The following is a 113,553-nucleotide window of genomic DNA, read 5'->3' as shown; positions in this document are numbered from 1 at the left end:
GCGCGGCGGCACATCGGGGTGGCGGAGCGGCGGGCCAGGCTGGCGCTGCGGCACCGGTTGGCGGGTCCGGCGCGCGCGGCGGGCCCCGAAGAGGTGGCGGACTCGCTGGTCGCCCTGCACGGGACCGATCCGGCGACGGTGTACCTGGCGGTGGGCGCGCGGCTGGCCGAACCCGGGAAGACCGTGGCCAGGCTGGAGCGGGCGCTGTACGAGGACCGCACGCTGGTGCGGATGCACGGGATGCGGCACACGGTGTTCGTGTTCCCCGCCGCGCTGACGGCCGTGGTGCACGCCTCGACGGGTCTCGCCGTCGCCGCGAAGGCGCGGGCCGGGCTGCTCGATCAGCTGGCGGAGGGCAGCGGGGGACGGCTGACGGAGGAGTGGCTGGCCGAGGTGGAGGCCGCCACGCTCGCCGCGCTGGCCCGGCGCGGGGAGGCCACTGTGGACGAACTCGTGGCCGACGAGCCGCGGTTGAGGGAGCGGTTCACCTACGGCGCGGGGCGCGGCTACGAGAGCGAGCAGACCGTGTCGTCCCGGCTGATGCGGGTCCTCGGGGTCGAGGGGCGGGTCGTGCGCGGGCGGCCGTTGGGCACGTGGACGTCGACCCGGTTCCGGTGGGCCGTCGCACCGCCGCATCCCGAACTGGCGCCGGCGAAGGCCCAGTCGGACCTGATGCGGCGCTGGCTGGCCGCGTGCGGTCCGGCCACGGAGGAGGACCTGAAGTGGTGGACGGGGTGGAAGGTCACCGACGTGCGCCGGGCGCTGGCGGCGGCGGGCGCGGCGGCCGTGTCGCTCGACGGCGGGGTGACGGGGTACGTCGCGGACGGTGACGCCGGGCCGGTGACCGGACCCGCGGAGCCCTGGGCCGCGCTGCTGCCCGGTCTCGACCCGACCGCCATGGGATGGCGGGACAGGGACTGGTTCCTGGCTCCGGACCTGCGGCCCGCCCTCTTCGACCGGAGCGGGAACGTGGGCCCGACGGTGTGGTGGAACGGGCAGGTGGTGGGGGGCTGGGCGCAGCGGCCCGACGGGGAGGTGGTGTGGCGGGTGCTGGACGCGACGGGGCTGGGCCGGGAGGGCCGTGAGGCCGTCGCCGCCGAGGCCGCGCGGCTGTCCGCGTGGGTGGGCGGGGTCCGGGTCACGCCCCGCTTCCGGACGCCGCTGGAGCGGGAGTTGACGGCGGGGTAGGTGTGCGTGCCAGACCCCGCTCGGGTCGGCCTGATCCAGACGACAGGCCCCAGGTCCTCGCCACCGGCTCCGGTCGCTGGTGGGGCTCCGTCCGGGCCGCGCTCCTCGCGGGCGGGCGGAGCCCCGGTGCGTCAGCGGGCGTACCTCATCAGCGCCCTGACCATGTGGCACGTGGTGTCGGACGGCGGGTGGACGCCGATGAGCGCGGCGGCGCTGTGGATCGTCTCGTTGCGGGCGTGGTCGGCCAGGTAGACGCCGGAGTCGAGCAGGGCGATCGCCAGGCGCATCGCCTTGAGCCGGCGGTTGTGCGTGACGTACCAGTCGCGGGGGCGTCCCGGCGGGAGCGGACGCTTCTCCACGGGCTCGTACGGCAGGTCGAGCGGGACCGCCCTGCGGGCGGTGGACTGGGTGGGCTTCGGCTTCAGTGCGGCAGCGGGCACGGGCATCCTCCTGTCGCGGTCAGGGCCTCGCCGGAACGTCCGGCGGCACCCTCGAACACTGCTTCTATTCTACCGCCCGGCACTGACAAAAGCCGCTGGCCACAAGGGCTTTGACCTGGGGTGTGACGCAGGTGGGAGGGGGTGTTCCGGGTACCGTGTGAGCATGGAGATCTGGATCAACCCGGCCTGTTCGAAGTGCCGCGGCGCCGTCGGCCTGCTCGACGCGGAGGGCGCCGACTACACCGTGCGCCGCTACCTGGAGGACGTGCCGACCGAGGACGAGATCAGGGACGTGCTGGAGCGGCTGGGGCTCGAACCGTGGGACATCACCCGCACCCAGGAGCCCGCCGCCAAGGAGCTCGGGCTCAAGGAGTGGGCGCGGGACGCCGGTTCGCGGGACCGCTGGATCACGGCGCTGTCCGAGCACCCGAAGCTGATCCAGCGGCCCATCATCACGGCGGACGACGGGACCGCGGTGGTGGCCCGTACGGAGGAGGCGGTACGCGACGCCCTGTCCCGCTGACCGCCCCCGGCGCCCGCCTCTGTGGCCCACGTCACTCCGGTGGTCTCCGTGACCGTTGAGTGACCTCGTTCGATATCTCGTACCTAGCGGCGTACGTTCCCCCGGACCCAGGAGGCGCGCATGTCGCGTAGGAGAACGCTCAGCACCCCGAAGAAGCTCGCCCTGCTGGCCGGCGCCGCCGCCGTGGCCGGAGGCGGGGCCTTCGCCCTGGCGGCCACGTCGAACGCGGCGCCCGTCCAGAACGCGAACTCGACGGTCTGCCAGGGGCTGGCCACGGCGGTCGGCAACAACCAGCGGTTCATCGACGCCCAACGGGCCGCCCCCGACGCCCAGTCGGAGGCCCGCATCGCCAACCGCGAGGCCGTCATCAAGGAGATCGGGCGCCAGCAGAAGGCGTCCGGCTGCGAGGTCGGGGAGTCGGCTCAGGACTCCCAGGCCACCGCGCCGGCCACCACCGCCCCCGCCGAGACGGCTCCCGGGGAGGCCGCGCCCGGCGCGGCGGCCCCCGGCGACGAGGCCGGCACCGGGGGCGGGGGCGCCGCCGCCGGTGAGCAGGTCTGCGCCGGTTCGACCGTCACGCTCTCCGGGGAGAACGGCGCACCGGCCGCGTCCAGCAACCAGTTCCCCGCCGGCACGAAGCTCCGGGTGACCAACCTGGACAACAACAAGTCCACGACCGTGGAGGTCACCTCGGTCTCGGGCAGCTGCGTGCTGTTGAACAACGCGGCGTTCGAGCAGGTCAGGGAGCCCGGCAAGTTCCTGATCCGCAAGGCCCGCATCGAACGCGTGGGCTGACCCCGCGGAGTCCGCTGCGGTGCCGTGGCCCTTCCGCGGGGCCGTGCACGCAAGCGGGCGCCGGGGTCACCGGAGCCGGTCCGCTTCCGTGCGGTGGGCATCGCCCGTCGTACGGAAGCGGACCGGCGGAGGGCCGCCGGAGCGCCGGCGCCGGACAGCCGCAGGCCGCCCTCCTCCCAACGCGGCGCCGGGCGGGCGGGCTAGGGCCTGTCGTTTGGATCAGGCCGGTGTCGCGGGGTCTGGCACGCACATCTGCGGCGTTGTCGTCGGTCGCCGACTCCCCCACTCTCGGCTCCGCTCGAGCGGGGGGACCCCCATCGCTTCGACTCCCTCCTCCGCCTTGCAGCTGCACGCACCAGACCCCGCTCGGGTCGGCCGGGACGAACCGTCCGTCACGGCCGACCTGATCCAAACGACAGGCCCTAGGCCGGAGCCGTCTCGCCGGCCCCCTCGACGCGGTCCGCGGCTCGCCCCCAAGGGCAACGGACCGCCCTGCCCGCCGCTCACCGGTCTCTCACCTGAGGGGTGACTCGCCCTGGCGGAGGGCCAGTTGCGCCTCGGCCTCGGCGAGGATCTCGGTCATCCGCACCCCGAACGCCAGGTCGCACGCGTGCGGCCGTCCGGTGCGCACCGACTCCACCAGCGCGTCCAGCGCCGCGTGAAACGAGCCGATCGCGTCCCCCCAGTCCGGCAGGGCGGCCGGTCCGTGCTCGCCCACGAGATCAACGCTCACCCCGGCGGCCCCCGGCGGCGCGCTCAGCCCGAGGGTCGCCGTGCTCGACGCACCGGACGCGTGCCGCAGGACCAGATGCGCGGTGTCCCGGGGTCCACGTGCCGCGGTCACCCCGGTCACCTCGCCGAGCACCGGGAGGAGCAGGGACAGCGCGTGGGGACCTACGTCCCACAGACCGCCCTTCTCCCGCCGCCAGGGCGACGCTGCGTACGGGCTGTCGCTGCCGTCCGCGAACAGCGAACCGAGCCAGCGCACATGGGCGGTGTACCAACCGCCCTCCGCCGCCCGGTCGTCGATCCAGGCGGCGGTTCCGGCGGCGAAGCGCAGCGTGCAGAACACCACGGACGCGACCCCGGCCCGCGCGGCGGCTCCGGCCGTGTCCCGGGCGGCGGCCACGTCCGTCGCCACCGGCTTGTCCAGGAGAAGGTGGCAGCCGGCCGCGGCGGCCCGCGCGGCGAGCGGTGCCTGGACGTCCGGCGGCAGGGCGAAGGCCGCGACGTCGCAGGAGGCGAGCAGTTCGTCGGCACCCGCTTCGCCGGTGTGAGCGGTCGTGCCGTGCGCCTCGGCCAGTGCCTTCGCGGCCTCGGGCCGCCTGGCCCACACTCCGGCGAACTCCACGCCGGCATGCGCGGCGATGGCGGGTGCCTGGGTGCGCTCGGCCCATGGGCCGGCGCCGAAGAGTCCGATACGCAGCTGATTCGAGGGGGTCGTCATGCGGGACAGTGTGCCCGGCGTCCGGCTGCCCGCACGCCGCCCTCCGGCGCGCTCCCGCACCGGGCGCTTCTCGTATACGAAAGAGCGCGAGCCCCGTCCGCCGGCGCGACAGACCCGCACCCGCCTGCTCGGACACGGGGTCGGGCGGATGGCCGGAGGCTAAAATCCGGGCACCACGGGGGGCGGCGCGGCTGGGCGGCGCCCGCGGCAGGTGAGCGGTAGGAGCAGACCGCATGACGCGCGTGTTCATAGCTTCCTCGACGGAGGGCCGGCCGTTCGCGCAGGCCGCGGCGGCCGTACTGGCACGGCAAGGGGTGGAACCGCTGCTGTGGTGGAGCCAGCAGTGCTTTCCGCCCGGGATGACGCTGCTCGACTCGCTGCTGCGGCTGCTCAACGAGGCGGACGGGGCGCTGATCATCGCCACGCCGGACGACCGGACCACGCGGCGCGGGGCGACGACGTACGCCCCCGCGAGCAACGTCCTTCTGGAGTACGGCCTGTTCACCGGGCGGCTGGGCCAGTCACGGGTGGCCATCGTGACCGTCGGCGATCCCGATCTGCCGTCGGACCTGGGCGGAGTCGTCCATCTGCGGCTGGGCTCGCCCGCCGCGTACCAGGACCCCTCGGTGTACGAGTCGGTGGAGATCGAGCCGAAGATCGTGCCGTGGCTGCGCACTCTGGACGCGGTGAGCAGCAACGGGGCGCGGATCGCGGGTCTGCTCACCCGTCTCGCCCCGCAGGCGAAACCGCGGGACCGGATACGGCTCAAGGCACGAGTGCTGTGCGACCAGCTGGACTCGCGTGCCTTCCCCAGGCTGCCCGAGGCGCAGGTCCTCGACATACTGCGGAGATACGCCCTGACCTACGGGCACGAGGAGCGGGTCGGGCACACGGTGAAAACGCCGGTCGCGGGCTATCTCGACCTGACACGCGTCACTCCGGAATCTCTTGACCAGCGGGTTCTGGCAGGCCATCTCGCCTATCATGTGGCCGAACTCGTCAACCGAAAGGCAATGCGGCCGACACTCCTCGCCGTTTCCAAGGTGGCGGCCACCGGAATTTTGGGTGCCGCGGCCGACTTGCTACCCTTCCCTGCGGTCTATGTGAGCCCGTACGGACCCAACCGCGACAACCCTGTCGAGGGTTTTTACGAGAAGGGCGATCGCGCCGTCCTGTTGCACGATGTGGCACTGAGTGGCCATCATCTGGTCGATTGCATGACCGCCCTCCGGTCCGCAGGCATCAATGCCCGACATATCGTTGCGCTCGCCGAACACGACGGTCGCAACGAGGCGCTCGACTCATTGCTCGAAGAAAACGGGATCATCATGCACACCGCCGTGAAGTTCTCTCCTGGCACCGGCCGCCACCCGCAGGCGGTCGAGACGATCCAGCCCCTGGGCATCCCCGGTGCACTGGAGCCGGAGCCGGGGACCACCTCGCAGTGCCTGTTGTGCGACGTGCTGGACGACGCCGAAGCCACGCCCTTCCGCGGCCTGTTCGGCCGGGACGAGCTGTCGTGCGAGCTGCTGGCCCAGGGCGACGGGTTCGTGGTCGTCGCCGATGTCGCCCCGCTGACCCGGGGACATGTGCTCATCGTCCCGGACGAACACGTCCTGTCGATGTCGGCCCTGCCGGCGGCCTCGCTGGAGACCCTCGACGTGCTGCGCCGGAGGGTCACGTCGGTCCTTCGCGACGGCTACGCGTCGGACGTCGTCGCATTCGAGCACGGAATGTGCGACCCGAATACGAGTTCCGCCTGCGGAATCGACCACGCCCATCTGCACGTCCTACCCCTGGAGCAGTCCGTCACCGGGAACTTCCGTGACCGATTCTCATGTCGGCGAATCGGATCCCTGTCCGATTTGCCGGAGGCCAACGAAGCGCGGCAGGAATACCTTCTGCTGATCGACCAGGAGGGCGCGCACCATTTCGCCGCGACCGACGTGTCGACGAGTCAGTACTTCCGCCGGATGATCGCCGACGCGACCGGTGAACTGCTGTGGAAATGGAACGACAAACTCCTGCTCGGCGACCGCGCGGAGACCCGCGGCCGGATTCTGGAACTGCACCGGGTCTTCGCCGCCCGGGGCTGAACGGACCCTCACCCGCCGCCGGACCGGGCCACCGGTCCGGCGTAACGTGGGGTTCACACTCGGGCAACGGCCGGGAAATCACGTATTGCGAAGCTGCGCGGCATACCGCTGCACCGCAAAGGATGAGGCCCCGTGACCTTCAAGGCTGAGTACATCTGGATCGACGGCACCGAGCCGACGGCCAAGCTCCGTTCGAAGACGAAGATACTGGCGGACTCCGAGAAGGGGGCCGAGCTGCCGATCTGGGGATTCGACGGGTCGAGCACCAACCAGGCGGAGGGCCACGCCTCGGACCGCGTACTCAAGCCGGTCGCCACGTACCCGGACCCGATCCGCGGCGGCGACGACGTCCTCGTCATGTGCGAGGTCCTCAACATCGACATGACGCCGCACGAGTCCAACACCCGCGCCGCGCTGGCCGAGGTGGCGGAGAAGTTCGCCGCGCAGGAGCCGATCTTCGGCATCGAGCAGGAGTACACCTTCTTCAAGGGCGCGCGCCCGCTCGGCTTCCCCGAGGGCGGGTTCCCGGCCGCGCAGGGCGGCTACTACTGCGGTGTCGGCTCGGACGAGATCTTCGGCCGTGACGTCGTCGAGGCGCACCTGGACAACTGCCTCAAGGCGGGCCTCGGCATCTCCGGCATCAACGCCGAGGTCATGCCCGGCCAGTGGGAGTTCCAGGTCGGCCCGCTGGCGCCGCTGGAGGTCTCCGACCAGCTGTGGGTGGCGCGCTGGCTGCTCTACCGCACCGCCGAGGACTTCGGCGTCTCCGCGACGCTGGACCCCAAGCCGGTGAAGGGCGACTGGAACGGCGCGGGCGCGCACACCAACTTCTCCACCAAGGCGATGCGCGAGGGCTACGACGCGATCATCACCGCGTGCGAGTCGCTGGGCGAGGGCTCGAAGCCGCTCGACCACGTGAAGAACTACGGCGCCGGCATCGACGACCGCCTGACGGGTCTGCACGAGACCGCCCCGTGGAACGAGTACAGCTACGGCGTCTCCAACCGCGGTGCCTCGGTCCGTATCCCGTGGCAGGTCGAGAAGGACGGCAAGGGCTACATCGAGGACCGGCGTCCGAACGCGAACGTCGACCCGTACGTGGTGACGCGCCTGCTCGTCGACACCTGCTGCTCCGCCCTGGAGAAGGCCGGCCAGGTCTGATCCCCCGCTTCCCGTGAAGGGGCGCCCGCAGGTCCGGCGGGCGCCCCTTCCGCGCGGGAGGGGCCGTATCGCGCCAAGGTCCGTATCACGTGCCGAGAAGGTCCGTACGGGATCTGCTCCGGACCGGGCTCATCTGCTTCAATGGGGCCATGGCCAGCTTCCAGAAGGACACCGCGACGGGTCGCCACGACCTGGAGCCGTTCTGGCCGTCCCGTCAGCACCACGACTTCGACCGGGTGTGTTGCCGCGCGATGAACGCGCGGGCCCTCTAAAGCCGTACACCCCGGCCTTCGGCCAGCGCGCACGACGTACGTCCGACGACAGCCGCGACCAAGAACTCGCCGCCGTCGCCGCCACACGACGACTCCTCGCGCGAAAGAGCTGACCTCTCATGGCGAACACCCGTTCCTTCTCCACCGCCGGCACCCTCACCGCCACCTCCCCGGGCAGCGCACGCCACCGGCTGCGCGCCGTCGACCGGGACGAGGTGGTCGACGTCGCCGACTTCCTGCCGCCGGGCGCCACCTGGCTGCCCGCTCCCCCGCACACCCTGCCGACGCTGCCGGGCCGCCCGCCGATGGTCGGCTACCTGGTCCTCGTCCCGGCCGACCAGCAGCCGCTGCTGCCGGTCGCCGTGCCGGACGCGCCCGAGCCGGAGGTCCTCGGCGACGACGGCGCCCAGCCCCTCGTCCGCGTCGACTCCGTGCAGCGCACCGCGCGGGTCGACGGGCGCGTCCTCGACCTGACGTACCTGGAGTTCGAGCTGCTCGCCCATCTCGTCGCGCACCCGCACCGGGTGCACACCCGCGACCAGTTGGTCACCACGGTGTGGGGCTACGGGCACGTGGGCGACGGCCGTACCGTCGACGTCCACATCGCCCGGCTGCGGCGCAAGCTCGGCGCGGAGCACCGCGAGGCGATCCAGACGGTGCGGCGGGTCGGGTACAAGTACGCCCCGCCGGCAGGGCGCTGACCGGGGATCTCCTGTCAGCAGATTCCCGTTCCGGCCGGCCGCCCCGTCGGGCAGAGTCGCCGGTATGAGGCTTCTGATGCTGGGCGGTACGGAGTTCGTGGGGCGCGCCGTCGTGGAGGCGGCGCTCGCGGCCGGCTGGGACGTGACGGTGTTCCACCGGGGCCGGGGGGAGGCTCCCTCGGGGGTGCGGACGCGGCACGGCGACCGCACCGCCCGGGACGGGCTCGCGGCACTCGCGGAGGGCGAGTGGGACGTCGTCGTCGACACCTGGTCGGCGGCGCCGCGGGCGGTGCGGGACGCGGCGCGGCTGCTGGCCGGCCGGGCCGGGCGGTACGTGTACGTGTCGAGCTGCTCGGTGTACGCGTGGGCACCGCCCGCCGGGTACACCGAGGACGCCCCGCTCGTGGCGGGCGCGTCGGCGGGCGCGGAGCAGAGCGACTACGCCCGGGACAAGCGGGGCGGCGAGCTGGCCGTGCTGGAGAGCTTCGGCGCTGAGCGCTCGGTGCTGGTGCGCAGCGGGCTGATCCTCGGGCCGTACGAGAACATCGGGCGGCTGCCGTGGTGGCTGAACCGGATGGCGCGCGGGGGCCCGGTGCTCGCGCCGGGTCCGCGTGACCTGCCGCTCCAGTACGTCGACGTCCGCGACCTCGCCGAGTGGATCGTGGGGGCGGCGGAGCGGGGGCTGAGCGGGGCGTACAACCTGGTCGCACCGGGCGGGCACACGACGACCGGCGGGCTCCTCGACGCGTGCGCGCGGGCCACCGGGGGACGCGCGGAGCTGCGGTGGACCGACCCCGCGGTGATCCTGGAGGCCGGTGTCGAGCCCTGGACGCAGCTGCCCGTGTGGGTGCCGCCGGGCAGCGACCTGCACGACGCGCTGCACGGGGCGGACGTGTCCCGCGCGCTCGCGACGGGGCTGCGGGCCCGTCCCGTCGAGGAGACGGTGGCCGACACGTGGAGCTGGCTCGTGCAGCTCGGGGGTGTCGCCCCGCAGCGGTCCGACCGGCCGGTGGTGGGCCTGGATCCCGCCGTGGAGGCGAAGCTGCTCGGGGGGTGAGCCGGGGGTGCACCCAGGTACACCCCCGGACGGGGTGGCCGGCCCAGTGACCGGTGGGCCGGGCTCCGGAAGACTGGGCGCATGGAGACGAGGCGGGCCGGAAGTGACGACGTCCGGGCGAGGGCACGTGAGGTTGCCGTGGCAGCGGCGCGGGGGCTGGTCCTCGCCGTGGCGGGGTTCGTCGCGGCGACCGTCCTGTTCGTGCTGACGGTCGTGTCGGTGGCGCTGGTGCCGGTCGGCGTCGGGATCGTCACCACGCCCTGGGTGCTGACCGGCGTCCGCGCGTTCGCCGGCCGGGAGCGCGAGCTCGCCGGACGCTGGTGCGGGGTGCGGATCCCCTCGGCGTACCGGCCGCTGCCGGCCGACGCCAACCCGTGGGGGCGGTGCTTCGGCATGCTCCGGGACCCGGCGACCTGGCGGGACCTGCGGTGGCTGCCGGTCCGGATGACGGCCGGGTTCGCGACCGCGCTGCTGCCGGCCGCGCTGCTGCTCTACCCGCTGGAGGGCTTCGCGCTGGCGCTGGGGCTGTGGCGGGTCTTCACGGACGGTACGCACACCGGCTGGTGGTACGGCTTCGTGCCGGTCTCCGGACAGGCGAGCGCCCTCGCGGCCGGGGCCCTCGGCGCCGTGCTCCTCCTCGCCGCGTACCGGCTCTGCCCCGCGCTGCTGCGGGTCCACTTCCTGTTCGCCCGGTCGGTGCTCTCCCCGAGTCAGGCCGAACTGGCCGAACGGGTAAGGGTGTTGACGGACAGCCGGCGGGACGCGGTGGACTCCTCGGCGGCCGAGCTGCGGCGGATCGAGCGGGACCTGCACGACGGCGCGCAGGCGCGGCTCGTCGCGATGGGCATGGACCTGGGGACCGTGGAGGCGCTGATCGAAAAGGACCCGGGCAGGGCGCGGGAGCTCCTCGCGCAGGCCCGCAGGTCCTCCGCGGACGCGCTCACGGAGCTGCGCGACCTGGTGCGGGGCATCCATCCGCCGGTGCTGGCCGAGCGCGGACTGGGCGACGCCGTACGGGCGTTGGCGCTGCGCCTGCCCCTCGAAGCGGAGGTCGGGGTCGACCTGGACGGCCGCCCGGACGCCCCCGTGGAGTCCGCCGCGTACTTCGCGGTGAGCGAGGTGCTCACCAACGCGGTCAAGCACTCCGGTGCCGGGCGGGTCTGGGTGGACGTCCGGCACGCGGCGGGCGTGCTGCGCATCGGCGTGACCGACGACGGCCGCGGCGGGGCGGTGGTCGGGGCCGGTTCCGGGCTGACCGGGGTGGAGCGGCGGCTCGGTACATTCGACGGCGTCCTGGCCGTCAGCAGCCCCGCGGGCGGTCCCACGATGGTGACCATGGAGATCCCGTGCGTGTTGTCCTAGCCGAGGACCTGTTCCTGCTGCGTGACGGACTGGTGAGGCTGCTGGAGGCCTACGACTTCGAGATCGCCGCGGCCGTGGAGAGCGGGCCCGAACTCAAGCGGGCCCTCGCCGAGTCGGACCCGGACATCGCCGTGGTCGACGTACGCCTGCCGCCCTCGCACACCGACGAGGGGCTGCAGTGCGCCCTGGAGGCACGCCGCAGGAGGCCGGGGCTGCCGGTGCTGGTCCTCTCCCAGCACGTGGAGCAGCTGTACGCACGGGAGTTGCTGGCCGACGGCACCGGCGGGGTCGGCTATCTGCTCAAGGACCGGGTGTTCGACGCGGAGCAGTTCATCGACGCGGTACGACGGGTCGCGGCGGGCGGCACCGCCATGGACCCGCAGGTCATCCAGCAGTTGCTGTCCCGGCGGAGCGCCACCGATCAGCCGCTCGGCCGGCTCACGCCCCGCGAGCGGGAGGTGCTGGAGCTGATGGCGCAAGGCCGCTCGAACGCGGCGATCGCGGGTCAGCTGGTGGTCACGGAGCGGGCGATCGCCAAGCACACGTCCAACATCTTCGCCAAGCTGCGCCTGGAGGTCTCGGACGACGACAACCGGCGCGTCCTCGCGGTGCTGGCGTACCTGGACCGGGGTCGCTGAGGCCCGGTCCGGGTACGCCACCGGCTCGTCTCCCGGCCCCCACTGAACATGGTTCAAACCTCTTCGGGGAGATCAACTCCCTTTGATTCGACGGCGTTTGGGGCGGATGGTGCCGGAATCGGCCACGGGGATTTCCAAGTTCTTCCGGGGTTCCTGAACGCCCCACCCGCCTCACCCGTATGGAACGGAGCCGCTTCACTCCTGTCGGGCGCCTCGCTGCCCCGCAAGGAAGTCAGAGGAGTTCCATGGGACGCAACACACGAAAACGCCGTTCACCGCTTGCCGTCCGCGCCATAGCCGCATCGGCGGCTCTGGCGATCGGTGGTGGCGGGCTGGTCTGGGCGAATTTCTACGCTTCCGCGCATGAGGAGAACTCGGCGCAGAACGACACCAAGGCCGCCGCCGCTCAGGTGGCAACCATCAAGTGCCCGGACGTCGGTCAGCAGTTGACCAAGGTTCCGTGGCGGGCCCGGTCCGGCGTCGACAGGGAGCTGGCGACCCTCGACAAGCAGATCACCGAGGCGTACGCCCGGCTCGCCGCCTCGCGCGACGCCGCGGCCAAGGACGCCAACTTCGTCCAGAACTCCATCCTCGGCCCGCTGAAGGACAAGCGGACCGCGACGATCGAACGGATCAAGATCGACTTCAGGCGGGTCGGCAGCACCGCGCCGAGCTCGCTGGACGGACTCGCCCCCTGCACGGGCGTACCGGCGGACCCGCCGGAGACCACCGACGGCCAGGCCGGCGACGGTCAGGACCAGAACGGGGACGGGCAGGCCGACGGCGGCCAGGACCAGAACGGCGACGGTCAGGACCAGGGCGACGGTGGCCAGGACCAGGGCGGCGGCGAGCAGGCCGGCAACGGCGGCCAGGCGGGCAACGGCCCGGTGGCGGCCGACTTCGTGGACATCACGAAGGTGCAGCCCAACGTGGCCCGCAAGCCCCGCACCCGCTCCGGCGGCTCGGCCGGCACCTTCACCAGCTCCTGCGGTGTGAACGCCAACAAGAAGTTCAACACCGACAACGTGATCGTGGCGCCCGGTGTCACCAACGGCGCCCACCACCTGCACGACTACGTCGGCAACCAGTCGAACGACGCCTTCGCCAACAACGACACGTTCGCCGCGGCCCAGACCAGCTGCGCGAACCCGGGCGACAAGTCGTCGTACTACTGGCCGGTGGTGCGTATCCAGAACGGTACGCAGGACTTCGACCAGAACAACGACGGCGGTGGCAAGGAAGGCAACGTCGGCCAGATCCAGCAGACCAAGCAGGCGTCGATCAAGTTCGTGGGCAACCCGCGGAGCAAGGTCGTCGCGATGCCGAAGTTCCTGCGGATCATCACCGGTGACGCGAAGACCACGACCAACGGTCTCGCCAACGCCAACGCCCACTGGAGCTGCACCGGCTTCGAGAACAAGGTGCAGCTGACCGAGCAGTACCCGATCTGCCCCGAGGGCAGCGACGTGGTCCGCTCGTTCTCCTTCCAGAGCTGCTGGGACGGACAGAACGTCGACAGCGCCAACCACCGTACGCACGTCGCGTTCGCCGACGCCCAGGGCAACTGCGCGAACGGCTTCAAGGCGATCCCGCAGCTGACGATGCGTCTGGTGTACGACGTGCCGGCGCCGACCATCGAGAACGGGCAGGTCAAGAACCCGTACGCGGTGGACGGCTTCCCCGAGCAGCTGCACAAGCCGAGCACCGACCACGACGACTTCATCAACGTCTTCGACGAGAAGCTGATGAACAAGATGGTCAACTGCATCAACACCGGCAGGAAGTGCAAGTGACCGGCTGAGCCGGTCCGCCCAAGAGGCCGGCGGTGGGATCCCCTCCCACCGCCGGCCTCCGGCGTATCTCCCCCTCGCCCGGGGGTGTTCCCCGGGGCCCCGTGAACCCGCGCGGTCAGCCGCTGTGGTGACCGGAGTGCGCGGTCTCGTCCCCCCCGCCACCACTGCCGCCCGAGTGGTGAGAGGCCCCCTCCTCCATGGTCCCGCCGAGCCGGCCGCGCAGCGCCGTGACCGTCCCCGGCTCCCCCACGGCGACCCACTTGCTGCCGACGAGGTACGAACCGCCGTAGTCCTTGGCCTCGTTGAGCCACTCGCGCTGGCCGCGGTCGGTGGCGAAGGTGGCGAGGATGAACTTGCCGTCGGTGTTCTTGCAGACGGCCTGGCGGATCTCGTCCGCGTCCGTCTGGATGTCCGGATCGCACTTCGCCTCGGAGGCCAGGTGCTCCAGGCTGCCGGTGGCCGTGGCCGGGACCTTGTCGTCCTCGGCGCCGGCGCCGCCCGACCCGCCGCAGCCGGTGAGCAGCAGCAGTGCCGCCACGGCCCCGGTCGCTCCGGCCGCGAGCCCCTCGCGCGTCACCCTCATACGTTCCTCCGGTCCCTTGCGGCGACCTGAACCCGTCGCCTCCGTACGCACCGTCGAGCACGGACGCCCGTCCGGTCAGCATGCCGCACCCGCCGGGACGGGAGGCACGCGGACGGACAGTCCGTCGCGACGCACGGTGCCGGGCGCGGCCGGTGCCACCGGCCTCGGGACCGCCCTCGGGGTGACGGTCCCGGCCCACGCCGCAGGGAGCCCCGGCACAGGGGCCCCGCCTTCGATACGGCTCCCGGCCGCTCCGCGCTCAACGGGCCCCGTCCGGAAAGCGCCGGGCGGTCCGGGCGACGGGCCCACGGGAGGCGCCGGACCCGGCGACGGAGGTGCGTGAGACACGTACGCGCGCGGCGGGACGGTGGATTCCCGGGTCCGGCGGCCGGAAGATCACGTGCCCGATGGTCCGCGCCGGGGCGCTTGTGCGAGGGTGAGTGGATGAACGACGACTGGGACAAGCGCGTGGCGGCGGCCTGGGCCACCTTCGACGACTACGACCAGGACCGGGCGGGCGAGTTCCGCGCGGTGATCGACGAACTCGTCGCCGAACTCCCGGAGGGCAGCCCCGTCGGCCTCTTCGAGCGGGCCTGCGCCTGGGACTCGACGGGCCACTCGGACCGGGCGGTCCCCCTGTACCAGGAGGCGCTGGCCGGCGGCCTCGACAGCCACCGGACCCGGCGCACGAAGATCCAACTCGCCAGCTCGCTGCGGAACATCGGGCAGGCGGAAGAGGGCGTCAATCTCCTCACCCCCGAACTGGTGGCCCCCTCCGACGAGTTGGACGACGCGGTGCGCGCCTGTCTGGCGCTCTGCCTCGCCGACCTCGGCCGGGAACGCGAGGGTCTCGCCCTGGTGCTCGGCGCCCTCGCCCCCCATCTGCCGTGCTATCAGCGGTCCATGGCGAACTACGCCCGGCTGCTGGTGGAACCGGGAGCGTAAAGCCCTGGTCCGCTTCCCGCGGGCCGAGGTGACCAACCGACGATTCGCTCGTTCTGCTGAACGTGCAGTCACAGGATGTAGCCCCGCGCCCCGCACCCGAACCGGCCGTCGACGTCGAGCAGGCCGAGGCCGCGCTCGTCGAGCACTACCCGCGGCTCGTCCGGCTCGCCTATCTGGTGCTGCCGCCGAGCCTCGGCCGCAACCGCCGGGTGCTCACGGCGCACGCCCTCACCCAGCGCGCCCTGCCGCGCGGACGGACCGCCGCCGCCGTGATCCCCGCCCAGGCGAGCGGCCGTGACAGCGACCCGGGTTACGCCGTCGTCCGCCTCCACGTGGTGCGCAGCGCCCTGGAGGCGGGCCTGCCGCTGAAGCGCCTCGCCTGGCCCAAGCGGGCACAACTGCCGCCGCTGCTCCCGCAGGTGTGGGGCCTGCGGCTCTTCCCGCGCTCCGGCGGCGCCGACGAACTCGCCTTGGACCAGCGGCTCTCCGGACTCACCGGACCGGCCCGCGCGGCCTTCGTCCTGCGCGCCCTGGAGCGCATGTCCGACACCGACGTGCGCGAGGTGCTGGAGGCGGCGGGCGTCAAGGAACCCGGCGCGGCGCTCATCGAGGCCGGCACCGTGACCGCCGGGGACGACCTGCTGCTCTCCCCCGAGTTCGACCCCTGCTCGCTGCACGCCCGACCCACCGACCTGATGCGGCGCAGGCAGCACCTGAAGGCCGCGCTCGCCGCCGCAGCGGCCGTCGCGGTGTGCGGCGCGCTGCTCGGTCTGCCCGGCGACGGCTGGGGTCCGGACGGGGCCGCCGCGCCCTCGTACGCGCAGAACCCCGCCGCCCAGGCCGCGCTCGATCCCGCGCAGGTGGTGAAGGTGCCGCCGACGGCCTGGCGTTCCTCCGCGCGCACCGACTTCTCGGTGTGGCCCGCGCGCGGGAACCTCACCCGGGACAGCGCGCTGCTGCGGCGCGCCCTCGCCGTGTGGGCGCGCCCCGGCGAGACCGTGCAGGTGTCCGCCACCCCGGGCACGCCCTCGGGCGCCCCGCCCGGCCCACCCCAGCTGCTGTACGCGGGAGACGTCGACTCCGCGCGCGTGGTGCTCCTCTACGACGGTCTGCGCATCGCCCGGTACGCCGAGCCGAAGAGCGCGACGAACGGCGCCGCCCTCGACTTCGCCCGGGTGGACGGCGCGACCGACGCCGAGTCGAGCGCGGTGGTCCTCGACCGGGCGGACGGCAACGTCCGCTATCTGACGGCTCCCTGGGTGCGCCGGGCCACCCAGCGGGACCTGCTGAAGCCGGCGGCGGCCCCGGTCGCCCTCGGGCTGTCGGCGGACGGCGTGACCGGGCCGCTGGCCAGCCCCGCGCAGCAGACCGGCACGTGCCGCTCCTGGAACACACTGCAACTGACGGGCGGCACCGGCGGTTCGCGCCCGCGCCTGCTGACCGACCTCGGCGAGCTCACCCCGGCGCACCTCACCGCGGGGCGGCCGTCCGCGCCGCGCGAGGCCTCGCCGCGCGGCTGGTCGGCGTACGCCTGCTCGCTCTCCTCGGTGCGCTCCATGGGCGTCCGGTCGGTGAACGCCTGGCAGTTCGCGCGCCAGCAGCTGCCCGACGCGAGCGGGGCCGCCGAGTGGGTGTGCACCCGGGCCGAGACCTGGCGGGGTGCGGATCCGCGCGTGCTGGCGCAGTTCCACACGCCGGGCGGACGCTTCGGGGCGGTCGCCGCGAAGGCGGAGAACGCGCCCGCCTGCGGCTCGCGCGACCCGCACGTTCTGGCGGGGGTGCTGTGGAAGTCGGCCGCGGGGTCCTGGTACCTGCTCGCCGCGGGCAGCGAGGACATGACGTCGGTCAGCGCGACCGGCGGAGTCCGCGGCACGGCCCAGGGCAACCTGCTCACCGTCCGCGCGAAGCAGGGGGCGCGGGCGGAGTTGACCGGCACGCTGGCCGACGGCGCGACGATCGACGGCCTGCGCTAGAGCCCGTTTGCCTTCGTCCCGGGCACCCCGCGGTCCCGGACGCCCCGCAGTCCCGGGCGCCCCACGTCCCGCTCCCCGGAGCACCCGCCGCCCCGCGGTCCGGGTACCCGCCGCCTCGGACGCCCCACCGCCCCGCGCCTCGGTGTCCCGCGGCTCGGTGTCCGGTCGGCCCTCCGCTCCCGTCGCCGCCGAAGTGCGGTCGGCGGGAGGGGGGTTCGTGAACTGGGGGTGGGCAGCCCGGGCCCCACGACCCCGCGCCGCACGGCTCCGCGAAACACCCCGTGGCACCCCGGGCAAGGGCCCCCGAGCTAGCTGACGTTCATGTCAACAAGTCGGCGCACAGGGGTTCTCCCGAGGGCTACCCATCAGTACATTGACGCCATGTCCAACAAGCAGACGCCCCGCGAGCCGCAGCCGGCCGAGTCCGGGCGGACGACCCTCCAGGCGCGGAAGGTGTCGTTCTCCTGGGAGGACACCCCCCTGCACTGGGTGCCGGGCGATCCGTTCGCCACCCACACCATCAACGTGCTGCACCTGCTGCTGCCCGCCGGCGAGCGCTGGTTCGTGCACGTGTACCGGCAGGCGCTGCCCCTCATCCGGGACGAGCGGCTGCGCGCGGACGTCATCGGCTTCATCGGGCAGGAGGCGATGCACTCGCAGGCCCACGACGAGGTGCTGCCGCACCTCAAGGACCTGGGCCTCGACCCCACCCCGTACACCGCGCAGGTCGACTGGCTCTTCGAGAAGCTGCTCGGCGACCGCACCCTGCCGCCGGGCCGGGCGCGCAGGTGGTGGCTCATGGAGCGGGTCGCCCTCATCGCGGCCATCGAGCACTACACCGCGTTCCTCGGCGACTGGGTGCTGAACGCGGAGGAGCTGGACCGCAGGGGCGCCGACCCGACCATGCTGGACCTGCTGCGCTGGCACGGCGCGGAGGAGGTCGAGCACCGGTCCGTGGCCTTCGAGCTGTTCCAGCACCTCGACGGCGGCTACCGGCGCCGGGTGCGGACCTGGGCGACCGCCTTCACGGCCCTGGTCTTCCTCTGGCAGCGCGGCACGCGGTTCTTCATGGCGAACGACCCGACCCTGACGGCGGGCCGCGCCGGCTTCCGGGACTTCTACGTGAGCGGGCGGGCGGGCGTGCTGCCGTCGACCGGGGACATGCTGAAGTCGATCCCGCGCTATCTGAGCCGCGGCTACCACCCCTCCCAGGAGGGCTCCACCGAGCAGGCCCTGGCCTACCTCGCCGCATCCCCCGCCGCAACGGCCGCCGAGCGGAGCGCCTCGTGACGCCCCGGGTGCGGACCCTCGTGGCCGTCGCCGGTACCGCGCTGCTGGTCCGAGGCGCACTGCGCCGCCGGATCCAGGCGTCGCCGCTGTGGCCGCTGCCCGCCCTGGAGGAACCCGTCTCCGGCCGCCCGCGCTCGCGCGCCCTGCGGCTGCGCGTCGCCCGGCACGAGCGGATCGCCGACGGCGTGGTCCGACTGCGCCTGGAGGGCAGCGGTCTGCCCGCCTGGGAGCCCGGCGCCCACCTCGACCTGGTGCTGCCCTCCGGACTCGTACGGCAGTACTCGCTGTGCGGGGACCCGGAGGACTCGTCCGCGTACACCGTGGCGGCACGGCTCGTGGACGAGGCGGAGGGCGGGCGTGGCGGCTCGCGCGAAGTGCACGAGGAGCTCCGCGAGGGCATGGAGGTCGAGGTGCGCGGCCCGCGCAACCGCTTCCCGCTCGTGGACGCGCCCGCGTACGTCTTCGTGGCCGGCGGCATCGGGATCACGCCCGTCCTGCCGATGCTGCGCTCCCTCGGCGAGGACGTCCGGTGGCGGCTGCTCTACGGCGGGCGGACCCGGGAGTCGATGCCGTTCCTGGAGGAGATCGAGAAGCTGCCGGGCGACCGGGTCACCGTCGTCGCCGAGGACGTGGACGGACGGCCGGGCCTGGACGGGTTGTTCGCGGACCTCCCCGACGGCGCGGCCGTCTACTGCTGCGGTCCGCAGGGGCTGATGGAGGCCGTCGCCGACCGGCTGCCCGAGGGCGCCTCGCTGCACCTGGAGCGGTTCGGGGCCCCCGCCTCCGCCGACGGGAGCGACGGCGCCTTCGAGGTCGAACTGCGCCGCAGCCGCCGTACGGTGACCGTCCCGGCCGGCACCACCGTCCTCGCCGCCGTGCGGGAGGTGTTGCCCGACACCGTGTACTCGTGCGCGCAGGGCTTCTGCGGGACCTGCCAACAGCGCGTGCTGGAAGGGGAGATCGACCACCGGGACGAACTGCTGACGGACGCGGAGCGTGACGACTCGATGCTGATCTGTGTCTCGCGGGCGCGCGGTGGGCGCCTCGTGCTGGACATGTGAACACCCCTGGCCGGACCGGCCCGTTCCGGGTCCGAACCGATCGGTAAGGTGTTCGTATGACAACCGGGGTACGCCGCAGAATGGGCGTCGAGGAGCGACGGCAGCAGCTGATCGGCGTCGCCCTCGACCTGTTCAGCCGACGCTCGCCCGACGAGGTCTCCATCGACGAGATAGCCTCCGCCGCCGGCATCTCGCGACCGTTGGTCTACCACTACTTCCCCGGCAAACTCAGCCTCTACGAGGCGGCGTTGAAGCGGGCCTCCGACGATCTCGCGGGGCGTTTCGTGGAGCCCCGCGAGGGTCCGCTCGGGGCGCGGCTGCTGCGGGTCATGCACCGCTTCTTCGACTTCGTGGACGACCACGGGCCCGGCTTCTCGGCCCTGATGCGCGGCGGCCCCGCCGTCGGCTCCTCGACCACCAACGCGCTGATCGACTCGGTGCGCCAGGCGGCGTACGTCCAGATCCTCGCGCATCTGGGCGTCGAGAGGCCGCCCGCCCGGCTGGAGCTGGTGATCCGGTCGTGGATCTCGCTCGCCGAGTCCACGGCGTTGATCTGGCTGGACGGGCGGCGCATCCCGCGCGGTGAGCTGGAGGCGCAGCTCGTGCGGGACTTCGCCGCGCTGGCCGCGGTGAGCGCCGCCTACGACGCCGAGATGGCCGACGTACTGCGGCGCGCCTTCGAGAACGAGCCGGCCGAGGGTCCCTTCACGGACCTCGCGGTCCGACTGATCTCGCTGGCGACGCCCTCGGCGCCCTAGGGTCTGTCGTTTGGATCAGGCCGGTGTCGCGGGACGAACCGTCGATCGCGGTCGGCCTGATCCAAACGACAGACCCTAGCCGCGAGCCGTCACGCCCCGGACGTCAGAGCTCGAACTTGCGGTAGGACGGGTCGAGGTCGCGCACCTCGGCGGAGGCGTGCAGGGCGAGGCTGTCGACGGGCTTCACGTAGGTCCTCAGCAGGTCCAGCACCTCCTCGGTCAGCTTCGCCTTGGTCTCCTCGGTCCGCCCGGCGAGCAGTCCGAGCGTGACGTGCACGACGGCGTGCCCGTCGGTGTCCTCCCCCACCGTGGTGTCCTCGGTGGGACGGAACACGGTCTTGCAGGCGCCGATCTTCGCCGCCGCCGTGTCGACCACGCGCGCGTGCAGCGCCCGGGCGAAGCCGCCACGGTCGAAGGCGGTGTCGAGCGTCGCGGAGTAGTCGACGGTGATCTGCGGCATGGGCACTCCTGTTCCAGGGGGACGTCCCGGTCACCCTAGCCGCAGGGCGAGCAGCGCGATGTCGTCCTCCCGGTCGTGGCCGAAGCAGTCGAGGAGGGTGTCGCACAGGGCGGCCGGTCCGGGCGGGGCGTCGGCGGCGGCGGTGCGCAGCTGCTCCATGGAGACGGCGAGGTCCGTGCCGCGGGTCTCGATCAGGCCGTCCGTCACCATCAGCAGCCGGTCGCTGGGCATCAGCACCGCCTCGGTGGGCGCCGGATGGTCCAGTCCGAGGCCGAGCAGCGGTCCGGAGGCCTTGACGTAGGAGGCGGTGCCGTCGTCGCCGACGAGCAGGGGCGGGATGTGGCCCGCGTTGGCGATCCGGACCCGTCCGCTCGCCGGGTCGACCAGGGCGAGGCAGACCGTGGCGGTGACGTCGGGGTGGTAGTGCTGGAGCATCCGGTCCAGGCGCCGGGCCAGGTCGCCGGGGTCGGGGTCCTCGACGCAGTAGGCGCGCAGGGCGTGCCGGATCTCGACCATGACGGTGGCCGCGTCCAGCGAGTGCCCGACGACGTCCCCGACGGCGGTGAGCACACCGCCCGAGGTGCTCAGCGCCGCGTAGAAGTCCCCACCGATCTCGGTCTGCCGGGAGGCGGGCACGTAGCGCACGACCACGTCGACGCCGGGGAGTTCGGGCAGCCGGTGCGGCTGGGGCAGGAAGCTGTGCTGGAGGGTGAGCGCGACGTGCCGCTCCACCTGGTACATCAGCAGCGGTTCGGCGGCGAGCGCGGTGGCCTGGGCCAGCCGCACGACGAGTGCCTCGGTCCGCGGGTCGGCGACCGAGGAGTGCGGGTGCCGCGCGGGCACGGCGAGGCACACCGGCGCCCGTTCGTGCCGGGTCCTGGCCAGCACCAGGCGGGCGTCGTCGCAGATCCCGGGCCGGAAGAAGCCCGCGGGCCACAGCGGCGCGGGGACGACGGTGCTGCGCACCCCGGTGTGGCCGCTCATGAAGGAGCGGATGAGCCCGGCCACCGCCTCGTGCGTGCTGCGGTCGGCGGCCGGCCCGCGGGAAGGGGGGTGCGACCGGACGGACGGCCGGTCGCCGGATCTCCCCTCGTACAGCTCACCGTCCTCGGAGAGCACGAACACGGCCGCCGGTGTGCCGGTGAGCCGGGCGGTGCCCTCGGCGGCCGCGTCGGCGAGTTCCGTGAGGCAGCGCGCCGTCTGGACGGCGACGATCGTCTCGGACAGCAGGGTCAGCCGCTGGACGAGCGTCTCGGCTCCGGAGAGCATGCGGGCGCCGCGCACCGCGGCCCGGACGACCGCCTCGATCTCCTCGGGTTCCGCGGGCACCGACAGGTAGGCGTCTCCTCCGGCCTCCAGGCCCCGGCAGCGGTAGCCGGGTTCCGCGGCGGCGGCGGAGAAGTGGACGACGGGCAGGGCGGCCGTGGCGGGCTGCGCCTTGATCCTGCGGCACAGCTCGAAGCCGTTCAGGTCGGGGAGTCCGACGTCCACGAGCGCCACGTCGGGCAGGGTGCCGGCGCGTACCCGTGCGTCGAGTTCGAGCAGGGCCTCCGTCGCACCGGCCACGGGGACGACCCGGTGACCGGCACGGCTCAGTACGGCGGCCAGCGCGTAGCGGCCGGCCGCCGCGTCGTCGACCACGAGCACGGTGGACGCCGTGCCGTCGGCCTGGTCGAAGCCGTCCATGTGCAAAGCCCCTCGGGGCACGGGGATGGGGACAGACCCCGCGGTCTGCCCCCACCAACGTACTGCGCTAGCGCGAGGTCCGGGCGAATACCGCGACGGTACGGCCCGGGACGGCGAACGTCCCCGATTCCGCCGCGTAGGCGGCGCTCTTCACGGTAGAGTCCGCGCCCGCCGCCTGCACCGGATGCAGCGCGTACGCCTTCCCGGCCAGGGCGCCGACCCTCTGCTCCTGCTTGTCCGGCGTGGCGTTGAACACGACGACCAGGTCGCCGAGTTCCATCGTGATCACTCCGGGAGTCTCGTCCTTGCCCGACAGGGGGAAGGAGAGCTCGGACTGGACGCGGCCCGCCGTGCCGAGGCCGAAGACGTCCTCGGTGCTGCGGATCCTCAGCAGGTCGCGGTACGCGGCCGAGGCGCCCTCGATCTGCTCGCATCCCACCTTGACGGACGTCAACAGGGGCTTGGCGTACGGCCACTTGGACTTGTTGTCGGCGGCCGGGGGCAGCCCGCGCCCGAAGCCGTTGCCGTCCTCGCAGTTCCAGTGGACGGCGTTGAACCAGTCACCGCTGTCGTAGGAGTTGCGGTCCAGGGACTTGGAGCGCAGCAGGTCCGAGCCCGCCTGGGAGAGGGACGGCCCCTGGGAGAGGGCGGCCGTCGCCATGGCGAGGACCTGCATCCGCGCCCTGCCGTCCGCCGAGGTGCCCTTCGGCAGCTTGTAGGTGAGGGCGTCGAACAGCGACTCGTTGTCGTGCGCGTCGGCGTACGCGAGGGCGTCGCCCGGCGCCTCGGCGTATCCGGCGGGTGCGCCGTTGTAGTCGACCTCGGAGCCCTTGACCTCCTTGCCGTCGGAGTTGGTGAAGCGGTACGCGGCGAGGTTGCCGCTCAGGCCCACCTTGATGAGGTCCTGGTAGTGCAGCAGGCGGGCCTTCTGCTCGGCCGGGGTGCCGTTGGCGGCCGAGGAGTTGGGGTCGGTGTAGAGGCCGGAGGCGAAACCCTGGACGCCGGGGTCCTCGTCGAAGGGGCCGCCGCCGCGTACGGCGTCACGGGCCCGGTCGGAGAACGTCGCGACGCCCGTGCCGGCCATGTTCTTCTGGGTGGCCTGCACGAAGCGGGCGTCGTCGGCGACCTCGCCGAAGTTCCAGCCCTCGCCGTAGAGGATGATCTTCTTCCCGTCGACGCCGTCCTTGCGGAGGGTGAGCGCGTCGAGAGCCTTGCGGACCGCCAGGATGTTGGCCTTGGGGTGGTGTCCCATGAGGTCGAAGCGGAAGCCGTCGACCTTGTACTCCCGGGCCCAGGTGACGATCGAGTCGACCACCAGCTTGCCCATCATGGCGTTCTCGGTCGCCGTGCCCGCGCAGCAGGTGGAGTTGGCCACCGAGCCGTCGGCGAGGAGCCGCTGGTAGTAGCCGGGCACGATCCGGTCGAGCACGGAGGTGTCGGCCTGGCCGCTCGCGGCGGTGTGGTTGTAGACGACGTCCATGACGACCCGCAGGCCGTCCTGGTTCAGCGACTTGACCATGTCGCGGAACTCGACCGTACGCCGGGTGCCGTCGGGGTCGCTCGCGTAGGACCCCTCGGGGACCGTGTAGTGGTACGGGTCGTAGCCCCAGTTGTAGGCGTCCTCGGCGGCGGTCTTCGCCACGCACTCCTGCTGCTTCTCGGAGTCGGCGGGGTAGGAGGCGAGGTCGCAGTCGGTGCTCCGCCGGTCGGCCTTCTTCTCGGGGATGGTGGCGATGTCGAAGGCGGGCAGCAGGTGCACGTACGAGGTACCGGACTTCGCCAGCTCCCTCAGGTGCCTGGAGCCGTCGCTGTTCCTGTCCGTGAAGGCGCGGTAGGTGCCCTGGTCCTTAGCCGGGACGGTCTTGTCCGCCACCGAGAAGTCCCGGACGTGCAGCTCCTGGATCTGCGCGTCCTTCAGCGGTACGGCCTCGGGCTTCTTGAGCGAGGACCAGCCCGACGGGGCGAGGGACTTCGCGTCCAGGTCGACGACCAGGCTGCGCTCCGAGTCGGCGGTCAGGGCCACCGAGTACGGGTCGGTCACCTTGTTGGTGACGACCTTGCGGACGGTCGGCGCCCACACCTTGACGACGTAGCGGTAGGGCTTGCCCGTCCAGGACTTCTTCCCGGTGACGGACCAGACGCCGGTGGCGGCGTCCCGCTTCATCGCGACCGCGGACCCTCCGAGGTCCAGGCTCACCGACTGCGCGGTGGGCGCCCAGACGGCGAGGGTCGGGCGGCCCCGGTGGAACGTCGGCCCGAGGTCCGCCTCCGTCGCGTCGTACAGGTCGTCCAGGACTCCGGCGAGCTGCACGCCGGTCGCCGCCAGCACCGCGCCGTTGGCCGCGCGCTGGGTGGCGACGACCTGGCCGCGCAGGGCGGAGCGCACCCGGTCGCGGTCGCGCGGGTCCACGGACCAGGCCGTGTAGCCCTTCAGGTGCGGGAACGCGGCCTTCTGCGCGTCGGTGAGGGCGGTCTTCGACAGCCGCAGCCAGCGCTCGTCGTCGCTGGTCAGCGTGCCGTCCTCGACGGCGATCGAGCCGTCGCGGGAGGAGAGCAGCTGGGTGGAGGCGGCTCCTTCGGCGCCGTTCCAGGCGACCGTGTCGCGGTCGATCCAGACCGCCTTGGCGGAGGTCAGGTCGAGCGCGGCGGCGCTGCCCGCGGCCTGCGGGAGCAGGTAGTCCTCCTGGCCGCCGAGCATCCACACCTCGTGGCCGTCCGCCGTGAGGTCGAGCGACTGGTCGGTGGGGAGGTCCTTGGTGTCGCCCTTGTGCAGGATGTAGCTGAGGCTGGTGGCTCCTTCGGCGAGCGGCACCTCGAAGACGGCGCCGTACGCGTCCTCGCGGGCCGGCTCCAGGGGCTTGGTCCAGTCGGTGCCGTTCGCGGCGCCCGTCCAGACGTGGAGCCCCCATCCGTCGTAGTCGCCGTCGGCGCGGTGGTAGTGGAGGACCGCCTTGCTCTTGTCCTGCGCCGGGTAGTCGGGCCGCTCGGTGAGCAGGGCCTCCTTGCCCTGCTCGACCCAGACCTCACCGGTCTTGGTGACGTCGATGGTGCGGTCGGCGGAGACGTCCTTGTTGCCGTCCTTGTCGATGACGAGGAAGCCGACGCTGGAGGCGCCCGGCTTCAGCTTGACGTAGGCGAAGGCCCCGTAGGCGTCCCGGCCGACGAAGTCGTGGCCCGCGGGCCAGGTGGTCGACTCGCCGTCCGCGAGGTCGCCCCAGGCGTAGAGCCGCCAGTCGGTGTAGTCGCCGTCGGCGCGCTTGTAGTGGACGACCGCGTAGTCGCGGGAGGACGCGCTGGGCACCTCGGGCGCGGGCGGCGTGCCGGTGGTGCCGGTGGCCGTGTCGCTCGCGGTGCGTCCGGCCGAGTCGATCACGACGGCCTTGTAGCGCAGGGCGCTCCCGGGCGGTACGTCCTTGCCGATGGTCTGGGTGACCTTGTAGGGGGCGTGGTCGGCGGAGCCGAGGGTGCGCCACTTGCCGTTGCCCACCTGGGCGGCGAAGACGACCCGGTTCATCCGGCCGCCGTCGACGTCGGCGGAGACCTCGACGGTGCCGGTGGCGCCCGCGCCGGGGGCCTTCAGGGTCACGGCCGGTTTGGCCGCGGGGGCGGGGGTGCGGCCCGCCGCCTTCAGGACGATCGCGGAGCCGGCCGGGACGGTGACCGTCACCTTCTTCTCGTCGTCGCTGGTGACGTCGGAGGAGGTGCCGTGGATCCCGCGGAACCGCATGCCGGCCGATCCGGTGGCGAAGGTCGCCTCGCGCGCTGCGTCCGCGTTGTTCACGGCGACGACGTACTCGACGCCGGTCCTGGCGTCCGTGCGCGAGAAGGCGTACACCCCGGCGCCGTCGGCGGCGTAGCGCTCGGTCTGGACGCCGTCCGCGAGGGCCGGGTTGGCCTTGCGGAGCTCGGCCAGGGCGGCGATCCGCCGGTAGAGGGGCGCCTTGGTGTCGTAGGCGTCGTCGGCGTGCGTGCGGTCGGTGCCCAGCTCGTCGTCGTCGAGGTAGTCGCCGACCTTCGAGGCGAACATCGTCTGGCGGGCGTCCTTGTCGCCGCCCGCTCCGGTGAAGCCCTGCTCGTCGCCGTAGTAGACGACGGGGTTGCCGCGGCTGAGGAACATCAGCTCGGTGGCGAGCTCGTCCTTCTTCAGCAGTTCGGCGTCGCTCGCCTTCGGGTCGTCCTGCTTCAGGAAGGAGCCGATGCGGCCCATGTCGTGGTTGCCGAGGAAGGTGACCTGCTCGTACGCGTTGGCCTTGTCCGTCGTGTACTTGTAGTCGTCACCGAAGACGGCGGCGAGCTTCCTCGCGCTGCCGCCCTGGGAGGCGTAGGAGCGGGCCGCGTCCTGGAAGGGGAAGTCCAGCGTGGAGTCCAGGCGGCCCTGGGTCACGTACGGCGCGGTGACCGAGGTGTCGGCGGAGTAGACCTCGCCGAACATGAAGAAGTCGTCCCGGCCCCGCTTCTCGGCGTAGGCGTCGAGCGCCGTCGCCCACTGGGTCCAGAACTCCATGTTCACGTGCTTGACGGTGTCGATGCGGAAGCCGTCGATGCCGTAGTCGCCGACCCACTTCTGGTAGATCCGCTCCATGCCCCGCACGACCTCGGGACGCTCGGTCCACAGGTCGTCGAGGCCGGAGAAGTCGCCGTGCGTGGAACTCTCGCCGGCGAAGGTGGAGTCACCGCGGTTGTGGTACATCGCCGGGTCGTTGAGCCAGGACGGGACCTTGGCGTTCTTCTTCGCGGCGGGCACGACCGGCGTGCGCGGGAAGGAGTCGCGGTCGACCGGCGGGAACGGCTTCGTGCCGTCCGCGTAGGCGGCGTCGTCGAACGGCTCGCCGTCCTTCGTCAGATACGGGAAGGCGCCCTTGGAGAGGTAGCCGTAGGACTTCTCCTCGTAGTCGACGACGTCGGCCGTGTGGTTGGTGATGACGTCGAAGAAGACCTTCATGCCCTTGGCGTGGGCCTTGGAGATCAGGGTCTCCAGGTCCTTGTTCGTGCCGAAGTGCGGGTCGACCTGCGTGAAGTCGGTGATCCAGTAGCCGTGATAGCCGGCGGAGGCGTCGGCCCCGGTGCCCTGCACGGGCTGGTTCTTGAAGATCGGCGCCATCCAGATGGCGGTGGTGCCGAGGCCCTTGATGTAGTCGAGCTTCTTCGTCAGGCCCTTGAGGTCGCCGCCCTGGTAGAACCCCTTGTCGGTGGGGTCGTACCCGGTCGCGAGGCGTGAACCGGTCAGTCCCCCGCGGTCGTTGGCGGTGTCCCCGTTGGCGAACCGGTCCGGCAGGACGAAGTAGAACTGCTCGCGGGTGGCGTCGTGACGGGCGGGCTCGGCGGCGAGCCTGGCGTCGGACGGGGGCGCGGGCGGCGCCGCGGCCTTGGCCGCGAGCGGCTGGACGAGGGCCGCCGCGAGGGCGGCCACCGTGACGGCGGCGAGCCGTCCGCGGTGCGGGGTCAGTCCGGAGTGCGCGGCGCGGCGCGCCCCGGGCGCCGGCCATCTCGGTATCAGGGCCACAGGCGTGAACTCCTAGCAGATACGGCTCTATTGGGTCCGACCCCACCGCCGCGGCACGGCTTCGATGCCGGGCGCCGGCGTGACCGTACCGCTTACGAAAGCTTTACAGCAAGAGTCTTGAAAGCAACGGAAAGAACTTTCACAAGGCGACGCCGGTCCGGCACGGCCCGGCCTGCCGTGGGGGTGGCGGGCCGGGCCGTGTCACGCGGCGTGCGGAGTCAGCAGGCCGACTTCCCGGCGTACACCGCGAGCGCGGTGTTGGCGCCGAGGGTGGCCGTGAGCTGGCCCGAACCGTTCACCGTGACCGTCGTGTTGTTCTGCACGTTGCAGTACGTCCCGGCCGGGAGCGAGGTCTGGTAGGTGCGGCTCAGGGCGCCGGACTCGTGGTTGATCGCCACGAAGCCCTTGCTGCCGCGGCCGAAGGCGATGGCGTCTCCGCCGTTGTCCCACCAGTTGGTGACGGACTGGCCCCGGGTGGCGTTGCGGAAGGCCACCATGGACTTGATCTCCGGCCAGGCGTGCTGGCACTTCCAGCCGTTCTGCCAGCAGGCGGTGACGCTGCCGCCGTTCGGCGGACCGGCGTCCGTGTCGGAGAACTCGTAGCCCGAGTTGATGTCGGGTGCGCCGTAGGGCCACGCCAGCATGAAGACGTTCGCCAGGGTGTAGTTGGCGCCGTCCTTGTAGCTGAGCGTGGAGCCGTTGCGCTCGGTGTCGTGGTTGTCGACGAAGACGGCGGAGACGCCGCTGCTCATGTAGCCCCAGCCCTCGCCGTAGTTCTTCAGGTAGGCGAGGTTCTCGTTGTTGAAGACCCGCTTGAGGTCGTAGGCGTAGCGGAACTCCTGGACGTCGCCGTTGCCGGTGTACTCGGTCGGCTGGACGGCCTCCCCGGAACCGTAGATGACCTCCTGCTTCCAGTACGCCCCCGGGTTGGTGAGCCGGGACTTGATGTTGGCGAGGTCGGCGGCCGGGATGTGCTTGGCGCCGTCGATGCGGAAGCCGTCGACGCCGTAGCCGAGCAGGGAGTTGATGTAGCCGGCGATGGCGGAGCGGACGTACTCCTCGCCGGTGTCCAGGTCGGCGAGCCCCACGAGCTCGCAGTTCTGCACGTTGGCACGGTCGCCGTAGTTGGTGATGGTGGCCGTGCAGTCGTTCATGTCGTTGGACGAGTACAGGCCCGGGTAGTTGTACTTCGTGTACGACGAGCCGCCGGTGCCGGTGCCGGAGCCGGCCGACATGTGGTTCACGACCGTGTCGGCGACGACCTTCACACCGGCCGCGTGGCAGGTGTTCACCATGTTCCGGAAGGCCGTGGCGTCACCGAGGCGGCCGGCGATCCGGTAGCTGACGGGCTGGTACGAGGTCCACCACTGGGCGCCCTGGATGTGCTCGGCGGGCGGGGACACCTGGACGTAGCCGTATCCGGCCGGCCCGAGGGTGTTGGTGCACTCCTTGGCGACCGAGTCGAATTTCCACTCGAAGAGGACGGCGGTGACGTCCTTGGTTCCGGGGGGTGATGCCTGGGCCACTCCCGTGGGGAGGGTGACCGAGGCCGCCAGAGCCGCCGCGAGGGCGGCTATGACGGCCGGAGTTCTCCTGGCCATGTGATCTCCTGCACTTCGTCGTGCGGGTGGGGGAGGGTGCGGGGGCCGGAGGTTGCAGACCGAACAACCCCGGTGTGGTCGGGACCGTAGCGCTTGCAGACAAGTTTCAGCAAGATGTCGCAAGAAATTCCAACTCGGTTCACGACAGGGCCCCTTGGCACCCTCTCCCCCGCCCCCGGAAGCGCAGGAGGTTCACTCGTACGGTCAGACGGCCCACCAGACGGTCGTGTCCGCGGGCAGCTTCGCCTCGTCGTCCGCGATGGTCACCTCACCGCTGCACACCAGCACCCGGCCGTACGCCGGGACGGTGACCGACTCGCCGCCGGTGTTCGCCGTGCAGACGAACTCGCCCCGGCGGAAGGCCAGTACGCCCTCCGGCGCGCGCAGCCACTCCACCGCGTCGCCCGCGCCGAGGTCGGCCCGCTCGCGCCGCACGGCCAGCGCGGTGCGGTACAGCTCCAGGGTGGAACCCGGCGTGCCCATCTGCGCCTCGATGCTCAGCTCGCCCCAGCCGGCCGGCTGCGGCAGCCAGCTGCCGCCGTCGCCGAAGCCGAAGGAGGAGCCCTCGCGGGTCCACGGGATCGGCACCCGGCAGCCGTCGCGGAAGCCGTCCTGTCCGGCGCCCCGGAAGTAGGCGGGGTCCTGGCGCACCTCGTCCGGCAGGTCCACGACGTCCGGCAGGCCGAGCTCCTCGCCCTGGTAGAGGTACGCGGAGCCCGGCAGCGCCAGCATCAGCAGGGTCGCCGCCCGCGCGCGCCGCAGTCCCAGCCCGCGGTTGCCCGCGGTGCGGATCTGCGTGCCGAGGCCGGCCTCGTTGGCGAAGCGCGTGGCGTGCCGCGTCACGTCGTGGTTGGACAGCACCCAGGTGGCCGGGGCGCCGACGGGGCGCATCGAGTCCAGGGTGCGGTCGATGACGGAGTGCAGCTCGGCCGCGTCCCAGTGGGTGCCCAGGTATTGGAAGTTGAAGGCCTGGTGCAGCTCGTCGGGGCGCACGTAGTTGGCGGTGCGCTCGATGGTCGGGGTCCACGCCTCGGCCACGAAGATGCGCTCACCCGCGTACTCGTCGAGGATGGTGCGCCACTGCCGGTAGATGTCGTGCACGCCGTCCTGGTCGAAGAACGGCATGACATCGTTGCCCAGCAGCTTCAGCTGCTCGTGGGATCCAAGGTCCGGCAGGCCCGTCGCCTTCACCAGTCCGTGGGCCACGTCGATACGGAAGCCGTCGACGCCCATGTCGAGCCAGAAGCGCAGGATCGAGCGGAACTCGTCGCCGACCGCCGGGTGCTCCCAGTTGAAGTCGGGCTGCTCGGGCGCGAAGAGGTGCAGGTACCACTCGCCGGGGGTGCCGTCGGGCTCGGTGACCCGGGTCCAGGCCGGTCCGCCGAAGATGGACTCCCAGTCGTTGGGCGGCAGTTCACCGTCCGCGCCCTTGCCGGGCCGGAAGTGGTAGCGGTCCCGCAGCGGCGAGCCGGGGCCCTCGCGCAGCGCGCGCTTGAACCACTCGTGCTGGTCGGAGGAGTGGTTGGGCACCAGGTCGACGATGATCCGCAGGCTCAGCTCGTGCGCGTCGCGGATCAGCGCGTCGGCGTCCAGGAGGTTGCCGAACATGGGGTCGACGGCGCGGTAGTCCGCCACGTCGTAGCCGGCGTCGGCCTGCGGCGAGGCGTAGAAGGGGCTCAGCCACACGGCGTCGACGCCGAGGTCGCGCAGGTACGGGAGTCGGGAACGTACGCCCTCCAGGTCGCCCATGCCGTCGCCGTTGCTGTCGGCGAAGCTGCGCGGATAGACCTGGTAGATCACCGCGTCGCGCCACCAGTCGCGGTGGGCGGCGACGGTGGCGAGCGCGGAGGTCGGGGCCTGGTCGGCGGAGTGCTGGCTCATGGCGTCCTTGATGCGATGGGGGGTCCCCCGGCGGGCAGGGCCGGCGGGAGGAGCAGTTCGGGTCGTGGAAGCGTGTGATGAGGCGGCCGCGACGCCGGCGGGGTCGGATGGACGCCGCGGCCGCCACCCGCGCGCGATGCGCGCGCGGGAGTCCTGCTGGGCGTCAGCCCTTGGTGCCGCCGGCCGTCAGGCCGCTCACCAGGTTCTTCTGCACCAGGTAGAAGAAGGCGGAGACGGGTATGGCGACGAGCACCGCGGTGGCGGCCATGAGGTTGCGCTGCGCGTCGTGCTCACTGACGAAGCTCTGCAGACCGACGGCGAAGGTGTACTTCGTGTCGGAGAGCATGAACGTCGAGGCGAACGCGACCTCGCCGAACGCGGTGATGAAGCTGTAGAAGGCGGCCACGGCCAGGCCCGGCTTGGCGAGCGGCAGGATCAGCCGCAGGAACGTGCCGAAGGGGTTGAGTCCGTCGACGCGTCCCGCCTCGTCGATCTCGAAGGGGATGGTGTCGAAGTACCCCTTGAGCAGCCAGGCGCAGTACGGCACCGCCGTCGAGCAGTAGACCAGGACGAGGCCGAGGTAGGTGTCGATGAGCTGCAGGTCCGAGAGGATCTGGTACATCGGCACGATGAGGACGGCGATCGGGAACATCTGGGTGACCAGCAGGACCCACATGAACTTCCGGTACCCGGGGAAGCGCATGCGGGACACCGCGTAGCCGGTGGTGGCGGCGAACATCACGCCGATGACCGAGGTGCCGAACGAGACGATGAGCGAGGTCTTCATCCACGCGAAGAAGTTCGTGTGCTGGAGCACGAACGCGTAGTTGTCGAACGTCATCTTGTCCCAGATGCGCCCGGGGTGGAGGTAGTCGTCCTTGTCCGGGCCGAGCGACAGGTAGACCAGCCACGCGACCGGGAAGAGCGCGATCAGGCTCGCGACGATCAGGATGCCGTGCGACACGACGGAGCCGGAGCGGCTGTTGTCGCCGCGCCTGCGGCCCTTGCGCGGGGCGGCGCCCGCGGAGACCTGGTCCGCCGCGGCGGGTGTCGGAAGGGTCGTGGTGCTCATGCGGGCTCCCGCCTCAGATCGCGAGCTGCTGGTCATTGCGGTTCAGCCAGCGGCGGTAGAAGGAGGTGAAGACGATCAGGATGGTCAGCAGCAGGATGCCGTAGGCGGCCGACTGCGCGAAGTCGCGCGGCTGCTGTCCGAAGCCCAGGTAGTAGGCCCAGGTGACGAGGATCTGCGCGTCCGGGGCGGTGTTGCCGAACAGCAGGAAGATCACGGCGAACTGGTTGAACGTCCAGATGACGCCGAGCAGGACGACGGTGGAGCTGACGGACCGCAGGCCGGGCAGCGTGACGTGCCGGAACCGCTGCCAGGCGTTCGCGCCGTCCATCTCGGAGGCCTCGTACAGCGTCGCGTCGATGGACTGCAGGCCGCCCAGCAGGGAGACCATCATGAACGGCACACCGCACCAGGTGTTGACCATGATCGCGGCGAACCGCTGCCAGAAGGTGTCCTCCAGCCACAGCGGTGTCGGCAGGTGCACCGATTCGAGCACGGAGTTGATGATGCCGCCGTCGGCGAGCATGAACCGCCAGCCGAACACGGTGACGAAGGTGGGCACGGCCCACGGCAGCACCAGCAGCAGCCGGTAGAAGGTGCGTCCGCGCAGCTTCTGGTTGAGCAGCAGCGCGAGGCCGAGGCCGATGACGTAGTGCAGCGTGACGCAGAGCGCCGTCCACACGATCGTCCAGATGAAGTGCGACCAGAACCGGTCGTACGACGTCGGACCCCACAGGATGTCGGCGTAGTTGTCGAAGCCGATGAACTCGTAGGTGGCGTCGATGTGGTTGACGCCGATCGTGCGGGCCGAGTTGAGGCTGTTGGCGTCCGTGAGCGTCAGGTAGAGGCCCCGCACGAGCGGATAGAGCACCAGCACGCCGAGCACGACGACCACCGGGGTGATCATCGCGTACGCGTACCAGTACTTCTGGTACGAGTGCTTGAGGCGCTCGATCCGACCGGGCCGGCGCCCGCGGTCACCACGCCGCTCGCCGGTCGCTCTGTCGATGGCGACTGTCATGATTCGACACCTTCTGGAAGATCAGGGGTTGGGCGCGCGCCCGGCGGCGGCTGGGCCGCGGCGCACAGGCCGGATGGCCGCCGGATCCGTCCCCCGGTGCGGGCGGATCCGACGGCCACGCGGGATCACTTCTTGAAGTCGGGGACCAGCTTGGCGATCGCGGTCTCCGCGTTGCCCAGGCCCTTGTCCAGCGACTCCTTGCCGCCGGCGATCTTCGGCAGCTCGGTGTCGAGCGGACCCCACAGCGAGCTGTACTCGGGCAGCGCCGGGCGCGGCTGGGCGGCGGCGAGCACCGTCTGGTAGCCGGCGATGCCCGGGTCGGCCTTGACCTCGGCGGTGTAGGCGTCGTCACGCGTCGGCAGCGTGGAGTTCTTCAGGGCGATCGTCTCCTGGGACTTCGCCGAGGTCATGAACTTCACGAACTTGAGCGAGGCCGCCTGGTGGGCCTTGTCAGAGCCCGCGTACACGGAGAGGTTGTGGCCGCCGGTCGGGGCGCCCGCCTTGCCGGTGGAGCCGGCCGGGACGGTGGCGATACCGAGGTTCGCCTTGTCCTTGAACGCCGAGCCCTTGTAGAAGTTCGTGATCTCCCACGGACCCTGGACGATCGCGGCGACCTTGCCGTTGACGAACGCGTCCTGGATGTGGGCGTACGCGTCGGCGGTGGTGTCGGCCTTGTGCAGGCCCTTGCCGCTGAACAGGCCCTGCCAGGTCTCGAAGCCCTTCTTGGCCTCGGGCGAGGCGACGGTGATCTTCTTGGCGTCGACGTCGACCGTGTCGGTGCCCTCGCCGTAGAGGAAGGACTGGGCGTAGTAGGCCTGGGTGGAGCCCCAGTAGCCGTCGACGCCGGTCTTCTTCTTGATCGTGGCGGCGGCGGTCTTGAGGTCGGCCCAGGACGTGGGCGCCTCCTTGATGCCGGCCTTCTCGAAGAGCGCCTTGTTGTAGACGAGCGCGAGGGTGTCCGTGACGAACGGCACGCCGTAGGTCTTGCCGTCGTACTTCGCCTGCTCGAGCAGGTTGGACTTGAACTTGTCCTGCTCGGCGAGGGCCTCGGTGCCGTCGAGCGGCAGGAAGTAGCTCTTCTTCGCGAAGGCGGGGGTCCAGCCGACCTCGGAGCGCAGCAGGTCAGGAGCACCCTTGGAGCCCGCGGCGGTGTCGAACTTGTTCTGCGCCTGGTCGAACGGCACGTTGACGTACTTGACCTTGACGTCGGGGTTGGCCTTCTCGAACTCCTTGACGAGGGCCTTGTACGTCGGGGCCTCGTTGGTGGCGTTCGAGGTGTCCCACCACGTGATGGTGGTGGGGCCGTCCGACTTGTCGCCGCTGTCGTCGCCGCCGCACGCCGTCGCCGTGAGGGCGATGGACGCCACCAGAGCGGTGGCCGCTATGCCACGCCGCATGAGATCTCCTTGAGGGTGAAAGCCCGAGTGGTTGGGGAAGCGGTCCCGCCCGCACCCCTTGCCGACTTGCCGACTGCGCCGTTGCGTCCGCCGGGCGACGTGAACGTAACAGCGTTGTAAGCGCCGCGAAAGAGCTTGCAGCAAAAAAGTGCAAGGACTGCCGAGAGTTACGTGCCCGTGACCTCCGGGCGGCGACCCGGGGCCCCGTACCGGGCCGATCAGCGGTCTCGTGACCGTCTGTGCAAGACTCTGCAAGCTCTTGCCACGGCAGCGGTATACGAGGATCATCGCCCCGTCAGCGCCTTGCAGGAGCCACCCCTTCCCGCGGCGCACGCGGGGGACGCCGAGCCGACCAGAATCACGAGGGAGCCCGATGACGCAGCAGCCCGGAGCGAGCCGTTCAACCGGCCGCGCACGGCGCCTGGTTGGTGGGCAACGCGATTCCCGGCCGGTACAGTCCAATCCCGTGACCACACGGCTTGCCGACATCGCAGCCCAGGCGGGGGTCAGTGAGGCGACTGTCAGCCGCGTCCTGAACGGGAAGCCGGGCGTCGCAGCGACCACCCGCCAGTCCGTCCTGGCCGCCCTCGACGTCCTCGGCTACGAGCGTCCGGTCCGGCTGCGGCAGCGCAGCGAGGGACTGGTCGGGCTGATAACCCCCGAGCTGGAGAACCCCATATTCCCGGCGCTGGCCCAGGTGATCGGCCAGGCGCTGACGCGACAGGGCTACACCCCGGTGCTGGCCACCCAGACCCCCGGCGGCTCCACCGAGGACGAGCTGACGGAGATGCTCGTCGACCGGGGCGTCGCGGGCATCATCTTCGTCTCGGGGCTGCACGCGGACACCTCCGCGGACATGCAGCGCTACGAGCAGCTGCGCGCCCGGGGCGTGCCGTTCGTCCTCGTCGACGGTTTCTCGCCGAAGGTGCAGGCCCCCTTCATCTCCCCCGACGACCGGGCGGCGATGAGCCTCGCGGTCACCCACCTCGTCTCGCTCGGCCACACCAACATCGGTCTCGCGCTCGGCCCGAAGCGGTTCGTGCCGGTGCAGCGGAAGATCGAGGGGTTCGTGCGCACGATGCAGGAGCAGTTGGGCCTGCGTCCCGACGACATCGAGGAGCGACTGGTCCAGCACTCCCTGTACACCCTGGAGGGCGGCCAGGCCGCGGCCACCGCGCTCATCGAGCGGGAGTGCACGGCGGTGGTGTGCGCGAGCGACATGATGGCGCTCGGCGCGATACGCGCGGCCCGGCAGCTCGGCCTGGACGTGCCGAAGGGCATCTCCGTGGTCGGCTTCGACGACTCGCCCCTCATCGCCTTCACCGACCCGCCGCTCACCACCGTCCGCAAGCCGGTGCCGGCCATGGGTCAGGCCGCGGTGCGCACGCTGCTGGAGGAGATCGGCGGGACGCCCGCGCCCCACAGCGAGTTCGTGTTCATGCCGGAACTGGTGGTGCGGGGCTCGACCGCCTCGGCGCCCGGGGACCGCAACCGTCCCTGAGCAGGCCACCCCCCGTACCCGGGTCGGTGCAGGGAGCAGGAAATGCGACCCGGACCCGACCAGGGGATCATCTGTGGGGGAAGGCTTTTCTGGCACACTCTGTCCTTATGGGTGAGACCACCGTGACGACACTGGAAGGCCGGAAGCAGGCCCCTCCCGCGTCCGTCGCGGACAGCTCCGACGACCGCGCGGACCGGGCCCTGCTGCGCCGGCTGCGCACCCCGCGGCGCCCCCGTCTCTGGTTCGAGATCCTGCTGATCGGCGTGAGCTACTGGACGTACTCGCTGATCCGCAACGCGGTCCCGGAGCAGCGGACGCAGGCGCTGCGCAACACGGACTGGATCTGGCGCGTCGAGCAGACGCTCGGGATCGCCGTCGAGGAGTCGGTCAACCACGCCGTGAACGCGGTGACATGGCTCATCGTCGGCATGAACTACTACTACGCGACACTGCACTTCGTGGTGACGCTGGGTGTTCTGGTGTGGCTGTACCGCAGTCATCCCGGCCGGTACGCGGCGACGCGCACGGCGCTCTTCGCGACGACCGCGGTCGCCCTCGTCGGCTACTACTTCTACCCGCTGGCGCCGCCGCGCCTGATGACCGGCGCCGGCTTCGTCGACACGGTCCTGGTCCACCAGACGTGGGGCTCGATGGCGTCGGGCGACCTGAAGAACATGTCGAACCAGTACGCGGCGATGCCCTCGATGCACATCGGCTGGTCCCTGTGGTGCGGCCTCACGATCTTCGCCCTGGCCTCGGCGCCGTGGGCCCGCGTCCTCGGCCTGCTCTATCCGGCGGCCACCCTCGTGGTCATCGTCGCCACGGCCAACCACTTCTGGCTGGACGCGGTGGGCGGCGTGATCTGCCTGGCCTTCGGCTTCGCCGTCGCGGGCCTGTGGTACGGCGCCCTGCCGTACGCCCTGCCCCGCCGGGTGCCGGAGCCGGGCGAGCCACCGGCCCTGCGGCTCGGGACCTGACCCGGCCGCCCGCCGGCCCGGTCCGGCGGTCGCGGGCGGCGCTCAGCCCCCGCCGGCGGTGTCCCTCAGGGCGTCCAGCAGGGCACGCAGCGCGGGCTGCGCCGGCGCCGTCTCGCGTACGGCGGCATGGATGGCCCGTACCGGCTCGGGGCCGCGGACCTCGCGTGTCACCACGCCGGGACGGGGTTCGCCGAGACCCAGGCGGGGGACGAGGGCGACGCCCAGCCCCGCCGCGACGAACCCCTGCGCGGTGACGTAGTCCTCGCTGTCCACCACGAAATGGGGCCGGAAACCGGCCGCGGCGCAGGCGTCGAGCTGGACGTCGAGGCAGGGCCCCGGCCGCTCGCTGCCGACCCAGGGCAGCTGGGCGAGCTCGGCGAGTTCCAGCGTCCCGCGCTCCGCCAGGCGGTGCCCCTCGGGCAGGACCACGCGGTAGGGGTCGTCGACGAGGTGCACCAGGCGCACGCCGTCGGGTGCGGTGCCGTGCGGACGCACCACGAGCGCCAGATCGGCCCGCCCCTCCCGCACGTCCGGCAGCGGGTCCTCGGGGCCGCTCAGCCGCAGCTCCACCGCGATCCCCGGGTGCCCGGCCCGCAGGCGGGCGATCGCCGGTGCCACCAGCGCGGCTCCGGCGGTGGCGAAGTACCGCACCGCGAGCCGTCCGGTACGTCCGGCGAGCAGGTCGGCCAGCGCGGTCTCCGCCTCGGCGACCTGCCGCCCGATGGCGTCCGCGTACCCGGCGACGAGCAGCCCGGCGGGCGTGGGCCGCACGCCCCGGCCGATCCGCTCCAGCAGCGCCGTCCCGGTCTGCTTCTCCAGGGCGGCGATCTGCTGGCTGACGGCCGACGGCGTGTAGCCGAGGTCCGCGGCCGCCGCGGTCACCGACCCGGCGCTCACCACGGCCCGCAGGACCTGCATGCGTCGCACATCCATCATGCAGCGCAGCTTAACAGTGTGTGCATAACTCTTCACTTGTCCTCACGTGTTCTGTCGGGGACCGTGGGCGCATGCCTTCTCACCCGGCCTCGACCGTCCGCATGGGCCTGCTCGCGCTGCTCTGGGGTTCGAGCTTCCTCTGGATCAAGGTGGCCCTGAACCACGGCCTGACCCCCGCCCAGATCGCGGTCACGCGCTACGCGCTCGGCGCCGCCGTCCTCGTCGCCCTGGCCCGGGCCCGGGGCGGACGGCTCCCCCGGTCCCGCGCGACCTGGGGCCATCTCGCCGTGGCCGCCCTGCTCTGCAACGCCGTTCCGTTCGCCCTCTTCGCCGTCGGCGAGCAGACGGTCGACTCCGGTGTCGCCGGTGTCCTGAACGCCACCACTCCCCTGTGGTCCCTGCTCACCGGCGTCCTCCTGGGGACCGACCGCGGGGTGCGTCCCGTCCGGCTGGCCGGTCTGGCGCTAGGTTTCGCGGGCACCCTGCTGATCTTCGCGCCGTGGCAGCGTGCCGGTCTGACGAGCTGGGGCGCCCTGGCCCTCGCGGGGGCGGCGCTGAGTTACGCGCTGGCCTTCGCGTACATGGGCCGTCACCTCACCGCGCGGAAGGACCCGACGGCCGTCTCCGCGGCCCAGCTCCTCGCGGCCACGGCGTGGACCGCGCTCGCCCTGCCCGTCGCGGGCCCCGGCCCCCTGCACGTGGACACCACGGGCGTCCTCGCCGTCGTCGCCCTGGGCATCCTCGGCACGGGTGTCACGTTCCACCTCAACTACCGGCTGATCGCCGACGAGGGCCCCACCGCCGCCGCCACGGTCGGCTACCTGCTGCCGGTCGTCTCGGTGACCCTGGGCGCCCTCGTCCTGGGCGAGGAGCTCACACCACGGGTCCTCGCGGGCATGGCGGTGGTCCTGACGGGAGTGGCCCTGACCCGCGGCCCGGGAGCGCACCGGCCCCGCCCCGCCCGCCGGCACACGCCGAGCGCCGCCCACGCTCAGGAGCGGTCGGCCGTCCCCGGTCGGGTGCTGTCGGGCCGGCCCGGGCGGGTCCCCGCCGGCCGGGCGGACGGCGCCTGACTCCGGCGGAGGAGGACGCCCGCCAGGGCCTGTCGTCCGATCGGGCGGGCCGTGACCGACGGTTGGTCCCGGCCGACCAGACCCCGCGGCACCAGCGTTTCTGCTCCGGCGACAGGCCCTAGCCTCCGTAGAACAGGTCGTCCACCACCGCGCGGGCCCGCCGCGTCGTACGCCGGTAGCCGTCCAGCAGGTCCCCGACGTGGCCGGCCTCGTACCCCAGGTACCGGCCCACCGCCGCCAGCTCCCGGCCGTCCGAGGGGAAGGTGTCCCCGGCCCGGCCGCGTACGAGCATCACCGCGTTGCGCACCCTCGTGGCCAGGACCCACGCCTCGTCCAGGATCTCCGCGTCCTCCTCGGACAGCAGCCCGGCGGCGGACGCGGCGGCGAGCGCGGCCCGGGTGCGCGTCGTGCGCAGCCCCGGCTCGGTGGCGCCGTGCCTGAGCTGGAGCAGCTGCACCGTCCACTCCACGTCGGAAAGGCCGCCCCGGCCGAGCTTGGTGTGCAGGGTCGGGTCGGCGCCGCGCGGCATCCGCTCGGACTCCATGCGGGCCTTCAGGCGCCGGATCTCCCGTACGGCGTCGTCCCCGAGCCCGTCCGGCGGGTACCGCAGCGGGTCGATCAGCTCGATGAAACGGCGCCCGAGGTCCTCGTCGCCCGCGACCGGCTCCGCGCGCAGCAGCGCCTGCGACTCCCAGCCGAGGGACCAGCGGCGGTAATAGGCCGCGTAGGACTTGAGGGTCCGCACCAGCGGCCCGGACTTGCCCTCGGGACGCAGGTCGGCGTCGATGAGCAGCGGCGGGTCCGAGCTGGGCAACTGGAGCAGCCGCCGCATCTCGGAGACCACGGTGTTCGCGGCGCGGGCCGCCTCCTGCTCGTCGGCGCCCTCCCGCGGCTCGTGCACGAACAGGACGTCCGCGTCGGAGCCGTAGTTGAGCTCGTGGCCGCCGAAGCGGCCCATGCCGATCACGGCGAAGCGGGTGGGCAGCGTCTCGCCCCAGGTGTCCCTGACGACGGCGCGCAGCGTCCCGGAGAGGGTCGCCGCCGTGAGGTCCGAGATGGCCGCGCCGACCCGGTCGACCAGGGCGCCCTGGTCGGCCACGGCGGGCGTCTCCTCGGTGCCGTACGAGGCGACGATGTCGGCGGCGGCCGTACGGAACAGCTCGCGCCTGCGCACCCCGCGCGCGGCCGTGACCGCCTGTTCGCCGCCGGAGGCGCGGCTCACCGCGGCGAGGACCTCCTGCTCCAGGTGCGCCCGGCTCCTGGCCTCCAGGCCGCCGGCCGCGCCGTCGCCGAGCAGCGCGACCGCCTCCGGGGCGCGCATCAGCAGGTCGGGGGCGAGGCGTCCCGCGGACAGCACGCGCGCCAGGTTCTCGGCGGCGGCGCCCTCGTCGCGCAGCAGCCGCAGGTACCAGGGTGTCTTGCCCAACGCGTCCGACACCTTGCGGAAGTTGAGCAGTCCGGCGTCCGGGTCGGCGGAGTCCGCGAACCAGCCCAGCAGCACCGGCAGCAGGGTCCGCTGGATGGCGGCCTTGCGGGTGACCCCGGAGGCCAGCGCCTCCAGGTGGCGCAGCGCGGCGGCGGGATCGGCGTACCCGAGCGCGACGAGCCGCTCGCGCGCCGCACCCGGGCTCAACCTGGTCTCGCCCGGGGCGAGTTGGGCGACGGCGTCGAGCAGCGGCCGGTAGAACAGCTTCTCGTGGAGCCGGCGTACGACGGACGCGTGCCGTTTCCACTCGCGGTTCAGCTCGGTGACGGGGTCGGTGCGCAGCCCGAGCGAGCGCCCGATGCGCCGCAAATCCGCCTCGCCCTCGGGCACTAGGTGGGTCCGCCGCAGCCGGTAGAGCTGGATGCGGTGCTCCATGGAGCGCAGGAAGCGGTAGGCCGCGTCGAGCTGCACCGCGTCGGCGCGGCCCACGTACCCGCCGGCGGCGAGGGCCTTGAGGGCGTCCAGCGTGGTGCCGCTGCGCAGCGAGGTGTCGGCGCGCCCGTGCACCAACTGCAGGAGCTGCACGGCGAATTCGACGTCCCGCAGGCCGCCGGGGCCGAGCTTCAGCTCGCGCTCGATCTCGGCGACGGGGATGTTCTCCACGACCCGGCGGCGCATCTTCTGCACATCCGGGACGAAGTTCTCGCGCTCGGCGGCTTGCCAGACGAGCGGGGCCAGCATCTGGACGTACTGGTCGCCGAGCGCGAGGTCCCCGGCCACCGGCCGCGCCTTCAACAGGGCCTGGAACTCCCAGGTCTTGGCCCACCGCTGGTAGTAGGCGAGGTGACTGCTGAGGGTCCGCACCAGCGGGCCGTTGCGCCCCTCCGGGCGGAGGTTGGCATCCACCGGCCAGATGCTGCCCTCGACGGTGGACTCGGAGCAGATCCGCATCATGTGCGAGGCCAGCCGGGTGGCGGCCTGGATCGCCTTGCCCTCGTCGGCCCCGTCGGCGGCCTCGCCGACGAAGATGACGTCGACGTCGGACACATAGTTCAGCTCGTGGCCGCCGCACTTGCCCATCGCGACGACCGCGAGGCGGCACAGCGCCCCGTCGTCGGGCGCCGCGGCCCGCGCGATCGCGAGGGCGGCGCGCAGCGTGGCCGTCGCGAGGTCCGCGAGCTCGGCCGCGGTCTGGGCGACGTCGGTGGTGCCGCACACGTCACGGGCGGCGATGGACAGCAGGCAGCGGCGGTAGGCGACGCGCAGCGAGACGGGGTCGTCGGCCTCCGCGAGTCCGCGCTCGAACTCCTCCACCCCGGGGTGCAGGTCCCGCGGCTCGTACATGGCGAGCGCCTGCCAGTCCTGCGGGTGGCGGGCCAGGTGGTCGGCGAGGGCGGCGGAGGCGCCGAGCACGCCGAGCAGCCGGTCGCGCAGCGGCTTCGACGCTATGAGCGTGTCCAGCAGCTCGCGCTGCGCGGTGTGGCCGTCCTGCGCCTCGACGAGGCGGACCAGCCCGAGCAGCGCGAGGTCCGGGTCCGCGGTGGCGCCCAGCGCGTCGAGCAGGACGGGGTCGGCCCGCACGGGAGCCAGCTCGGCGCCGTCCAGGAGCCGCTCCGCGGCGGACGGGTCGGTGAAACCGTGCCGCAGCAGCCGAGTGAAGGTACTGCTTCTGCGCCCCGGCGCCGTCATCCTCGGCCTCCTGTCGGATCAAGGTCGTACGCGTGTGAGCCTAACCGCAGAGCGCCCGGGCGGCTCCGGGGGCGGGTTCGTGTGAACCGCGGCGCCCGGTTCGGCGCAAGCGGTGGCGCGGCGGCCCGCATTCGGCTTCGGTGAGGGGGAGCCGTCCGGCCGGACGCCACCGGGCCCGGCCGGCGTACGAGGAAGGGACGCATCCAGTGGACATGACCCTCGAAGTGATCGTGCTGCCGGTCTCCGACGTGGACCGGGCCAAGGAGTTCTACCGGGACAAGGTCGGCTTCCACGTCGATCTGGACGGCGAGGTGATGGAGGGGGTGCGGATCGTCCAGCTGACGCCGCCGGGCTCCGGGTGTTCCATCGCGCTCGTGGACGGGCTGCCGATCCCGACCGGGACGCCGCGGCCAGGGACGTACCACGGCCTGCAATTGTGCGTGGAGGACGCCAAGGCCGCGTACGAGGAGCTCAGGGGGCGCGGGCTCGACGTCAGCGAGCCGCAGGCCTTCGCGCCGCAGGACGGTGCCACCTTCATGTACTTCACGGACCCGGACGGCAACGGCTGGGCGATCCAGGAGTACCGGCAGCGGGCCACGAAGCCGCTCCACAAGCTCCTTACGGAGCTGGCGGCCGGGCGACAGTAGTTCACCCGCTCTTCACTCCTCGGGCCGGGGGACGTGGGCCACGGGAATGTTGGCGTGAGCATGCTCTGTCCGCACCGCTCTCGTCCTCGTCCTCGTCCTCGTCCCCCAACCGGAGGTCTGAAGTGTCCGGCAGAACCGTGTACCGCCGCAGCCGCACCCTCGTGGCGTCCGCCCTGGCCCTCGCCGCCGCCGCGGCCGGGCTCTGGACCGGGTTCGGCGGCTCGTCCCCGGCGCAGGCCGCGGGCGTGGTCCCGACCCCTGACCACGTGGTCGTCGTGGTCTTCGAGAACCACGCCTACAGCCAGGTGATCGGCTCCTCCAGCGCCCCGTACATCAACTCGCTCAAGAGCGGGGGCGCCAACCTCTCCCAGACGTACGCCGAGACCCACCCGAGCCAGCCCAACTATTTCGCGCTCTTCTCCGGCTCCACCCAGGGCATCACCGACGACAGCTGCTACCCGCCGGGCTTCTCCTCCGCCCCGAACCTCGCCTCCGAGCTGATCGCGGCGGGCAAGAGCTGGGCCAGCTACAACGAGACCCTCCCCAGCCAGGGCTCCACCACGTGCAGCAGCGGCTCGTACGCCCGCAAGCACAACCCGTGGTTCGGCTTCAAGAACGTGCCGACGTCGTCGGCGAAGACGTTCGCCCAGTTCCCGACGGACTACACGACGCTCCCCCAGGTCTCCTTCGTCGTCCCCAACCTGTGCAGCGACATGCACGACTGCTCGGTGTCCACCGGCGACACCTGGCTGAAGAACAAGCTGGGCGCGTACGCGACCTGGGCGAAGACCCACAACAGCCTCCTCGTCGTCACCTTCGACGAGGACAACCGGCTCAGCGGCAACCGCATCCCGACGGTGCTCTACGGCCAGCAGGTGACCCCCGGTTCGACCTCGTCGACCACGTACAACCACTACGACCTGCTGCGCACCCTGGAGGACATGCACGGCCTCCCGCACGCGGGCAACGCGGCCTCCGCCAAGGACATCACCGGCATCTGGACGTCCTGACGTGTACGTAGCGGACAGCCGGGCCGGCACCCCGGCGACGGCGTCCGCGGAAGACGCCGCCCGGCCCCTCGCCGGGCGGCGTCGTGCCGCGGTCGCCCCCACGGTGCTCGCCCTCGGCACGGTCAGCCTGATCACCGACGTCTCGTCCGAGATGGTGACGGCGGTGCTGCCCCTGTACCTGGTGGCGGGCCTCGGCCTGTCACCGCTGGGCTTCGGGCTGCTCGACGGGATCTACAACGGCTTCTCGGCGCTGGTACGGCTGGCCGGCGGGCATCTCGCCGACCGCGGAGGCGGCCGCCACAAGTGGGTCGCCGGCTTCGGCTACGGCCTGTCGGCGGCCTGCAAACCCCTGCTCCTGCTCGCCCACTCGCTGACCCCGATCGGCCTGATCCTCGCCGCCGACCGGACCGGCAAGGGCCTGCGCACCGCCCCGCGCGACGCGCTGATCTCCCTGTCCAGCACGCCCGAGACGCGCGGCCGGGCGTTCGGCGTGCACCGGGCCATGGACACGGCGGGTGCCCTCCTCGGCCCCCTGGCCGCCTTCCTGATCCTGCGCGCCACGGTCGACGGCTACGACGCGGTGTTCACCGTCAGCTTCTGCGTGGCGGTGACGGGGGTGCTCGTCCTGGTGCTGTTCGTTCCGGGGCGCGCCCCCGCCGCACCCGGTCCCGGACGGACGGCGCGCGGCACCGCGGAAGAGCGGGCGGACGCCGCCGGGGAGCCGGCCGGGACCGCGGCAGGGCCGGCGAAGGGCGCCGGAAGCGCGCGGCAGCCCCGGCCGACTCTCCGCGCCGCCCTCGGGCTGCTGCGGGACCGGGGGCTGCGCCGCGTCACCGTCTGCGCGCTGCTGCTGGGCCTCGCGACGGTCAGCGACTCCTTCGTGTACCTGCTGCTCCAGCGGCGCCTCGGCGTACCGGACCGCTGGTTCGCCCTGCTCCCCCTCGGCACGGCGGCGGCGTTCCTGCTGCTCGCCGTCCCGCTCGGCCGGCTCGCCGACCGGGCGGGCAGGTGGCGCGTGTTCCTCGCGGGCCACGGCGCCCTGCTGCTCGCGTACGGCCTGCTGCTCTCCTCCTGGCACGGCGCCGCCCTGCCGTACGCCGTGCTGCTCCTGCACGGCGGCTTCTACGCGGCCACCGACGGCGTGCTGATGGCCGCCGCCTCGGACAGCGTGCCCGAGGCACTGCGCTCGTCGGGGCTGGCCCTCGTCCAGACCGGGCAGGCGCTCGCCCGGTTCGTCTGCTCGCTCGGCTTCGGCGCGGCCTGGACGGCGTGGGGCGACCGCACGGCGCTCACCGCCTCGGCCGTGCTGCTGGCCGTCTGCGCCCTGTGCTCGCTCGGTCTGCTGAGGCCGGCCGCGACGACCCCGGAAGGCCCCGCATGACCCTTCGCAGCCGCATCCTGGTCCTGGCCCTGGCGCTGCTCGTCCTGGCCGGCGTCGCCACGGCGTCCGTGCTGCACGCCTCGGACCGCGCCGACCGCCGGGACCGGGCGCGACCCGGGGGTCCGCGGATCACCGCGGGCCCGGTCGCGCTGACCGGCGCGGGCGCGCGCATGGTGTTCCGGAACATGGCGTGGGGCCCGCACCGCGACGAGCTGACCTCGGTCCGGGCCGCCGACCCGTCGGGTCCGCGGACGGCGTCCGGGGTGAAGTGCCTGCGCTTCCACGCGGCGGCGGGCACCGGGGTATGCCTCCAGGCGGTCCACGGCCCCGTCCAGGACACCTACCGGGCGGTGGTCCTCGACGCCGGCCTGCACGTGCGGGCCCGCTACGACGTGCCGGGCATCCCGTCCCGGGCGCGGGTCTCCCCGAGCGGCCGGTTCGCGGCATGGACGGCGTTCGTGGGCGGTGACTCCTACGCGGGGACGAACTTCTCCACGCGCGCGGCGATCGTCGACACCCGCACGGGCCGGTTCACGCCCTCCCTGGAGACGTTCCGCGTCGTGCGGAACGGCCGTCCGTACCGCGCGGCGGACGTCAACTTCTGGGGCGTCACCTTCGCGGCCGACGACCGGCACTTCTACGCGACGCTGGCGACGAAGGGGAAGACGTACCTGGTGCGGGGCGACCTGCGCACGCGCACCGTCACCACGGTGCGTACGAATGTGGAGTGCCCGTCCCTCTCCCCCGACGGCACGCGGATCGCGTTCAAGAAGCGGGTGGCGGGCCTCCCGGCGGACGCCCCCTGGCGCCTGTACGTCCTCGACCTCGCCACGCTGCGCGAGACCCCCCTCGCGGAATCCCGCAGCGTCGACGACCAGGCCCTCTGGCGGGACGACCACACCCTCGTCTACTCGCTGCCCGGCGACTACGGGGCCGACCTCTACGCGATCCCGTCCGACGGCGCGGGAGGGCCGCGGCGCGTCAGCACGGCGGCCGTCTCACCGGCGTACCTCCCCTGACCGGCTCCCCCGGCCGCGCACGCGCGCCGACCGCTCGGCCTCTCTCAACGCCCTCGCGCCGCCCGGGCCGTGCGGGCGCCGTCCCGGCGCACGTCCTCCAGCACCTCCCGGACGACGTACCGGGCGTTGCGGGCCATCGACTCGTTCGTCGTGCGGTACTCCGGCAGGGCGATCAGGGCCTGCGAGAGCGTGCGGGCCCGGCCGCGGGTCCAGGACGCGTCGTCCACGTCGAGGGCCGCGCGGAAGACCTTCCTGCCTTCGGGCGGCAGCAGGTTCCAGGCCGGGAACAGGTCGCAGGACGGGTCGCCCAGTCCCAGGCACCCGAAGTCGATCACCGAGGTGAGCCGGCCCGCGTCCACCAGCAGGTTGCCGGGCATCAGGTCGGCGTGCAGCCACACCGGCCCGTCCCCGTCCAGGGCCCGCAGCGCGTCCTCCCACACGGCGGTCACCGCGTCGCAGTCGACGCCCTCCTCCGGGATCGCGCGGAGCGCCTCGACCGCCGCCCGCGTCTCCTCGTCGAGCGAGGAGAGGGGTCCGCCGCGGTGGGCGGCGGGCGCGTCCGGCAGGGTGACCCCGCGCATCGCGGTCACGAACGCCGCCAGGTCCTCGGCCAGCCGCTCGGGTGCGGTCAGTGCCCCCGCCTCGGGGTTCTCCCCGGGCAGCCACCGGTACACCGACCAGGGGTACGGGTAGCCCTCGGCCGGTTCCCCGGCGCCCAGTACCTCGGGGACGGCCACCGGGAGCGAGGGCGCGAGGCGGGGCAGCCACCGCTGCTCCGCGGCCACGTCACGGGCGCCGCCCTCGGTCAGCGGCAGCCGTACGACCATGTCCTCGCCCAGCCGGTACATGGCGTTCACCGTGCCCCCGGACGGCACCCGCACCACCCCGAGCCCGGCCCACCGCGGAAACCGCCCGCCCACAAGCCGCCGCACGAGCTCTTCACCGACGGGTTGCCTCTCCCCTGTGTCCATGGGCCAAATCCGACCCCAGCCCCCGACGGACCGTCAAACACTTTCCCGACGAGAAAGGCCCGACGGTCACTGACCGTCGGGCCTTCCAGACACTCCGGCGGAGAAGCCCACCGACCTGCGGTTGCTACAGCACCGGCAGGTTCTTCCGCAGCTCGAACGCCGTGACCTCGCTGCGGTACTCCTCCCACTCGCTCTTCTTGTTGCGGAGGAAGAAGTCGAAGACGTGCTCGCCGAGGGTCTCGGCGACCAGTTCGCTGCGCTCCATGAGCGTCAGGGCCTCGCCCAGGTTCTGCGGGAGGGGCTCGATACCCAGGGCGCGGCGCTCGGCGTCGCGCAGGGCCCAGACGTCGTCGTCGGCGCCCGGCGGGAGCTCGTAGCCCTCCTCGATGCCCTTGAGGCCGGCGGCCAGCAGCAGGGCGTAGGCGAGGTAGGGGTTCGCGCCGGAGTCCAGGGAGCGGACCTCGACGCGGGCCGAGCCGGTCTTGCCGGGCTTGTACATCGGGACGCGGACCAGGGCCGAGCGGTTGTTGTGGCCCCAGCAGATGTACGAGGGGGCCTCGCCGCCGGCGCCCGCGGTGCGCTCCGAGCCGCCCCAGATGCGCTTGTAGGAGTTCACCCACTGGTTGGTGACCGCCGAGATCTCCGCCGCGTGCCGCAGCAGGCCCGCGATGAAGGAGCGGCCGACCTTGGAGAGCTGGTACTCCGAGCCGGACTCGTAGAACGCGTTGCGGTCGCCCTCGAAGAGGGAGAGGTGGGTGTGCATGCCCGACCCCGGGTACTCCGAGAACGGCTTCGGCATGAACGTGGCCTGCACGCCCTGCTCCAGCGCGACCTGCTTCATGATCAGCCGGAAGGTCATGATGTTGTCGGCCGTGGAGAGCGCGTCGGCGTAGCGCAGGTCGATCTCCTGCTGGCCGGGGGCGCCCTCGTGGTGGCTGAACTCGACCGAGATGCCCATCGACTCCAGCATCGTGATGGCCTGGCGCCGGAAGTCCTGGCCCACGTTCTGTGGGGTGTGGTCGAAGTAGCCGGAGTTGTCGGCGGGGGTGGGCCGCGAGCCGTCCAGCGGGCGGTCCTTCAGCAGGAAGAACTCGATCTCGGGGTGGGTGTAGAAGGTGAACCCGAGGTCGGAGGTCTTGGCGAGGGCGCGCTTGAGGACGTAGCGGGGGTCCGCGAAGGACGGCGAGCCGTCGGGCATCAGGATGTCGCAGAACATCCGGGCGGTACCCGGGGCCTCGGCGCGCCACGGCAGCACCTGGAACGTCGACGGATCCGGCTTGGCGATCATGTCGGACTCGTATACCCGGGCGAAGCCCTCGATCGCCGAGCCGTCGAACCCGATGCCCTCGTCGAACGCCTGCTCCAGCTCGGCCGGGGCCACGGCCACCGACTTCAGGAAGCCGAGCACGTCCGTGAACCAGAGGCGTACGAACCGGATGTCACGCTCCTCCAGTGTCCGGAGCACGAACTCCTGCTGCTTGTCCATCTTCCGCTTCCACCCATCCTTGCCGGTCAGGCCGCCTGCTCCCACGCCTCGGGGACGATCGGGGCACATGAGCATCCCACCACAACACCATTTCGTGCGCGTTGCGGACCTTGATCGGCAGACCGACCATGGACTGAACGCCTCGCGTACGGCAGGTGTACTGCGCTGCTGCCCATACTGCCTGCTCACCCGGGTCCGGCGATACCGAGGAGCGGTGCGGGACGGGCTCCGGGCCGGGGCCGGCGGCCGGCGGCACCGGGCACCTTCGGACATTCCCGCGACCTCCCTCCATACCCCGCCCCCGTTCCCACTACGATCAGCAAACCCGTCCGTCCCACATCCACCAGCCCCCGAAGGACTCGCCATGGGTTCCGCCAAGAACAGCTCCAACGCCTCGCGCAAGGCGCGGATAGAGGAGATGCGTCGCGCAGACCGCTCCCGCGAGCGCCGCAACCGGATCCTCACGATCGGCGCGAGCGTGGTGATCGTCGCGGGTCTCGTCGCCGGCGGGACGTACCTCGTCACGTCGCAGTCCGACAAGGACAGCTCGGCGAGCGACTCCAAGGGGACCTCGGGCCACTTCGTGACCGGCAAGGACGGCGTGAAGACCTGGAAGGGCACGCTGGGCCGCACCCACGTCACCAAGACGGTGAAGTACCCGATGGAGCCTCCGGTCGGCGGCGACCACAACCAGGTGTGGATGAACTGCAACGGCGACGTCTACACCGAGCCGGTCGGCAACATGAACGCCGTGCACTCGCTGGAGCACGGCGCGGTCTGGGTGACGTACAACGACAAGGCCCCGGAAGCCGACGTCAAGGCGCTCGCCGCGAAGGTCAAGAAGACTCCGTACACGCTGATGAGCCCGGTCGAGGACCAGAAGGACCCGATCATGCTCAGCGCGTGGGGCAAGCAGCGCACGGTGACCGGGGCGAGCGACCCGGCCGTCGACGCCTTCTTCTCCGCGTACGTGCAGGGCAAGCAGACGCCCGAACCGGGTGCCGCGTGCACCAACGGCCTGTCGAAGTGAGCCGGACGAAACAGACGGGCTGGATCGCGGGTACCGCGGCGGCCGTGCTCGTGGCGGCCGGGGCGATCACGTATGCGGTCGCCGACGGCGGCGACTCCGGCCCGGGGACGCCCGCCGCGGACTCCGCGGACGCGGGTTTCGCGCGGGACATGGCCGTCCACCACCAGCAGGCCGTCGAGATGTCGTACATCGTGCGCGACCGCACCGAGGACGAGGAGGTGCGGCGCCTCGCCTACGACATCGCGCAGACGCAGGCCAACCAGCGCGGCATGCTGCTGGGCTGGCTCGACCTCTGGGAGCTGCCGAAGGTCTCCGCCGACCCGCCGATGACGTGGATGGACATGGGCGGCATGGCCTCCGGCAAGGACGGCGCGCTGATGCCGGGCATGGCGACCGACACGGAGATGGACCGCCTCCGCAAGGAGAACGGCAAGACCGCCGAGATCACCTACCTGCGGCTGATGTACGCCCACCACGCGGGCGGCGTGCACATGGCCGAGGGCTGCGTGCGCAGGTGCGAGGTCGGCGTCGAACGCCGGCTGGCCAAGGGCATGGTCGCGGGCCAGCGGTCCGAGATGGACCTGATCACCGACCTGCTGAAGGCGCGCGGCGCGACGCCGCCGGACTGAGCCACGGGCGCTCCGGCTTCCCTTGCGGTTCCTCGCCGACTGCTGCCTGGGGTTGTCCTGTTGGCGACTCACGACTGAGGGTGCCCTGTTGGGAATTCCAGTCTGCGGGTGCCCCTGTCGGGGCTTCCCGACTGCGGGTGCCCTGTCGGCGATCTCAGTCTGCGGGCGCCCTGTTTGCGACTCCCGCCTGCGGGTGCCGGTCGACGATTCCGGCCTGCGGGTGCCCTGTTGGCGATTCCGATCTGTGGGCGGGCGCCCTGGCGAGAGGCGGCCTCGACCGGTGACCGTCCATCGGTGACCGGGTGGTCCCCGGCCGGTGACCGGTGTCCGTCGACCGGACTCCGGTGCGCAAGACCGCACATGACGGGCATCACTGCTCAATTCCCTTACGCATACGGTTCCTTGGGGTCTTCTTGGCCCCCGCATTCCCCTGGCATGAACGGTTCGTCGCGAGAGTGACCCCAGCGTGATCCATTCCCTGTGCACCTTTCCGCCCAGGGGTCTACGCGGATCACGACCGGCCACTACATGCGACGAACCGCATCGCAGGGGGTTCAATGAGATCCAACCGCGCCACAGCGCGCGCCGGAGTGAGCCTGGCAGCGACACTGCCGCTGCTCGCCGGCGCTCTGGCGCTCGGCATACCCGCGGCCCAGGCCGCGGACGGCCCGGGCCGCGACACCCTCACGGGCACCAGGCCCGCCTGGGCCACGCCCGCCGCGGACAAGGGGGCCACGTCCGACAGCTCCCAGGTGTCCGCCCGGGTCCACCTCGCCGGCCGCGACGCCTCCGGCCTGGCCGCGTACGCCAAGGCCGTGTCCGACCCCGAGTCGGCCTCGTACGGCAGGTACCTGAGCGCGAAGCAGGCACAGGCCCGCTTCGGCGCCACCAAGGCGCAGGTCGCCGCCGTGACCTCCTGGCTGGAGTCGGCGGGACTGAAGGTCACCGGCACGACGCGGCACTACGTCTCCGTGACCGGTGACGTGGCCGCCGCCGAGAAGGCGTTCGGCACGCAGCTGCACAACTACGCCAAGGGCGGCAAGACCTACCGGGCGCCCGCGAAGACGGCCTCCGCGCCGGCCGCCCTCAACGGCGCCGTGCTGACCGTCACCGGCCTCGACAACGCCCCGCACAAGGCGACCCACCAGGACCAACTTCCGCCGCCGGACGCGGTGTTCCGCAACTCCGGGCCGTTCTCCTCGTACCACGGCTCGAACATCGCGAGCACGCTCCCGGACGCCTACGGCAAGAAGATCCCGTACGCCGTCAAGGGGTACACCGGCAAGCAGCTGCGCGCCGCCTACGGGGCGGGCACCCGGACCGGCAAGGGGGTGCGGGTCGCCATCACCGACGCGTACGCCTCGCCGACCATCGCTTTCGACGCCGCCACCTACGCGAAGAAGCACGGTGACGCGAGGTACGTCAGCGGCCAGCTGCGCCAGGTGCTGCCCGCGAAGTACACGAAGACCGAGGAGTGCGGGGCCGCGGGCTGGTACGGCGAGGAGACCCTCGACGTCGAGGCCGTGCACGCGGTCGCGCCCGCCGCGGACATCACGTACGTGGGTGCCGCCTCCTGCTACGACGACGATCTGCTCGACTCGCTGAACAAGATCGTCGACGGTCGCCTCGCCGACATCGTCTCCAACTCCTGGGGCGACATCGAGGCCAACGAGACGCCGGACATCGCGGCCGCCTACGACCAGGTCTTCCAGTTCGGCGCCGTCGAGGGCATCGGCTTCTACTTCTCCTCCGGCGACAACGGCGACGAGGTCGCCAACACCGGCACGAAGCAGGTCGACACCCCGGCCAACTCGGCCTGGGTGACCGCGGTCGGCGGCACCTCGCTGGCCGTCGGCAAGGACGACAAGTACCTCTTCGAGACCGGCTGGGGCACCGAGAAGGCCGCCCTCTCCGAGGACGGCAAGAGCTGGACGGGCTTCCCCGGGGCGTTCACCTCGGGCGCGGGCGGCGGCACCAGCCGGACCGTGTCGCAGCCCTTCTACCAGAAGGGCGTCGTGCCGGACGCGCTCGCCCACGCGAACGGTACGACCGCGATGCGGACCGTGCCGGACATCGCGGCGATCGCCGACCCCAACACCGGTTTCAAGGTCGGCCAGACGCAGACGTTCCCCGACGGTTCGCAGCAGTACGACGAGTACCGGATCGGCGGCACCTCGCTCGCCGCGCCGGTGATCGCCGCCGTCCAGGCCCTGGCCCAGGAGGCGCGCGGCGGCAAGGCGATCGGATTCGCCAACCCGTCGATCTACGCCAAGTCCGGGTCGAAGGTCTACCACGACGTCACGGACAACCCGACGGGGTCCGGACTCGCCGTGGCGCGCGTCGACTTCGCCAACGGCTACGACGCGTCGGAGGGGCTCCTCACCTCCGTCCGCAGCCTCGGCAAGGACAGCTCCCTGAAGGCCGTGAAGGGCTACGACGACGTGACCGGCGTCGGCTCGCCCGCCGCGGGCTATGTGAACTCCTACCGAGTCCACTGACGTACCGTCACCCTCCGTGCGCCCGCCCCTGGATGAGGGGCGGGCGTCGGTGTTTCGGGGGCCGGGCGACTCAAGGGGCTTGGATGGGTTCGGGGGCTTGGGGGGCCGTCGTGGTGAGTACCGCCTCCGCCACGTCCTCGGGGCGGTCCAGCATCAGGAGGTGGCCGGAGGGCCGGCGGGTGACGTGGAAGGCCGCGTCCAGCCTTTCGGCCAGGGCCCGTTGGCGGTCGACCCACCGGCCGGAGCCGGTCGCGAGGACGGTGACCGGGACGTCCGGGAGGGGGAAGTGCCGCCGCAGGACGTCCAGTCGGACCGCCTCGTCGCGGTAGGTGGCGTTCTCGGCCAGGACCGCGTGCAGGGAGCGACTCGTGCCGTACGCGCTGCGGACCAGGTCGTACGGGGCGGGGTCGCCGCCTCTCCGGCGTCCGGCTCGCACCGCCGCTCGCCGCAGTGGCGCCCCCAGGGCCCGGGGGACGCCCGCCGCGGCCAGGAGCGTGGCGCACGCACGCGTACCGGCGTTCCGTGCCGCTCGGGCCGCCCGGGGACGCGGTGCCTCCTCCACGCTGGTGTCGAGGAGGACGAGTCCCGCCGTACGGGCCGGGTAGAGGCGGGCGAACGCCTCCGCGTGGAACCCCGCGAGGGAGTGTCCGGCGACGGTCACCGGGGCGGTGAGGCCCAAGCCGTCCAGGACATGTGCGATGCGCCGCGCCTCGGCGTCCAGGGTGGGCCACGTCCGCGCGGGTCCGCTGAGTCCCAGACCCGGGCGGTCGAACCGTACGACCGTGCGGTGCGGGGCGAGCAGGGGCACGACCGGGTCCCAGTCGAACCAGCACAGGCCGAGGCCCGCGCTGAGGACGCAGACGGGGCCGGTGCCGTCCACCCGGACGTGGTGGGGCACGCCGTCGATGCGCACGAAGGTCATCGGGCCGCCCGCTCCGTCTCCGGGGCGAGCGGGGGCCGGGGGGCGGGGGCCGGGGGTTCCGGCGCGGGCCGCCGGTGTCGGAGGACCGAGAGCGCGAGTGTCGCGAACCACGCGGCCATGAGGGCCAGTTGGAGGCGCTGGGCGAGGCCGAGGGACCAGTTGCCGTGTCCTGCCTCCAGGGCGGCGACGGCGGCGATGGTCCAGGCCGTGGCGGCCAGTTCCAGGGCGACGAGGGGTCGGCCCAGCCGGGCCAGGGAGGAGGCGGGGGCGTGGCGGCGGGCCGCGTGCGTGAGGGCCGGCATGGCGACGAGGACGGCGCACACCGCGAGGGCACTGCTCGTCGCGTGCGCGGTGTGGGTCACCGGGACGAGACCGGCGTGCTCCCGCTGGGCGCAGAGCCGGTCCACCGTCGGTGTGCAGCTCAGGGGCAGCCGTGAGTCCACGGTGGTGGCGACGCCGAACAGCACGACGGCCGTCCAGCCGACGGTCCCCCACCGGTCACCGGGCGACAGCCGCAGCAACGCCCACAGGCCGCCGGCGCACATCAGCACCCCGGCGACGAGGTCCGTCGTACGGAAGAGGCCGCCGAAGGGCTGGTCCTGGGCGGCCAGCTCACTGGCGTAGGTCCGCCCCGGCGCGAGCCCGGTCGGCAGGACGACCTCCAGCCCCCAGGCGCTGTAGGCGACGATGCCGAGCCCGACGAGCAGGGCGACGACGAGCGAGTCCCGACGATCGCTGGGGTTCGGGTGATCATCCTTGCGGTCGCTGCGGTCGAAGGGGGCCGTCGTCATGGGTCACATGATCGGTGGGGCGAGGGCGAGGGGCATGCCGGGCGGGGCCGGGTGGGCGGGCGACGGGCCGGGTCGGGGGCGCGGACGGTGGGCTGTGGGGCGGGCCGGACGGGCGGGCGACGGGCCGGTGGTGGGCGCGGACGGTGATCTGTGGGGCGGGGCCGGGGCGGTGCATCCGCCTGTCGCGGGGCAGGCACCCACGTCCGTCACCAGGTCCCCTCGGCTGCGCGCCAACCCCGCGACAGGCCTTTGATGTACCGCCCCGTCCCCTCCCGCCGGACGGCGCCTGCGGGCAGTCGGGGAGGGGCGGCGGCAGCGAGCGGGACCCGTGTCGGGTCAGCCGGGGTGCCTGCTCAGGGCGTAGGCGATCTTCGCCAGCTGAGACTTCTTCGCCTTCGACGAGTAGGCGTACAGGAAAGGCCACTGGGGTCCGTCGAAAGGCGTCGGCGCCCATCCCATCTGCCGGGCGAGCCCCGACCCCAGCTGGTATGCCCCCGCCGCCATACCGGCGATCCCCATGGCGTTCCCGGGAGCCAGTACGAAGTCCACCGCCCCGGCCGCCAGGGCGATGCTGCCCACGGCCGCGGCCATGGGACGCTCACGCAGCTCGCTCACCGGGCTGCGAAAGCGGGTCCGGACCAGTGCGCGGCGCAGTTCCCGGACGACCAGGCCGTCGAGCTCGCGGCGGGGATGGTGCCGATACCGCTCGCACATGTCGCCGATCCACCGGACGAGTTCCTCCCGGCCCCGTCCCCGGAGGAACGTGTCGAGATCGCGCGGGCCGGCGTGGACGTCGAGGAGGCGCAGGACTTCCAGCAGCTGGGCCGCCAGTTCCGCCGCCAGGTCGCGGGAGGGTGTCGTGGTGGCCCGCGCCGCGGCACCGTCGGCTGTCGGCGCTCGGGTGATCAGCCGGACGAAACTCCGGTCCGCCCGGCCGAGCAGCAGGGGAGCCCGGGCCCCGGAGAGTTCGAAGGCCGCGCCGTGGTTGTAGGCGACGCTCAGGACGTGCTTGGCGATGTCGAAGGGCCCGCTGTCGGCGTACCGTCTCGCGGCCTGCAGTGTTCCCTCAGGGATGCGGTGAGCGGCGCGCGGACCGCGGTAGGCGCCATACCAGTACTCGACCTGCCCCGGGTCGGCCGCCAGCCTCTCCGCGGCCCACTCCTCACCGCGCGGGGGCGGCGCCGCGAGCACCCTTCGCTCGCTCTCCGGGAGCCTTTCGTCGTTGCGGAGGATGGACAGCAGCGCTCCGTCGATCTCCTCGTCCCAGCGGGCGTCCTCCCACGGGTGCCCGTCGCGGTGAGCGCGGTCGGTGAGCCAGGGCTCGCGTGCCTGGACGCGGATGAAGCCCTCTTCGACGTACCGGACGAAGTGTCTCGCCGGAACACGGCTCGCGTGCCGGACGAGCACGCTGGACGGCGCCCACAGGTTGAGGGGCCGGCTGAGGGCGATCAGGCTGTGCAGGCTCTGATATCCGGGCGGGCCGTACTCGCTGATGTGGCAGAAGGTGGGGAACGCCTGATCCGCCGCGCGGTGAGGAGTCGCGGCAACCCGTCTCCGGCAGTTGTCCACGGCCACGCTTCGCATGCATCCCCCTTCGTGGTCAACGCAGTTGGGGCTCGCCCGGAGCCGAGATTACGCTGCCCGCGCCCTTCGGTGAACTGCCGTCACCTCAGGCACGTAGGTCCGGGGTTCCCGTACGGCGGGGTGTCAGCGTCGCGCCGGCTCCGTGGGCCGGGGGACGTGCGTCGCGACGAGGCGTCCTCCCGCGGCACCGTCGGGGACGAGAGCGCGCCGCCGGTCCACGGCGTACGCCACCGCCGCGACCCCCAGCCCGAGCACCGCGAGCATCGCCCCGGCCACCGCCGGCGACGTCGCCCCGAAGCCCGCCGCGAGGGCGAGCCCGCCGATCCAGGCGCCGCCGGCGTTGGCGAGGTTGAAGGCCGCCTGGTTGGCGGAGGAGGCCAGGGACGGAGCCGCGGCGGCCTTCTCCATGACCATCAGCTGGAGCGGCGAGCCGGTGACGAACGCCGCCGTGCCGAGGAGGGTGACCCCGACGGCGGCGCTCCACTGGGCGCTCATGAGCAGCGGGAAGAGGGCCAGGACGGCGACGAGGGACGCGAGACCGCCGAACAGGGTCCCCCGCAGGGAGTGGTCGGCGAGGCGCCCGCCCAGCAGGTTGCCAGCCGTCGCGCCGACGCCGAAGAGGGCGAGCAGCAGGGTGACGCTGCCGTCGGCGTACCCGGCGGCGTCCGTGAGCATCGGCGTGATGTAGCTGTACGCGGAGAACAGGGCGCCGAAGCCCGCGACGGTGGTGCCCAGCGCGAGCCAGACGGGCAGCGAGCCCAGCGCGGCCAGCTCGCCGCGCAGGCCGCCGGCCGGGGCCGGGGCGTGGTCGCGGGGGATCAGCAGCGCCAGCGAGGCTATGGCGGCCACGCCGATCACGCTGACGCCGAGGAACGTGGCGCGCCAGCCGAGGTGCTGCCCCATGAGCGTGGCGACGGGCACGCCGGCGATGTTGGCCACGGTCAGGCCGAGGAACATGAGTGAGACGGAGCGCGCCTTGCGCTCGGGGGCGACCAGTCCGGTGGCGACGACGGCGCCGACCCCGAAGAAGGCGCCGTGCGGCAGGCCGCTGAGGAAGCGGGCGGCCAGGAGCCAGTGGTGGTCGGGGGCGAGGGCGGACAGCGCGTTGCCGACGACGAAGAGGCCCATGAGCCCGATCAGGACCGCGCGCCGGGACATCCGGGAGGTGACGGCGGCCAGCAGCGGCGCGCCGATCACCACGCCCAGGGCGTACGAGGACACCAGGTGGCCGGCGGTGGGGATGGAGACGTGGAGGTCGTCCGCGACGTCGGGCAGGAGGCCCATCATCACGAACTCGGTGGTGCCGATGCCGAAGGCGCCCACGGCGAGGGCGAGCAGGGCCAGGGGCATGAGGGGCCTCTCAGGGGGAGCGGGGGCGCGCGCGGACTCGTGGGGGACACGTCCGCGCGCAAGGTCGTGCCCGTGCACACCGCTGTGCACGGGCAGCATAAGTTCAGTGTAGGAACAAACTCTCCCAGGCCAGTATTCCAGGAGGTTAAGAGGCGGTTGCGTCCACCTTGACGCGCGCGGCGACCGGCAGGTGGTCGCTGCCGGTCTCGGGCAGCGTCCAGGACGTCACCGGCTCGATGCCCTTGACCATGATCTGGTCGATACGGGCCATCGGGAACGACGCGGGCCAGCTGAAGCCGAAGCCGCTGCCCGCCGCGCCCTGGGTGGAGCGCATCTGCGCGGTGACGGCGTTCAGCGCGCGGTCGTTCATGGTGCCGTTGAGGTCGCCGAGCAGGACGACCCCCCGGACCGGCTCGTCGGCGATCGCCTCGCCCAGCGCGTCGGCGCTCTTGTCCCGCTGGCGGGCGGTGAACCCGGCCTCCAGCTTCACCCGGACCGAGGGCAGGTGGGCGACGTACACCGCGACCTGCCCGGCCGGCGCCGTCACCGTCGCCCGCATGGCACGCGTCCAGCCCAGCTTGATGTCGACGGGGGCCGCGCCGCTCAGCGGGTACTTGCTCCACAGCCCGACGGTGCCCTGCACCGAGTGGTACCTGTACGTGGCGGCGAGCGCGTTCTCGTACACCGGGACCGCAGAGGCCGTGAGTTCCTCCAGGGCGACCACGTCGGCGCCGGACGCGGCCACGTCGCGCGCGGTGCCCTCCGGGTCGGGATTGTCGGCGTTGACGTTGTGGGTGACGACCGTCAGGTCCCCGCCGCCGCCGGTCTTGTCCGAGAGCAGCCCGCCGAACAGGTTCAGCCAGACGACGGCGGGCAGCAGCACGGCGATCAGCGCGGTCGCCGACTTGCGGACCACCGCGAGGACCAGCAGCACCGGCACGAAGACGCCCAGCCAGGGCAGGAAGGTCTCGGTGAGGCTGCCGAGGTTGCCGAACCGGTTGGGGATCTGCGCGTGCAGCAGCATGACCAGGGCGAAGAGCACCGCGAGAGCGGCGAGGACCAGACCGCGCCGCCAGATGCGGGGGTCGCCGCGCCAGTCGTCACGCAGGCGCCGAAGCCGGGATCCTCGGCGCTCGGGCCCCGAGCCGCCGCTGCCCGTCTCCGTCACATACGCCTGCGCCATACCGTCGCCTCACAACTTGCCGTGCACACCGTCTGTCCCGCGTCTACGACCCTAGGGGATGATCGGTGCCCTTTCCGCCGTCCTGGGACGGCCGTACGGGCACGAGGACGAACAACTCGGTGTCAGGAGTTCCGTATCCCGCTCTCCCGGCGGTCCTCTGTGACGAAACACGCACATACGGGCAAGTCGTTGCGTGATGAACTACCGCGCGGGACACGGGACTACGGCGCCGCCGGCCGCAGTCCCGCGAGCACCGTGTCGACGATCTGCTCCGCGAGACCGTCGGGCAACTCGGCCTCGGGCCGCATGAGGGCGCGCACCAGCATCGGGCCGACGACGATGTCGTTGAGGAGTTCCACGTCGACGTCGTCGCGCAGTTCACCGCTGAGCTGCCCGCGGCGCAGCACCTCGAAGGCGAGTCTGCGCCGCGGTTCGATGACCATCGCGTGGTACGCCGCCCACACCCGGGGGCTGCTCTTCATCTGCGCGTACACGTTGTGCAGGATCGCCGAGGAGCGGTTGACCAGGCCGCGCCGGCGCAACGCCTCGACCAGGACGACGAGGTCGTCGCGCATCGAGGTGCCGGGCAGTTCCGGTTCCGGGGGTTCGGCGGCACGCAGGACGTCGACGAAGAGTTCCTCCTTGCCGCGCCAGCGACGGTAGATGGTCGCCTTGCCGACCCCCGCGGTCCGGGCGACGCGCTCGATGGAGACCTCCCCCAGCGGGACGCCCTCCTCCAGCAGCTTCATCACGCCCTCGATGATGGCGCGTTCCACCGCTTCGCTGCGGGGGCGGCCCCGGGAGGCGGGTACGTCCTGCCCGGCTCGGCTGTCCGCGAGGCTCACGTCGACTCCGTTTCTCCGTTGCGCTGGGGGTGATTCTCCCTGATGCGGGGCCCGTCCCTCCCGGGGGTTACTGCTCCGCGGCCACCAACTCGCTCTCGTCCTTGTCCTGCTGCGGGGCCGGCGGGCGGCCGGGCAGGAACAGGGCGACCACGACCGCGCCGACGAGCGCGACGCCCGCGCCGCACAGGGCCGTCACGTGCATGGCGTGCAGGAAGGCGTCGTTGGCGGGGGTGACCAGGGCCTCGCCGCGCGGGCCGAGCTTGGCGGCGACGCCGAGGGTGGCCTCGATGGACTCGCCCGCGGTGTGCCGCAGACCGGCGGGCAGCCGGGTGAGGTCGTCCTCGATGCCGTTGCGGTACGCCGTCGAGAGCACGGAGCCGAGCACCGCGATGCCGAGGGCGCCGCCGACCTGGCGGAAGGTGTTGCTGAGCGCGGAGGCGGAGCCCGCCTTCTCGCGCGGCAGCGCCTGCATGATGACGACGCTGGTCGGCGTCATGATGTGCGCCATGCCGGTGCCCATGAGGAAGAAGACGACCTCCAGGATCCAGATGGGGGTGTCGGCCTCCAGGGTGGCGAACGCGGCGAGCATCGCGGCGATGAGCAGCAGGCCCGCGGTGCAGGTGGCGCGGTTGCCGAAGCGGTCGACGACGAGCCGGGCGCGCGGCGCGAAGATGAGCTGGGCCACGGCGAGCGGCAGCATCAGCAGACCGGTCTGCAGGGGCGAGTAGCCGCGCACGCTCTGGGTGTAGAAGACGGAGAAGAAGGTGACGCCCATCAGCGCGAAGAAGACGAGCGCGATGGCGGAGATGGCGGCCGAGAAGACCTTGTTCTTGAAGTACGTGACGTCGATGGACGGGTGGTCGCTGCGCTTCTCGTACACCACGAAGACGACCAGGACGAGGAGACCGGCCGCGACGGTGGCGAGCACCTTGAGGTCGGTGAAGTCGGCCAGCTGGCCGCCCTTGATGATGCCGTAGACGAGCAGGACGAGTCCGACGACGGACAGGACCACGCCGACGGGGTCGAGCCGGCCCGGGTTCGGGTCGCGGGAGTCGGGGACCAGCCAGATCATCAGGCCGAGCGCGAGCAGCACGATCGGCACGTTGATCAGGAAGACGGAGCCCCACCAGAAGTGGTCGAGGAGCACGCCGCCGGTGATCGGGCCGATGGCGATGGCGAGGCCGACGCCGCCGGCCCAGATGCCGATGGCCTTGGGCTGCTCGTCGCGCTCGAAGACGTTCATGAGGACGGCGAGGGTGGCGGGCATCACGAAGGCGGCGCCGAGACCCATCACCGCGCGGAAGACGATGAGCTGGACCGGTGAGCCGGACTCGGCGGCCAGCGCCGATCCCACGCCGAAGACGGCGAGACCGGCGAGCAGTATCTTCTTGCGGCCGAGCCGGTCGCCGAGGAGGCCCGCGGTGAAGAGCAGTCCGGCGAAGACGAGCGTGTAGGCGTTGATCGCCCACTCCAGCTCGCTCTGGGTGGCGCCGAGGCCCGTGGGCGCCGGGGTCGAGATCGTCTTGATCGCGACGTTCAGGATCGAGTTGTCGAGCACCACGATCAGCAGGCTGAGCATGAGCACACCGAGAATGGCCCAGCGGCGCCGGTGCACGGCCTCGGGCACCCGTCGTTCGGTCAAGGGAGCGGGAGTTGTCATGCTCTCCAGCCTAGCCAGTTCCGATACGACACCGTCTCGTATCGGAATTGCTTTACGGAGAACTTACCAAGAACTTACGAAGCCCGCCTCGCCCGAGGGAGACACAGCTCGCTCCCCGCGGTCTGGCCTCAGTCGGCACGAGGTGCCACCATGGGGGTGATCCGGGGACGCCGTCAGGGCGCCTCGAGATGACAGACAGAAGGAGCCGTTGCGATGACGCAGCTTTCGGCTGCCCCGAAGCCGGGTCAGGAGTCTGGCCAGAAGTCCGACAGCAAAGCGCTGTACGGGGGCAAGGGCACTCGCCGCATCACCGTGCGTGACATCACCGCCGCCAAGGAACGCGGCGAGAAGTGGCCCATGCTCACCGCTTACGACGCGATGACCGCGTCCGTCTTCGACGAGGCCGGCATCCCGGTCATGCTCGTCGGCGACTCGGCGGGCAACTGCCACCTGGGGTACGAGACGACGGTCCCGGTCACCCTCGACGAGATGACGATGCTCTCGGCGGCGGTCGTGCGGGGCACCAGCCGTGCCCTGATCGTCGGCGACCTGCCCTTCGGGTCGTACCAGGAGGGCCCGGTCCAGGCCCTGCGCTCGGCCACCCGCCTGGTCAAGGAGGCCGGGGTCGGCGCGGTGAAGCTGGAGGGCGGCGAGCGTTCGCACCGCCAGATCGAGCTTCTGGTGGAGTCCGGCATCCCCGTCATGGCGCACATCGGACTGACCCCCCAGTCCGTGAACTCCATGGGCTACCGCGTGCAGGGGCGCGGCGAGGAGGCGGCCCAGCAGCTGCTGCGGGACGCCAAGGCGGTGCAGGACGCGGGCGCCTTCGCCGTGGTCCTGGAGCTGGTGCCGGCCGAGCTGGCCGCCGAGGTCACCCGGGTGCTGCACATCCCCACCGTCGGTATCGGCGCGGGTGCCGAGACCGACGCGCAGGTCCTCGTCTGGACCGACATGCTGGGACTCACCGGCGGCAAGATGCCCCGCTTCGTGAAGCAGTACGCGAACCTGCGCGAGGTCATGGGGAACGCGGCCAGGGCGTTCGCCGAGGACGTGGTCGGCGGAACGTTCCCCCAGGAGGAACACTCCGTCCACTGAGCCACTGAGCCACTGAGCCACCGAGCCACTGCGGCACCGAGCGGCCCCGCCGATCTTCCCCCGTCGGCGGGGCCGCGCCGTTTCCACGGGCCGGACGACGGGCTCCCACGCCCGCCGACGGGCCGCCGACAGCGGCCCGCTCCCCCTGTCGGTGATCTGTCGGTCGTTTGTCGGTGGCGGGTGGGAGCGTGGCCGCATGACGCGAATCGACAAGAACCCCAGCGACGGCACACGCAACGCCGTCACCGTACGGGGGCTGGTCAAGCACTACGGCGAGACCAAGGCGCTCGACGGTGTCGACCTGGATGTGCGCGAGGGCACCGTCCTCGGCGTGCTGGGTCCCAACGGCGCCGGCAAGACCACCCTGGTCCGCTGCCTGTCCACCCTCATCACCCCCGACGCCGGACAGGCCACGGTCGCCGGTTACGACGTGCTGCGCCAGCCGCGGCAGCTGCGCCGGGTGATAGGGCTGACGGGCCAGTACGCCTCGGTCGACGAGAAGCTCCCGGGCTGGGAGAACCTGTACATGATCGGGCGGCTGCTCGACCTGCCCCGCAAGGAGGCCCGCCGCCGCGCCGACGAGCTCCTGGAGCGCTTCTCGCTCACGGAGGCCGCCAAGCGGCCCGCCGCCACCTACTCCGGCGGTATGCGCCGCCGGCTCGACCTCGCGGCCTCGATGATCGGCAGCCCGGCCGTGCTGTACCTGGACGAGCCGACCACCGGCCTCGACCCGCGCACCCGCAACGAGGTGTGGCAGGAGGTCAAGCGCATGGTCGCCGACGGCGTCACCGTGCTGCTCACCACCCAGTACATGGAGGAGGCCGAGCAGCTCGCCTCCGAGCTGACGGTCATCGACCGCGGCAAGGTCATCGCCAACGGCCGGATCGACGAGCTGAAGGCACGGGTCGGCGGCCGCACGCTGCGGATCCGCCCGGTGGACCCGCTGCAACTGCGCCCGCTGGCCGCCATGTTCGACGACATGGGACTCACCGGCCTCGCCACGACGATCGTGGACGGCGAGACCGGCAGCGTGCTGGTGCCGATCCTCAGCGACGAGCAACTGACCGCCGTGGTCGGCGCCGTCACCGCGCGCGGCATCACCATCGCCTCCATCTCCACCGAACTGCCCAGTCTGGACGAGGTGTTCCTGTCCCTCACCGGCCACAAGGCCAGTGCCCCGCAGGACGAGTCCCCCGTCCGCGCCTACGAGGAGGTCTCCGCGTGAGTGCCAGCCCGTCGCCCGCCGCCACCCTCGCGAAGAGCGGCTCCGACACGCCCCCGCCGCCCGCCCCCGAGGTCCCCCTCGCCGGCGCCGACGGCGACTCCCGGATCTCGCCCCGGGCGCACGCCCGCCACATCGGGGCCCTGGTCCGCCGCAACCTGCTGTGGATCCGCCAGGACCCGGAGTCGATGTTCGACGCCGTGCTGATGCCGGTCGTCTTCACCCTGCTGTTCGTGTACGTCTTCGGCGGCTCCATCGGGCAGTCGCTGGGCGGCGGCCAGCAGCAGTACGTGCAGTACGTGGTGCCCGGACTGATGGCCATGATGGGCATGAACATCGCCACGGCCGTGGGCACCGGCTTCAACCAGGACTTCCAGACCGGAGTCATGGACCGCTTCCGCACCCTGCCGATCGGCCAGGGCTCCGTGCTCTTCGCCAAGATCGTGGTGGAGCTGATGCGGATGCTCGTGGCCACCACGATCCTCATGATCGTCGGTGTCCTGGTCGGCTTCGACATCGAGAACTGGCCGGGCCTGTTCGCGGCCGTCGGACTCGCCACCCTCTTCGGCTCCGCCCTGATGTGGATCTTCCTGGTCCTCGGCGTGACGATGAAGAACGCGCAGTCCGTGCAGGCCATGGGCTTCCTGGTGCTGATGCCGCTGCAGTTCGGCTCGTCCATCTTCTCGCCGACCCAGACCATGCCGGGCTGGCTCCAGGCCTTCACCGACTACAACCCGCTGTCCTCCCTCGCGGACAGCGCGCGCGGTCTGATGGTGGGCGGCCCGGTCGCGCACGACCTGTGGGTGACGCTCGGCTGGACGGCCGCGCTCACGGTGGTCATGGCCCCGATCGCGATCCACAAGTTCCGGACGAAGAGCTGACGTCCGGCCGGGTGCGGGTCCCGGTCCGCGTCACACGAGGGCGGCGGCCTCCTCCAGGGAGAGCCCGCCGCCCTCGCGGTACGCGCTCTCGTACGCCGCGTCGCCGAGCACGGCCCGCACGTCCGCCTCCGCCCGGGCCCGCACCTCGTCCTGCGTCGGGCCCGCGACGTGGCCCGGCGGCAGCAGGGCGTCGGCGGTGCCGATCAGCCGGGCCGCGTCACGGGCGTCCCGCCCGCCGTCGAATCCGGCGAGGGCGATGGCCGCGGTGACCAGGTGGGCGGAGGTCATGTGCGGCGCGATCATCTGCGTCAGCGGGTCCTGGGCCCGCGCCAGGGCCAGCCCGGCCTTCTCGCGGGCGCTCGCGAACTGCCCGTCCATCGCGTCCAGCCAGGCCTCCACACCGAGCACGAACCCGTCGAACACCACGAAGGTGACCGCCGCGAAGTCCGAGCGCAGCAGGCGCATCTGCTCGCGGGCCTCCTCGATCCGGCAGCTGCGGCCGAGCCACATCGCGAGGTAGAGGCGGGAGGCGGGCATCGCCTCGTTGACCGCGCCGTGTCCGTTCGCCAGGACCTCGCGCAGCATCCGCTCGCCCCGCTCGGTCTCCCCCGACTCCACCAGGACACTGCCGAGCCGGGCGCTGAGCACCGCCGACTGCGCGTGGGCGCCGAGCCGTTCGGCGTAGGTGATCGCCTCCGCGTAGTCGGCGGCGGCGAGGGCGTAGGCGCCGCGGCGCTCGTGGGCCTCCCCGCGCGCCGAGAGGGCCTCGGCGGCACCCCAGGCGTCGCCGAGGCGTACGAAGATCTCCAGTGCCTCGTCGGCGTCGCGGGTGGCGTCGCCGGCCCAGTCGGAGCGGTTGGCCAGGATGTTGGCGCGCATCTGCAGGGCGACGGCGAGCTCCCATCCGTAGTCCAGTTCGCGGCAGGTGGTGACCGTGATGTCGGCGACGGCGCGCATGCGCTCGATGTCGCCGGTCAGCAGGACGGCGTAGAACCAGAGGTAGCCGGGGCTGCGGCAGGTCTGCGGCAGGCCCGGCCGGTAGGCCTCGCTGATGGCGCGCAGCTTCTCCTGGGCCTCGGGGGTCTGCCAGGTCTTCAGGTCCATGTCCATGCAGGCGAGGTGGATGAGGTGGACTCCGCGCCGTGCCTCTTCGAGGACCTCGGGCCGCATCGGCGGCGGGGCGGCCGTGCAGCTCTCGTAGAGGGGGGCGATCGGCTCTCGGGGCGACGCGAAGGGGTCGGGGCCGAGCGCCATCACCTCGCGGGACCAGGCGCGGGTCTCGACGCGCTGGTCGCGGGTCTGCCAGTACCAGGCGAGGGAGAGGACCAGGCAGATCGCCTCCTGCTCGTCCCGCTCGGCGACGGCGTGGCGCAGGGCGGTGCGGAGGTTCTCGTACTCGCGCCGCAGCCGTTCGATGGCGGCGAGCTGGCCGGGGCCGCGCAGTTCGGGGTCGGTGGTGCGGGCGAGTTCGCGGTAGTAGGTCAGGTGGGCGCGCGCCGCGGCGGGGCGCCGTCCGGACTCGTCGAGGCGGGCGCCCGCGTACTCGGCGACGGTCTCCAGGAGGCGGTAGCGCATCTCGCCGTCCCCCGAGGGGGCCGCGACGACGAGGGACTTGTCGACGAGGGAGCCGAGCACCTCCAGCGCGGCCGGCCCGCACACGGCCTCGGCGGCGGCGAGGTCGCAGCCGCCGGCGAAGACGGACAGCCGCCGCAGCACCTCCCGCTCCTCCTCGTCGAGGAGGTCCCAGGACCAGTCGACGACGGCGCGCAGGGTCTGCTGGCGGGGCAGGACCGTGCGGCTGCCGGAGGTGAGGAGCCGGAAGCGGTCGTCCAGGCGGTCGGCGATCTGGCGCGGGGTGAGCATCCGCAGCCGGGCGGCGGCCAGTTCGATGGCCAGCGGCAGCCCGTCGAGCCGCCGGCAGATCTCGGCGGCGGCCTCCGGGTCGTCCTCGACGCGGAAGCCGGGCCGCGCCGCCGCCCCGCGATCGGCGAGCAGGCGCAGCGCCACCGGTTCGGGCAGCGGCTCGACGGGGCGCAGCAACTCCCCCGGTACGCCGAGGGGTTCGCGGCTGGTGGCGAGCACGGTCAGCTCGGGGCAGCGCTCCAGCAACTGCTCGACGAGCCGGGCGGCGGCGTCCACGACGTGCTCGCAGTTGTCCAGGATGAGCAGCATGCTGCGTTTCGCGCAGTGTTCGGCGAGCTTGGTGACGGGGTCGTCGTGCCGGTCGGCGACGGCCCGCAGTTCCTCGGCGCCGGCTCCGCGCAGCACGGTCTCGCGGGCGCCGAGCGCGGTGAGCACGGCCTCGGGGACGGCGTCCGGGTCGTCCACGGGCGCCAATTCGGCCAGCCACACCCCGTCGAGCGCGGCGTCCCCGACGGTCTCGGCGGCCTCCTGCGACAGCCGGGTCTTGCCGGCGCCGCCGGGTCCGAGCAGCGTCACGAGCCGGGCCGCGGCGAGGTCCCGGCGGATGGCATCGATGTCGCTCTCCCGGCCCACGAAGGAGGTGAGCCGGGCGCGGAGGTTGCCGGGGTGCGCGGCGGGGGCGGGCCGGGGTGCGGCCCCCGGGCCCGGTACGGCGGCGGCCGCGGTGCCGGCCGGCTCGCCGTGGTGCAGCAACTCCCGGTGCAGGGAGCGCAGTTCGGGGCCGGGGTCGGAGCCGAGGCGGTCCGCGAGGAGGCGGCGTACGGAGTCGTAGGCGGCGAGGGCCTCGGCGGGGCGGCCGACGTCGCGCAGGGCGCGCAGCCGCAGGGCCTGGAGGGGTTCGTCCAGCGGGTGGAGGTCGCACAGGGCGGTGAGTTCGGGCAGGGCCTGCGCGGCGTGGCCGAGGGCGAGGGCGGCGGTGAGGCGGGCGCGGCGCGCGTCCAGGCGCCGGGTCTCCCAGCGGGCCGACTCCGCGGCCCGGTCGGGGAGGTCGGCGAGCGCCGGTCCGTGCCACAGGGCGAGGGCGTCGTCCAGGACCGCGGCGGCCTTGGCGGGGTCGCCGTCGGCCAGCGCCCGGTCGCCCTCGCCGGTGAGCCGCTCGAAGCGGTGCAGGTCCACGTCGTCGGGGGCGGCGGCGAGGCGGTAGCCGCCGTCCGCCGAGGCGACGGCGTCCGGTCCGAGGGCCCGGCGCAGCCGGCCGACCAGGGCCTGGAGCGCGCCCGTCGCGTCGGCGGGCGGGTCGCCGTCCCACACCTCGTCGACGAGGTGGGCGGCCGGAACGGTCCGTCCGGGCCGCAGGGCGAGCACCGTCAGCAGCGCACGCAGCCGCGCTCCGCCGACCGGTACGGGGGTGCCGTCGGGGCGGAGGGCCTGCGTGGTGCCGAGGACGCGGTAGCGCACGAGGTCCATTGTCTCCGGTGCCGTGGTGGGTGTGTGCCCGGTGCCGTCGGGGAGGTCCGCGCCGCCGGGATCGTGCCGGGTGGGGGTGTGCCGGGAGGGCCGGCCGGCCGGAGCCGTACGGTCCGGGCCGTCCACGCGGGCGGTGTGCCGCTTCGCGTGCGCCGTCTCTCGTACCTCTGCCTGCGGTGTCCCCATCCCCCCACCTTCTCCGGAACCGGCGGGGGATGGCGAGACGTTTTCCTACCGGGCCCGGTACGGTCGGGCGGACCGAGGGGCACGAGACGCCCCGCCGCAGAATGGGGAGTTCCATGACCACCGCCGCCTCCCGTCGCAGCGACCGGACGGTGAGCCCCGTCTTCCTCGGGATCCTGGCCGTCACCGCGGTCACCGGCTGGGCCACCTGGACCGGTTTCGCCGAGCAGCCCGGCGTGGCCGTGTTCCTCTTCGTGACGGCCGCCTGGATCGTCTCGCTCTGCCTGCACGAGTACGCGCACGCCCGCACCGCCCTGCACGGCGGCGACATCTCCGTCGGCGCCAAGGGCTATCTGACCCTGAACCCGCTGAAGTACACGCACGCCCTGCTGAGCATCGTCCTGCCGGTGATCTTCGTGATCATGGGCGGGATCGGTCTGCCGGGCGGCGCGGTCTTCATCGAGCGCAACCGCATCCGGGGCCGCTGGAAGCACAGCCTGATCTCGGCGGCGGGCCCGCTCACGAACGTGCTGTTCGCCCTGGTGTGCACGGCGCCGTTCTGGCTGGACGCCCTGGACGGGGTGCCGCCCGGGTTCCAGTACGCGCTGGCGTTCCTGGCGCTGCTCCAGGTGACGGCGGCGATCCTGAACTTCCTGCCGGTCCCGGGCCTGGACGGCTACGGGGTGATCGAGCCGTGGCTGTCGTACAACGTCCGGCGCCAGGTGGAGCCGCTGGCGCCGTTCGGGCTGCTCATCGTGTTCGCCGTGCTGTGGATCCCGTCGGTGAACGTGGTGTTCTTCGACGCGATCCACGCGGTGCTGCGCGGGCTGGGCGTCGACGACCTCCAGCGCTACTGCGGCCAGGACCTGTACCGCTTCTGGCGGGGCACCGACGAGCTCTGCGTCCGCTAGGAGGCGGTGGGGCCGGTGGGGCCGGTGGACGCGGCGGAGCCGTCCCGCAGGCGGGCGCGGCGGGCGTAGTACCAGGTCATGTTGGACGAGAGACCGGCGAGCAGCACCCACACGATCCCCAGCAGGCTGCCCTGGACGAAGGAGACCACGGCCGCGGTGACGGACAGGACGCAGACGACGAGGGCGTACAGGGCGAGGCGGGGCATGGGGGTCGGCTCCTGACAGACGGACGTGGTGTGACGGCATCCAGTGTCCCCCATGCCCGGGCGCCCGCTACACGTCGGTCAGCCGCAGGCCCGCATGGGCCTTGTAGCGCCGGTTCACCGAGATCAGGTTCGCGACCAGGGACTCGACCTGGTGGGCGTTGCGCAGCCGCCCGGCGAAGATCCCGCGCATCCCGGGGATGCGTCCGGCGAGGGCCTGCACGATCTCCACGTCCGCCCGCTCCTCGCCGAGGACCATCACGTCGGTGTCGATCTCCTCGACCTCGGGGTCCTGGAGGAGCACCGCGGAGAGGTGGTGGAAGGCGGCCGTGACCCGGGAGTCGGGCAGCAGGGCGGCGGCCTGCTCGGCGGCGCTGCCCTCCTCCGGCTTCAGGGCGTACGCGCCCTTCTTGTCGAAGCCGAGCGGGTTGACGCAGTCGACGACGAGCTTGCCGGCCAGTTCCGCGCGCAGGGCCTTCAGCGTCTCGCCGTGGCCGTCCCACGGCACCGCCACGATCACGATGTCGCTGCGCCGCGCGCACTCGGCGTTGTCGGCGCCCTCGACGCCGTGCCCCAGTTCCTCTGCGGCACCGCGGGCGCGGTCCGCGGCCCGGGAGCCGATGATCACCTTCTGGCCGGCCCGGGCGAGCCGCAGGGCGAGGCCCTTGCCCTGCGGTCCGGTGCCGCCGAGCACGCCGACGACGAGCCCGGAGACGTCGGGCAGGTCGAAGGGGTCCTTGGCGGGGGCCTTCTGGGCACTGGCGGTGGAGGCATTGTCGGTAGAGGTCATGAGCCGACTTTACGTGCGCCGATCACGCCCTCGCCGCTCAGGTGAGTGCGGTCAGCGGGATCCGGCGGAAGGTGATCGTCTCGTACGCGCCGAAGTCGCCGGTCTCGTAGAGGAGTCCGACGGTGTCCGCGTCGACGCGGACGAGGTCGGAGTACGCGGCGGGCAGTCCGTCGACCGTGTGGACGGGCCGCCAGGTGGTGCCGCCGTCGGCGGAGGCGCGCAGGGTCATCAATGCGCGGAAGCCGGGGTCGGCCGGGCCTGAGTAGAGGAGCAGGTCGGGGTCGCGGAGCTGGAGGAGGCTGCCCTGGACGACGGGGGTGACGAGGCCGGCCTGCGGGCGGAAGGGCTTCTCCAGGGTCCTGCCGCCGTCGAGGGAGTGGGCGTCGGCGCGGTTGCCCGGGGACGGGGAGTCGTTGCGGGTGTTGAAGTAGACGCGTCCTTCGGGGAGTTCGGCCGCCGTCGTCTCGTTCGCGTTGACGTAGCCGTCGGTGTTCTCGTCGACGTAGCCGAGGTACCAGGTCTGCCCGCGGTCGTCGCTGAGCAGGCAGTGCCCGCTGTTGTAGCGGGCCTCGGTGCCGTTGTCCCGGCCGGTGGGCGGCACGGTGTGGTTGCCGGGGACGACGACGCGGCCGGTGGAGAGCTGGAGGGCGTGCCCGGGGGTGGTCGCGTACCAGCGCCAGCCCGCCTTCTTGACCTGGGCGGTGATCTCCCGGGGCGCGGACCAGGTCACCCCGTCGTCGTCGCTGTGCTGCACCCAGACGCGGCGTCCGTCGGCGGCCTTCACCTTGCCGCGCAGCAGGGCGTCCTCGCTCGCGCCGGCCGCGCTGCGGACGTGGACGAGCAGGACGCGGCCGGTGTCGAGGACGACGGGGGCGGGGTTGCCCGCGAGATCGTCGCCGTTCGCAGCGGCGACCTGGAGCGGGCCCCAGGTGCGGCCGCCGTCGGCGGACCGCTTCAGCACGATGTCGATGTTCCCGTGGTCGCGTGCGGAGCCGGCCCTGCCCTCGCAGAAGGCGAGGAGGGTGCCGGCGCCGGTGGCGACGACGGCGGGGATCCGGAAACTCGCGTACCCCTCGCGGCCGGCGCGGAAGGGGATGCTTGCCTCGGTCATGGGCGGCTCCTGGGTCGGGCTCCTCGGGTGAGCAGCGGTCGTAGCCCTTGCCCGTTCCGGGCGAATTCGCGGTGAACTCGGCCTGACGAGCAGGCGTTTGGGGCAGGATGCGTGCACATGGACGCCGTACGGGTCGCGTTGCTGCGGGAAGTGCTCGCCGGGACCGAGTGGCTGGGGGCCACCCGGCGGTTCGCCGGTGCGCTGCGGGGGTCGGTCGTGTCGCACGGCGGCGGGCTGCTGCTGGTGGGGACGGCCGACTACGAGCCCTGGCACCTGGCCGCGCACCTGGTGGACGAGGCGGCCTGGTCGGGGACGCCGGAGCTGTCGCCGACGCTGGTCCGGCACGGGGCGCGGGCCTCGGACCCGGCGCATCTCGCGGTCGGGCTCGGCCGGATCGAGGCGGCCCGGCGGGGCGAGACGCTGCTCGTGGTGTCCCCGGACGCACCGGGGGCGCCGCTGCTGGAGCGGGTCTCGGACGCGCGGCGGGCGGGGGCGACGGTGCTCGCGCTCGACGAGGGCGACGGCGATCTGCGCTCGATGGCCCACGAGTCGCTCTCCGTCCCGGCGGGGCAGGAGCTCGACCTCGACACGGTCCAACACCTCGTCAGCGCGGCCGCCGGGGAGAACTCGCTGCCGGTGCGCCGGGGCCGGCGCCGCTTCCGCGACCGGCTGTCGCGGCTGGCCGACCAGCTGACCTCGCCCCCGCCGGCGCGCTGGTAAGACACCGGGCGGGCACAAAACCGGTTGCCCGGGGCGGACCCCGGCGCCGAGCATGGCCCGTTGTGACCGACGACGCCCCCGCCCCGCCCTCCGCCGCTCCCCCGGGATGGCGCGCGGTGCTCCCCGACCTCGCGCCCTGGCGGACCTCCGCCGACTTCCGCCGGCTGTGGCTGGCGGGGCTGATCACGAACTTCGGGAGTTTCCTGACGCTGGTCGCCCTGCCGGTGCAGATGAAGGCGCTCACCGGCTCGGTGGTCGCGGTGGGGGCCATCGGCGCCGTCGAACTCGTCCCGATGATCGTCTTCGGGCTGTACGGCGGGGCGCTCGCCGACGCCCTGGACAAGCGCGCGCTGATCGTCCGCACGGAGGCCGGCCAGGCTCTGCTGTGCGCGGGGCTCCTCGTCAACGCGCTGCTGCCGCGGCCCGCGGTGTGGCCGCTGTACGCGGTCGCCGCGCTCTCCTCGGCGCTCGGCGCGATCCAGCGCCCGGCCCTGGACTCGCTCGTCCCGCGGATCGTCCCGCACGAGCACCTGCCGGCCGCCGCCTCGCTCAACTCGCTGCGCTGGACGGTCGGCGGGGTCGCGGGCCCGGCGCTGGCGGGCGTGGTGGTGGCGTACGCGGGGCTGGGCTGGGCGTACGCAGTGGACCTGCTGACGTTCGCCGTGTCAGTGGCGCTGGTCCTCGGGCTCGCCGCCTCGCCCGCCGCCCACGAGGCCGCGAAGCCGTCGCTGCGCTCGATCGCGGAGGGGGCGCGGTACGCGTGGAGCCGCAAGGAGCTGCTCGGCACCTACGCCGTCGACCTCGCCGCGATGTTCTTCGCGATGCCGCTCGCCCTGCTGCCGTTCCTCGCCGACGAGCTGGACGCCGAGTGGTCCCTGGGCCTGATGTACGCGGCGCTGCCCGCCGGCGCGCTGCTCGTGACGCTGACCAGCGGATGGACCTCCCGTGTGCACCGGCACGGGCGGATGGTGGTCCTCGCGGCCGCCTGCTGGGGGCTCGCGATGGTGGCGGCGGGCGCCGTGCACGACGTGTGGCTGGTGCTGCTGTGCCTCGTCCTCGGCGGCGGCTTCGACATGGTCAGCGGGATCTTCCGGGCGGCGATGTGGAACCAGACGATCCCGGACGAGCTGCGGGGCCGGCTGGCCGGGATCGAGCTGCTGTCCTACTCCGCCGGGCCGCAGCTGGGGCAGGTCCGCGCGGGCGGCATGGCGGCGTGGACGAGCGTCCGGACGTCGATCTGGGCGGGCGGCGCGATCTGTGTGGGCGCGGTGGGGCTCCTGGCACTGTGCCTGCCGAAGCTGATGACGTACGACGTGCGGACGAACGAGCACGCGGTGCGGCTGCGCGACCGGCGCGACAGCGGGGCGGTCGCGGGCGCCGGCTCCTCCTGACGCCGCGGGACGCTCCGGGGCCCGGCCGCGCACGGACGGCCGCCTCGGGCCCGACCGCAGTCGCGGTCGGGCCCGAGGTGGCGTACGGCGTGCGTCCCCGTCAGCCCTCGTCCGTCCCCCGGGCCGTGGAGTCGTGCCACTTGGGGTCGTTCTCCCATTCGAGGTTCCGCTCCCGGGCGGTCTCCATGGCCTGTTCGGCCTCCCTGCGGGAGGCGTAGGGGCCGAACCGGTCCTTGGCGGGGCACTCGGGGCCCTCCTCGACCTTCTTGTGCTCCAGGCAGTAGTACCACTCGCCGGGCTTGCCGACGGTCCGCTTCTTGAACAGGGCCATGACCAGCTCCTTTCGCCAGGGACATGTTCCCCCATGACCGCTGGTTAGACTCGCTGGCATGTCTGGCCAGTCGCTGCTCGTACCAGGGGAGCTCTCTCCCACCCGTTCCGTCCCCGGAAACATCAGGCGTCCCGAGTACGTGGGCAAGCCCGCCCCGACGCCGTACACCGGCCCGGAGGTGCAGACTCCGGAGACCGTCGAGGCGATGCGGATCGCCGGGCGCATCGCGGCGCGGGCGATGGCGGAGGCCGCCAAGCTGATCGCCCCGGGCGTCACGACGGACGAGCTGGACCGGGTCGCGCACGAGTACATGTGCGACCACGGCGCCTACCCGTCGACGCTCGGCTACCGCGGTTTCCCCAAGTCGCTGTGCACCTCCGTCAACGAGGTCATCTGCCACGGCATCCCGGACAGCACCGTCCTGCGCGACGGCGACATCGTCAACCTCGACGTGACGGCGTACATCGGCGGGGTGCACGGGGACAACAACGCCACCTACCTGGTCGGCGACGTCGACGAGGAGAGCAGGCTGCTCGTCGAGCGCACCCGTGAGTCGCTCGACCGCGCGATCAAGGCGGTCAGGCCCGGCCGCCAGATCAACATCATCGGGCGGGTCATCGAGTCGTACGCCAAGCGCTTCGGGTACGGGGTGGTCCGGGACTTCACCGGCCACGGCATCAACTCGTCGTTCCACTCCGGGCTGATCGTCCCGCACTACGACAGCCCGCACGCGACGACCGTGATCCAGCCCGGGATGACGTTCACCATCGAGCCCATGCTGACGCTCGGCACGCACGACTACGACATGTGGGACGACGGCTGGACGGTCGTGACGAAGGACCGTAAGCGAACGGCCCAGTTCGAGCACACCCTGGTCGTCACCGACAGCGGGGCCGAGATCCTCACGCTGCCGTAGTCCCCGCCGCGAGTCCGCAGGTCAAGGGCCCGTCCTGTCCGCAGGGCGGGCCCTTCGCGCTGCCGGCGGGTGGACCGGGCCCGACCGGGGTACGGTTTTACCGACAGGATGTCGGGAAGCCATTGACTTAGGTAAGCCTAACCCGCGAAGATGCGAGCGCCCTCGCCCCCGGCCCCGGAGGTCCCCATGAACGCGTCGGCCACGACGGGCCCGGCGGACACCGCCTTCTCGTCGCTGATCCGCACCGCCTCGCACGAGCAGCACACCGAGGCGGAGACCTCGTCCTTCATGGGCGACCTGCTCGGCGGCAGGCTCGGCGTCGACGCGTACGCGCGCTACACCGAGCAGCTGTGGTTCGTGTACGAGGCGCTGGAGGCGGAGGCCGGGCGGCTGGAGTCCGACCCGGTGGCCGGCCCCTTCGTGCGGCCGGAGCTGCTGCGCCGCCCCGCCCTGGAGCGCGACCTCGCCCATCTCCGGGGTCCCGGCTGGCGGGCGACGCTCGGGGCGCTGCCGGAGACGCGGGCGTACGCGGCGCGGGTCGCGGAGTGCGCCCGGCGGTGGCCCGGCGGCTACGTGGCGCACCACTACACCCGCTACCTGGGCGACCTCTCCGGCGGCCAGATCATCCGCGGCAAGGCGGAGCGGACCTGGGGCTTCGCGCGCAAGGGCGACGGCGTCCGGTTCTACGTGTTCGAGGACATCACCAACCCGGCCGCGTTCAAGCGGGGTTACCGGGAGCTGCTGGACGCGCTCCCGGTGGACGACCTGGAGAAGCAGCGGATCGTCGCCGAGTGCCGACGGGCGTTCGCGATGAACACGGCAGTCTTCCGCGCCCTGGGCGAGGAGTTCCCGCTCTCGGCGTGAGCCCGCGCGCCCGGACGTGAGCCCGCGGGGCGCGGACGGGCGCCAGCGGAAGCGAAGCCGTCCGGCGCCGTCGGCGCGAGCCTTGCGGCGCCGTCGGCGGGGGTCCCTAGGACGCCGTCCGCGGGGGCTCCTTGTAGTGCTGTCGGCGCGAGCACAGCGGCGTGATCCGTTCGGCGCGAGGTTGCGCGACTCCGTCCGCAGCCGCCCGGCGCCGCCCGTAGAAGCCGCGTGGCGCCGCCGGCGGGAGCCTTGCGACGCCGCCGGCGGGAGCCTTATGGCACCCCCGGCGCGAGCACAGCCGCGTGATCCTTCGGCGGGAGCCGCCTGGCGCCGCCGGGGTGGTGGGCGTGTGGCGTCGTCAGGGGCGCAGCAGGCGTACGCGGCCGCCGACCTCGACCCAGCCTCCGGGCTGCGGGGCGGTGAGGATCTGCGAGCCGGCGCCCTGGACGATGTTCAGGGCGCGGCCGAGCCGGGCGGTGAGCAGGAGGGCCGCGGCGCCCGTGGCCTCGTCCTCCCGGATGCCGTCGTCGCGGCCGGGGAAGGCGCGGGCGCGGACCCGGCCGGCGGCCTCCTCCTCCCAGGCCCAGGCGTAGATCCACTCGCCGGGCGGCGGGACGGGCAGCGCGTCGACCTCCGCGGCCGAGGCGTACTGCCGCAGCGTGCGCGGCGGGACCCACTCCGGACGGGCCTCGATCCAGCTGAACTCGCCGTCGAGGCGGGTGCCCACCACCCCGGCGGGCGTGACCAGTTCGGGCACGTCGAGGAGCCAGGCCGTACCGACGCAGGGGTGCCCGGCGAAGGGGAGGCGCAGGCCGGGCGTGTAGATGTCGATGACGCCGCGTTCCGGGTCGTCGACGAACACGGTCTCGCTGAAGCCGAGTTCGGCGGCGAGGGCCTGCCGCTTGCCGCGGTCCGGCAGCAGCGATCCCTCGCGGACGACGCCCAGTTGGTTGCCGTGTCCGCCGCCGGGTCCGCAGAAGACGCGCAGTACGTCGTAATCAGTCACCCGCGCATTCAAACACCCCCGGTACGGCAGGTTCATGCCGTACGGATCGCGTACGCGGGGCCGCGCACCCCGTCCGCACGTCCGTGCGCGCGCCGGGGGAAGGCCGCGAATGCCCGGGTCCGCTGGGGCGGAACCCAAGAGCCCTTGACCCTTGCTTGACCATTCCATGGGGTCTGCTTTTGGCCACCGTGATCCGGCCGTGTCCATGAGCTTCCTGTGAGAGCTGAATCACCGGACGTGCGGGTATCACTGAGGCAAGCCTCAGATAAGTTAGGCCAGCCTCACCCAATACCGCGCGGCCGCTCCGCGCGGTCTGTCCGTCCTTTGACTTGGAGCCTTCATGCGAGCCGTCCGACTCTCAGTCGTCACCGCAGCCGCCACCGCGGCCGCTCTGACCGCCGTCACGGGCTGCACGGAGAAGAGCGACGCGAAAGGCGGCAGTGGCGCGATCCAGGTGACCGCCGCGGACGCCAAGTGCGACACCTCCGCCACCTCGGTCCCGGCCGGCCAGGTCACGCTGAAGATCGAGAACAAGGGCTCGAAGGCCACCGAGGTCGAGATCCTCTTCCCCGACGACCGGATCGTCTCCGAGAAGGAGAACATCGGCCCCGGCACCAAGTACACGCTGACCGCCGAGGTGAAGGCCGGCGCGTACGAGATCGCCTGCCGCCCCGGCATGAAGGGCCACGGCGTCCGCCAGAAGCTCACGGTCACCGGCGGCAGCAAGGTCGCCAAGCGCGACCCCCGTCTCGACAAGGCCGTCGCCGCCTACCGCGAGTACGTGCAGGAGCAGGCCGACGAGACGCTGCCGAAGGCCGAGGCGTTCGCGAAGGCCGTCAAGGACGGCGACCTCGACGCCGCCAAGAAGCTGTACGCGAACTCGCGCCTCGGCTGGGAGCGCACCGAGCCGGTCGCCGAGTCCTTCGGCGACATCGACCCGAAGGTCGACGTCCGCGAGGACGGCCTCGAGGAGGGCCAGGACGCGGAGAAGGACTGGACGGGCTGGCACCGCCTGGAGAAGTCCCTCTGGCAGGACAAGAAGATCGGTGACCGCGAGAAGAAGCTGGCCGACCAGCTGGTCACCGACCTGACGGACTGGCAGAAGCGCGTCGGCAAGGCCGAGATCACCCCCACCTCCATGGCCAACGGCGCCAAGGAGCTGCTGGACGAGGTCGCCACCGGCAAGGTCTCCGGCGAGGAGGACCGCTACGCGCACACCGACCTCGTCGACTTCAAGGGCAACGTCGAGGGCGCGCAGAAGGCGTACGAGCTGCTGAAGCCGGTCGCCGAGGAGAACGACGCCGCGCTGACCAAGGAGCTCGACAAGCAGTTCACCGCGCTGAACACGCTGCTCGACACCTACCGCGAGGACAAGACGTCGTACGACTTCGTCTCGTACGACAAGGTCGGCAAGGCCGACCAGAAGGAGCTCTCGGACGCGGTCAACGCGCTCGCCGAGCCGCTCTCCAAGCTCGCCGCCGCCGTCGTCAAGTGAGCGAGGGGCCCATGACCGACACCACTGAGACCACTCCCGACGCCACCGCCGACAGCGGCTCCCGGACACCGTCCCGGCGCTCGCTGATCGGCTGGGGCGGGGCGGGACTCGCGCTGGGCGCCGCCGCGGCGGGCGGTGCGGTCGCGATGACCCGCGCCGGCAACGACGTCGACCCGGCCGGCGCCGAGACGGGCGCCGCGGTCCCCTTCCACGGCCCGCACCAGGCAGGTATCGCCACCGCGGTGCAGGACCGCCTGCACTTCGCCGCGTTCGACGTGAAGACGGACGACCGCGACGCCTTCGTCCAGCTCCTGAAGGACTGGACCGAGGCCGCCGCGCGGATGACCGCCGGGCACGCGGTCGGCGAGGGCGCGTACGGCGGTCTCGCCGAGGCCCCGCCGGACGACACCGGTGAGGCGCTGGGCCTCAAGCCCTCGCGCCTCACGCTGACGATCGGCTTCGGGCCGTCCCTCTTCGAGAGGTTCGGCCTGCGCGAGCGGCGGCCCGAGGCGCTGGTCGACCTGCCGAAGTTCTCCGGCGACAACCTGGACAAGGCCCGCAGCGGCGGCGACCTGTGCATCCAGGCGTGCGCGGACGACCCGCAGGTCGCGGTGCACGCCATCCGCAACCTCGCCCGGATCGGCTTCGGCAAGGTCGCCATCCGCTGGTCCCAGCTGGGCTTCGGCAAGACCTCGTCGACGACGCCCGACGCGCAGACCCCGCGCAACCTGATGGGCTTCAAGGACGGCACCCGCAACATCGCGGGCACCGAGACGGACCGGCTGAAGAAGTTCGTCTGGGTCGAGGGCGAGGGCCCGGACTGGATGAAGGGCGGCTCGTACCTCGTGGCCCGCCGCATCCGGATGAACATCGAGACCTGGGACCGCACCTCGCTCCAGGAGCAGGAGGACGTCTTCGGCCGCGACAAGGGCGAGGGCGCCCCCGTCGGCAAGGCCAAGGAGCGCGACGAGCCGTTCCTGAAGGCGATGAAGCCCGACGCGCACGTCCGGCTCGCCCACCCCGACTCCAACGACGGGGCGACGATCCTGCGCCGCGGCTACTCCTTCACCGACGGCACGGACGGCCTCGGCCGCCTGGACGCGGGGCTGTTCTTCCTCGCGTACCAGCGCGACGTCCGCAAGGGCTTCATCCCGGTCCAGCGGAACCTGTCGCGCACCGACGCGCTCAACGAGTACATCCAGCACGTGGGTTCGGCGATCTTCGCGGTTCCCCCCGGCGTCCGGGACAAGGACGACTGGTGGGGCCGGGCGCTGTTCTCCGAGGAGGCGTAGCCGTGTTCGGCAACTATCTGATCGGCCTGCGCGAGGGGCTGGAAGCCAGCCTCGTCGTGTGCATCCTGATCGCCTACCTGGTGAAGACCGGCCGCCGGGACGCCCTGCGGCCCATCTGGACCGGCATCGGCGTCGCCATCGTGCTGGCGCTGGCGTTCGGCTGCGCCCTGGAGTTCGGCTCGCAGGAGCTGACGTTCCAGGCGCAGGAGGCGCTCGGCGGTTCGCTGTCGATCGTGGCGGTGTGCCTGGTGACGTGGATGGTCTTCTGGATGCGGCGCACGGCGCGGCACCTGAAGGCCGAGCTGCACGGCCGGCTGGACGCGGCGCTCGCGATGGGCACGGGCGCGCTGGTCGCCACCGCCTTCCTCGCGGTCGGCCGCGAGGGCCTGGAGACGGCCCTGTTCGTGTGGGCGTCGGTGCACGCCGCGAGCGACGGCACACCGCGCCCGCTGATCGGCGTCGCCCTCGGTCTCGCCACCGCGGTCCTGCTCGGCTGGCTCTTCTACCGGGGCGCCCTGAAGATCAACCTCGCGAAGTTCTTCACCTGGACCGGCGGCATGCTCGTCGTCGTCGCCGCGGGCGTGCTCGCGTACGGCGTCCACGACCTCCAGGAGGCCGACTGGATCCCCGGCCTGACGAACCTCGCCTTCGACATCAGCAGCACCATCGAGCCCACCAGCTGGTACGGCACGCTGCTGAAGGGCGTCTTCAACTTCCAGCCCGACCCGACCGTCCTCCAGGTCGTCGTGTGGGCGCTCTACCTGGTCCCGACCCTGCTGATCTTCCTGTGGCCGTCGGGCCGCGGCGCGGGCAAGCCGGAGCGGGCTCCCGGACAGCCGCAGCCGCAGCCGGCGACGGGCGGCGCGGTCGCCGACCGGAACTGACGGCACGCTCCGGGCACTTCGGCCCGGTGCCCCCGCTCCCTGGCGGGGACCGGGTCACGATGCGGGCCCGAGACCCGGTCCCCGCGCCCGCCGACCCCGCCCTCCCCGGTAGGGTTCGGGCCCGGGAACGGGGAAGGTGAAGGGACCCGATGAGCAGGCTTGGAAGGCTGAGGCGGTCCGCGCCGGTGGTGGCGGCCGGGATCGTACTGTCCGTCACGGCGAGCGGCTGCGTGGTGGTGCACGGGGAGCGCGAGGTCCTCCCCGGCGCGAAGAGGTCCGAAGCGGCGCGCGCTCTCGAGGACTTCACGTCCGCGTACAACAAGGCCGACAAGGCGTACGACCCCTCCCTGGACGCCGGCCGGATCACCGGGCCCCTCGCCGCCATCGACGGCGCGAAGCTCAAGGCCGGTCACATCAACAACCCCTCGGGCAACCCGGCCCACCGGCCGCTGGAGCTGACGGACGCCCACTTCGCCATCCCGAAGAAGGCGGGCTGGCCGCGGTGGTTCCTCGCCGACACCAAGGCCAACAAGGGCGCCCCGGACTCCCGTTGGCTGCTGGTCTTCACCCGCGGCGACGCCGACGACGTGTGGCAGGTCTCGTACCTGACCGTCCTGTCCGCCGACGACGTGCCCCGGTTCGCGAAGGACGAGAACGGCTGGGCCGAGCCGGTCACCCCCGGCGACACCCGGCTGGCGGTCACGCCCGCGAAGCTGAGCACCTCGTACGCGAGTTACCTGAGGAACGGCGGCGAGGACTTCGCGCCCGGTACGCACACCTCCGGGTGGCGGTCCCTGCGCAAGAAGAACGCGAGCAAGCCCGGTCTCGCCCGGCAGTACGTCGACGAGGCGCTGACGGCCGGCGACTACGCCCCGGTCGGGCTGCGCACCGCGGACGGCGGCGCGCTGGTCTTCTTCAGCACGCGCCACTTCGAGAAGCAGACGGCCGCGCAGGGCGTCGACCTGGAAGTGACCGACCCGAACATCGAGGCACTGCTGAACGGCGAGGTCAAGCAGTCCCTCACCCTGGAGTTCGTCTCCAACCAGGCGGTCCTGAACCCGCCGCGGACGGCGGCGGACCCGAAGGTGGAGTTCGTCAGCCGGGTCCAGGGGCTGACGGCGGCACACGGCGAGTAGCCGCGCGGGTCAGCCTCCGTGCGGCCAGGCGGCGAGCTGGTCCGAGCCGTCCCCCACGGAGCGGGAGCATTCGTCGGTCAGCACTTCCAGCAGGGTCAGCGGGTCGGGCAGCGCGTGCTCGGGGCCGCGCACCCAGTCGACCGACAGGCCGCCCGGCAGCTGCGCCGGCGGCACGAGGACGTAGGAGCCGCGGCAGTGCCAGCGCAGGCCCGGATGCTCGTCCATCGTCTCGGGGTGACAGTCCAGCTCGCAGGGCCACCACTCGTCCTCGTCCTCCGGCGTACCGCGCGTGAGGGTGAAGAAGAGCATGCGTCCGTCGCCGGTCTCGGCGACCGGGCCGACCTCGATGCCGGCGGCGAGCAGCCGCGCCATCGCCTCGCGACCGGCGTCCAGCGGCACGTCGAGGACGTCGTGCACCATGCCGGTCGCGGTGATGAAGTTGGCCTGCGGCTGGTGCCGGGCCCAGCGCTCGATCTGGGTGCGGTCGGTCGTGGACTGCGTCTGCCAGGCGAAGGAGACGGGGTGCCGCGCGGGCGTGGGGCAGCCGACGCGGTCGCAGGAGCACCGGTATCCGGCGGGGTGCGCGGCGGGCGCGAGCGGCAGCCCGGCACCGGCGGCGGCGAGCAGCAGGTTCTCACGCCCGCCCTCGTCGGCGGTCTCCTTGGGGCGACGGCCGCGCAGCCACTGGGAGATCCTGCCCTGCCGGCCGGAACGGCCGCCGAACTCCGCGCTCATCTATCCCCTCGCCTTGCTGTGGTGCGGACAGCATCGCTTCATGGTCCCACCATCCTGCGCCCTGGGGGGCCGGAGCCCGCATCCGGGGTCGTCGGGCGGGCCGGTCACGGCCCTCGATCGAGTGTCAATGCATAGTTTGATGGTATTTATCCCCCTACCGTGGTCGCCATGGTCACACGGACTGCGCTCACGGGTATCGCCGGTCTCACCTCGCTGGCCCTCGCCGCGCCGGGCGGCGTCCTGGCCCCGCTGGAGTGGGGCGCACGCCCCCTGACGGTGGCCGGGCTCCCCCGCGTCGTCTACGTCGCCCACCGGGGCGGCGCCCGCGAGGTCCCGGAGAACAGCATGTCGGGCCTGATGACGGCGTACGAACGCGGCACGGCCCAGGTCCTCGACTTCGACACCCGCATGCTGCGCGACGGCCACATGGTCGTGATGCACGACCGGACGCTGAACCGCACGACCTATCTGGGCGGCCCGGTGCGCAACCTCACCCTGCGGGACTGGCAGGGGGTGCGGCTGCGGCCGAGGGACGCGCTCCCGGGCAGCTGGCGCTCGGAGCGGCCGCCGACGGTGGACGAGGTGCTGGATCGTTTCGGCGGGCGCATCGTGCTGATGCTGGAGGCCAAGGACCCGGAGAGTCTGCGCGCGCTCGCCGGGCTGCTGCGGGCGCGCGGGCTGACCCGCTCGGTGTTCGTCAACTCCAACCGCCCCGAGGTGGCCCGGCGCGCCCACCGCATGGGGCTGATCGCGCAGCTGTGGCGCTCGGCCGACCAGATGCGCCGTGACCGGCCGGAGCGCTGGGCGGCCTTCGTGGACCTCCTCGACGTGGACCACAAGGCCCGCGACGCGGACCTGGTCCGGGCGGCGGCGTCGGGCATCCCCCGGGTCTGGGCGCACACGGTGGTGACCCCGGCCCAGCGCGACCGGGTCCTCGGGCTCGGCTGCAACGGGGTCATCACGGACGCGCCGGGCCGGCTCGCCCGCCATCCGGTGAGGGCCGTCAGGATCGCGAAGGCCGCGCGGACCGCGAGGGCGCTCAGGGCACGGCACGTCCTGGGGGTGCTGCGGTCGGCTCAGCGCGGGGCGAGACCGTAGAGGGCGTAGTCGACGAGGGTGTCCGTGTACGCGTGGGAGATCGGCCCGGTGCGCTGGAGCCAGCGCTGGGCGAGCGGGGCCACGAAGAGCTCGAGGGCGATACGGGGGTCGACCTCGGGGCGTACGGCTCCCTGGTCCTGCGCGGAGCGCAGCCGGCGGACGTAGAGCTGGAGCTGCGGTTCCAGGAGCTTGCCGACGAACTCGGCGCCGAGCTGTTCGTCCACGAGGCCCTCGGCGGCGAGGGCGCGCGAGGGGGCCTCGAAGCGGGGGTCGAGCAGTTCGTCCACGGTGGCCCGCAGGACCAGCTTGAGGTCGGCGGCCAGATCGCCGGTGTCCGGGATGCCGTCCTGCGGATCCTGCCCGGGCTGTGCCGCTGCCCGGGCGGCCTGCTCGCCCAGGTCCAGGAAGGCCTCCAGCAGCACGTCGGCCTTCGAGTTCCACCAGCGGTAGATCGTCTGCTTGCCGACTCCGGCACGGGCGGCGATGCCCTCGATGGTCGTCTTGGGATAGCCGACCTCACCGACGAGGGCGAGGGCGGCGTCGTAGATCGCGCGACGCGACCTCTCGCTGCGGCGGGCGGAATCGGGGGCGGGCTTCTGGACCATGGGGCGAATGTAACAGGTTGACAAGACGGTACGTCTCGCCGACAGTGGAGGGAGTGGCGAGACGATACGTCTCGTATCAGGTTGGACGCGGTGCGGCGGAAGGAGCCGGTGATGGCGCGAGGTGGAGACGGAAACATGCTGGGCGTCGGCGGTACGCGGCAGAAGCTCGGCCGCTCGGCCCTGCGGGGTGGCGGCAGCGGCGGCCGGATCGGCGGCGGCCTCGACCCCCAGACCCAGAAACGGGAGCTGCTGCGCAGGCTGCGGGAGGGGCGGGGGGAGCCGGGGGCGGGGGCTTCGGGGGCGCACGCCCCGGAGGCGGGGCACGGAGCCGACGCCCCGGAGGCGGAGCACGGAGCCGACGCCCCGGAGGCGGGGCGGGGAGCGGGCGCCTCGGAGGCGGGGCGGGGAGTGGACGCCGAGAGGGCGGGGGCGCGTGCGGTGGAGGAGGGCGGTCGCACTCCTCCGGGGGAGGACGGGGGCGGGGCGGTGGTGCGGTGAAGTAGGGGAGGTCGGCCGCTTGTGCGAGTAGGGGGCCGGCAGGGCAGAAGCCGTCGGGCCCCTTTCCCCGGGAACGAGGGGGCCGGGCAGGCGTTGCTGGGGCCGCTTCCCCGAGAGCGGGAGCGGGGCTCGACGGAAGGGGCGCAGGCGCCGTCGGGCCTGCTTCCTCGGGTGGTGAGAGGGCCGGGGCTCGACGGAGGGGGTGCAGACGCTGGTGGGCCCGCTTCCTCGGTTGGTAAGAGGGCCGAGGCTCGGCGGGGGTGGGCCAGACGCGGGTGGGCCCACTTCCCCGTGAAAAGCCGCCGGGTCGGGGTCCCGAGGTGCAGAGGCGAGCTCGGCGGCGGGTGGCGCCGGGCTACTCGGCCGGGGGCCAGGGGTCGCCCCAGTCCGCGTCGCGGGCGGCGCGGTACAGGGCGCCGTGGCGCTTGGTCACCGTCTCCCGGTGCAGGGACTCGTCGGGGCCGCACAGGTCGAGCAGTACCTGGCCCTTACGGATCTGCGGTCTGCGCACGACGCGGGAGGGGGCCGGTGTCGCCGGCAGCCGGGTGGCGGCGACGTAGCTGAACTTCTCGTCCTCGTACGCCAGGGAGCCGCCCTTGACCTGGCGGTGCAGGGAGGAACGGCTGACCCGGGCAGAGAAGTGGCACCAGTCCTCACCCGGCACGAGGGGGCAGGCGGCGCTGTGCGGACAGGGCGCGGCGATCCGGAAGCCGGCCTCGATCAGGCGGTCGCGGGCCTCGATGACGCGGGCGTAGCCGTCGGGGGTGCCGGGCTCGACGATCACGACGGTCCGGGCGGCGGTCGCGGCGGCGTCCACGACACTGGCGCGGTCGGCCTCGGTCAGCTCGCCGAGGACGTAGGAGACCGTGACGAGATCAGTGCTCTCGATGGTGAGCGCTGCTCCGATACGAGAGCGGCGCCACTCGGCGGTCTTCAGCGCCGGGTTCGCGGCGGCGATGTCGCGGCCCAGCGCGAGCGCCGGTTCGGCCCAGTCCAGGACCGTCACCGGGCGGTCACCCTCCCAGGTCGCGCTGACCGCCCAGGTCGCCGCTCCGGTGCCGCCGCCGACGTCGACGTGGCTGTCCGGCGTCCAGTCCGGCACGGCGTCCGCGAACGCGTCCAGCGCCGCGCGGACCGCCTCGAACGTGGCCGGCATCCGGTACGCGGCGTACGCGGTCACGTCCGCGCGGTCACGCAGGATCGGCGCGTGGGTCGGGGTGGCGCCCCGGTAGTTCGCGATCAGCCGCTCGACCGACTGCGCCGCCGCCTTCGGGGGCAGGCCGTCCAGGAGGCCGGCGAGGGCGGTGCGCAGGGTCTCGGCGGGAGAGGCGGGGGCGTTCACCCGGCGATTCTACGGTCGCCGGACCGACGCCCCGCCCGTCCGGTCCGGCCCACTCCCCCGGCCCCGGCCCACTCCCCCGCCGACACCGACCGGCATCGCACAGCACCGGCACAGCACCGGCATCACCCTTCACTGCGAGGCCGGACGGCGAACCCGGCGCCTGTCGGGTGCCGCTGCGCCCACCCGTACCGCCCCTGGGTACGTTCACCCACCCGTGCCGCCCCTGCCGTACGGACAGCCCATACGTGCCGTACGTCCGGCGGGGACGAGACAGCCGGCCCCGCGTCACCGGGCCCACGCGCCTCCCCGGTCACGGCGCCCGGGGCGGTGTCCCTCCGGTCGGGCCGCGTACCGCTCGGGCCAGGCGGGTCGCCGCTGCCGCCCGGGGCGTGTTGTCGGGGGTGCGGCGGCGAGGATGGACCGTGTTGGCCAGCAGGACGAGGAACGTGTCCGTCGCCGGGTCCAGGACCAGGGAGGTGCCGGTGAAGCCGGTGTGGCCGACCGCCCCGTGCCGCGCGAGGTCGCCCATGAACCACGGCTGGTCCACGGCGAAGCCCAGGCCCGGCGGCGTCAGCATCAGCTCGACGAAGTCGGGGCCGAGTATGCGGGCGGGGCCGTAGGAGCCGCCTGCGAGGAGGGTGCGGCAGAAGACGGCGAGGTCGCGGGCCGTGGAGAAGAGGCCCGCGTGTCCGGCCACCCCGCCGAGCGCCCACGCGTTCTCGTCGTGGACCACTCCCCGCAGCATCCCCCGGTCCGCCTTCCCCCAGGGCCGCCGCTGGTCCTCGGTGGCGGCGGCGCCGGGACGGGGTCCGAAACCGGTGTCCGTCATGCCCAGCGGGCGGGTGATCCCGTCGTGGACGAGGACGTCGAGCCCTCGCCCGGTGATCCGCTCCAGGACGTACTGCAGGAGCAGCAGGTTGAGGTCGGAGTAGCGGTACACCGCGCCGGGCCGGGTCACCGGTGCCTCGGCCCGCAGGAGTTCGAGGCGGGCCGCGTCGGACGGGCAGTCGTACAAGGGGAGTTCGGGCCGCAGGCCGGAGGTGTGGGTGAGGAGCTGCCGCACGGTGATGCCGTGGCGTGCGACGGCGCGGAAGTCGGGCAGGTACGCCGCCACCCGCGCGTCGATGCCGAGCGTGCCGCGCTCCAGCTGCTGGACCGCGGCGACGGCCGTGAACAGCTTGGTCAGCGACGCCAGGTCGAAGGGCGTGTGCACGGTCATCGGCACCCGTTCCCCGGGCGCCAGCTCGGTCCCCGCGTCCCGCTCCTCGTCGTACGCCGCGTAGCGCACCGCCCACCCGGCCGCCTCCTCGACGGCGATGACCGGTCCGCGTCCGGCGACGACGACGGTGCCCGCGGCCCAGGGGCGCTGCCCCGTGGTCAGGGTGCGCACCTCCCGTACGAGCTGCCGCAGTTCACCGGGGTCGAGCCCGGCCCGTTCCGGTGTGTCGACGCGCAGTCTCGGTGCGCTCAGTTCTCCGCCGCCTTTCCTTGCGCTGTCCGGTCGTCCGCGGGACCGCGGTCCCCGTCGAGCGGGGATCCCTGTTCCCAGGGACGGCACAGTGCCACGAAGCAGGCGATCGCCACCAGTGCCGCGGCGAGTTGGACGACGGCCATCGGTACGGCCGTGTGCTCTCCGGCGATCCCGACGAGGGGCGAGGCGATCGCGCCGACGAGGAAGGAGGTGGTGCCGAGCAGGGCCGACGCCGAGCCCGCGGCGTGCCGCGTGCGCGTCAGGGCGAGGGCCTGGGTGTTGGGCAGGGTGATGCCCATGGCGGTCATCAGGGTGAAGAGCGCGGTGGCGACGGGCGCGAGCCCGACGTCGCCGAAGACGCCGGCCGACATGAGCAGCAGGGCGGTCGCGGAGACCGTGACGACGGCGAGGCCGGTGGCGAGCGTCTTGTCCAGGCTGACCCGGCCGACCAGGACCTTGCCGTTGATCTGGCCCGCGGCCACCAGGCCGACGGAGTTCACGCCGAACAGCAGGCTGAAGGTCTGCGGGGAGGCGCCGTAGATCTCCTGGATGACGAAGGGCGAGGCGGAGATGTACGCGAAGAGCGCGGCGAAGGCGAAGCCGCCCGCGAGCATGTAGCCGGCGAAGACGCGGTCGGCGAGCAACCCGCGCATGGAGCGCAGCGCCTCCCCGACGCCGCCGCTGTGCCGGTCCTCGGAGGCGAGCGTCTCGGGCAGCCTGAACCACACGACCGCCGTCAGCACGATGCCGACGACCGTGAGGACGGCGAAGACGCCCCGCCAGTCGGTGACGCGCAGGATCTGGCCGCCGATGAGCGGGGCGACGATCGGGGCGACCCCCGAGATCAGCATCAGCGTCGAGAAGAAGCGGGCCATGGCCACGCCGTCGTACAGGTCGCGGACGACGGCGCGCGCGATGACGATGCCGGCGGCGCCCGCGAGGCCCTGGGCGAGCCGGAGGGCGACGAGGAGTTCGACGTTCGGCGCGACGGCGCACAGGGCGGTCGCGACGATGTAGACGAGCAGGCCGGCCAGCAGGGGCCTGCGGCGGCCGAACTTGTCGCTCATCGGCCCTACGACGAGCTGGCCGAGCGCCATGCCCGCCAGGCAGGCGGTCAGGGTGAGCTGGACGGTCGCGGCCGGCGCGTGGAGCGACCTGGTGACCTCCGGCAGGGAGGGGAGGTACATGTCCATGGCCAGCGGGGGCGTGGCGGTGAGGCCGCCGAGGACGAGGGTGACGAGCAGTCCGGTCCTGCGCAGGGCCGTCGGGTCGGGCAGCGTCCCGGCCGCGGCCCCGGGCGCCTGTCCGGCGGCCGCCGCCCGCGGTATGTGCCCCTGGGAGTCGTCCCGGCTCCTCGTCGTGCGGCCGCCTTCCGGCATGTGCCCCTCCCTCTGCGTCAGGTCCGCCACCTATGCTCTCAGCTCGTACGGAGTGTTCGGGGTCACAGGGCGAGGGGCCGGGTAATGGCGGGCGAGAGCGTGCGGTGGGGAATTCTGGCGACCGGAGGGATCGCGGCGGCGTTCGCGGCGGATCTGGTGGATCTGCCGGACGCGGAGCTCGTAGCGGTGGCGTCGCGCAGCCAGGAGTCCGCGAAAGCGTTCGCGGAGCGGTTCGCGATACCCCGGGCCTACGGCGACTGGGCGTCGCTCGCCGTCGACGAGGACGTGGACGTGGTGTACGTGGCCACGCCGCACTCGGCGCACCGGGCGGCGGCGGGCCTGTGCCTGGAGGCCGGGCGGAACGTGCTGTGCGAGAAGGCGTTCACGCTGAACGCGCGCGAGGCGCGGGAGCTGGTGACGCTCGCCCGAGAGCGGGGCAGCTTCCTGATGGAGGCCATGTGGATGTACTGCAATCCGCTGGTCCGGCGACTGAAGGCGCTGGTGGACGACGGTGCGATCGGTGAGGTCCGCACGCTGCAGGCCGACTTCGGGCTGGCCGGGCCGTTCCCGCCCTCGCACCGGCTGCGGGACCCCGCGCAGGGCGGCGGCGCGCTCCTCGATCTCGGCGTGTACCCGGTCTCGTTCGCGCAGTTGCTGCTCGGGGAGCCGTCGGACGTGACGGCGAGAGCGGTGCTCTCGGATGAGGGCGTCGATCTCCAGACGGGTGCACTGCTCTCCTACGAGAGCGGCGCTCTCGCTTCGGTGCACTGCTCCATCAGCGGCGGCACCCCGGTGTCCGCGTCGGTCACCGGCTCCGCGGGCCGCATCGACATCCCGGACGGCTTCTTCTTCCCGGACCACTTCGTCCTGCACCGCGACGGCCGCGACCCCGAGAAGTTCCTGGCCGACCCGGCGAGCGGACCCCGCAACAGCATGAAGCACGAGGCCGTCGAGGTGATGCGGGCCCTGCGCGCCGGCGAGACCGAGTCGCCGCTGGTCCCGCTGGACGGCACCCTCGCCGTGATGCGCACGCTCGACGCGGTCCGCGACCGCATCGGCGTCCACTACCCCGGAGAGACCCGCTAGGTCCCGCCGTTCGGGTCCGGCCTGACCGGCGTCTCCGGCCGGCATCGCCGTCTCCGGCCGGCATCACGGCGACCGGCCGGCATCACGGCGTCCGACAGACGTCACGGCGTCCGGCGGGGACGAACCGCCGGTCACGCGACGCCGGTCACGGCCGCCCCGGAGGCATTCCACGCGGGTCACCGCCCGGCCCCGGCCCAAAGGGACCCAGCCGGGGCGCGACCCGGCCCCGGCCGGAACCGGGACGGAGACGGCGACCCGCTCCGGATCAGGCCGGGACGGAGCGGCGACCCGCGCTCACTCAGGCCGGCTTGAGGCCCTGGTCGCCCACCTCCGTCACGAAGGACGCGGCCGTGGTGATCGGCGCGCCCGGCGTCGTCACCGCGGACACCGTCTTGAAGTCGGCCCGCGCCGCCTCGCGCCCGAGCTCGACGGTCACGTAGCCGCGCCGCCCGTTGTAGAACTTCAGGTGCGGGTTGGCCTTGGTGTACGTCTCCCAGTTGGCGGGCCGCTCCGCGCCGTCCTTGCCGCTGGAGATCGACGTGGCGACGATCTCGGTGCCGAGCGTGGCCGACGCCGGGTCGTCGAAGTCGTCCTTGATGTCGAAGGCGTACCCGACGTGGACGTCTCCGGTGAGCACCATCAGGTTCTCGATCCCGGCCGACCTGGCCCCGGCGAGGACCCGCTCGCGGGAGGCGCGGTAGCCGTCCCAGGCGTCCATCGACACCTTGGCGACCGGGTTGAGGTCCAGCTTGCGCTGGGAGAACGTGACCTGCTGCGGGACCACGTTCCACAGCGCCCGCGAGTCGCGCCAGCCGTCGATCAGCCAGCGCTCCTGCGTGGCCCCGGTGATGGTGCGTGCCGGGTCGTCCGACTCGGGCCCGGGGACGTGCGAGCCGTCGCCGTACGCCTGGTTGGAGCGGTACTGGCGGGTGTCGAGGATGTCGAACTGGGCGAGCCTGCCCCACCGCAGCCGCCGGTACAGCTGGGCGTCGGGTCCGTCGGGCAGCTGCGGGCGGCGCAGCGGCTGGTTCTCCCAGTAGGCGCGGTAGGCGGCGGCCCGGCGCAGCAGGAACTCCTCCGGCGGGTTGCCGTTCTCGTCGATGTCGTCGGCGTAGTTGTTCTCGGTCTCGTGGTCGTCCCAGGTGACGACGAAGGGGTGGGCGGCGTGGGCGGCCCGCAGGTCGGGGTCGGACTTGTAGAGGGCGTACCGCAGCCGGTAGTCCTCCAGGGTCACGGTCTCGTGGTTGAAGAGGTCGGGCAACGTGCGGTCGGTGTACTTGCGGGCGCCGCCGACGGAGTTGACGGCGTACTCGTAGAGGTAGTCACCGAGGTGGAAGACCACGTCGACGTCGTCCTCGGCGAGGTGCTTGTACGCGGTGAAGTAGCCGTCGTGGTACGCCTGGCAGGAGACCGCGGCGAGGGTGAGTCCGGAGGTGCGGCTGCGGGTGGCGGGCGCGGTGCGGGTGCGGCCCGCCGGGCTGACCCAGCTGCCGGCGCGGAAGCGGTAGTAGAAGACCCGGTCGGCGTCGAGGTGGCCGACCTCGACGTGGACCGTGTGGTTGAACTCGGGGTGCGCGAGGGCGGTGCCGCGTCTGACGATGCGGCGGAAGCGCTCGTCGTGGGCCAGCTCCCAGTGCACGACGACGCGCTCCCGGGGCAGTCCGCCGTCGGCCTGGTAGGGCGCCGGGGCGAGCCGGGTCCACAGGAGCACGGAGCCGGGCAGCGGGTCGCCCGACGCCACGCCGAGGGTGAAGGGGTCGTCCCCTATCTTCGCGGCGTCGAGTTCGGCGGCGCTCGCGACGCCCGCGGTCGGCAGGTCGACGGCGAAGGCGAGTGCGGCGGCGGCGCCGGTGACGGTGAGGAAGCGGCGGCGTCCGATGTGCCGGGCGGCGGCGCGCAGTTCGGCTGCGTGCCGGGACGGGGCGTGCGGTGGCTGATGCGCTGCGGGTGTCATCTGGCCCTCCCCTGACGGTGGTTGTACGAGGCATTGGAGTGGTCAGGGTCGACGCTGGACTGTCGCGTACACAACAGCCAGATGGCGGATGGATGAGTTCCGGACGGCGGACCCTCCCGTACGCTGCGGGGCCATGAATGCCATGCAAACGAAGACGGCGGTGGTGACCGGGGCGGGCTCCGGCATCGGCCGCGCGGTCGCCGTGGAACTGCTGCGCACGGGCTGGTCGGTGGCGCTCGCCGGCCGCCGGACCGGCCCTCTGGAGGAGACGGCCGCCCTGGCACCCGGCAGCCCCTCCCTGGTCCTGCGCACGGACGTCTCGGACCCCGGCGACGTGACCGCCCTCTTCGCGGCCGTCCGCGAGCGCTTCGGGCGCCTGGACCTGCTCTTCAACAACGCGGGCACGTTCGGGCCCGGCGGAGTCCCGGTCGAGGAACTCCCCTACGACGCCTGGCGGCACGTGGTGGACACCAACCTCAACGGGGCGTTCCTGTGCGCGCAGGCGGCGTACCGGCAGATGAAGGAGCAGGAGCCGCAGGGCGGGCGGATCATCAACAACGGCTCGATCTCCGCGCACACGCCCCGCCCGCAGTCCGTGGCCTACACGGCGACCAAGCACGCGCTGACCGGGCTGACCAAGGCGCTCTCCCTGGACGGCCGCCCGTACCGGATCGCGGTGGGACAGATCGACATCGGCAACGCGGCCACCGACATGACCGAGCGCATGCGGACGGGCACGCTCCAGGCGAACGGCGAACTGGCCGTCGAGCCCGTGATGGACGTGGCGGACGTGGCGCGCACGGTGCGGCACATGGCGGAGCTGCCGCTGGAGGCGAACGTGCAGTTCGCGACGGTGCTGGCGACGGCGATGCCCTACGTGGGCCGCGGCTGAGACCGCCGGCCCCGGTTCGTCAAGACCTCAACCTCCACAAGCGGAGGCCGTCCGTCCGGGGTATCGCGGCCGGTGACAGGCCTATGCTCGACTCCTCTCCCACAGAGCTTCACAGTTGGAGCACAGAGCTTCCGCAGCCATTCCGAGGGGGGAGGGGCGGCCGTCCCCGGTCCGGAGGGGGTGGGTCTCGCGCGGGACGGCGAGACGTACACCGGACCCGGGAGGGCCGCCCCGCCATACGTCGGGGTTCCCCCTTCACTCCCCGCGAGGGCTGTCCGGCTGTTCGACGCCTCCCGCGGTGTCCTTGTCGCGGTGACCGTCCGCCGGTGCCGGCTCCACGGCAGCATTCTCACCGTGAGGCCCCTCCGGCCCCTCACCACTCCCGGCAGCACTCTCACCATGAGACCCGCCCGGCCGCTCACCACTGCCGGCAGCCCGCTTGCCGAGAGGCCCGCCCGGCTGCTCACCGCCCCCGGCGGCCCGCTTGGCGCGGCGGCCGCGCACCGCGAACGCCCCGGCCCCCAGCGCCAGCACCGCGGCCCAGGACCCGGCCACCAGACCCCAGTTGGACGAGGAACCCGACGCGTGGGACGCCGGAGCGCCCGCCGCGCCCTTGCCGGGCTTGCCGGTCGCCGAGGCCCGCGCGCCGCCCTCGCTGACCGGATCGACCAGCACACCCACCGGCTCGGCCCGGCCCGCCCACTTGAAGCCCCAGTCGAGCAGGGCGGCCGTCTCCTTGTAGACGCCGTTCCCGCCGCTCTTGGGGTGCAGCACGGTGACCAGGAGCGTACGGCCGTCGCGGGTGGCCGCACCGGTGAAGGTGTTGCCGGCGTGACTGGTGTAGCCGTTCTTCACCCCGATCAGGCCGGGGTACGTCTCCATGCCCCAGGCGCCCGTCAGCAGCCGGTCGGTGTTCTGGATCTGGAAGGTCTTCTTCCCGCCCGCCGGGAAATCGGCGGTCCGCGTCGCGCAGTAGGCGCGGAAGTCGGCGTCGCGCAGGCCGTGCCGGGCGAACAGCGTCAGGTCGTACGCGGAGGACAACTGCCCCTTGTGGTCGAAGCCGTCGGGGCTGACCACGTGCGTGTCCAGGGCCTGGAGGTCGGTTGCCCTGGCCTGCATCGCGGCGACGGTACGGTCCATCCCGCCGTACATGTGACTCAGCACGTGCACCGCGTCGTTGCCCGACCGCAGGAAGACCCCGAGCCACAACTGCTCGACGGTGTACGTGATTCCGGGCCGGATGCCGACGAGGCTGGAGCCCGCCGGGACGTCGGCCAGTTCCGCGTCGGTCACCGTGTGCCGCTCGCCCCGGTCGAACTTCTCCAGCACCGTGTCCGCGAACAGCATCTTCAGGGTGGACGCGGGAGCCAGCCGGCGGTGCGCGTTGTACGAGGCGAGCACCCGCCCGCTCTCGTGGTCGGCGATCAGCCAGGCACGGGCGGTGAGTTCGGGCAGTCCCGAGGCGCCGCGCGACTGGACGCCGGTACGGCCGAGCCGCTCGCCTCCGATCGTGGAGACGGCGGCGGCGGGCCCGGCCGCGGCCAGGGGGACGGCGGCGGCGAGGCCGAGAGCGGCACGGCGGGTGAGCCGAGAGGAATCACGCATCCCGGGACCGTACAAAGCGCGCCTGTGACGCCGCGCGGCGGGGTCTTAAAGAAAAGGCATGGTGCGCCCCAAGAGATTGTGATCCCGACGCCGACCGGACGGAAGGGCGCGCGGCGGCGGGCACCGTAGGGGTGCGCGGGGTAGGTCCCAAGGGGACAAGACCCGTCGTACGGGCCGCCGTTGAGCGCGTCCAGACCGCCGTCAGGGCGGCCGTTCAGACCGCTGTCGCGTCCGTCGTTCAGGCCTGACCGGTCTCGAACCGGGAGATCTTGCCGTCCTCGACGACGAAGCTCCACCGGGTCTTCATCTCGCCCCAGGTGTCGTTGCTGTACCGGGCGATGAGGGCGCGGCCGCCGTCGGACTCGTTGTCGACCTCCATGTGGCCGTGGGAGGAGAAGATCTCCCGGTCGGTCCAGTCGGCGAGGTCGCGTTCGGACCCGTCGTCGGCCATGGTGGCGTCCGGGGTTAGGACGGCCAGGAAGGCCTCGCGGTCGTGCGCGTTCACGGCGCCGACGAAGGCCCGGACGGCCGGGTCGCTGAGCTTGGTCACCTGAATCGTCATGCCGCCCAGACTCACACCACGCCCGGGAGGCCGCCACCCGTACGGCCGCCCGGGCCCGCCGGACTCCGGGGATCGGTGCGAGGGTGGACGCGGGAGGGGGTCCGTCCACCGCTGTCCGCCGCTCTGCTCTGGGAGTCATTGTGACCTGTTACAACCGAAGCGACCTGGGACTGCTGCTGCTCCGTCTGAGCACCGGCGGGGTGCTGGCCGCGCACGGGGCGCAGAAACTGTTCGGCTGGTTCGGCGGAGGCGGCCTCTCCGAGACCGCCACGGCCATGGAGGCCATGGGGTACGCGCCGGGGAAGCCCAGTGCGGTGGCCACGGGCGTCGCGGAGGCGGGCGGCGGCGTGATGCTGGCGCTGGGCCTCGCGACCCCGGCGGCGGGTGCGGCGGCGGCCGGCGCGATGGCCGGCGCGACGGCCGTGCACGCGCCCAGCGGGTTCTTCGCGGCGAGCGGCGGCTACGAGTACGCCGCGTCCCTGGGCCTGGCCGCGGCGGGCCTCGCCGTGACGGGGCCGGGCCGCCTCTCGCTGGACAGCCTGCTCGGCCACGCGGTGAACCGCAGCTGGATGGTGCCGGTGGCGCTGGCCGCGGCGGCGGCGGGGACGATCGCCGTGGTCGGCACCCGCAACAAGCGGGTACGGCGCGCGGCCGAGGGCGAACAGGATTCGCTGTTCGAGGAGTAGGCGCCGGCCCGGGCCCCGGGCCGGGAGACTGACCTCATGGCTGATCACACCGCTGAGGAACTCTGGGCCACCATCGAGGACCTGCACACCTGGCTGGACGACAACCGGACGCACGACGGCCCGGAGGGACTCCTGCTGCGGATGCTGAAGCTCTCGGAGGAGGTCGGCGAGGTCGCCCAGGCGGTGATCGGCGCGACGGGCCAGAACCCGCGCAAGGGCACGAGCCACACGTGGGACGACGTCCGCGCGGAACTCTGCGACGTCGTCATCACGGCCCTGGTGGCCCTCCGCACCTTGACGCCGGACGCTCGGGGGGTCTTGACGGAGCATCTGAGGGGGGTGGCGGAGCGGGCGTTGGGGTCGTCGCAGACACCCTGAGGAGTGCGACGGCCTGCGGGTCCCCAGTCGTCCATCGTCAATGGCCGTGCAGAGTTGTTGAGTTGTGCACGTGTTGCCCGGACGGTGTGTGAACCGGCTCCCATGCGGAGCGACAAGGTTTCTGTACACACCCTTCCAGTGGCATGATCGATTGACCGTTCGAGGCGACGAAGTAGGGGGAGCCGTTGTCTTTCGAGGAGGAGTGGGCCCAGTTGAAGGCCGACGCGCTGGCGCGTCAGCAGACGGGCATGCAAATAGATCAGTTGCCGGCAGACGGCGGTGGGGGAACCGCCGCACCTGCCGCCGGCTCCCTGCTCGCGAAGGCCGAGTCGATCAATGGCAACTCGAATCTCCTGATCGAGATCGCGGGCTTTCTCCACGAGGGTCGACCCGATGCCGAACTGACCACCATGGCCCGGGAACCCCGGGCGCCCGAGGACGTGGCCAAGCAGGTGAGACGGTTCGCCGAATTCGCCGACGATCAGTACTTGGACGCGGTCGCCGTGTTCGCGGCACTGTCCACTCGTCTCAGGACGACCGGCAGCGACTTCGTGAAGATAGACGACGACACGGCTCAACAGTTCCTCGACAACGTACTGAAGTACGGCCAGTACGTCGCGCCGGAGGGGCGATGAGCAGCGGCATCAGCCACCGCAAGGATGTCGAGTTCCTGGAGGACTGCAACCCGGCCCTCGTCGAGCGGAACGCCGACGAGTTCAAGCGCCTGCACGACATGCTCGTAGCGGTCGACCCTTCCGCCGAGCGCGCCGAGAAGCACACACAATGGAAGAGCGAAGGCAGCCAGCACTACGAAGCCCGGCTCTCCGAGGGGCGCAAGCTGGTCGCGCAGCTCGCAGAGGGTTATGACAAGGCGTCCAGCGCTCTGCTCAGTTATGCCTTCGCGCTGGGGGTCGCCAAGGCCCACTATTCCAACGGCAAGGCGAACGAGCGGTTGCTCGCGGACCTGATCCACACCAAGGGCACGGCGATCACCCGTGATGCTCAGGAGGCTGAGCCGATGCGCCAGTGGGAGGACATGCGCGCCACCACCGGCGTCATGGACTTCTTCGCCGAGTTGACCATGGATGTCGATGACATCCGCGACGACGCGAACCGGCTGCACGACGCCGCCGGCGGGGACTTCCATCTGGCCAGGACCACAGAGCACGAGGCACGCGAGATCTGCGTACACGAGCTGAAGCAGGCGTACGACCTGCTGCCTGATTTCCGTATGGGATTCATCCAACGCGTAGACATCGTCTCGGCGATCTCGGAGCTGCGGCAGGAAGCGGCCGAGGCGAGCGCGAATCCCCTGACGCGGCTGCCTGGCAGCGGGCCGAAGCAGGATTACTACCCCGTTGCCGGTGACGACATCGTCTCCCCGACCCTGAAAGACATACGCCTGCAGGTCGCCAACCTTCCTGGCGCGACGGACAGTTACTGGAGCCCGCCGTCCAACGCACAAGAGCGGGCCGAATGGATCGCGGCGAACAAGGAGATCATCAAGGCCGCGGCACGGAATTCGGGACTGCCGCCGGACATGGTCGCCGGTATCGCGTGGCAGGAGATCGGCGGGCAGCCCGGCATCCTGGACGACATGACCGACACCCTCCGCGAACAGGCGGACTCTCCCCTCAGTCCGATCGCTCCAGAGAGCCTGCCGTGGCGCCTCGGCGGTGACCCGGACAACACCTCCATGGGCCCCATCGCCATCCAGGTGCGGCGCGGCGCGGAGGTTCTCGGCTACGACCCTGAGCATCTCACCGACCAGCAGCGCGGCATGGTGGAGACGGCCTTGCAGGACCCCGCGCAGAACATGTTCATCGCCTCGGAGTACCTGGCTCAGCTGAAAGCGGAGAGCGACTTCGCCGATGTGCCGCCCGAGGAGATGACGCCGGTTCAGTACCAGGAGCTCGCCGCGCGTTACAACGGCGGGCCGTACTGGGAGACCGACGACGCCCAGGCCTACGGGCGTGGGTTCGCGAACGATCTGAACGAGGCAAGGAACGCACTGCGCTGATGACCAGCCCTTCCCGCGTGGACGACGACCGCGGTTGTCTCCGTGTCGTCCTCGCCGTACCGCTCACCCTGTTCACACTCATCGCCGCGTACTTCTGCTGGACGGCACTGACCATCAGTCCGTCCGGGACGTGGGACGACGACGCGTACGCCGGGATCGTTCTGTCGTGCGTCGTCACCATCGCGTCCGCCGGGGCCGCAGCGGCGCTGTGGCTGGCGCCTTCGGTGCGGAGAGCCATGCCGTGGTGGTGGATGCTCCCGGTTCTGCTGTTGGGCGCGGTCGCCGGAGCACGTTGGGCTCTGGGAGCTTAGGGGCCCAGAGCAACCGTCGGACCTGGACGCCGCCCTGACGAACAAATTGCACGCGATCAGCCACCCCCGCCTCAGGTCAGTGACCTGAGCGGCAGACGAGTCGGGCTGTACGCCGGGTTCTGTCGCCGGTCGACCTCGCGGTCGGCCGGGAGACGGCCATCCATCTAGGGCCGGCGTTGCCGCCGGCCTCGTGCGGTCTACCCGCGGACTCGGGCGGGCAGCCCTCGAACGTCCGCGCAGAGACGCCTTTATATTCCAAAAGGTGTCTCCTTTTGACCTTGCTCCGGGTGGGGTTTACCTAGCCGCCTGAGTCACCTCAGGCGCTGGTGGTCTCTTACACCACCGTTTCACCCTTACCGGGGACCGAAATCCCTGGCGGTCTGTTTTCTGTGGCACTGTCCCGCGGGTCACCCCGGGTGGCCGTTAGCCACCACCCTGCCCTGTGGAGCCCGGACGTTCCTCGGGGAGGTCCACAAGAACCTCCACGCGGCCGTCCGCCCGGCTCGTCTGCCGTACCCGCCATGCTACCGGGCGTCCGGACCCCCGCCGCCCCGAGGCCGCCGTCGCCAGGAACGAACCCGCGAGGATCAGCGCGAACGCGGCCCCGACCGTGAGCGTCAGGGACTCGTCCAGGAACAGCACCCCGGCCGCCACCGCCACGGCCGGGTTGACGTACGTGAAGACGACCGCGCGGGTCGGTCCCGCCTCTCGGATCAGTTCGAGGAAGACCACGAAGGCCAGGGCCGTGCAGATGACGCCCAGACCGGCGAGCGAGGCGAGGACCGGGGCCGACGGGAGCGAGGACGGCCAGGTCAGGGCCGCCGCCGGGGCGTAGACGACGGTGGCCAGGAGCAGGCACGGGGCTATCAGCTGGAGCGTCGGGACCTGCTTGAGGTGGCGGGCCATGATCAGCGGCGCCGTCGCGTAGCCGATGACCGTCAGCAGCACCTCGGCCAGCGACCGCGCGTCGCCGCCGGTCAGGTGCGGCACGGTCAGGACGGCGACGCCCGCGAGTCCCAGGGCGAGCCCGGTGGTGCGGCGGGCGCCGAGCTGTTCCGTGTCGCCGAAGAAGCGGGCGAGGACCACGCCGACGATGGGGACCCCGGCGATCAGCAGTCCCGCCGTGGAGCTGGAGAGGTGCCGCTCCGCGTCCGTCAGCGTCCACCAGGGCCCGATGATCTCGATGCAGGCGAAGGCCAGCATGGGGCGCCAGTGGGCCCGTACGACGGTGAGCAGCCCGCCCTGGCGCAGGGCGAAGGGAAGCAGCAGGGCCGCGCCGAGCGCACAGCGCGAGAACACGACCATGGTCGGGGAGACCCCGTCCACCGCCACTTTGATCATCAGATAGGGGATGCCCCAGAGGACTCCCATCAGGGAGAAGAGGAGCCAGCCACGTGCAGTCATGGGGACGAGTGTCGGCGGCCCGCGGCGGGGTGTCTTGAACGCTGTTGCGGCACTGTCCCGCGGGTCACCCCGGGGTCGGGCCTCCCACCGGCCTACGCCGTCGGCGCCACGCTCGCCCGGTACGCGGCCGGCGTCACGCCCAGCACCCTGCGGAACCAGCGCGTCAGGTGCGCCTGGTCCGCGAACCCCACCAGCCCCGCCACCTCCGCGGGACGGTGCCCGGCCTCCAGGAGTCCCCGGGCCCGGCCGACCCGGTGCTGGGCGAGCCAGGCGTACGGCGGCATGCCCGTCGTCGTACGGAAGGCCCGCAGGAGCTGGTAGCGGGACAGGCCCAGGTCGGCCGCGAGGTCGGCCAGGGACGGCGGGGCCAGCAGTTCGTCGGCGAGCCGGTCGCGTACTGCCCTGGCGACGGCCGAGGCGCCCGGCACCGTGTCGCAGACCGGGCGGGCCGTGGAGTGCCGGCGGGCGAGGGCCGTGAGCAGCCACGGGAGGCGCGACTCGGCCTCCAGCGGGTCGGGGCAGGCGCTCAGTTCGGCGTGCGCGGTGCACAGGGCCGCGGCGAGTTCGGGGTCGTCGAGGAGGGCTTCGCGGAAGTTCGGCGGGGCGAGGGTGCCCTCGGTGAGCAGGGCGGCGTCCGGGTACAGCGCGCGGTACGCGTAGCCGTCGCAGGCCGCGGGGCCTCCGGTGTGCGTCTCTCCCGGGGCGAGTACGACGATCGAGCCGGGGCCGGGTCGGAGCCGGCCGCCGCGGTAGTCGATGACCTCGGCGCCGCCGACGCAGACGCCGACCGTGAACTCCTCGTGGGCGTGCGGGGCGTAGCGGTGCCGGTCGAAGCGCGCCGTGAGCAGGTCGAGGTGCGGTCCGCCGCGGCCCAGGGTGGCCCGCGTCCAGCTGGCCTCTTCCCGTGCGCTCACCGGCCCCTCCCTCCCGATGTCCGATGCGGTCCGGTCGGCTTCGCCTTCGTCGTCGCGTCCGGTCTTCACGTCCGGTCTTCACGTCCGGTCTTCACGTCCGGTCTTCACGTCTTCGCTGTCTGGTGTCTCGTCCACGTCCGCGATGTTCGGCGTCTCGCGTCGCGTCTTCGGCGTCCCGTCCTCTTCGTCTGGGCAACGCGCCGACGGCGCGCTGTATGCCGCCGCTGTACGGACGGCGCCCGGACGCCCTCCGTGGTGGGGGCGTCCGGGCGGGTGCGGGCCTCAGGCGGGGGCGAACTGCACCTTCGCCGTCGCCGGGTCCGCCTGGGTGAGGCGCACCCGCAGGCGTTCCCCGAGGGGGAGCGGTGCCGTGGCGCTCTCGATGCGGGCGACGACCGCCGGGTCGCGCAACTGGACGGTGCCGACGGTGGGTTCGTGGTCCTTCACGTCCACCACGCAGCCGTCGAAGAGGTCGCCGACCCGGTCCTGGAGCAGGGCCGCCTCCACCGTGTCCACGCACGCGCGTTCCACGGAGCCCGCGCGGCGGGCGCCCTCGGCCATCTCGCCGGGGAGTTCGTCGAGGGCGGCCGTCACCCAGTCCGGGACCGCCTCGCCGGCCGCGGCGGCGAGGCAGATCTCCGCGGCGTAGCGGTCGACGAGCCGGCGCAGCGGGGCGGTGCAGTGGGCGTAGGGCGCGGCGACGGCGGCGTGCGAGGTCAGTTCGGGGAGCGCGCCGTCGCGGAAGACGGTGTAGCCGGCGCCGCGCAGCAGCGTCGTGCACTCCTGGAGGAAGGCCGCGTGGTGCGGCAGGTGCGGCTCGAGGGAACGGATCAGCTCGGCGTACGAGACATGGTGCGGCCAGTCGATGCGCAGCGCCTTGGCAGTGCGGCGCAGCCGGCCGACGGCGCCGTCGGGGGCGGCCGGGAGGGTGCGCAGGACGCCGGTGCCGTGCGCGAGCATGAGGTCGGCCGCCGCCATCCCGGTCAGCAGGGAGATCTGGGCGTTCCAGCCCTCGGCGGGGAGCGAGGCGCGGAATTCGAGTTCGTAGGTGTGGTCGTGCTCGACGATCTCCTGCTCGGGGACGCCGAGGGAGATGCCGCCGCGCTCCGCCTCCAGCCGCTCGCGCCGCAGTCCGATCTCCTTCAGGAGGGCGAGCGGTTCCTCCGCCGTGCCCGTGTCGATCTGGCGCTGCGCCTGTTCGTAGGCGAGCTTGGCGCGGCTGCGGACCAGGGCCCGGCGGACGTCCGCCGACTCCGTACGGCCGTCCGCGTCGAGGTCGATCGTCCACAGCACGGCCGGGCGGACCTGGTCGGGCAGCAGGCTGGCCGCGTCCTCGGAGAGCCGCGGAGGGTGCAGCGGGACCCGCTCGTCGGGGAAGTAGAGGGTCGAGACCCGGCGGTGGGCCTCGGCGTCCAGGGCGCCGCCGGGGGCGACGAACGCGGCGACGTCGGCGATGGCGTAGCGGACGCGGTATCCGCCGGGCGTGCGCTCCAGGTGCATGGCCTGGTCGAGGTCGGTGGAGGCGGGCGGGTCGATGGTGAACAGCGGTACGTCCGTCGCGTCGTACGACGGCAGGCGGGGTGCCTTCGCGGCCTGCTCGGCGTCGGCGAGGACGCCGGCCGGGAAGGTCTCGGGCACGTCGAGTTCGGTACGCAGCGCACGCAGCGCGGCCCGCAGCGGGGCCTCCGCTGCTCCGGTGACACGTATGAGACGGCGAGGCATGGTGCGAGCGTAGGCAGAAATCGGCGCGGCGGTCGTACCGGGGGTGTCCGCCGGGGACCGGAGGGGTCCCCGGGCAGGCGTCGCGTGGAGGGTTCTCGTGGGGGCGGCCGGGGGGCCGGATGGGGCGCCCTCGGGTGGGCGGGCGGGGGTCGCAGGAGGTGCCCCGGGGTGCGTGGACGGGGGTCGCAGGACGCGCCCCCCGGTGCGCAGGCGCGGGTCGCAGGGGGTGCCCCCGGGTAGGCAAGCGGGGGTCGGAGAGGGTGCGGAGGGGGTGCCCCCGGGTGGGCGGGCGGTCTGTCGGGACCTCGTACCCTGGCGCCGGGCCACCCCACTGCTGAGGAGAAACAACCGTGCTCGTCCTGCTGCCGCCCTCCGAGGGAAAGGCCCCGTCCGGCCGGGGAACCGCTCTGAAGACGGACTCGCTGTCCCTGCCGGGGCTAGCCGAGACCCGGCAGGCCGTCCTCGACGAGCTGGTCGATCTGTGCACCGGCGACGAGGAGAAGGCCCGCGAGGTCCTCGGCCTGAGCGAGGGACTGCGCGGCGAGGTCGCGAAGAACGCGCGGCTGCGGACCGCGGGCACCCGGCCGGCCGGGGAGATCTACACGGGGGTCCTGTACGACGCCCTGGACCTGGCCTCGCTGGACGCGGCCGCCAAGCGGCGGGCCGCGCGGTCGCTGCTCGTGTTCTCGGGGCTGTGGGGCGCGGTGCGGGTGACCGACCGCATCCCGTCCTACCGCTGCTCGATGGGCGTGAAGCTGCCGGGCCTCGGGGCGTTGAGCGCGTGCTGGCGGGCGCCGATGGCCGAGGCGATCCCGGAGGTGGCCGGGTCCGGGCTCGTGCTCGACCTGCGGTCCTCCGCGTACGCGAGCGCCTGGAAGCCGAAGGGTGAGCTCGCGGGGCGGACGGCGACGGTGCGGGTGCTGCACGCGCAGCTGGTCGACGGGGTCGAGAAGCGCTCGGTCGTCAGCCACTTCAACAAGGCGACCAAGGGCCGGATCGTCCGCGGCCTGCTCGCCGACGGGGCCGCGCCCGCGCACCCGGCCGAGCTGGTGGAGGCGCTCCGGGACCTCGGGTACACGGTGGAGGCGCAGGCGCCCGCGAAGGCCGGCCGGAGCTGGAACCTGGACGTGGTGGTCACCGAGATCCACTGACGCCATCGCATGGGCGTTGCATCATACGCAACGGTCGTTGCGCACGATGCGCATCATGGGCAGGATGAGGGCATGACCTCGCCGCTGCCCCCGTCTCCGCCTGCCTCCGAACCCTCCCGGCAGGCCGGGTCCGTACCCTCGCGGCCGGCGGGGTCCGTACTGGACCTCGCGCCCGTCGTCCCCGTGGTCGTCGTCGAGGACGCCGCCGACGCCGTGCCGCTCGCGCGCGCTCTCGTCGCGGGCGGGCTTCCGGCGATCGAGGTGACGCTGCGGACGCCCGCCGCGCCGGCCGCCATCCGCGCGATCGCCGCGGAGGTCCCCGGCGCGGTGGTCGGCGCGGGTACGGTCCTCTCCCCCGCCCAGGTGACGGACGCCGTCGCCGCGGGCGCCCGCTTCCTCGTCAGCCCGGGGTGGACGGACGTACTGCTGGAGGCCATGCGGGCGTCCGGGGTGCCGTTCCTGCCGGGGGTGTCCACCACTTCGGAGGTCGTGGCCCTCCTGGAACGCGGCGTTCGCGAGATGAAGTTCTTCCCCGCGCAGGCCGCGGGCGGCACCGCCTACCTCAAGTCCCTCGCCGGCCCCCTGCCGCAGGCCCGGTTCTGCCCGACGGGCGGCATCGGGCTCGCCACCGCGCCGGAGTACCTGGCACTGCCCAACGTCGGCTGCGTGGGCGGCAGTTGGATGCTCCCCGCGGACGCCGTGGCCGCCCGGGACTGGGACCGGGTGGAGGCGCTCGCACGGGAGGCGGCGGCGCTGCGCCCCTGATCCGGGGACGGCCTGATCCGCGGACGGCCTGATCCGCGGACGGCCTGATCCGCGGACGGCCTGATCCGGGGATGGTCCCGATCCGCGGACGGTCCTAATCCGGGGACGGTCCGGCGGGCCTCAGCGCAGGTGCGAGGTGTCGTTGAGCAGGCGCAGGCTGGCGTTCCCGTCGGCGTAGTACGCGAGGGCCGACAGCGAGGCCGCCGACAGTTCCATGCGGAACAGGGACTCCGGCGGGGCGCCCAGCGCGAGCCGCACGAGCGTCTTGACCGGCGTCACGTGCGAGACGAGCAGCACGGTGCGGCCTGCGTACGCGGCGACGAGCTTGTCCCGGGTGACGGCGACCCTCCTCGCCACGGCCTCGAAGCTCTCGCCGCCGCCGGTCGGTTCGGCCTCCGCCGAGTGCAGCCAGGCGTTCAGGTCCTCGGGGTGGCGCTCGCGGACCTCCCCGAAGGTCAGGCCCTCCCACGCCCCGAAGTCGGTCTCCCGCAGGCCGTCCTCGACCACCACGTCCAGCCCGAGCCGCTCGGCGACGACACCGGCGGTCTCCCGGCACCGGGCCAGCGGCGACGACACGATGGCCTCGATGGTGCCGCGCGCGGCCAGCGCCGCCGCCACCCGGCGCGCCTGGTGCCGCCCCACCTCCGACAGCGACGGATCGCTTCCGCCGCTCCCCGAGAACCGCTTCTGCGGCGTCAGCGGGGTCTCGCCGTGCCGCAGCAGTACGAAGGTGGCGGGTGCGCCCAGGTCCGGGGGTGGGGTCGCGCCGGTCGAGCCGATCGAGGGGGCCGAGCCGGTCGAGGGGGCCGAAGAGGTCGGGGCTGCGGGGGTGGTTCGCTTTGTGGGGGTGGGGGGCTCATCGTGCGGCTGCGCTTGCGTGGAGGGTGCGGTGGGGTCCGTGTGTGCGGGGAGCACGGTGGGCGCCGCGTGTGCTGTTCTCGCTACGTTCCGTGCGGCACGGGCGTCGTCGGCCGCGCGTCGGTCTGCCGCCTCGTCCGGCGGTGCCGGGGCCGTCGGTGCGGAGGTGCCGACACCGCGGGCCAGGGCCGCGCGGGCCCTCGCCGCACCCGCGGCGGCGTCGCCGGGCGGCCCCGACGGCTCGGGCGCCGCGGTCCGCGCCGCACGGGCGGCCAGGTCGGCCGTGGAGCGCTCGGCCGACCACTGCTCGCCGCGCTTGCCCGCGTCCATCGCCTCGTTCGCGAGACGGTCCGCGTGCTTGTTCCGCTCGCGCGGGATCCACTCGTACGTGACCTGGGAGGCCGGGAGGATCCGCGCGGCCTCGGCCGCGAGGGGCTTCATGTCCGGGTGCTTGATCTTCCAGCGGCCCGACATCTGCTCGACGACCAGCTTGGAGTCCATCCGGACGCGGACCACGGCGGCCGGGTCCAGCTCACGTGCCGCCCGCAGGCCCGCGACCAGGCCCCGGTACTCCGCCACGTTGTTCGTGGCCACGCCGAGGAACTCGGCGGCCTCCGCCAGGGTCTCCCCCGTCGCCGCGTCGATCACCACGGCGCCGTACCCCGCCGGTCCCGGGTTGCCCCGGGAACCGCCGTCGGCCTCGACGATGAACTCCCGCACCCGAGCGTCCGTCCCCTACAGGCCGGACTCGGACGTGCGCACCAGGATGCGGCGGCAGTTCTCGCAGCGCAGGACGGTGTCCGGGGAGGCCGCCTTCACCTCGTTGACCTCGGTGATGTTGAGCTCCAGCCGGCAGCCCTCGCAGCGGCGCTGGTACAGCCGGGCCGCACCGACGCCGCCCTGCTGCTGGCGCAGCTTGTCGTAGAGCTTCAGCAGGTCGTCGGGCACGGAGCCGGCGACGACCTCGCGCTCCTTCGTCAGCGAGGCCGCCTCGCCGTCGATCTCCTCGAACGCGGCGTCGCGGCGCCCCGTCGCGTCGTCGATCTTCGACTGGACGGAGGAGACCCGCTCGGTCAGCTCGGCGACCCGCTCCTGCGCGGACTCGCGGCGCTCCATGACCTCGAGGACGACGTCCTCCAGGTCACCCTGCCGCTTGGCGAGGGAGGTGATCTCGCGCTGGAGGTTCTCCAGGTCCTTGGGGGACGAGACGGCACCGGAGTCGAGGCGCTTCTGGTCGCGGGTGGCGCGCTGGCGCACCTGGTCGACGTCCTGCTCCGCCTTGGTCTGCTCGCGGGCGCAGTCGCTCTCCTCGGTCTGCGCGGCGACCAGCAGGTCCCGCAGCTGGATGAGGTCCTTGTTCAGCGACTCGATCTCGGCGTGCTCGGGGAGCGACCTGCGCCGGTGCGCCAGCTGCTGCAGGCGGGCGTCGAGGGACTGGACGTCGAGGAGTCGGATCTGGTCGGCGGGCGCGGCGTTCAGTTGGGGGCTCCTGTTGATGTGGGTGTCGAGGCCGCGTGGGCGGTCCAGGGGTCGGTGACCGTCTTGGAGACGTGGACGCGAAGTCCCCATCCGTGGCGGTCGGAGATCTCGTCGAGCTGGGCGGCGGCCAGCTCGCACCAGGGCCACTCGGTGGCCCAGTGCGCCGCGTCGAGCAGCGCGAGAGGACTGTGGGTGCCGTCCGCCATGAACTCCGACGCCGGGTGGTGGCGCAGGTCCGCGGTGAGGAAGGCGTCGACGCCGGCGGCGCGCACCGCGTCGAAGAGGCTGTCGCCGGAGCCGCCGCTGACGGCGACGGTCCGTACGGGTGCGTCGGGGTCGCCCGCGACCCGGATGCCCTGAGCGGTCGCCGGCAGCCGCTCGGCGGCGCGGGCGGCGAGCTCGCGGACGGTCAGCGGGTGGTCCAGCTCGCAGACACGGCCGAGGCCGCGGCGGCCCTCGGGGTCGGTCGGGTCCGGTACGAGGGGGCGGACGACCCGCAGGTCGAGGGCGCCGGCGAGGGCGTCCGAGACGCCCGGGTCCGCGCGGTCGGCGTTGGTGTGCGCGACGTGCAGCGCGATGTCGTTCTTGATGAGCGTGTGGACGGCGCGGCCCTTGAAGTGCGTCGCGGCGACGGTGGTCGTACCGCGCAGGTAGAGCGGGTGGTGGGTGACCAGCAGTCCGGCGCCCAGTTTCACCGCCTCGTCGACGATCTCCTGGACGGGGTCCACGGCGAACAGCACCCGGGTGACATCCTGGTCGGGGTCGCCGCAGACCGTGCCTACCGCGTCCCAGGCCTCGGCCCTCTCGGGCGGCCAGAGGGCGTCGAGCGCGGCGATGACTTCAGACAGACGGGGCACGGGGAAAAGGCTACCTGGCTCACGTCCCGGTCCGACCGGTCGCGGGTGACTTGACCTGCCGGGCGGTCCGCCTGCGTCGGGGCATCCGGTGGGCGTCGGGCGCCTTCGGTCCGGTGGGTGGGTCGGGTCCGTGCCGGTACATCCGGCCGTCGGTAGTTGTTGTGGGCGTCCGTCACCAGCGTTCCTCGGCTGCGTACGTCCCCGTCTCGACGGCCATTTGACGTACCGGCACGGCCCCTTCGGTCGCGGGGCGACCGCGGGTCGTGGGGGCTCAGCTGTGAGGCTCGGGGCCGGGGCTTCGGTGCGGGTTGGGGCGCGGGCTTGGGGTCGTGGTCGGCCGGCAGGACAGTCGTCCGGTTTGTCCTGGGAATGGGGGCCGGGGGCATACGTGCGTCCGGGTGGGGGGCATACGTGCGTCCGCGGGGACGAGTGCCTGGAGATCGTCGGGGTGCTCGGAGGGGCGTTGCGGGTGGCCGGAACCGGGGGCTCCAGGGCGCTTTCGGCTGGGTGTTCGCGCCTCGCTCAGCACACGCGTCCCCGTTTCCTCAGGCGAATCGCGACAGGGCCACCCTTATGTGTGAAGCGGCCGCTCGCCGGTCCCACGTCTGTGCGTGCGAAAACTAGCTTCGTCGCCGGAGGTGACCGAACGATGACGGCCTGTGCCTCTCCCCGGCTCGCGACTTCATCCGCGCCGGGGGGACCCCCATCGTCCGCGGCGGACGGGAACGAGCGGGCCCCGCGGCCCGGATGCGTGATCACCGCTGACGGAAGCTACGGCGCACGCCTCGCCCGCGACGGCGAGTCCTGGTTCCCGGAGCGCTGGACCCTGGACGGCCCCGAGCCGTACGCCGTGCCGCTGCCCGGCAACCAGCCCGAGGAGCCCGGCACCGAGGTGCTGCCGATGACCGACGGACGCGTACTGATCCACCGGGTGACCGACGGGCGGCACGCGTTCTCGCTGCTGTACCCCACCGGTCCAGCGACCGGTGAGCTGCCGCTCGGTGCGGTCGAGTGCCCCGACGAGGGCACCCGGCTGCGGCTGCTGCCCCCCGCGCCGGGCGGAGAGCGCGCGTACGCCCTCGCCGCCGGACCGTGTTCCACGGCCGTGTGGCTCGTCGCGGGCGGCGCCTTCGGGCCCGAACACCTGGCCGAGATCCCGGGGCGCTGTTCGGGCGGGGTCTGGCTGGACGGTACGGAGCGGCTGCTGGCCCTCGACCGGGAGTCGGCCGGCCGGACCAAGACGATCGTGGTCGACCTCGAGCGCGGCGGCGAGGTGTCCCCGCTGCTGCAGATCGCCGAGGACAGCAACGACCGGCTGCTGCTCGCGGACCACGACAGCGGGCTGCTGCTGATCCGCTCGGACGCGCCGGGGCAGGACCGGCTGGGCTGGGGCGTGCTGGGCAGCACACTGCCGGTCCGCTTCCCGGAGTCGCTGCGGCTGGCGGACTGCTCGGTGACACCGTTCGCGATCCAGCCGGGGCAGGTGCTGACGCCGGAGAGCTGCGCGGTGGCGCTGCGCATCGACGGCGCCGCGGGTACCTGGGTCGGCGTCTGGCGGCCCGCCGAGCGGCAGGTCCACCATCTCCCGGCGCCCGAGGGCTGGTTGGCGGGTTCTGGCCTGTGGACCAGGGACGGGGTGCTGCAACTGCCTTACACCACCGGGACGGTGGCCTGCGGGGTGGCCCGGACCGCCGCGCCCGTGGGGACCCCGGACGCCGGCGTCATCGGCAGCGTGTCCGTGCCGGTGCCTGGTCCGACGGATTCCTCGGTTCCGGACCAGCCGGCCTCAGCGGAGCCTGTGGTCCCCCGCCCCGTCCCGCTGCAACAGGCGCCGCTCGCCGGCCGTCCACGTCCGGCTCGTAAGCGCCCTCCGGCTCCGGCACCCGTGGGCGGGGAGGCGACCTCGACGGGCGCGAGTGCCGCGTCGGTGGCGACCGTGACCGGGGATTCGGTTGTGGCGCCTGTGGCTCCGGAAGAGGTGCCGGTCTCTTCCCCGGTGGCGCAGCCGACCTGGGTTCGCGTGACGCCCCCGACAGGCGCCGTACACGCGGAACGGTCCCCGGTGATCCCCGTACCGCGTCCCACACCGGTTCCTGAGTCCACTCCGTCAGCTCTGGCCACTTCGACTGACCCCGTCGGATCGCCGGACCTGACCGACCCGCCGACTACGCGGCTGTCCCCGGTCGTCCCCGAACCGGTCTCCGTGGGCACCGGTGCCCCGCTCCTCTCGCGGACCGGCGAGGCCGCGGTTTCCGGGCCGGAACCGGTGGTGTGGGTGGCCGTGAAGAGGGACGGTGTCGTTGGTGCCGGTGAGGAGCCGGTGGTCGGCGGCGAGGACTCGGTGGCCGCCGATCAGCGGACGGTGGCCGCCGGTTAGACTCGCCCGGCTGTAAGAAGGATCTTGTTGACGGGGTGAACTCTTCCGATGAGCAACGCACAGAAGACGGAGATGGCGGCAACCGACCCTCGGGGGTCCGTGGCGCGGTCCGACCAGGGCCACGGCAGGCACCGGGGTCCTGTCTCCGCCAGGGACGACATGGCGGTCCCTCAGGGCCGTCACCGCAGGCCGTCCGGGCAGCCGGACACGGCGTCCTGACGATCTGACGGTACGCCACCGCCGCATCACACCGAACGGCCTCGCCCGTCCCAGGACGGCGAGGCCGTTCGGTGTCTCCTCCCCCGCGGCCGCTTCACCCGCCCCCGTGCCTGAGCCCCAGCACCTCGACCGCCGCGAACGTCTCCCCGTCGGGGCGGTCCGCGTAATGCGCGGTGAGCAGCGCGTCCAGTTCGTCGTACGTGAAGACGTCCTGCTTGGTGTCGAACTTCGCCGCCACCCGCGGGCGTTCGACGATCGCGACCATGCCCCCGTGCACGACGAGGAGCTGCCCGTTGACGCGGGCCGCCGCGGGCGACGCCAAGTAGCCGACAAGCGGCGCGACATGCTCGGGTGCGAGCGGGTCGGGGCCCGCCTCGGGACGGGCGAGGCCCGCGAAGACGTCCTCCGTCATGCGGGTGCGGGCGCGCGGACAGATCACGTTCGCGGTGACGCCGTACTTCGCCAGCGCCAGGGCCGTGGACGTCGTCAGACCGACGATTCCGCCTTTGGCGGCCGCGTAGTTGGGCTGTCCGGCGGACCCCGCGAGGAAGGCCTCGGACGAGGTGTTCACGATCCGCCCGTACACCGGGCGTCCGGCCGCTTTGGACCGCTGCCGCCAGTGGACCGACGCGAAGTGGGTCGTGTTGAAATGGCCCTTGAGGTGGACCCGGACCACGGAGTCCCACTCCTCCTCGGACATGGAGAAGATCATCCGGTCGCGGAGGATGCCCGCGTTGTTGACCAGGACGTCCAGCTTCCCGAACTCCTCGACGGCCGACTCCACCAGCGCGCGTGCCTCGGCGTGGTCGGCGACGTCTCCCGTGTGGGCCACGGCCGTCCCGCCCGCCGCGCGGATCTCGGCGGCGACCTCCTCGGCGGGTCCGGCCGACGCCTGCCCGGAGCCGTCCCGGCCGGGCTGCCCGTAGTCGTTGACGACGACGGCCGCGCCGAGGCGGGCCAGTTCCAGTGCCTCGGCCCGCCCCAGCCCGCGTCCGGCGCCGGTGACGATCGCGGTCAGCCCTTCGAGTGGCAGTGCCATCGCGCTCCTCAGGTCGGGTGACGGGGTCAGATCTCGATGCACGTGCGCAGGGCGGTGCCCGTCCGCATCTGGTCCAGGGCCTCGTTGATGTCGGCCAGGGGCACCCGGTGCGTGATCAGTCCGGCCAGGTCGATGCGGCCCGCCCGCCACAGGGCCACCGTCCGCTCGTAGGAGCGCAGGACGTCGCCGCCGCCGTACATCGAGGGCAGGATCCGCTTCTCGTCGAAGAACAGCTCGAACATGTTCAGCTGAAGGAAGTCGTCCATGGCGCCCGCCCCGACGACGACCAGGGTGCCGCCGCGCCGGGTGTTGTCGTACGCGGTGCGGGCGGTGGCGGACCTGCCGACGACCTCGAAGACGTAGTCGAAGCCCTCACCACCGGTGATCTGCTGCTTGACGCCGTCCAGTTCGTCGGGCGAGACCGCTCGCGTGGCGCCGAACCCGAGCGCGGACTCGCGGCGCGAGGCCACCGGGTCGACGGCGACGATCTCCGCCGCCCCCTTGAGCCGCGCGCCCTGGATCGCCGAGATGCCGACCCCGCCGCAGCCGATGACCGCGACGGACGAACCTGCTTCCACGTCCGCGGTGTTGAGGGCGGCGCCGAGGCCCGTCGTGACGCCGCAGCCGATGAGCGCCGCGATGTCGAAGGGCACGTCGTCCGGGATCGGCACGGCGCAGCCCGCGTCCACGACGACCTCCTCCGCGAAGGTGCCGGTGCCCGCGAAGCCGAAGAGGTCGGTGCCGGAGCGGCGGAAGTTGGGGGTGCCGGCGTTCATGAACCCGGCCAGGCACAGCTCGGTCTGGCCGCGGCGGCAGGCGGGACAGGTGCCGCAGGCCGGCAGCCAGCAGACGACGACCCGGTCGCCCGCCTTCACGTTGCCGACTCCCTCACCGACCTCGACGACCTCCCCGGCGCCCTCGTGTCCCGGCACGAAGGGGGCGGGCTGCGGCAGGACCCCGCTCATCGCGGACAGGTCCGAGTGGCACAGCCCGGTGGCCCGTACCCGGATCCTCACCTTCCCGGGACCGAAACCCACCGCCTCGACGTCGTCCGAGACGTCGAGTTTGTCCTGGCCGATCTCGTGCAGTACGGCTGCGCGCATGGTGCGGCTCCCCTCAGGAAGAACGTCACGAAGGTGCGGAGGTACGGAGGTACGGGCGGAACGGAGCTGCGGGAGGAGTGGGGTTGGGGTGCGGGGCGGGGGGAGTGAGGTTTCGGTGCGGGCGTCGGTCAGGTGGGCCGGGTGTCGTGCTCCACGACCGTGTCGGTGAGGACCGGCGCGTCGTCCCGTTCGGCCGAGGTCACCGCCACCTGGACGGCACCCCGCTGCCGCCACATGCGGATCCGCAGGGTCTCGCCGGGGAAGACGACGCCGGTGAAACGGGTGCGGTACGAGCGGACGCGGGTCACATCACCGCCGAGCACGGTGTCCACGACGGCCTTGAGCGTCATCCCGTAGGTGCACAGCCCGTGCAGGATCGGCCGGTCGAACCCGGCGAGCTTCGCGAACTCGGGGTCGGCGTGCAGCGGGTTCCAGTCGCCGGACAGCCGGTAGAGCAGGGCCTGGTCCTCGCGGACGTGGCGCTCGGCCACCAGGTCCGGCGGGCCCTCCGGCGCCCGTGGACGCGTGGAGGGACCGCGGTCGCCGCCGAAGCCCCCCTCTCCCCTTACGAAGATCTGGGCGTCGTTCGTCCACAGCGGGCCCTCGGCGTCGGCGGCCTCGGTGCGCAGGACGAGGATCGCGGCCTTGCCCTTGTCGTACACGGCGGCGATCCGCGAGGTGGCGACCGCGCTGCCCTCGGCCGGGATCGGACGGTGCACCTCGACGCTCTGGCCGCCGTGCAGGACGTGCGCGAGGTCGACGTCCACGCCCGGCATCGACAGGCCGCCGATCACGCCCGGGGAGCCGGCGCCCGCGACGGTGGCGAAGCTCGGCAGGACGTGCAGCCGGGACTCCAGGGTGTAGCGCAGTTCGTCGGGGTCCGTCGCGGGGACGCCCGCGCCGATGCCGAGGTGGTAGAGCTGGACGTCCTTGTGGCCCCAGGCGATCTCGGCTGTCCGGGGTCCGGCGGCGACGGCCTTGGCGGCGTCAATGGGCATGGCGCTCCTGATCACTAGCGCGTAAGACCTCGGTGCGGCCGTCCGCACCGTCGGCCGCACCGAGGTCGACACTGGGCCGGGGAATTCGCCCGTTCTAGAACGCGTTCCAGTCCGGCGACCCCTGTATAGCCCAGCGTCCAGGACTTGTGAAGGCTCCTGACAGTACGTCAGCCGCGCGTCGCCGGGCACCGGTGACATTTGTCCCGCCGGACGCCGTACAAGCGCCTCTGCCGCCGGCCGTCCCGGCTGCGTACCGTCGAGAGCCACGACATCGAAGCGGGGGGACCATGGCCTGGACGAGAGGACTTTCCTGCCGGCGGCGCGCCTGGCGGACGGCCGGGACCGAGCGGACGGCGGGCGCATCGGGCTCGACGGACGGCGCGGGGTGTGCCGGGGACGGCCCCGTGTACGCCGGGGCCGGCCGGGAGGGGGAAGGGGACGGCGGGAGGTACGCGGAGGCCGGGGGTTCGTGCGGTGACAGAGGCGAGGCCGGGCCGCCCGCGAGCGGGTTCACCCTGCTGCCCTGGCTGCTGATGGGCATGGGCGCCTTCTCGAACCTCTTCCAGGACGAGACCGCCAACCCCTGGATCGGCGGCGCCGGCCTGGTGACGTTCAACTCGCTCTACATCTACGTGGTGTTCCGGGCCTTCGTGAAGGAGAAGCGGGAGGCGTTCTCCACGCGGCTGGCGCTCGTCCTGCTGGGCGTCGTCACCTGCGGTCTCGCCGTCGGGTACGGGGGCAGCTGGCTGCTGTTCTTCCCGCTGCTCGGGCTCGCCGCCGGGGCGACGGTACGGGGCCGGTGGCTCGGGGTGACAGGGCTCGGTCTGACCGCGGTCGCCGGGACGGTCGCCGGGTTGCGGGACGGCTGGAGCGCGGTGAACGTCGCGTACGGCACCTTCCTGTCGACGATGGTGACGGCGGCGATCCTGTCCCTGGCGGAGACGGTCCGTGAACTGCGCGCCGCCCGCGAGGAAC

At 72.6% G+C, this 113,553-nt stretch carries 94 protein-coding genes, 1 other RNA gene and 2 pseudogenes (2 of these 97 cut by a window edge); 51 read left to right on the top strand and 46 right to left on the bottom strand.

All coding sequences use genetic code 11. The annotated features are described in order from the left end of the window. Positions 1 to 1,188 carry the 3' portion of a winged helix DNA-binding domain-containing protein gene (locus tag ACZ4VA_RS03965; protein ID WP_468079560.1) on the top strand. The gene continues 6 nt to the left of window position 1, outside the view, so only the last 1,188 of its 1,194 coding nucleotides appear in the window; its start codon lies beyond the left edge, outside the window; its stop codon occupies positions 1,186 to 1,188. A 131-nt stretch (positions 1,189 to 1,319) separates the two neighbouring features. Here ACZ4VA_RS03965 and ACZ4VA_RS03960 read toward each other — a convergent pair whose 3' ends face one another. Then, a complete protein-coding gene (locus tag ACZ4VA_RS03960) occupies positions 1,320 to 1,628 on the bottom strand; it encodes a hypothetical protein (protein WP_355793395.1) in 309 nt (102 codons plus the stop codon). A gap of 163 nt (positions 1,629 to 1,791) precedes the next feature. On the opposite strand from ACZ4VA_RS03960, the gene ACZ4VA_RS03955 reads away from it, so the two are divergent. Both ACZ4VA_RS03955 and ACZ4VA_RS03950 read left to right on the top strand, forming a co-directional pair. Continuing rightward, positions 1,792 to 2,151, top strand: a complete 360-nt coding sequence (locus tag ACZ4VA_RS03955; protein WP_356167363.1) for an arsenate reductase family protein — start codon at positions 1,792 to 1,794, stop codon at positions 2,149 to 2,151. Between the two features lie 120 nt (positions 2,152 to 2,271). After that, on the top strand, positions 2,272 to 2,946 hold the full coding sequence (locus ACZ4VA_RS03950; protein ID WP_356167366.1) for an RlpA-like double-psi beta-barrel domain-containing protein: 675 nt from the start codon (positions 2,272 to 2,274) through the stop codon (positions 2,944 to 2,946). 514 nt (positions 2,947 to 3,460) lie between these two features. On the opposite strand, the gene ACZ4VA_RS03945 is transcribed toward ACZ4VA_RS03950, so the two are convergent. Next, positions 3,461 to 4,393, bottom strand: coding sequence for a Gfo/Idh/MocA family protein (locus tag ACZ4VA_RS03945; protein ID WP_388903474.1), 933 nt, complete (start codon positions 4,391 to 4,393; stop codon positions 3,461 to 3,463). A gap of 233 nt (positions 4,394 to 4,626) precedes the next feature. Between ACZ4VA_RS03945 and ACZ4VA_RS03940 the strand changes: the two genes are divergently transcribed. From ACZ4VA_RS03940 to ACZ4VA_RS03905, 8 genes are all read left to right on the top strand, one after another. Beyond that, positions 4,627 to 6,489, top strand: coding sequence for a TIR domain-containing protein (locus ACZ4VA_RS03940; RefSeq protein ID WP_468079557.1), 1,863 nt, complete (start codon positions 4,627 to 4,629; stop codon positions 6,487 to 6,489). A 132-nt stretch (positions 6,490 to 6,621) separates the two neighbouring features. Next, on the top strand, positions 6,622 to 7,650 hold the full coding sequence (gene glnII / locus ACZ4VA_RS03935) for a glutamine synthetase (protein ID WP_356167372.1): 1,029 nt from the start codon (positions 6,622 to 6,624) through the stop codon (positions 7,648 to 7,650). Positions 7,651 to 7,799: 149 nt separating this feature from the next. Beyond that, positions 7,800 to 7,922 (top strand): hypothetical protein, encoded by a 123-nt coding sequence (locus tag ACZ4VA_RS03930; RefSeq protein WP_355729704.1) that lies wholly within the window; start codon positions 7,800 to 7,802, stop codon positions 7,920 to 7,922. 119 nt (positions 7,923 to 8,041) lie between these two features. Further along, on the top strand, positions 8,042 to 8,623 hold the full coding sequence (locus ACZ4VA_RS03925) for a winged helix-turn-helix domain-containing protein (protein WP_356167375.1): 582 nt from the start codon (positions 8,042 to 8,044) through the stop codon (positions 8,621 to 8,623). 64 nt (positions 8,624 to 8,687) lie between these two features. Next, positions 8,688 to 9,680 carry an SDR family oxidoreductase gene (locus ACZ4VA_RS03920; protein ID WP_356167378.1) on the top strand — a complete coding sequence of 331 codons (993 nt, stop codon included), beginning with the start codon at positions 8,688 to 8,690 and terminating at the stop codon, positions 9,678 to 9,680. Between the two features lie 81 nt (positions 9,681 to 9,761). After that, complete coding sequence (locus tag ACZ4VA_RS03915; RefSeq protein WP_468079553.1) at positions 9,762 to 11,042, top strand: sensor histidine kinase; 1,281 nt, start codon at positions 9,762 to 9,764, stop codon at positions 11,040 to 11,042. Beyond that, entirely contained in the window at positions 11,027 to 11,680 is a 654-nt protein-coding gene (locus tag ACZ4VA_RS03910; RefSeq protein ID WP_355793969.1) for a response regulator transcription factor, read from the top strand. The genes ACZ4VA_RS03915 and ACZ4VA_RS03910 overlap by 16 nt, the downstream gene beginning before the upstream one ends. 245 nt (positions 11,681 to 11,925) lie before the next feature. Next, positions 11,926 to 13,473, top strand: a complete 1,548-nt coding sequence (locus ACZ4VA_RS03905) for a DUF1996 domain-containing protein (RefSeq protein ID WP_355793968.1) — start codon at positions 11,926 to 11,928, stop codon at positions 13,471 to 13,473. Positions 13,474 to 13,588: 115 nt separating this feature from the next. Here ACZ4VA_RS03905 and ACZ4VA_RS03900 read toward each other — a convergent pair whose 3' ends face one another. Next, positions 13,589 to 14,056, bottom strand: coding sequence for a hypothetical protein (locus tag ACZ4VA_RS03900; RefSeq protein WP_356167387.1), 468 nt, complete (start codon positions 14,054 to 14,056; stop codon positions 13,589 to 13,591). A gap of 444 nt (positions 14,057 to 14,500) precedes the next feature. Between ACZ4VA_RS03900 and ACZ4VA_RS03895 the strand changes: the two genes are divergently transcribed. From ACZ4VA_RS03895 to ACZ4VA_RS03875, 5 genes are all read left to right on the top strand, one after another. Next, entirely contained in the window at positions 14,501 to 15,001 is a 501-nt protein-coding gene (locus tag ACZ4VA_RS03895) for a tetratricopeptide repeat protein (RefSeq protein ID WP_468079550.1), read from the top strand. 62 nt (positions 15,002 to 15,063) lie between these two features. Then, the gene (locus ACZ4VA_RS03890) at positions 15,064 to 16,974 is read left to right on the top strand and encodes a hypothetical protein (protein WP_468079548.1); all 1,911 of its coding nucleotides are present in this window, start codon (positions 15,064 to 15,066) and stop codon (positions 16,972 to 16,974) included. 381 nt (positions 16,975 to 17,355) lie between these two features. Further along, positions 17,356 to 18,264: a metal-dependent hydrolase gene (locus ACZ4VA_RS03885; protein WP_355784643.1), complete on the top strand. Its 909-nt coding sequence runs from the start codon at positions 17,356 to 17,358 to the stop codon at positions 18,262 to 18,264. Continuing rightward, positions 18,261 to 19,325, top strand: a complete 1,065-nt coding sequence (locus ACZ4VA_RS03880) for a PDR/VanB family oxidoreductase (RefSeq protein WP_356167395.1) — start codon at positions 18,261 to 18,263, stop codon at positions 19,323 to 19,325. The genes ACZ4VA_RS03885 and ACZ4VA_RS03880 overlap by 4 nt, the downstream gene beginning before the upstream one ends. 56 nt (positions 19,326 to 19,381) lie before the next feature. Then, a complete protein-coding gene (locus ACZ4VA_RS03875) occupies positions 19,382 to 20,083 on the top strand; it encodes a TetR/AcrR family transcriptional regulator (RefSeq protein WP_356167398.1) in 702 nt (233 codons plus the stop codon). Positions 20,084 to 20,186: 103 nt separating this feature from the next. Here ACZ4VA_RS03875 and ACZ4VA_RS03870 read toward each other — a convergent pair whose 3' ends face one another. The 8 genes from ACZ4VA_RS03870 to ACZ4VA_RS03835 form a co-directional block, all read right to left on the bottom strand. Next, positions 20,187 to 20,543 carry a 5-carboxymethyl-2-hydroxymuconate Delta-isomerase gene (locus ACZ4VA_RS03870; RefSeq protein WP_356241894.1) on the bottom strand — a complete coding sequence of 119 codons (357 nt, stop codon included), beginning with the start codon at positions 20,541 to 20,543 and terminating at the stop codon, positions 20,187 to 20,189. Positions 20,544 to 20,573: 30 nt separating this feature from the next. Continuing rightward, positions 20,574 to 22,229 (bottom strand): fused response regulator/phosphatase, encoded by a 1,656-nt coding sequence (locus ACZ4VA_RS03865; protein ID WP_356241891.1) that lies wholly within the window; start codon positions 22,227 to 22,229, stop codon positions 20,574 to 20,576. A 67-nt stretch (positions 22,230 to 22,296) separates the two neighbouring features. Next, on the bottom strand, positions 22,297 to 27,726 hold the full coding sequence (pulA, locus tag ACZ4VA_RS03860; protein ID WP_468079642.1) for a pullulanase-type alpha-1,6-glucosidase: 5,430 nt from the start codon (positions 27,724 to 27,726) through the stop codon (positions 22,297 to 22,299). 224 nt (positions 27,727 to 27,950) lie between these two features. Then, complete coding sequence (locus ACZ4VA_RS03855) at positions 27,951 to 29,333, bottom strand: alpha-amylase (protein WP_356241888.1); 1,383 nt, start codon at positions 29,331 to 29,333, stop codon at positions 27,951 to 27,953. 204 nt (positions 29,334 to 29,537) lie between these two features. Next, the gene (locus ACZ4VA_RS03850) at positions 29,538 to 31,214 is read right to left on the bottom strand and encodes a glycoside hydrolase family 13 protein (protein WP_468079544.1); all 1,677 of its coding nucleotides are present in this window, start codon (positions 31,212 to 31,214) and stop codon (positions 29,538 to 29,540) included. A 163-nt stretch (positions 31,215 to 31,377) separates the two neighbouring features. Continuing rightward, complete coding sequence (locus ACZ4VA_RS03845; protein ID WP_355788214.1) at positions 31,378 to 32,286, bottom strand: sugar ABC transporter permease; 909 nt, start codon at positions 32,284 to 32,286, stop codon at positions 31,378 to 31,380. Positions 32,287 to 32,299: 13 nt separating this feature from the next. Beyond that, positions 32,300 to 33,304, bottom strand: coding sequence for a carbohydrate ABC transporter permease (locus ACZ4VA_RS03840; RefSeq protein ID WP_355788212.1), 1,005 nt, complete (start codon positions 33,302 to 33,304; stop codon positions 32,300 to 32,302). A 125-nt stretch (positions 33,305 to 33,429) separates the two neighbouring features. Next, entirely contained in the window at positions 33,430 to 34,701 is a 1,272-nt protein-coding gene (locus ACZ4VA_RS03835) for an extracellular solute-binding protein (RefSeq protein WP_355788209.1), read from the bottom strand. Between the two features lie 466 nt (positions 34,702 to 35,167). Between ACZ4VA_RS03835 and ACZ4VA_RS03830 the strand changes: the two genes are divergently transcribed. Next, positions 35,168 to 36,202: a LacI family DNA-binding transcriptional regulator gene (locus tag ACZ4VA_RS03830; RefSeq protein WP_355788206.1), complete on the top strand. Its 1,035-nt coding sequence runs from the start codon at positions 35,168 to 35,170 to the stop codon at positions 36,200 to 36,202. A gap of 107 nt (positions 36,203 to 36,309) precedes the next feature. Next, the gene (locus ACZ4VA_RS03825) at positions 36,310 to 37,179 is read left to right on the top strand and encodes a phosphatase PAP2 family protein (RefSeq protein WP_356167409.1); all 870 of its coding nucleotides are present in this window, start codon (positions 36,310 to 36,312) and stop codon (positions 37,177 to 37,179) included. A gap of 42 nt (positions 37,180 to 37,221) precedes the next feature. Here the strand turns inward: ACZ4VA_RS03825 and ACZ4VA_RS03820 are convergent, their stop codons facing one another. Beyond that, positions 37,222 to 38,115: a LysR family transcriptional regulator gene (locus ACZ4VA_RS03820; protein WP_356167412.1), complete on the bottom strand. Its 894-nt coding sequence runs from the start codon at positions 38,113 to 38,115 to the stop codon at positions 37,222 to 37,224. A 71-nt stretch (positions 38,116 to 38,186) separates the two neighbouring features. On the opposite strand from ACZ4VA_RS03820, the gene ACZ4VA_RS03815 reads away from it, so the two are divergent. Beyond that, entirely contained in the window at positions 38,187 to 39,188 is a 1,002-nt protein-coding gene (locus ACZ4VA_RS03815) for a DMT family transporter (protein WP_468079540.1), read from the top strand. 118 nt (positions 39,189 to 39,306) lie between these two features. Here the strand turns inward: ACZ4VA_RS03815 and ACZ4VA_RS03810 are convergent, their stop codons facing one another. Next, positions 39,307 to 42,303, bottom strand: a complete 2,997-nt coding sequence (locus ACZ4VA_RS03810; RefSeq protein ID WP_389391796.1) for a bifunctional [glutamine synthetase] adenylyltransferase/[glutamine synthetase]-adenylyl-L-tyrosine phosphorylase — start codon at positions 42,301 to 42,303, stop codon at positions 39,307 to 39,309. Positions 42,304 to 42,509: 206 nt separating this feature from the next. Here ACZ4VA_RS03810 and ACZ4VA_RS03805 point away from each other — a divergent pair, with 206 nt between their 5' ends. The 4 genes from ACZ4VA_RS03805 (at position 42,510) to ACZ4VA_RS03790 (ending at position 46,360) form a co-directional block, all read left to right on the top strand. Next, positions 42,510 to 42,950: a VOC family protein gene (locus ACZ4VA_RS03805; protein ID WP_356167421.1), complete on the top strand. Its 441-nt coding sequence runs from the start codon at positions 42,510 to 42,512 to the stop codon at positions 42,948 to 42,950. Positions 42,951 to 43,072: 122 nt separating this feature from the next. Further along, entirely contained in the window at positions 43,073 to 43,960 is an 888-nt protein-coding gene (locus ACZ4VA_RS03800) for an alkaline phosphatase family protein (protein ID WP_468079537.1), read from the top strand. Position 43,961: 1 nt separating this feature from the next. Next, positions 43,962 to 45,341, top strand: coding sequence for an MFS transporter (locus ACZ4VA_RS03795; RefSeq protein WP_356167426.1), 1,380 nt, complete (start codon positions 43,962 to 43,964; stop codon positions 45,339 to 45,341). Next, positions 45,338 to 46,360 carry a TolB family protein gene (locus ACZ4VA_RS03790; protein WP_356167428.1) on the top strand — a complete coding sequence of 341 codons (1,023 nt, stop codon included), beginning with the start codon at positions 45,338 to 45,340 and terminating at the stop codon, positions 46,358 to 46,360. Before ACZ4VA_RS03795 ends, ACZ4VA_RS03790 begins: the two co-directional genes overlap by 4 nt. 44 nt (positions 46,361 to 46,404) lie before the next feature. On the opposite strand, the gene ACZ4VA_RS03785 is transcribed toward ACZ4VA_RS03790, so the two are convergent. Together ACZ4VA_RS03785 and glnA are read right to left on the bottom strand one after the other, a co-directional pair. Then, positions 46,405 to 47,331: an aminoglycoside phosphotransferase family protein gene (locus ACZ4VA_RS03785; protein ID WP_356167431.1), complete on the bottom strand. Its 927-nt coding sequence runs from the start codon at positions 47,329 to 47,331 to the stop codon at positions 46,405 to 46,407. Positions 47,332 to 47,455: 124 nt separating this feature from the next. Next, on the bottom strand, positions 47,456 to 48,817 hold the full coding sequence (glnA, locus tag ACZ4VA_RS03780; protein ID WP_121403381.1) for a type I glutamate--ammonia ligase: 1,362 nt from the start codon (positions 48,815 to 48,817) through the stop codon (positions 47,456 to 47,458). 364 nt (positions 48,818 to 49,181) lie between these two features. Between glnA and ACZ4VA_RS03775 the strand changes: the two genes are divergently transcribed. The 3 genes from ACZ4VA_RS03775 (at position 49,182) to ACZ4VA_RS03765 (ending at position 52,974) form a co-directional block, all read left to right on the top strand. Beyond that, a complete protein-coding gene (locus tag ACZ4VA_RS03775) occupies positions 49,182 to 49,847 on the top strand; it encodes a DUF3105 domain-containing protein (RefSeq protein ID WP_355788868.1) in 666 nt (221 codons plus the stop codon). Next, complete coding sequence (locus ACZ4VA_RS03770; RefSeq protein WP_356167435.1) at positions 49,844 to 50,476, top strand: DUF305 domain-containing protein; 633 nt, start codon at positions 49,844 to 49,846, stop codon at positions 50,474 to 50,476. Before ACZ4VA_RS03775 ends, ACZ4VA_RS03770 begins: the two co-directional genes overlap by 4 nt. 557 nt (positions 50,477 to 51,033) lie before the next feature. Further along, a complete protein-coding gene (locus tag ACZ4VA_RS03765; protein WP_355783955.1) occupies positions 51,034 to 52,974 on the top strand; it encodes a S53 family peptidase in 1,941 nt (646 codons plus the stop codon). 70 nt (positions 52,975 to 53,044) lie between these two features. Here ACZ4VA_RS03765 and ACZ4VA_RS03760 read toward each other — a convergent pair whose 3' ends face one another. The 7 genes from ACZ4VA_RS03760 to ACZ4VA_RS03730 form a co-directional block, all read right to left on the bottom strand. Next, on the bottom strand, positions 53,045 to 53,896 hold the full coding sequence (locus ACZ4VA_RS03760; protein ID WP_452919036.1) for an alpha/beta fold hydrolase: 852 nt from the start codon (positions 53,894 to 53,896) through the stop codon (positions 53,045 to 53,047). After that, complete coding sequence (locus ACZ4VA_RS03755; protein ID WP_355783949.1) at positions 53,893 to 54,687, bottom strand: DUF998 domain-containing protein; 795 nt, start codon at positions 54,685 to 54,687, stop codon at positions 53,893 to 53,895. The genes ACZ4VA_RS03760 and ACZ4VA_RS03755 overlap by 4 nt, the downstream gene beginning before the upstream one ends. 336 nt (positions 54,688 to 55,023) lie before the next feature. Further along, the gene (locus ACZ4VA_RS03750; protein WP_468079532.1) at positions 55,024 to 56,271 is read right to left on the bottom strand and encodes a hypothetical protein; all 1,248 of its coding nucleotides are present in this window, start codon (positions 56,269 to 56,271) and stop codon (positions 55,024 to 55,026) included. A gap of 123 nt (positions 56,272 to 56,394) precedes the next feature. Further along, complete coding sequence (locus ACZ4VA_RS03745; RefSeq protein WP_468079530.1) at positions 56,395 to 57,621, bottom strand: MFS transporter; 1,227 nt, start codon at positions 57,619 to 57,621, stop codon at positions 56,395 to 56,397. Positions 57,622 to 57,766: 145 nt separating this feature from the next. Beyond that, positions 57,767 to 58,804 (bottom strand): endonuclease/exonuclease/phosphatase family protein, encoded by a 1,038-nt coding sequence (locus ACZ4VA_RS03740; protein WP_389391828.1) that lies wholly within the window; start codon positions 58,802 to 58,804, stop codon positions 57,767 to 57,769. Positions 58,805 to 59,025: 221 nt separating this feature from the next. Continuing rightward, complete coding sequence (locus ACZ4VA_RS03735) at positions 59,026 to 59,649, bottom strand: TetR/AcrR family transcriptional regulator (RefSeq protein ID WP_356241860.1); 624 nt, start codon at positions 59,647 to 59,649, stop codon at positions 59,026 to 59,028. Positions 59,650 to 59,716: 67 nt separating this feature from the next. Then, complete coding sequence (locus ACZ4VA_RS03730) at positions 59,717 to 61,309, bottom strand: MFS transporter (protein ID WP_355780434.1); 1,593 nt, start codon at positions 61,307 to 61,309, stop codon at positions 59,717 to 59,719. 213 nt (positions 61,310 to 61,522) lie between these two features. On the opposite strand from ACZ4VA_RS03730, the gene panB reads away from it, so the two are divergent. The 3 genes from panB to ACZ4VA_RS03715 all read left to right on the top strand — a co-directional run bounded on the left by panB (position 61,523) and on the right by ACZ4VA_RS03715 (position 64,507). Then, a complete protein-coding gene (gene panB, locus ACZ4VA_RS03725; protein ID WP_355780437.1) occupies positions 61,523 to 62,404 on the top strand; it encodes a 3-methyl-2-oxobutanoate hydroxymethyltransferase in 882 nt (293 codons plus the stop codon). 196 nt (positions 62,405 to 62,600) lie between these two features. Beyond that, complete coding sequence (locus ACZ4VA_RS03720) at positions 62,601 to 63,629, top strand: ATP-binding cassette domain-containing protein (protein WP_356167457.1); 1,029 nt, start codon at positions 62,601 to 62,603, stop codon at positions 63,627 to 63,629. 104 nt (positions 63,630 to 63,733) lie between these two features. Continuing rightward, positions 63,734 to 64,507 carry an ABC transporter permease gene (locus ACZ4VA_RS03715; RefSeq protein ID WP_355780464.1) on the top strand — a complete coding sequence of 258 codons (774 nt, stop codon included), beginning with the start codon at positions 63,734 to 63,736 and terminating at the stop codon, positions 64,505 to 64,507. A gap of 30 nt (positions 64,508 to 64,537) precedes the next feature. Here the strand turns inward: ACZ4VA_RS03715 and ACZ4VA_RS03710 are convergent, their stop codons facing one another. Beyond that, entirely contained in the window at positions 64,538 to 67,837 is a 3,300-nt protein-coding gene (locus ACZ4VA_RS03710; protein WP_468079640.1) for an AfsR/SARP family transcriptional regulator, read from the bottom strand. 299 nt (positions 67,838 to 68,136) lie between these two features. Here ACZ4VA_RS03710 and ACZ4VA_RS03705 point away from each other — a divergent pair, with 299 nt between their 5' ends. Continuing rightward, a complete protein-coding gene (locus ACZ4VA_RS03705) occupies positions 68,137 to 68,931 on the top strand; it encodes a site-2 protease family protein (protein WP_355790945.1) in 795 nt (264 codons plus the stop codon). On the opposite strand, the gene ACZ4VA_RS03700 is transcribed toward ACZ4VA_RS03705, so the two are convergent. The 3 genes from ACZ4VA_RS03700 to ACZ4VA_RS03690 are packed head-to-tail and all read right to left on the bottom strand — an operon-like array spanning position 68,928 to position 71,035. Continuing rightward, entirely contained in the window at positions 68,928 to 69,191 is a 264-nt protein-coding gene (locus ACZ4VA_RS03700) for a hypothetical protein (protein ID WP_355790943.1), read from the bottom strand. The genes ACZ4VA_RS03705 and ACZ4VA_RS03700 overlap by 4 nt on opposite strands. 13 nt (positions 69,192 to 69,204) lie before the next feature. Continuing rightward, entirely contained in the window at positions 69,205 to 69,924 is a 720-nt protein-coding gene (gene npdG / locus ACZ4VA_RS03695; protein ID WP_355790940.1) for an NADPH-dependent F420 reductase, read from the bottom strand. Positions 69,925 to 69,961: 37 nt separating this feature from the next. Continuing rightward, positions 69,962 to 71,035, bottom strand: coding sequence for a sialidase family protein (locus ACZ4VA_RS03690; protein ID WP_356241848.1), 1,074 nt, complete (start codon positions 71,033 to 71,035; stop codon positions 69,962 to 69,964). Between the two features lie 117 nt (positions 71,036 to 71,152). On the opposite strand from ACZ4VA_RS03690, the gene ACZ4VA_RS03685 reads away from it, so the two are divergent. After that, positions 71,153 to 71,755, top strand: coding sequence for a hypothetical protein (locus ACZ4VA_RS03685; RefSeq protein ID WP_355795782.1), 603 nt, complete (start codon positions 71,153 to 71,155; stop codon positions 71,753 to 71,755). A gap of 62 nt (positions 71,756 to 71,817) precedes the next feature. Beyond that, positions 71,818 to 73,146, top strand: a complete 1,329-nt coding sequence (locus ACZ4VA_RS03680) for an MFS transporter (protein WP_356167467.1) — start codon at positions 71,818 to 71,820, stop codon at positions 73,144 to 73,146. 100 nt (positions 73,147 to 73,246) lie between these two features. On the opposite strand, the gene ACZ4VA_RS03675 is transcribed toward ACZ4VA_RS03680, so the two are convergent. Continuing rightward, complete coding sequence (locus ACZ4VA_RS03675) at positions 73,247 to 73,477, bottom strand: hypothetical protein (RefSeq protein ID WP_356167470.1); 231 nt, start codon at positions 73,475 to 73,477, stop codon at positions 73,247 to 73,249. A 58-nt stretch (positions 73,478 to 73,535) separates the two neighbouring features. On the opposite strand from ACZ4VA_RS03675, the gene map reads away from it, so the two are divergent. Together map and ACZ4VA_RS03665 are read left to right on the top strand one after the other, a co-directional pair. Next, on the top strand, positions 73,536 to 74,393 hold the full coding sequence (map, locus tag ACZ4VA_RS03670; protein ID WP_356167473.1) for a type I methionyl aminopeptidase: 858 nt from the start codon (positions 73,536 to 73,538) through the stop codon (positions 74,391 to 74,393). A 186-nt stretch (positions 74,394 to 74,579) separates the two neighbouring features. After that, positions 74,580 to 75,257, top strand: coding sequence for a biliverdin-producing heme oxygenase (locus ACZ4VA_RS03665; protein WP_356167476.1), 678 nt, complete (start codon positions 74,580 to 74,582; stop codon positions 75,255 to 75,257). A gap of 358 nt (positions 75,258 to 75,615) precedes the next feature. Here ACZ4VA_RS03665 and ACZ4VA_RS03660 read toward each other — a convergent pair whose 3' ends face one another. Next, positions 75,616 to 76,263, bottom strand: a complete 648-nt coding sequence (locus ACZ4VA_RS03660; RefSeq protein ID WP_356167479.1) for a PhzF family phenazine biosynthesis protein — start codon at positions 76,261 to 76,263, stop codon at positions 75,616 to 75,618. Between the two features lie 340 nt (positions 76,264 to 76,603). Between ACZ4VA_RS03660 and efeO the strand changes: the two genes are divergently transcribed. From efeO to ACZ4VA_RS03640, 4 genes are all read left to right on the top strand, one after another. Then, positions 76,604 to 77,758, top strand: coding sequence for an iron uptake system protein EfeO (efeO, locus tag ACZ4VA_RS03655; protein ID WP_355780219.1), 1,155 nt, complete (start codon positions 76,604 to 76,606; stop codon positions 77,756 to 77,758). A gap of 11 nt (positions 77,759 to 77,769) precedes the next feature. Beyond that, a complete protein-coding gene (gene efeB / locus ACZ4VA_RS03650) occupies positions 77,770 to 79,050 on the top strand; it encodes an iron uptake transporter deferrochelatase/peroxidase subunit (protein WP_355780221.1) in 1,281 nt (426 codons plus the stop codon). Between the two features lie 2 nt (positions 79,051 to 79,052). Continuing rightward, on the top strand, positions 79,053 to 79,934 hold the full coding sequence (gene efeU, locus ACZ4VA_RS03645; RefSeq protein ID WP_356241839.1) for an iron uptake transporter permease EfeU: 882 nt from the start codon (positions 79,053 to 79,055) through the stop codon (positions 79,932 to 79,934). A gap of 149 nt (positions 79,935 to 80,083) precedes the next feature. Further along, on the top strand, positions 80,084 to 81,070 hold the full coding sequence (locus tag ACZ4VA_RS03640) for an SCO2278 family lipoprotein (protein ID WP_452919052.1): 987 nt from the start codon (positions 80,084 to 80,086) through the stop codon (positions 81,068 to 81,070). A gap of 9 nt (positions 81,071 to 81,079) precedes the next feature. Here ACZ4VA_RS03640 and ACZ4VA_RS03635 read toward each other — a convergent pair whose 3' ends face one another. Beyond that, positions 81,080 to 81,805, bottom strand: coding sequence for a bifunctional DNA primase/polymerase (locus tag ACZ4VA_RS03635; protein ID WP_356167485.1), 726 nt, complete (start codon positions 81,803 to 81,805; stop codon positions 81,080 to 81,082). Between the two features lie 168 nt (positions 81,806 to 81,973). Between ACZ4VA_RS03635 and ACZ4VA_RS03630 the strand changes: the two genes are divergently transcribed. Next, on the top strand, positions 81,974 to 82,903 hold the full coding sequence (locus tag ACZ4VA_RS03630) for a glycerophosphodiester phosphodiesterase (RefSeq protein WP_468079520.1): 930 nt from the start codon (positions 81,974 to 81,976) through the stop codon (positions 82,901 to 82,903). On the opposite strand, the gene ACZ4VA_RS03625 is transcribed toward ACZ4VA_RS03630, so the two are convergent. Next, entirely contained in the window at positions 82,882 to 83,508 is a 627-nt protein-coding gene (locus ACZ4VA_RS03625) for a TetR/AcrR family transcriptional regulator (protein WP_468079518.1), read from the bottom strand. The two genes, ACZ4VA_RS03630 and ACZ4VA_RS03625, sit on opposite strands and share 22 nt — an antisense overlap. Before the next feature lie 111 nt (positions 83,509 to 83,619). On the opposite strand from ACZ4VA_RS03625, the gene ACZ4VA_RS03620 reads away from it, so the two are divergent. Beyond that, on the top strand, positions 83,620 to 84,006 hold the full coding sequence (locus tag ACZ4VA_RS03620; protein WP_468079516.1) for a DUF6243 family protein: 387 nt from the start codon (positions 83,620 to 83,622) through the stop codon (positions 84,004 to 84,006). Between the two features lie 355 nt (positions 84,007 to 84,361). Here the strand turns inward: ACZ4VA_RS03620 and ACZ4VA_RS03615 are convergent, their stop codons facing one another. From ACZ4VA_RS03615 to ACZ4VA_RS03605, 3 genes are all read right to left on the bottom strand, one after another. After that, on the bottom strand, positions 84,362 to 85,348 hold the full coding sequence (locus ACZ4VA_RS03615) for a small ribosomal subunit Rsm22 family protein (protein ID WP_452919058.1): 987 nt from the start codon (positions 85,346 to 85,348) through the stop codon (positions 84,362 to 84,364). A 310-nt stretch (positions 85,349 to 85,658) separates the two neighbouring features. After that, entirely contained in the window at positions 85,659 to 86,885 is a 1,227-nt protein-coding gene (locus tag ACZ4VA_RS03610; RefSeq protein ID WP_388903988.1) for a serine hydrolase domain-containing protein, read from the bottom strand. Next, positions 86,816 to 88,198, bottom strand: a complete 1,383-nt coding sequence (locus ACZ4VA_RS03605; protein WP_452919061.1) for a multidrug effflux MFS transporter — start codon at positions 88,196 to 88,198, stop codon at positions 86,816 to 86,818. The genes ACZ4VA_RS03610 and ACZ4VA_RS03605 overlap by 70 nt, the downstream gene beginning before the upstream one ends. A gap of 84 nt (positions 88,199 to 88,282) precedes the next feature. Between ACZ4VA_RS03605 and ACZ4VA_RS03600 the strand changes: the two genes are divergently transcribed. After that, positions 88,283 to 89,284, top strand: a complete 1,002-nt coding sequence (locus ACZ4VA_RS03600; protein WP_355780243.1) for a Gfo/Idh/MocA family protein — start codon at positions 88,283 to 88,285, stop codon at positions 89,282 to 89,284. A 298-nt stretch (positions 89,285 to 89,582) separates the two neighbouring features. On the opposite strand, the gene ACZ4VA_RS03595 is transcribed toward ACZ4VA_RS03600, so the two are convergent. Continuing rightward, entirely contained in the window at positions 89,583 to 91,238 is a 1,656-nt protein-coding gene (locus ACZ4VA_RS03595) for an alkaline phosphatase D family protein (protein ID WP_356167499.1), read from the bottom strand. Positions 91,239 to 91,371: 133 nt separating this feature from the next. Between ACZ4VA_RS03595 and ACZ4VA_RS03590 the strand changes: the two genes are divergently transcribed. Continuing rightward, complete coding sequence (locus ACZ4VA_RS03590; RefSeq protein ID WP_468079512.1) at positions 91,372 to 92,130, top strand: SDR family oxidoreductase; 759 nt, start codon at positions 91,372 to 91,374, stop codon at positions 92,128 to 92,130. A gap of 255 nt (positions 92,131 to 92,385) precedes the next feature. Here ACZ4VA_RS03590 and ACZ4VA_RS03585 read toward each other — a convergent pair whose 3' ends face one another. Together ACZ4VA_RS03585 and ACZ4VA_RS03580 are read right to left on the bottom strand one after the other, a co-directional pair. Then, positions 92,386 to 93,735 (bottom strand): D-alanyl-D-alanine carboxypeptidase family protein, encoded by a 1,350-nt coding sequence (locus tag ACZ4VA_RS03585; RefSeq protein WP_468079510.1) that lies wholly within the window; start codon positions 93,733 to 93,735, stop codon positions 92,386 to 92,388. Between the two features lie 238 nt (positions 93,736 to 93,973). After that, positions 93,974 to 94,297 carry a nuclear transport factor 2-like protein gene (locus tag ACZ4VA_RS03580; protein ID WP_452919066.1) on the bottom strand — a complete coding sequence of 108 codons (324 nt, stop codon included), beginning with the start codon at positions 94,295 to 94,297 and terminating at the stop codon, positions 93,974 to 93,976. A 140-nt stretch (positions 94,298 to 94,437) separates the two neighbouring features. On the opposite strand from ACZ4VA_RS03580, the gene ACZ4VA_RS03575 reads away from it, so the two are divergent. The 5 genes from ACZ4VA_RS03575 to ACZ4VA_RS03555 all read left to right on the top strand — a co-directional run bounded on the left by ACZ4VA_RS03575 (position 94,438) and on the right by ACZ4VA_RS03555 (position 97,692). Continuing rightward, a complete protein-coding gene (locus ACZ4VA_RS03575; protein WP_468079508.1) occupies positions 94,438 to 94,983 on the top strand; it encodes a DoxX family protein in 546 nt (181 codons plus the stop codon). Between the two features lie 36 nt (positions 94,984 to 95,019). After that, entirely contained in the window at positions 95,020 to 95,361 is a 342-nt protein-coding gene (locus ACZ4VA_RS03570; RefSeq protein ID WP_356167512.1) for a MazG-like family protein, read from the top strand. 185 nt (positions 95,362 to 95,546) lie between these two features. Further along, on the top strand, positions 95,547 to 95,996 hold the full coding sequence (locus ACZ4VA_RS03565; protein ID WP_355784448.1) for a hypothetical protein: 450 nt from the start codon (positions 95,547 to 95,549) through the stop codon (positions 95,994 to 95,996). After that, positions 95,993 to 97,381, top strand: coding sequence for a hypothetical protein (locus ACZ4VA_RS03560; RefSeq protein ID WP_356167516.1), 1,389 nt, complete (start codon positions 95,993 to 95,995; stop codon positions 97,379 to 97,381). Before ACZ4VA_RS03565 ends, ACZ4VA_RS03560 begins: the two co-directional genes overlap by 4 nt. Then, entirely contained in the window at positions 97,381 to 97,692 is a 312-nt protein-coding gene (locus tag ACZ4VA_RS03555) for a hypothetical protein (protein WP_355784453.1), read from the top strand. The genes ACZ4VA_RS03560 and ACZ4VA_RS03555 overlap by 1 nt, the downstream gene beginning before the upstream one ends. A 92-nt stretch (positions 97,693 to 97,784) precedes the next feature. Here ACZ4VA_RS03555 and rnpB read toward each other — a convergent pair. From rnpB to ACZ4VA_RS03535, 4 genes and pseudogenes are all read right to left on the bottom strand, one after another. After that, positions 97,785 to 98,198, bottom strand: an RNA gene (rnpB, locus tag ACZ4VA_RS03550) — RNase P RNA component class A. 118 nt (positions 98,199 to 98,316) lie between these two features. Then, positions 98,317 to 99,033: pseudogene (locus ACZ4VA_RS03545) on the bottom strand (DMT family transporter); the annotation flags it as partial. 155 nt (positions 99,034 to 99,188) lie between these two features. Beyond that, complete coding sequence (locus tag ACZ4VA_RS03540; RefSeq protein ID WP_355784456.1) at positions 99,189 to 100,010, bottom strand: helix-turn-helix transcriptional regulator; 822 nt, start codon at positions 100,008 to 100,010, stop codon at positions 99,189 to 99,191. 282 nt (positions 100,011 to 100,292) lie between these two features. Beyond that, positions 100,293 to 101,732, bottom strand: coding sequence for an RNB domain-containing ribonuclease (locus tag ACZ4VA_RS03535; protein WP_468079504.1), 1,440 nt, complete (start codon positions 101,730 to 101,732; stop codon positions 100,293 to 100,295). Between the two features lie 350 nt (positions 101,733 to 102,082). Between ACZ4VA_RS03535 and yaaA the strand changes: the two genes are divergently transcribed. After that, positions 102,083 to 102,883 (top strand): peroxide stress protein YaaA, encoded by an 801-nt coding sequence (yaaA, locus tag ACZ4VA_RS03530; RefSeq protein WP_389391840.1) that lies wholly within the window; start codon positions 102,083 to 102,085, stop codon positions 102,881 to 102,883. A gap of 72 nt (positions 102,884 to 102,955) precedes the next feature. Further along, positions 102,956 to 103,648 (top strand): bifunctional 4-hydroxy-2-oxoglutarate aldolase/2-dehydro-3-deoxy-phosphogluconate aldolase, encoded by a 693-nt coding sequence (gene eda / locus ACZ4VA_RS03525; protein ID WP_356167527.1) that lies wholly within the window; start codon positions 102,956 to 102,958, stop codon positions 103,646 to 103,648. 120 nt (positions 103,649 to 103,768) lie between these two features. Here eda and ACZ4VA_RS03520 read toward each other — a convergent pair whose 3' ends face one another. The 3 genes from ACZ4VA_RS03520 to ACZ4VA_RS03510 are packed head-to-tail and all read right to left on the bottom strand — an operon-like array spanning position 103,769 to position 106,842. After that, positions 103,769 to 105,226 carry a bifunctional RNase H/acid phosphatase gene (locus ACZ4VA_RS03520; RefSeq protein ID WP_468079501.1) on the bottom strand — a complete coding sequence of 486 codons (1,458 nt, stop codon included), beginning with the start codon at positions 105,224 to 105,226 and terminating at the stop codon, positions 103,769 to 103,771. Between the two features lie 15 nt (positions 105,227 to 105,241). Next, complete coding sequence (locus ACZ4VA_RS03515) at positions 105,242 to 105,985, bottom strand: zinc ribbon domain-containing protein (protein WP_356167559.1); 744 nt, start codon at positions 105,983 to 105,985, stop codon at positions 105,242 to 105,244. Further along, positions 105,982 to 106,842, bottom strand: coding sequence for a Nif3-like dinuclear metal center hexameric protein (locus ACZ4VA_RS03510; protein WP_355786147.1), 861 nt, complete (start codon positions 106,840 to 106,842; stop codon positions 105,982 to 105,984). The genes ACZ4VA_RS03515 and ACZ4VA_RS03510 overlap by 4 nt, the downstream gene beginning before the upstream one ends. 649 nt (positions 106,843 to 107,491) lie before the next feature. Here ACZ4VA_RS03510 and ACZ4VA_RS03505 point away from each other — a divergent pair. Continuing rightward, positions 107,492 to 108,685 (top strand): annotated as a pseudogene (locus tag ACZ4VA_RS03505) (hypothetical protein); the annotation flags it as partial. An 847-nt stretch (positions 108,686 to 109,532) separates the two neighbouring features. Here ACZ4VA_RS03505 and ACZ4VA_RS03500 read toward each other — a convergent pair. The 3 genes from ACZ4VA_RS03500 to ACZ4VA_RS03490 form a co-directional block, all read right to left on the bottom strand. Beyond that, positions 109,533 to 110,477: a 3-oxoacyl-ACP reductase gene (locus ACZ4VA_RS03500; protein ID WP_468079498.1), complete on the bottom strand. Its 945-nt coding sequence runs from the start codon at positions 110,475 to 110,477 to the stop codon at positions 109,533 to 109,535. Between the two features lie 26 nt (positions 110,478 to 110,503). After that, the gene (locus ACZ4VA_RS03495; RefSeq protein WP_468079496.1) at positions 110,504 to 111,580 is read right to left on the bottom strand and encodes a Zn-dependent alcohol dehydrogenase; all 1,077 of its coding nucleotides are present in this window, start codon (positions 111,578 to 111,580) and stop codon (positions 110,504 to 110,506) included. A 128-nt stretch (positions 111,581 to 111,708) separates the two neighbouring features. Then, on the bottom strand, positions 111,709 to 112,578 hold the full coding sequence (locus ACZ4VA_RS03490) for a MaoC/PaaZ C-terminal domain-containing protein (protein ID WP_468079494.1): 870 nt from the start codon (positions 112,576 to 112,578) through the stop codon (positions 111,709 to 111,711). A gap of 287 nt (positions 112,579 to 112,865) precedes the next feature. Between ACZ4VA_RS03490 and ACZ4VA_RS03485 the strand changes: the two genes are divergently transcribed. Continuing rightward, positions 112,866 to 113,553: the 5' end (the start) of a sensor histidine kinase gene (locus ACZ4VA_RS03485; protein WP_468079492.1), read on the top strand. It continues 719 nt past the right edge of the window; only the first 688 of its 1,407 coding nucleotides appear in the window; it begins with the start codon at positions 112,866 to 112,868; its stop codon lies off the right edge, out of view.

It is taken from the genome of Streptomyces sp. NPDC028308 (assembly GCF_055565855.1).
Note: the sequence above shows the minus strand (reverse complement) of the source record. Positions and strands in the feature narration are given on the sequence as shown.

Coding starts and splice junctions, on each gene's coding strand:
- ACZ4VA_RS03955 (WP_356167363.1), top strand. CDS start 1,792: ATGGAGATCTGGATCAACCCGGCCTGTTCGAAGTGCCGCGGCGCCGTC.
- ACZ4VA_RS03950 (WP_356167366.1), top strand. CDS start 2,272: ATGTCGCGTAGGAGAACGCTCAGCACCCCGAAGAAGCTCGCCCTGCTG.
- ACZ4VA_RS03945 (WP_388903474.1), bottom strand. CDS start 4,393: ATGACGACCCCCTCGAATCAGCTGCGTATCGGACTCTTCGGCGCCGGC.
- ACZ4VA_RS03940 (WP_468079557.1), top strand. CDS start 4,627: ATGACGCGCGTGTTCATAGCTTCCTCGACGGAGGGCCGGCCGTTCGCG.
- ACZ4VA_RS03930 (WP_355729704.1), top strand. CDS start 7,800: ATGGCCAGCTTCCAGAAGGACACCGCGACGGGTCGCCACGACCTGGAG.
- ACZ4VA_RS03925 (WP_356167375.1), top strand. CDS start 8,042: ATGGCGAACACCCGTTCCTTCTCCACCGCCGGCACCCTCACCGCCACC.
- ACZ4VA_RS03920 (WP_356167378.1), top strand. CDS start 8,688: ATGAGGCTTCTGATGCTGGGCGGTACGGAGTTCGTGGGGCGCGCCGTC.
- ACZ4VA_RS03915 (WP_468079553.1), top strand. CDS start 9,762: ATGGAGACGAGGCGGGCCGGAAGTGACGACGTCCGGGCGAGGGCACGT.
- ACZ4VA_RS03905 (WP_355793968.1), top strand. CDS start 11,926: ATGGGACGCAACACACGAAAACGCCGTTCACCGCTTGCCGTCCGCGCC.
- ACZ4VA_RS03900 (WP_356167387.1), bottom strand. CDS start 14,056: ATGAGGGTGACGCGCGAGGGGCTCGCGGCCGGAGCGACCGGGGCCGTG.
- ACZ4VA_RS03895 (WP_468079550.1), top strand. CDS start 14,501: ATGAACGACGACTGGGACAAGCGCGTGGCGGCGGCCTGGGCCACCTTC.
- ACZ4VA_RS03885 (WP_355784643.1), top strand. CDS start 17,356: ATGTCCAACAAGCAGACGCCCCGCGAGCCGCAGCCGGCCGAGTCCGGG.
- ACZ4VA_RS03875 (WP_356167398.1), top strand. CDS start 19,382: ATGACAACCGGGGTACGCCGCAGAATGGGCGTCGAGGAGCGACGGCAG.
- ACZ4VA_RS03870 (WP_356241894.1), bottom strand. CDS start 20,543: ATGCCGCAGATCACCGTCGACTACTCCGCGACGCTCGACACCGCCTTC.
- ACZ4VA_RS03865 (WP_356241891.1), bottom strand. CDS start 22,229: ATGGACGGCTTCGACCAGGCCGACGGCACGGCGTCCACCGTGCTCGTG.
- ACZ4VA_RS03855 (WP_356241888.1), bottom strand. CDS start 29,333: ATGGCCAGGAGAACTCCGGCCGTCATAGCCGCCCTCGCGGCGGCTCTG.
- ACZ4VA_RS03850 (WP_468079544.1), bottom strand. CDS start 31,214: ATGAGCCAGCACTCCGCCGACCAGGCCCCGACCTCCGCGCTCGCCACC.
- ACZ4VA_RS03845 (WP_355788214.1), bottom strand. CDS start 32,286: ATGAGCACCACGACCCTTCCGACACCCGCCGCGGCGGACCAGGTCTCC.
- ACZ4VA_RS03840 (WP_355788212.1), bottom strand. CDS start 33,304: ATGACAGTCGCCATCGACAGAGCGACCGGCGAGCGGCGTGGTGACCGC.
- ACZ4VA_RS03835 (WP_355788209.1), bottom strand. CDS start 34,701: ATGCGGCGTGGCATAGCGGCCACCGCTCTGGTGGCGTCCATCGCCCTC.
- ACZ4VA_RS03825 (WP_356167409.1), top strand. CDS start 36,310: ATGGGTGAGACCACCGTGACGACACTGGAAGGCCGGAAGCAGGCCCCT.
- ACZ4VA_RS03820 (WP_356167412.1), bottom strand. CDS start 38,115: ATGATGGATGTGCGACGCATGCAGGTCCTGCGGGCCGTGGTGAGCGCC.
- ACZ4VA_RS03815 (WP_468079540.1), top strand. CDS start 38,187: ATGCCTTCTCACCCGGCCTCGACCGTCCGCATGGGCCTGCTCGCGCTG.
- ACZ4VA_RS03810 (WP_389391796.1), bottom strand. CDS start 42,303: ATGACGGCGCCGGGGCGCAGAAGCAGTACCTTCACTCGGCTGCTGCGG.
- ACZ4VA_RS03790 (WP_356167428.1), top strand. CDS start 45,338: ATGACCCTTCGCAGCCGCATCCTGGTCCTGGCCCTGGCGCTGCTCGTC.
- ACZ4VA_RS03785 (WP_356167431.1), bottom strand. CDS start 47,331: ATGGACACAGGGGAGAGGCAACCCGTCGGTGAAGAGCTCGTGCGGCGG.
- glnA (WP_121403381.1), bottom strand. CDS start 48,817: ATGGACAAGCAGCAGGAGTTCGTGCTCCGGACACTGGAGGAGCGTGAC.
- ACZ4VA_RS03775 (WP_355788868.1), top strand. CDS start 49,182: ATGGGTTCCGCCAAGAACAGCTCCAACGCCTCGCGCAAGGCGCGGATA.
- ACZ4VA_RS03765 (WP_355783955.1), top strand. CDS start 51,034: ATGAGATCCAACCGCGCCACAGCGCGCGCCGGAGTGAGCCTGGCAGCG.
- ACZ4VA_RS03760 (WP_452919036.1), bottom strand. CDS start 53,896: ATGACCTTCGTGCGCATCGACGGCGTGCCCCACCACGTCCGGGTGGAC.
- ACZ4VA_RS03755 (WP_355783949.1), bottom strand. CDS start 54,687: ATGACGACGGCCCCCTTCGACCGCAGCGACCGCAAGGATGATCACCCG.
- ACZ4VA_RS03750 (WP_468079532.1), bottom strand. CDS start 56,271: ATGCGAAGCGTGGCCGTGGACAACTGCCGGAGACGGGTTGCCGCGACT.
- ACZ4VA_RS03745 (WP_468079530.1), bottom strand. CDS start 57,621: ATGCCCCTGGCCCTGCTCGCCCTCGCCGTGGGCGCCTTCGGCATCGGC.
- ACZ4VA_RS03740 (WP_389391828.1), bottom strand. CDS start 58,804: ATGGCGCAGGCGTATGTGACGGAGACGGGCAGCGGCGGCTCGGGGCCC.
- ACZ4VA_RS03730 (WP_355780434.1), bottom strand. CDS start 61,309: ATGACAACTCCCGCTCCCTTGACCGAACGACGGGTGCCCGAGGCCGTG.
- panB (WP_355780437.1), top strand. CDS start 61,523: ATGACGCAGCTTTCGGCTGCCCCGAAGCCGGGTCAGGAGTCTGGCCAG.
- ACZ4VA_RS03720 (WP_356167457.1), top strand. CDS start 62,601: ATGACGCGAATCGACAAGAACCCCAGCGACGGCACACGCAACGCCGTC.
- ACZ4VA_RS03710 (WP_468079640.1), bottom strand. CDS start 67,837: ATGGACCTCGTGCGCTACCGCGTCCTCGGCACCACGCAGGCCCTCCGC.
- ACZ4VA_RS03705 (WP_355790945.1), top strand. CDS start 68,137: ATGACCACCGCCGCCTCCCGTCGCAGCGACCGGACGGTGAGCCCCGTC.
- ACZ4VA_RS03700 (WP_355790943.1), bottom strand. CDS start 69,191: ATGGGGGACACTGGATGCCGTCACACCACGTCCGTCTGTCAGGAGCCG.
- npdG (WP_355790940.1), bottom strand. CDS start 69,924: ATGACCTCTACCGACAATGCCTCCACCGCCAGTGCCCAGAAGGCCCCC.
- ACZ4VA_RS03690 (WP_356241848.1), bottom strand. CDS start 71,035: ATGACCGAGGCAAGCATCCCCTTCCGCGCCGGCCGCGAGGGGTACGCG.
- ACZ4VA_RS03685 (WP_355795782.1), top strand. CDS start 71,153: ATGGACGCCGTACGGGTCGCGTTGCTGCGGGAAGTGCTCGCCGGGACC.
- ACZ4VA_RS03675 (WP_356167470.1), bottom strand. CDS start 73,477: ATGGCCCTGTTCAAGAAGCGGACCGTCGGCAAGCCCGGCGAGTGGTAC.
- map (WP_356167473.1), top strand. CDS start 73,536: ATGTCTGGCCAGTCGCTGCTCGTACCAGGGGAGCTCTCTCCCACCCGT.
- ACZ4VA_RS03665 (WP_356167476.1), top strand. CDS start 74,580: ATGAACGCGTCGGCCACGACGGGCCCGGCGGACACCGCCTTCTCGTCG.
- efeO (WP_355780219.1), top strand. CDS start 76,604: ATGCGAGCCGTCCGACTCTCAGTCGTCACCGCAGCCGCCACCGCGGCC.
- efeB (WP_355780221.1), top strand. CDS start 77,770: ATGACCGACACCACTGAGACCACTCCCGACGCCACCGCCGACAGCGGC.
- ACZ4VA_RS03640 (WP_452919052.1), top strand. CDS start 80,084: ATGAGCAGGCTTGGAAGGCTGAGGCGGTCCGCGCCGGTGGTGGCGGCC.
- ACZ4VA_RS03635 (WP_356167485.1), bottom strand. CDS start 81,805: ATGAGCGCGGAGTTCGGCGGCCGTTCCGGCCGGCAGGGCAGGATCTCC.
- ACZ4VA_RS03630 (WP_468079520.1), top strand. CDS start 81,974: ATGGTCACACGGACTGCGCTCACGGGTATCGCCGGTCTCACCTCGCTG.
- ACZ4VA_RS03625 (WP_468079518.1), bottom strand. CDS start 83,508: ATGGTCCAGAAGCCCGCCCCCGATTCCGCCCGCCGCAGCGAGAGGTCG.
- ACZ4VA_RS03620 (WP_468079516.1), top strand. CDS start 83,620: ATGGCGCGAGGTGGAGACGGAAACATGCTGGGCGTCGGCGGTACGCGG.
- ACZ4VA_RS03605 (WP_452919061.1), bottom strand. CDS start 88,198: ATGCCGGAAGGCGGCCGCACGACGAGGAGCCGGGACGACTCCCAGGGG.
- ACZ4VA_RS03600 (WP_355780243.1), top strand. CDS start 88,283: ATGGCGGGCGAGAGCGTGCGGTGGGGAATTCTGGCGACCGGAGGGATC.
- ACZ4VA_RS03595 (WP_356167499.1), bottom strand. CDS start 91,238: ATGACACCCGCAGCGCATCAGCCACCGCACGCCCCGTCCCGGCACGCA.
- ACZ4VA_RS03590 (WP_468079512.1), top strand. CDS start 91,372: ATGAATGCCATGCAAACGAAGACGGCGGTGGTGACCGGGGCGGGCTCC.
- ACZ4VA_RS03585 (WP_468079510.1), bottom strand. CDS start 93,735: ATGCGTGATTCCTCTCGGCTCACCCGCCGTGCCGCTCTCGGCCTCGCC.
- ACZ4VA_RS03580 (WP_452919066.1), bottom strand. CDS start 94,297: ATGACGATTCAGGTGACCAAGCTCAGCGACCCGGCCGTCCGGGCCTTC.
- ACZ4VA_RS03570 (WP_356167512.1), top strand. CDS start 95,020: ATGGCTGATCACACCGCTGAGGAACTCTGGGCCACCATCGAGGACCTG.
- ACZ4VA_RS03560 (WP_356167516.1), top strand. CDS start 95,993: ATGAGCAGCGGCATCAGCCACCGCAAGGATGTCGAGTTCCTGGAGGAC.
- ACZ4VA_RS03555 (WP_355784453.1), top strand. CDS start 97,381: ATGACCAGCCCTTCCCGCGTGGACGACGACCGCGGTTGTCTCCGTGTC.
- ACZ4VA_RS03535 (WP_468079504.1), bottom strand. CDS start 101,732: ATGCCTCGCCGTCTCATACGTGTCACCGGAGCAGCGGAGGCCCCGCTG.
- eda (WP_356167527.1), top strand. CDS start 102,956: ATGACCTCGCCGCTGCCCCCGTCTCCGCCTGCCTCCGAACCCTCCCGG.
- ACZ4VA_RS03500 (WP_468079498.1), bottom strand. CDS start 110,477: ATGGCACTGCCACTCGAAGGGCTGACCGCGATCGTCACCGGCGCCGGA.
- ACZ4VA_RS03495 (WP_468079496.1), bottom strand. CDS start 111,580: ATGCGCGCAGCCGTACTGCACGAGATCGGCCAGGACAAACTCGACGTC.
- ACZ4VA_RS03490 (WP_468079494.1), bottom strand. CDS start 112,578: ATGCCCATTGACGCCGCCAAGGCCGTCGCCGCCGGACCCCGGACAGCC.